The 113984-nt window shown below is 70.9% G+C and carries 90 protein-coding genes, 1 tRNA gene and 1 pseudogene (2 of these 92 only partly in view); 50 read left to right on the top strand and 42 right to left on the bottom strand.

Features of this window, described 5'->3' with window-relative positions; translation table 11 throughout:
• The 5 genes from Q7W82_RS18505 to Q7W82_RS18485 all read right to left on the bottom strand — a co-directional run.
• Nucleotides 1–1362, bottom strand: the 5' portion of a protein-coding gene (locus Q7W82_RS18505; protein ID WP_242160589.1) for a DUF802 domain-containing protein. It extends 1095 nt beyond the left edge of the window; only the first 1362 of its 2457 coding nucleotides appear in the window; the start codon lies at nucleotides 1360–1362; its stop codon lies off the left edge, out of view.
• Between the two features lie 10 nt (nucleotides 1363–1372).
• Complete coding sequence (locus tag Q7W82_RS18500) at nucleotides 1373–2107, bottom strand: DUF3348 domain-containing protein (protein WP_242160590.1); 735 nt, start codon at nucleotides 2105–2107, stop codon at nucleotides 1373–1375.
• A 256-nt stretch (nucleotides 2108–2363) separates the two neighbouring features.
• Entirely contained in the window at nucleotides 2364–5102 is a 2739-nt protein-coding gene (locus tag Q7W82_RS18495) for a TonB-dependent receptor (protein ID WP_242160591.1), read from the bottom strand.
• A gap of 132 nt (nucleotides 5103–5234) precedes the next feature.
• Nucleotides 5235–6353 carry a phosphatidylinositol-specific phospholipase C1-like protein gene (locus tag Q7W82_RS18490; RefSeq protein WP_242160592.1) on the bottom strand — a complete coding sequence of 373 codons (1119 nt, stop codon included), beginning with the start codon at nucleotides 6351–6353 and terminating at the stop codon, nucleotides 5235–5237.
• A 229-nt stretch (nucleotides 6354–6582) separates the two neighbouring features.
• The gene (locus tag Q7W82_RS18485) at nucleotides 6583–8538 is read right to left on the bottom strand and encodes an acetyl-CoA hydrolase/transferase C-terminal domain-containing protein (protein ID WP_242160593.1); all 1956 of its coding nucleotides are present in this window, start codon (nucleotides 8536–8538) and stop codon (nucleotides 6583–6585) included.
• Nucleotides 8539–8812: 274 nt separating this feature from the next.
• Here Q7W82_RS18485 and Q7W82_RS18480 point away from each other — a divergent pair, with 274 nt between their 5' ends.
• The 3 genes from Q7W82_RS18480 to Q7W82_RS18470 are packed head-to-tail and all read left to right on the top strand — an operon-like array spanning nucleotide 8813 to nucleotide 11212.
• Nucleotides 8813–9181: a BlaI/MecI/CopY family transcriptional regulator gene (locus Q7W82_RS18480; RefSeq protein ID WP_010340889.1), complete on the top strand. Its 369-nt coding sequence runs from the start codon at nucleotides 8813–8815 to the stop codon at nucleotides 9179–9181.
• Nucleotides 9171–10619, top strand: coding sequence for a TonB family protein (locus tag Q7W82_RS18475; RefSeq protein WP_242160594.1), 1449 nt, complete (start codon nucleotides 9171–9173; stop codon nucleotides 10617–10619). The genes Q7W82_RS18480 and Q7W82_RS18475 overlap by 11 nt, the downstream gene beginning before the upstream one ends.
• Nucleotides 10616–11212, top strand: coding sequence for a hypothetical protein (locus Q7W82_RS18470; RefSeq protein WP_242160595.1), 597 nt, complete (start codon nucleotides 10616–10618; stop codon nucleotides 11210–11212). Before Q7W82_RS18475 ends, Q7W82_RS18470 begins: the two co-directional genes overlap by 4 nt.
• Before the next feature lie 45 nt (nucleotides 11213–11257).
• Here the strand turns inward: Q7W82_RS18470 and Q7W82_RS18465 are convergent, their stop codons facing one another.
• The 7 genes from Q7W82_RS18465 to Q7W82_RS18435 all read right to left on the bottom strand — a co-directional run bounded on the left by Q7W82_RS18465 (nucleotide 11258) and on the right by Q7W82_RS18435 (nucleotide 15667).
• A complete protein-coding gene (locus Q7W82_RS18465) occupies nucleotides 11258–11815 on the bottom strand; it encodes a flavin reductase family protein (RefSeq protein ID WP_242160596.1) in 558 nt (185 codons plus the stop codon).
• A 60-nt stretch (nucleotides 11816–11875) separates the two neighbouring features.
• The gene (locus tag Q7W82_RS18460) at nucleotides 11876–12493 is read right to left on the bottom strand and encodes an ATP-binding cassette domain-containing protein (protein ID WP_242160597.1); all 618 of its coding nucleotides are present in this window, start codon (nucleotides 12491–12493) and stop codon (nucleotides 11876–11878) included.
• Between the two features lie 28 nt (nucleotides 12494–12521).
• On the bottom strand, nucleotides 12522–13217 hold the full coding sequence (modB, locus tag Q7W82_RS18455) for a molybdate ABC transporter permease subunit (protein WP_160947519.1): 696 nt from the start codon (nucleotides 13215–13217) through the stop codon (nucleotides 12522–12524).
• Between the two features lie 9 nt (nucleotides 13218–13226).
• Nucleotides 13227–14006: a molybdate ABC transporter substrate-binding protein gene (gene modA / locus Q7W82_RS18450; RefSeq protein ID WP_242160598.1), complete on the bottom strand. Its 780-nt coding sequence runs from the start codon at nucleotides 14004–14006 to the stop codon at nucleotides 13227–13229.
• Between the two features lie 110 nt (nucleotides 14007–14116).
• A complete protein-coding gene (locus Q7W82_RS18445; protein ID WP_242160599.1) occupies nucleotides 14117–14947 on the bottom strand; it encodes an MBL fold metallo-hydrolase in 831 nt (276 codons plus the stop codon).
• Nucleotides 14944–15294, bottom strand: coding sequence for a metalloregulator ArsR/SmtB family transcription factor (locus Q7W82_RS18440; protein ID WP_242160600.1), 351 nt, complete (start codon nucleotides 15292–15294; stop codon nucleotides 14944–14946). The genes Q7W82_RS18445 and Q7W82_RS18440 overlap by 4 nt, the downstream gene beginning before the upstream one ends.
• 4 nt (nucleotides 15295–15298) lie before the next feature.
• Complete coding sequence (locus Q7W82_RS18435; RefSeq protein WP_242160601.1) at nucleotides 15299–15667, bottom strand: rhodanese-like domain-containing protein; 369 nt, start codon at nucleotides 15665–15667, stop codon at nucleotides 15299–15301.
• A gap of 263 nt (nucleotides 15668–15930) precedes the next feature.
• On the opposite strand from Q7W82_RS18435, the gene Q7W82_RS18430 reads away from it, so the two are divergent.
• The 4 genes from Q7W82_RS18430 (at nucleotide 15931) to trxC (ending at nucleotide 21205) form a co-directional block, all read left to right on the top strand.
• The gene (locus Q7W82_RS18430) at nucleotides 15931–17001 is read left to right on the top strand and encodes an efflux RND transporter periplasmic adaptor subunit (protein WP_242160602.1); all 1071 of its coding nucleotides are present in this window, start codon (nucleotides 15931–15933) and stop codon (nucleotides 16999–17001) included.
• Nucleotide 17002: 1 nt separating this feature from the next.
• Nucleotides 17003–20206, top strand: a complete 3204-nt coding sequence (locus tag Q7W82_RS18425; protein ID WP_242160603.1) for an efflux RND transporter permease subunit — start codon at nucleotides 17003–17005, stop codon at nucleotides 20204–20206.
• Nucleotides 20207–20285: 79 nt separating this feature from the next.
• The gene (locus Q7W82_RS18420; RefSeq protein ID WP_242160604.1) at nucleotides 20286–20765 is read left to right on the top strand and encodes an OsmC family protein; all 480 of its coding nucleotides are present in this window, start codon (nucleotides 20286–20288) and stop codon (nucleotides 20763–20765) included.
• Entirely contained in the window at nucleotides 20762–21205 is a 444-nt protein-coding gene (gene trxC, locus Q7W82_RS18415; RefSeq protein ID WP_242160605.1) for a thioredoxin TrxC, read from the top strand. Before Q7W82_RS18420 ends, trxC begins: the two co-directional genes overlap by 4 nt.
• An 88-nt stretch (nucleotides 21206–21293) precedes the next feature.
• Here trxC and Q7W82_RS18410 read toward each other — a convergent pair whose 3' ends face one another.
• From Q7W82_RS18410 to Q7W82_RS18400, 3 genes are all read right to left on the bottom strand, one after another.
• Nucleotides 21294–22106, bottom strand: a complete 813-nt coding sequence (locus tag Q7W82_RS18410; protein ID WP_242160606.1) for a S1/P1 nuclease — start codon at nucleotides 22104–22106, stop codon at nucleotides 21294–21296.
• Nucleotides 22107–22248: 142 nt separating this feature from the next.
• Entirely contained in the window at nucleotides 22249–22869 is a 621-nt protein-coding gene (locus Q7W82_RS18405) for an OmpW family outer membrane protein (protein WP_242160607.1), read from the bottom strand.
• Nucleotides 22870–23105: 236 nt separating this feature from the next.
• Entirely contained in the window at nucleotides 23106–23735 is a 630-nt protein-coding gene (locus tag Q7W82_RS18400) for an OmpW family outer membrane protein (protein ID WP_242160608.1), read from the bottom strand.
• A gap of 159 nt (nucleotides 23736–23894) precedes the next feature.
• Here Q7W82_RS18400 and gap point away from each other — a divergent pair, with 159 nt between their 5' ends.
• Complete coding sequence (gene gap, locus Q7W82_RS18395; RefSeq protein ID WP_242160609.1) at nucleotides 23895–24896, top strand: type I glyceraldehyde-3-phosphate dehydrogenase; 1002 nt, start codon at nucleotides 23895–23897, stop codon at nucleotides 24894–24896.
• A 141-nt stretch (nucleotides 24897–25037) separates the two neighbouring features.
• Here the strand turns inward: gap and Q7W82_RS18390 are convergent, their stop codons facing one another.
• Nucleotides 25038–25493: a hypothetical protein gene (locus tag Q7W82_RS18390; protein ID WP_242160610.1), complete on the bottom strand. Its 456-nt coding sequence runs from the start codon at nucleotides 25491–25493 to the stop codon at nucleotides 25038–25040.
• A 293-nt stretch (nucleotides 25494–25786) separates the two neighbouring features.
• Entirely contained in the window at nucleotides 25787–26863 is a 1077-nt protein-coding gene (locus Q7W82_RS18385; protein WP_242160611.1) for a methyl-accepting chemotaxis protein, read from the bottom strand.
• A gap of 255 nt (nucleotides 26864–27118) precedes the next feature.
• Here Q7W82_RS18385 and Q7W82_RS18380 point away from each other — a divergent pair, with 255 nt between their 5' ends.
• From Q7W82_RS18380 to Q7W82_RS18350, 7 genes are all read left to right on the top strand, one after another.
• Nucleotides 27119–29857: a DUF2339 domain-containing protein gene (locus tag Q7W82_RS18380; RefSeq protein WP_242160612.1), complete on the top strand. Its 2739-nt coding sequence runs from the start codon at nucleotides 27119–27121 to the stop codon at nucleotides 29855–29857.
• Entirely contained in the window at nucleotides 29857–31215 is a 1359-nt protein-coding gene (locus Q7W82_RS18375) for a DUF3999 domain-containing protein (RefSeq protein ID WP_242160622.1), read from the top strand. Before Q7W82_RS18380 ends, Q7W82_RS18375 begins: the two co-directional genes overlap by 1 nt.
• Nucleotides 31216–31424: 209 nt before the next feature.
• On the top strand, nucleotides 31425–32600 hold the full coding sequence (locus Q7W82_RS18370; RefSeq protein WP_242160613.1) for a phosphoglycerate kinase: 1176 nt from the start codon (nucleotides 31425–31427) through the stop codon (nucleotides 32598–32600).
• A complete protein-coding gene (locus Q7W82_RS18365) occupies nucleotides 32597–33247 on the top strand; it encodes an HAD-IA family hydrolase (protein ID WP_242160614.1) in 651 nt (216 codons plus the stop codon). Before Q7W82_RS18370 ends, Q7W82_RS18365 begins: the two co-directional genes overlap by 4 nt.
• Nucleotides 33248–33479: 232 nt before the next feature.
• The gene (gene pyk, locus Q7W82_RS18360; protein WP_026144035.1) at nucleotides 33480–34946 is read left to right on the top strand and encodes a pyruvate kinase; all 1467 of its coding nucleotides are present in this window, start codon (nucleotides 33480–33482) and stop codon (nucleotides 34944–34946) included.
• A gap of 105 nt (nucleotides 34947–35051) precedes the next feature.
• Nucleotides 35052–36464, top strand: a complete 1413-nt coding sequence (locus tag Q7W82_RS18355; protein WP_242160615.1) for an HD domain-containing phosphohydrolase — start codon at nucleotides 35052–35054, stop codon at nucleotides 36462–36464.
• Between the two features lie 118 nt (nucleotides 36465–36582).
• Nucleotides 36583–37587, top strand: a complete 1005-nt coding sequence (locus Q7W82_RS18350; RefSeq protein WP_017912997.1) for a class I fructose-bisphosphate aldolase — start codon at nucleotides 36583–36585, stop codon at nucleotides 37585–37587.
• A gap of 154 nt (nucleotides 37588–37741) precedes the next feature.
• On the opposite strand, the gene Q7W82_RS18345 is transcribed toward Q7W82_RS18350, so the two are convergent.
• Entirely contained in the window at nucleotides 37742–38425 is a 684-nt protein-coding gene (locus Q7W82_RS18345) for a response regulator transcription factor (RefSeq protein WP_242160616.1), read from the bottom strand.
• 67 nt (nucleotides 38426–38492) lie between these two features.
• Between Q7W82_RS18345 and Q7W82_RS18340 the strand changes: the two genes are divergently transcribed.
• Nucleotides 38493–40565: a sensor histidine kinase gene (locus Q7W82_RS18340; protein ID WP_242160617.1), complete on the top strand. Its 2073-nt coding sequence runs from the start codon at nucleotides 38493–38495 to the stop codon at nucleotides 40563–40565.
• A gap of 184 nt (nucleotides 40566–40749) precedes the next feature.
• On the opposite strand, the gene Q7W82_RS18335 is transcribed toward Q7W82_RS18340, so the two are convergent.
• From Q7W82_RS18335 to Q7W82_RS18325, 3 genes are all read right to left on the bottom strand, one after another.
• Complete coding sequence (locus Q7W82_RS18335; protein WP_353949501.1) at nucleotides 40750–46749, bottom strand: MBG domain-containing protein; 6000 nt, start codon at nucleotides 46747–46749, stop codon at nucleotides 40750–40752.
• A 13-nt stretch (nucleotides 46750–46762) separates the two neighbouring features.
• Nucleotides 46763–48460, bottom strand: coding sequence for a ShlB/FhaC/HecB family hemolysin secretion/activation protein (locus tag Q7W82_RS18330; RefSeq protein WP_242160967.1), 1698 nt, complete (start codon nucleotides 48458–48460; stop codon nucleotides 46763–46765).
• 249 nt (nucleotides 48461–48709) lie between these two features.
• Nucleotides 48710–49252 (bottom strand): O-acetyl-ADP-ribose deacetylase, encoded by a 543-nt coding sequence (locus Q7W82_RS18325; RefSeq protein ID WP_242160968.1) that lies wholly within the window; start codon nucleotides 49250–49252, stop codon nucleotides 48710–48712.
• A gap of 125 nt (nucleotides 49253–49377) precedes the next feature.
• Here Q7W82_RS18325 and Q7W82_RS18320 point away from each other — a divergent pair, with 125 nt between their 5' ends.
• Nucleotides 49378–49881 (top strand): hypothetical protein, encoded by a 504-nt coding sequence (locus Q7W82_RS18320; RefSeq protein WP_242160969.1) that lies wholly within the window; start codon nucleotides 49378–49380, stop codon nucleotides 49879–49881.
• 22 nt (nucleotides 49882–49903) lie between these two features.
• Here the strand turns inward: Q7W82_RS18320 and Q7W82_RS18315 are convergent, their stop codons facing one another.
• A complete protein-coding gene (locus tag Q7W82_RS18315) occupies nucleotides 49904–50410 on the bottom strand; it encodes an isoprenylcysteine carboxylmethyltransferase family protein (protein WP_242160970.1) in 507 nt (168 codons plus the stop codon).
• Nucleotides 50411–50695: 285 nt separating this feature from the next.
• Here Q7W82_RS18315 and Q7W82_RS18310 point away from each other — a divergent pair, with 285 nt between their 5' ends.
• From Q7W82_RS18310 to xdhC, 15 genes are all read left to right on the top strand, one after another.
• On the top strand, nucleotides 50696–51820 hold the full coding sequence (locus Q7W82_RS18310; RefSeq protein ID WP_242160971.1) for a nucleoside hydrolase: 1125 nt from the start codon (nucleotides 50696–50698) through the stop codon (nucleotides 51818–51820).
• A 191-nt stretch (nucleotides 51821–52011) separates the two neighbouring features.
• Nucleotides 52012–53469, top strand: a complete 1458-nt coding sequence (locus tag Q7W82_RS18305) for an AtzE family amidohydrolase (protein ID WP_242160972.1) — start codon at nucleotides 52012–52014, stop codon at nucleotides 53467–53469.
• Nucleotides 53469–55049 carry a gamma-glutamyltransferase gene (locus tag Q7W82_RS18300; protein WP_242160973.1) on the top strand — a complete coding sequence of 527 codons (1581 nt, stop codon included), beginning with the start codon at nucleotides 53469–53471 and terminating at the stop codon, nucleotides 55047–55049. Before Q7W82_RS18305 ends, Q7W82_RS18300 begins: the two co-directional genes overlap by 1 nt.
• Before the next feature lie 11 nt (nucleotides 55050–55060).
• Nucleotides 55061–55456, top strand: a complete 396-nt coding sequence (locus Q7W82_RS18295; RefSeq protein ID WP_242160974.1) for a tetratricopeptide repeat protein — start codon at nucleotides 55061–55063, stop codon at nucleotides 55454–55456.
• Between the two features lie 145 nt (nucleotides 55457–55601).
• Nucleotides 55602–56525, top strand: coding sequence for a LysR family transcriptional regulator (locus Q7W82_RS18290; protein WP_242160975.1), 924 nt, complete (start codon nucleotides 55602–55604; stop codon nucleotides 56523–56525).
• 995 nt (nucleotides 56526–57520) lie between these two features.
• Complete coding sequence (locus Q7W82_RS18285) at nucleotides 57521–58765, top strand: allantoate amidohydrolase (protein WP_242160976.1); 1245 nt, start codon at nucleotides 57521–57523, stop codon at nucleotides 58763–58765.
• A gap of 52 nt (nucleotides 58766–58817) precedes the next feature.
• Nucleotides 58818–60014, top strand: a complete 1197-nt coding sequence (locus tag Q7W82_RS18280; protein ID WP_242161059.1) for an alanine--glyoxylate aminotransferase family protein — start codon at nucleotides 58818–58820, stop codon at nucleotides 60012–60014.
• Nucleotides 60011–60901 carry an allantoinase PuuE gene (gene puuE / locus Q7W82_RS18275; protein ID WP_242160977.1) on the top strand — a complete coding sequence of 297 codons (891 nt, stop codon included), beginning with the start codon at nucleotides 60011–60013 and terminating at the stop codon, nucleotides 60899–60901. Before Q7W82_RS18280 ends, puuE begins: the two co-directional genes overlap by 4 nt.
• Nucleotides 60898–61278, top strand: coding sequence for an oxalurate catabolism protein HpxZ (hpxZ, locus tag Q7W82_RS18270; RefSeq protein ID WP_242160978.1), 381 nt, complete (start codon nucleotides 60898–60900; stop codon nucleotides 61276–61278). The genes puuE and hpxZ overlap by 4 nt, the downstream gene beginning before the upstream one ends.
• Nucleotides 61275–61766: a 2-oxo-4-hydroxy-4-carboxy-5-ureidoimidazoline decarboxylase gene (gene uraD, locus Q7W82_RS18265; RefSeq protein WP_242160979.1), complete on the top strand. Its 492-nt coding sequence runs from the start codon at nucleotides 61275–61277 to the stop codon at nucleotides 61764–61766. The genes hpxZ and uraD overlap by 4 nt, the downstream gene beginning before the upstream one ends.
• A 17-nt stretch (nucleotides 61767–61783) precedes the next feature.
• Nucleotides 61784–63205, top strand: coding sequence for an NAD(P)/FAD-dependent oxidoreductase (locus tag Q7W82_RS18260; protein ID WP_242161060.1), 1422 nt, complete (start codon nucleotides 61784–61786; stop codon nucleotides 63203–63205).
• A complete protein-coding gene (uraH, locus tag Q7W82_RS18255) occupies nucleotides 63169–63534 on the top strand; it encodes a hydroxyisourate hydrolase (protein WP_242160980.1) in 366 nt (121 codons plus the stop codon). The genes Q7W82_RS18260 and uraH overlap by 37 nt, the downstream gene beginning before the upstream one ends.
• Nucleotide 63535: 1 nt before the next feature.
• On the top strand, nucleotides 63536–65008 hold the full coding sequence (xdhA, locus tag Q7W82_RS18250) for a xanthine dehydrogenase small subunit (protein WP_242160981.1): 1473 nt from the start codon (nucleotides 63536–63538) through the stop codon (nucleotides 65006–65008).
• Nucleotides 65001–67334, top strand: coding sequence for a xanthine dehydrogenase molybdopterin binding subunit (gene xdhB / locus Q7W82_RS18245; protein WP_242160982.1), 2334 nt, complete (start codon nucleotides 65001–65003; stop codon nucleotides 67332–67334). The genes xdhA and xdhB overlap by 8 nt, the downstream gene beginning before the upstream one ends.
• The gene (gene xdhC, locus Q7W82_RS18240) at nucleotides 67324–68385 is read left to right on the top strand and encodes a xanthine dehydrogenase accessory protein XdhC (protein WP_242160983.1); all 1062 of its coding nucleotides are present in this window, start codon (nucleotides 67324–67326) and stop codon (nucleotides 68383–68385) included. The genes xdhB and xdhC overlap by 11 nt, the downstream gene beginning before the upstream one ends.
• A 581-nt stretch (nucleotides 68386–68966) precedes the next feature.
• On the opposite strand, the gene cysK is transcribed toward xdhC, so the two are convergent.
• Complete coding sequence (cysK, locus tag Q7W82_RS18235; RefSeq protein ID WP_242080543.1) at nucleotides 68967–69926, bottom strand: cysteine synthase A; 960 nt, start codon at nucleotides 69924–69926, stop codon at nucleotides 68967–68969.
• 25 nt (nucleotides 69927–69951) lie between these two features.
• Nucleotides 69952–71136, bottom strand: coding sequence for a uroporphyrinogen-III C-methyltransferase (gene cobA / locus Q7W82_RS18230; RefSeq protein ID WP_242160984.1), 1185 nt, complete (start codon nucleotides 71134–71136; stop codon nucleotides 69952–69954).
• A gap of 167 nt (nucleotides 71137–71303) precedes the next feature.
• On the opposite strand from cobA, the gene Q7W82_RS18225 reads away from it, so the two are divergent.
• Entirely contained in the window at nucleotides 71304–72287 is a 984-nt protein-coding gene (locus tag Q7W82_RS18225; protein ID WP_242160985.1) for a LysR family transcriptional regulator, read from the top strand.
• Between the two features lie 586 nt (nucleotides 72288–72873).
• Complete coding sequence (locus tag Q7W82_RS18220) at nucleotides 72874–73461, top strand: phospholipid scramblase-related protein (RefSeq protein WP_160947545.1); 588 nt, start codon at nucleotides 72874–72876, stop codon at nucleotides 73459–73461.
• Nucleotides 73462–73812: 351 nt separating this feature from the next.
• Here Q7W82_RS18220 and Q7W82_RS18215 read toward each other — a convergent pair whose 3' ends face one another.
• Complete coding sequence (locus tag Q7W82_RS18215; protein ID WP_242160986.1) at nucleotides 73813–75015, bottom strand: GAF domain-containing sensor histidine kinase; 1203 nt, start codon at nucleotides 75013–75015, stop codon at nucleotides 73813–73815.
• A gap of 132 nt (nucleotides 75016–75147) precedes the next feature.
• Nucleotides 75148–75573 carry an arsenate reductase (glutaredoxin) gene (arsC, locus tag Q7W82_RS18210; protein WP_242160987.1) on the bottom strand — a complete coding sequence of 142 codons (426 nt, stop codon included), beginning with the start codon at nucleotides 75571–75573 and terminating at the stop codon, nucleotides 75148–75150.
• A gap of 413 nt (nucleotides 75574–75986) precedes the next feature.
• On the opposite strand from arsC, the gene Q7W82_RS18205 reads away from it, so the two are divergent.
• The 3 genes from Q7W82_RS18205 (at nucleotide 75987) to Q7W82_RS18195 (ending at nucleotide 79937) form a co-directional block, all read left to right on the top strand.
• The gene (locus Q7W82_RS18205) at nucleotides 75987–76391 is read left to right on the top strand and encodes a DUF2946 family protein (RefSeq protein ID WP_242160988.1); all 405 of its coding nucleotides are present in this window, start codon (nucleotides 75987–75989) and stop codon (nucleotides 76389–76391) included.
• Between the two features lie 67 nt (nucleotides 76392–76458).
• The gene (locus tag Q7W82_RS18200; RefSeq protein WP_242160989.1) at nucleotides 76459–78513 is read left to right on the top strand and encodes a TonB-dependent receptor; all 2055 of its coding nucleotides are present in this window, start codon (nucleotides 76459–76461) and stop codon (nucleotides 78511–78513) included.
• A complete protein-coding gene (locus tag Q7W82_RS18195; RefSeq protein WP_242160990.1) occupies nucleotides 78513–79937 on the top strand; it encodes a PepSY domain-containing protein in 1425 nt (474 codons plus the stop codon). The genes Q7W82_RS18200 and Q7W82_RS18195 overlap by 1 nt, the downstream gene beginning before the upstream one ends.
• A gap of 305 nt (nucleotides 79938–80242) precedes the next feature.
• Here the strand turns inward: Q7W82_RS18195 and Q7W82_RS18190 are convergent, their stop codons facing one another.
• The 3 genes from Q7W82_RS18190 to Q7W82_RS18180 form a co-directional block, all read right to left on the bottom strand.
• Nucleotides 80243–80983, bottom strand: a complete 741-nt coding sequence (locus Q7W82_RS18190; RefSeq protein WP_242160991.1) for a phosphoadenylyl-sulfate reductase — start codon at nucleotides 80981–80983, stop codon at nucleotides 80243–80245.
• Complete coding sequence (gene cysI, locus Q7W82_RS18185) at nucleotides 80980–82704, bottom strand: assimilatory sulfite reductase (NADPH) hemoprotein subunit (protein ID WP_242160992.1); 1725 nt, start codon at nucleotides 82702–82704, stop codon at nucleotides 80980–80982. Before cysI ends, Q7W82_RS18190 begins: the two co-directional genes overlap by 4 nt.
• A 118-nt stretch (nucleotides 82705–82822) precedes the next feature.
• The gene (locus Q7W82_RS18180; RefSeq protein ID WP_242160993.1) at nucleotides 82823–84697 is read right to left on the bottom strand and encodes an assimilatory sulfite reductase (NADPH) flavoprotein subunit; all 1875 of its coding nucleotides are present in this window, start codon (nucleotides 84695–84697) and stop codon (nucleotides 82823–82825) included.
• A 194-nt stretch (nucleotides 84698–84891) separates the two neighbouring features.
• Here Q7W82_RS18180 and cysD point away from each other — a divergent pair, with 194 nt between their 5' ends.
• The 5 genes from cysD (at nucleotide 84892) to Q7W82_RS18155 (ending at nucleotide 95111) form a co-directional block, all read left to right on the top strand.
• The gene (gene cysD / locus Q7W82_RS18175; protein WP_242160994.1) at nucleotides 84892–85800 is read left to right on the top strand and encodes a sulfate adenylyltransferase subunit CysD; all 909 of its coding nucleotides are present in this window, start codon (nucleotides 84892–84894) and stop codon (nucleotides 85798–85800) included.
• Entirely contained in the window at nucleotides 85800–87800 is a 2001-nt protein-coding gene (cysN, locus tag Q7W82_RS18170; RefSeq protein ID WP_242160995.1) for a sulfate adenylyltransferase subunit CysN, read from the top strand. Before cysD ends, cysN begins: the two co-directional genes overlap by 1 nt.
• Before the next feature lie 252 nt (nucleotides 87801–88052).
• Nucleotides 88053–90731 carry a M1 family metallopeptidase gene (locus tag Q7W82_RS18165; protein ID WP_242160996.1) on the top strand — a complete coding sequence of 893 codons (2679 nt, stop codon included), beginning with the start codon at nucleotides 88053–88055 and terminating at the stop codon, nucleotides 90729–90731.
• A 163-nt stretch (nucleotides 90732–90894) separates the two neighbouring features.
• The gene (locus Q7W82_RS18160; RefSeq protein WP_242160997.1) at nucleotides 90895–91989 is read left to right on the top strand and encodes an efflux RND transporter periplasmic adaptor subunit; all 1095 of its coding nucleotides are present in this window, start codon (nucleotides 90895–90897) and stop codon (nucleotides 91987–91989) included.
• Nucleotides 91986–95111, top strand: coding sequence for an efflux RND transporter permease subunit (locus tag Q7W82_RS18155; protein WP_242160998.1), 3126 nt, complete (start codon nucleotides 91986–91988; stop codon nucleotides 95109–95111). The genes Q7W82_RS18160 and Q7W82_RS18155 overlap by 4 nt, the downstream gene beginning before the upstream one ends.
• A 37-nt stretch (nucleotides 95112–95148) precedes the next feature.
• Here the strand turns inward: Q7W82_RS18155 and Q7W82_RS18150 are convergent, their stop codons facing one another.
• Together Q7W82_RS18150 and Q7W82_RS18145 are read right to left on the bottom strand one after the other, a co-directional pair.
• Nucleotides 95149–96270, bottom strand: a complete 1122-nt coding sequence (locus Q7W82_RS18150; protein ID WP_242160999.1) for a glycosyltransferase family 4 protein — start codon at nucleotides 96268–96270, stop codon at nucleotides 95149–95151.
• Nucleotides 96267–97010 carry a polysaccharide deacetylase family protein gene (locus tag Q7W82_RS18145; protein ID WP_242161000.1) on the bottom strand — a complete coding sequence of 248 codons (744 nt, stop codon included), beginning with the start codon at nucleotides 97008–97010 and terminating at the stop codon, nucleotides 96267–96269. The genes Q7W82_RS18150 and Q7W82_RS18145 overlap by 4 nt, the downstream gene beginning before the upstream one ends.
• A gap of 153 nt (nucleotides 97011–97163) precedes the next feature.
• On the opposite strand from Q7W82_RS18145, the gene Q7W82_RS18140 reads away from it, so the two are divergent.
• Nucleotides 97164–97721, top strand: a complete 558-nt coding sequence (locus Q7W82_RS18140) for a GNAT family protein (protein ID WP_242161001.1) — start codon at nucleotides 97164–97166, stop codon at nucleotides 97719–97721.
• Nucleotides 97722–97764: 43 nt separating this feature from the next.
• Here Q7W82_RS18140 and Q7W82_RS18135 read toward each other — a convergent pair whose 3' ends face one another.
• A complete protein-coding gene (locus Q7W82_RS18135; protein ID WP_242161002.1) occupies nucleotides 97765–98826 on the bottom strand; it encodes a hypothetical protein in 1062 nt (353 codons plus the stop codon).
• 470 nt (nucleotides 98827–99296) lie between these two features.
• Between Q7W82_RS18135 and Q7W82_RS18130 the strand changes: the two genes are divergently transcribed.
• The 3 genes and pseudogenes from Q7W82_RS18130 to Q7W82_RS18120 all read left to right on the top strand — a co-directional run.
• Nucleotides 99297–100139 (top strand): TrmH family RNA methyltransferase, encoded by an 843-nt coding sequence (locus Q7W82_RS18130; RefSeq protein ID WP_242161003.1) that lies wholly within the window; start codon nucleotides 99297–99299, stop codon nucleotides 100137–100139.
• Nucleotides 100140–100335: 196 nt separating this feature from the next.
• Nucleotides 100336–100425: a tryptorubin family RiPP precursor gene (locus Q7W82_RS18125; protein ID WP_017911958.1), complete on the top strand. Its 90-nt coding sequence runs from the start codon at nucleotides 100336–100338 to the stop codon at nucleotides 100423–100425.
• A 328-nt stretch (nucleotides 100426–100753) separates the two neighbouring features.
• A pseudogene (locus tag Q7W82_RS18120) lies at nucleotides 100754–101359 on the top strand (cytochrome P450); the annotation flags it as partial.
• Nucleotides 101360–101590: 231 nt separating this feature from the next.
• On the opposite strand, the gene Q7W82_RS18115 reads toward Q7W82_RS18120, so the two are convergent.
• The 5 genes from Q7W82_RS18115 to Q7W82_RS18095 form a co-directional block, all read right to left on the bottom strand.
• Nucleotides 101591–102643, bottom strand: coding sequence for a LacI family DNA-binding transcriptional regulator (locus Q7W82_RS18115; protein WP_242161004.1), 1053 nt, complete (start codon nucleotides 102641–102643; stop codon nucleotides 101591–101593).
• Nucleotides 102644–102704: 61 nt separating this feature from the next.
• Nucleotides 102705–104120, bottom strand: coding sequence for a M28 family peptidase (locus tag Q7W82_RS18110; protein ID WP_242161005.1), 1416 nt, complete (start codon nucleotides 104118–104120; stop codon nucleotides 102705–102707).
• Nucleotides 104121–104213: 93 nt separating this feature from the next.
• On the bottom strand, nucleotides 104214–104633 hold the full coding sequence (gene mscL / locus Q7W82_RS18105) for a large-conductance mechanosensitive channel protein MscL (RefSeq protein ID WP_019798175.1): 420 nt from the start codon (nucleotides 104631–104633) through the stop codon (nucleotides 104214–104216).
• 109 nt (nucleotides 104634–104742) lie between these two features.
• Nucleotides 104743–105450: a fumarylacetoacetate hydrolase family protein gene (locus tag Q7W82_RS18100; RefSeq protein WP_242161006.1), complete on the bottom strand. Its 708-nt coding sequence runs from the start codon at nucleotides 105448–105450 to the stop codon at nucleotides 104743–104745.
• A gap of 119 nt (nucleotides 105451–105569) precedes the next feature.
• Nucleotides 105570–105842 (bottom strand): hypothetical protein, encoded by a 273-nt coding sequence (locus Q7W82_RS18095; protein ID WP_017910413.1) that lies wholly within the window; start codon nucleotides 105840–105842, stop codon nucleotides 105570–105572.
• Between the two features lie 203 nt (nucleotides 105843–106045).
• On the opposite strand from Q7W82_RS18095, the gene Q7W82_RS18090 reads away from it, so the two are divergent.
• On the top strand, nucleotides 106046–106384 hold the full coding sequence (locus Q7W82_RS18090) for a Rieske (2Fe-2S) protein (RefSeq protein WP_242161007.1): 339 nt from the start codon (nucleotides 106046–106048) through the stop codon (nucleotides 106382–106384).
• 151 nt (nucleotides 106385–106535) lie between these two features.
• On the opposite strand, the gene Q7W82_RS18085 is transcribed toward Q7W82_RS18090, so the two are convergent.
• The 4 genes from Q7W82_RS18085 to thiS all read right to left on the bottom strand — a co-directional run bounded on the left by Q7W82_RS18085 (nucleotide 106536) and on the right by thiS (nucleotide 110326).
• Nucleotides 106536–108404: an SLC13 family permease gene (locus tag Q7W82_RS18085; RefSeq protein WP_019796679.1), complete on the bottom strand. Its 1869-nt coding sequence runs from the start codon at nucleotides 108402–108404 to the stop codon at nucleotides 106536–106538.
• Nucleotides 108405–108470: 66 nt separating this feature from the next.
• The gene (gene trmB / locus Q7W82_RS18080) at nucleotides 108471–109256 is read right to left on the bottom strand and encodes a tRNA (guanosine(46)-N7)-methyltransferase TrmB (RefSeq protein ID WP_242161008.1); all 786 of its coding nucleotides are present in this window, start codon (nucleotides 109254–109256) and stop codon (nucleotides 108471–108473) included.
• Nucleotides 109257–109266: 10 nt separating this feature from the next.
• Nucleotides 109267–110061, bottom strand: a complete 795-nt coding sequence (locus Q7W82_RS18075) for a thiazole synthase (protein ID WP_019796478.1) — start codon at nucleotides 110059–110061, stop codon at nucleotides 109267–109269.
• Nucleotides 110062–110125: 64 nt separating this feature from the next.
• The gene (thiS, locus tag Q7W82_RS18070) at nucleotides 110126–110326 is read right to left on the bottom strand and encodes a sulfur carrier protein ThiS (protein ID WP_017914741.1); all 201 of its coding nucleotides are present in this window, start codon (nucleotides 110324–110326) and stop codon (nucleotides 110126–110128) included.
• A 171-nt stretch (nucleotides 110327–110497) separates the two neighbouring features.
• On the opposite strand from thiS, the gene Q7W82_RS18065 reads away from it, so the two are divergent.
• On the top strand, nucleotides 110498–112321 hold the full coding sequence (locus Q7W82_RS18065; RefSeq protein WP_242161009.1) for an autotransporter domain-containing protein: 1824 nt from the start codon (nucleotides 110498–110500) through the stop codon (nucleotides 112319–112321).
• A gap of 261 nt (nucleotides 112322–112582) precedes the next feature.
• Nucleotides 112583–112656 (top strand) — tRNA-Gly (locus Q7W82_RS18060).
• A gap of 229 nt (nucleotides 112657–112885) precedes the next feature.
• On the opposite strand, the gene Q7W82_RS18055 is transcribed toward Q7W82_RS18060, so the two are convergent.
• Entirely contained in the window at nucleotides 112886–113845 is a 960-nt protein-coding gene (locus Q7W82_RS18055) for a LysR family transcriptional regulator (RefSeq protein ID WP_353949500.1), read from the bottom strand.
• Nucleotides 113846–113919: 74 nt separating this feature from the next.
• Between Q7W82_RS18055 and Q7W82_RS18050 the strand changes: the two genes are divergently transcribed.
• Nucleotides 113920–113984 carry the start of an NAD(P)H-dependent oxidoreductase gene (locus Q7W82_RS18050; RefSeq protein WP_242080567.1) on the top strand. 559 nt of this gene lie beyond the right edge of the window, so the window shows 65 of its 624 coding nt (coding positions 1–65); the start codon lies at nucleotides 113920–113922; its stop codon lies beyond the right edge, outside the window.

Raw genomic sequence — 113984 nt, 5'->3', positions numbered from 1 at the left:
TTCCAGCGCCTGCGCATTGCGCGTGGCGAGCGTCTCGTTGACCTCACGCTGCTGCGTCAGTGCCGCGCCCCAGGCCTGTTGTGCGGCCTCGGCGGTGGCATCCAGACGGGTCGCCACCGTGTCCAGCGCCTGCGCATGGCGCGCGGCGAGACCGTCGTTGGCCGCGCGCTGCTGCGTCACGGCCTCGGCCCAGGCCTGCCTGGCGTCGTCGCTGGCGGCCTGCAGGCGTGCCGCGGTCGCCTCCACCAGGCTGATAGTGCGCTGTTCCAGGCCGTCGCCGGCGCGTTGCAGCGCGCTGCCGAGTTCCTGCAGCAGCGCGCCGTTGGCGCGTTGCTGCTCGGCCAGCGCCTTGTCCCAGCGCTGCGTGGCCTGCTCGGCGGCCTGTGCGAAGCCGCTGGACAGACCGTCCAGTTGCCGCTGCACCGCCTGGCCGACGCTGTCCTGCAGCGCGGCGGTCTCGCGCGCCACGCCGTCGAGGGTGCGCTGCACCACCGGTTCCAGCGCATCGCCGAACGCACGCGCGTGCGCGGCCACGCCGGCCTGCAGGGCGTGTTCCACGGCCCCGGCCAAGCGCGTGTAGGCGGCTTCGGTCCGGCTGTGGAAGGCGTCCTGGCTGCTGGCCAGGCGTTCGCCGCTGACCGCGCTGTGCTGTTCCAGCGCCGCCATCATCGTCTGCATGCGCTCGATCAGGCCGGGCATCAGCGTGGCCTGGGTCTGCAGTAGCTTGAAGGCCTCGTTGCGCTGGTAGGCCAGCGAATGCGTGCGCAACGCGGTGGCCGCATGCAGGTCCAACTGCTGCACCGCCTGCAGGCGCTCGCGCCGGCACAGCGCGGCGAGCAGGCCGAGCATCGCCGAGGTGGCCACGCCGGCGATGGAGGTGCCGAAGGCGAAGCCCAGGCCCTTCAGCGGCGCCGCCAGCGAGGCGCGGATGGCCTGCAGGTCGGTGGCGCTGTCCAGCGCCAGGCCGGTGCCACGCAGGGTGGCCATCATGCCCAGGAAGGTGCCGAGCATGCCCAGCAGCACCAGCAGGCCGACCAGGTACGGGGTCAAGGCCGGCACCGGCAGGGCCGCGCGCTCGCCCTCGATGCGCAGGCGCACCGCGTTGCGCAGGCTGGGGTGCAGGCGCTGCAGCCAGCCGCCCAGGTCGCTGCTTGCGGCGTCGGCTTGCGCCAGCGCGCCGTGCAGGGTCTGCGTGGCCTGGCGGTAGCGGTACAGCTCGGCGATGCCGGCCAGGTAGCAGAGGCCGATCAGCGCGGCGAAGCCGGCGCCCAGCGGGTTGGAGCCGAGATAGCCGACGCCGATCCAGCAGACCACGGCGAGGCCGGCGAGGAACAGGGCGGAATGGAGCAGGGTCTTGGGCATGAGGGTCAAATCAACGGCTGCGAAGCGCGGCGAGCAGCGCTTCGATGGGATGGAAGCGGACGTCAAGTTCGGCGCGCAGGACGCTGTGCAGGTCCTGGCGGAACAGGTCCAGCCAGGCCACGTCGGACGGCGCCGGGAGAGGGTCGGTGAGCGTTGGATCGGGAGTGGGTGCCGCCGCCGTCGCGCGCAGGCGCTGGAAATGCGCCTCGAGCAGGTTGGGCACCGTCGCCAGCAAGGTCTGCTCGCGCGGGCTGAGGGTCAGTTCCATGACCGCATCGACCTCGGCCAGCCGCGCCATGTCCGGCGAGAGCGGGATCAGGGCATCGCGCAGCAGGCCACGCAGGCGCCCGGTCGCGGTGAGCATCGCGCGCTGCAGCGCCAGGTAGCGCTGGCGGAACGGCGCGTACTCGATCGGTGCGTCGGGGTCGTGCTGGCGCTTGCCCACGGGCTTGCCGGTCTCCTTGGCGATGTCCAGGGCGATGCCTTCTTCCAGCGCGGCGCGCACGCGCAGGCATTCGGCCTCCAGCGCCGACGGTTCCGGCGCTTCGGGCGCGTCTTCGGCGGGCTCGGGCAGTTTGCCGTCCAGCGCCCGCGACACCGCCACCGCGCGGTTCCAGTCGATCCATTGGCCGAGCCGGTCGGCCAGCGCGGGGCTGGACGCGGGCATCGGCGCATCGCTCAGGCGCGCCAGCAGGCGAATGAAGGCCGGGCCCGGGACGGGCGCCCGTGGAGGGGCTTTCGCCATGTGAGGGGTCAAAAACCCGCAATTTTACACGCGAATGACATCCCCCGCCGGCACCTGCCTGCGGCGGTCGGAAACCGTTGCGTGGCAGGCACCGCGCGGTCCTGGCGGCGTCCAGGTGGGGCTGGCGGCGCAGGCGCCCGGGGATGCGGGGCGCTCGCTGACGCGGCCGCAGGGCCGACCGCGCCGCCGGGGCGCGTCCAGGCTGCCCGATGCGCCACAAGGCCTCCGGCGCGGCGCGCCGGAGGCAGGCGCGGCGTCAGTAGGTGTAGCTCAGCGTGAGCATGTACACGCGCCCGGTTTCCACGTAGGCGCCATCGGCACCGGGGTCGTAGGCCATGTAGCGCGTGGACTTACCCTGGGTTTCGTAGAACGTGGCCGCGTTCAGCAGGTTCTTGGCGGCGATCCCGACATCGATGCCGTGCGGCAGGTGGTAGGTGGCGGTGAAGTCCAGCGACTTGACCGGCTGCAGGTAGTAGTTGAGCCGGTCGCTGGTCAGGCCGAGCAGTTGCAGGCCGGTGTAGTTGTAGGTCAGGTCGGCGCGCAGGCGGCTGTCGTCGTAGAACAGGTCCAGGTTGTAGATGCGCTCGGGCGCACGCGGCAGCCAGGTCTTTTCGGGTTGGTCGGCGCGCTTGCTGTCGGCGGAGCTGTGCTGCAGGGTCAGGTTGGCGGCGATGCCGAGATTGCCCCAGAACCCGGGCAGGTCCTGCAGGCGCTTGCTGCCGGCCAGCTCCACGCCGTACAGCGTGGCGGTGCCGCCGTTCTGCGGCATGGTCACCGGCACGCCGTCCTCGAAGGTGGTGCCGGTCGGGACCAGGCCACCCAGCGTGTTGTCGTTGCTGGTCGCCGACTGCGAGGTGTAGATGAAGCCGGTGATGCGCTTGTAGTAGGTCGAGGCGCTGAGCACGCCGCCGTTGCGGTCGTAGAACTCCGCGGACAGGTCGGCGTTGTCGGCCTTGCTCGGCTGCAGGTCGGGATTGGGTTTGGAAATGCCGATGACTTTCTGGGTGGGATCGACGGTGTACACGGTCTCGCCGGAGATCAGGCCGAACGCCGGGCGGCTGAAGCTGCGGCGCAGCGAGGCGCGGTAGACGGTCAGCTCGTCCGGGCGGTAGTTGAGGCTGATGCCGGGCAGCACCTCGCCATAGCTGCGGCCGCTGCCGACGAAGCGGCCGTTGATGCCGTCGCCGTTGGACTGCCAGGCGTCGGCCGAGTAGCGGGTCAGTTCGTAGCGCACCCCGGGCAGCACGGTCACCGCGCCGACATGCAGCGTGGCCATCGCGTAGCCGGCGTAGATCGCCTCGGTGCTGGAGGTGGTGTTGGCGTTGTAGTCGTTGGCGGTATAGACGCCGGCCCCATTGGGATCGTTGACGTACTTGTACGGCACCGCCTGCGCGCGCACCCAGTCGCGGTCGAGGATCTTGAACGGGCCGGCGTAGTGGCCATCGAAGGCGGCATAGGTGAGACGGCCGGGCAGCGCGCTCAGCGGCGGGCCGCCGGCGTTGGGGAACACGTAGTTGCTGCCGCCGAAGTAGGGGCCGTTGTAGATGAAGTTGCCGTCCTTGTGGAAGAACGGGTGATCGTAGGAGCCGCGGTCGGCGTGGTCCAGCGACAGGCCGGTCTTGACCTCGTCGAGCAGGTCGCCGTCCACGCGGTAGCTGATGTCGGCATGCGCGCTGGCGCGGTTGTCGTGGCTGCCGGCGTCGTGGCCCTGGGTCTTCCAGAACAGCGCCGAATCCAGGCTGTAGAAGAAGTTCTTCAGGGCCGGCGAACTGGGGCCGATGCCGGGATAGGTGGGGTCGCTGAGGTCGAACGCGAAGCTGCCCGGGGTGAAACCGTACAGGCTTGCGGCGACGTAGTCCGGGCGGCTGCGTGTGCCGCGGCCGAACGATCCGCCGTAGTCGAAGCGCAGGCGGTCCAGCGTGGTCTGCCCGCCCAGCTGCAGCGTGGCCAGGGTTTCCTTGATGTCGTGGGTGTTGAAGTAGCCGCCACGCACCGCGGTGGGCTGGTTGTTGACGGTTTCCAGGCGTGCGCTGGACTGGTCCTGCTGGCCGGTGACGTTGTAGCTGCCGTAGATGGCGCGGGCGAAGAGGGAGGTGTGGTCGCCCTGCCAGTCGAAGGCGAGGTTGCCGCCGTAGCGCTCGATCTGGCTGGTGTAGACGCTGTACTTGTAGCGGGCGCTGAGCAGCGGGCCGACGTCGCGCAGGTCCACCGCCTTGGCCTGCGCCGGGTCCGCCGGGAAGTACGCGCTGTTGGGCGCGGGCGCCTGCGCCATGTTGTTGTTCTTGCCGTAGTAGGCCGAGGCGTAGATGCCGAACGCGTGGTCGTCGCCGAACTTCCAGGCCAGCTCCTGTTGCACCGTGCCGCCGGTGTGCTTGCCGCCGAGGTCGGAGGCGAGCGCGTTGAACTGGCCTTGCGCGGTGGTCTTGCCGTAGAAGTCGCCGTCGAAATCGAACGCGCTGGGCGTGCGCATGTCGATCGCGCCGCCGATCGCGTCGCCCGGCAGGTCCGGGGTCGGCGACTTGGAGACCTTGACCGACTGGATGCCGAACGGCGCCAGCATGTTCAGCGAGATCGCGCGCGTGGACGAATCGGTCTCGGGCATGCCGAAGCCGTTGAGGCTGTAGCTGTTGTAGCTGGCATCCAGGCCGCGGATGCTGACGTAGGCGTTCTCGCCGGTGGTGGCCTGGCCCAGATGCATGTCGCTGTAGGCCGACAGGCCGGGCAGGTGCGCGACCACGTCGGCGATGCCGACGGAGGGGATCGCGTCGATCTGCTGCTTGCTCATCACGCTGTTGACGCCGCTGGACAGGCGCTGCTCGTCCAGCGAACCCGGCGCGCTGGCCTGCGCCGCCTGCACGTTGACCGAGTCCAGGGTGGTGGTGCGCGCACTGGCGTCAGCGGGGTCGTTGGCATCGCTGGCGCGGGCGGCTGGTGAGAGCGCCAGCGCAAGGGCGATGGCACAGCACAAGGGACGGGGGCGATGGAACACGGGCATGGGCACGACTCGTTGGGGGAAACAGCGGTTGCGATCCGAAGTCCGGACACGCCGATGCCGGCGCGCGGATCGCCCAGGCCTTCCATTGCGTGTGTGCAGGGCGTGGCCGCGACGCAGCGCGGCCACTGGCGATTAGTGGCGCAGGTCGACGTCGTGGCAGTCGGCTTGCGGGCGTTGCGGATTGCAGCGGGCGACGGCGTCGCCGGGAAAGCGCACCACGTAGCCGGAGGCGGCCGGCTCGTGATCGGGAAAGTCGGTGCTGAGCAGTTGCGCGCCGCTGGCGAGCATGGCGTCGCGCCGCGCGGTGTCGTTGCGCAGGGCTTCCTTGAGGTCGGCATCGGTGCGGGTGCGCACCAGGTAGCCGGCCTTCACCAACGTTGCGATCGCGTCGGCGCTGCCGTCGTTGCGCTCGACGAAGGCGGCATCGTCGGTGCCGGGATCGGCATTGGTGAAACACACGCGGCCGCGCAAGGACGGATGGCCGGCCAGGTAGGCCGGGCCGACGGCACGCTGGTCGAGCAGGAACACCACCTTGCCGCGCGCCGCCGAGAGCGCGGGCCAGCCATGCGCGAGCACGGCGTCGTTGAGCGTGGCCGCGCTGCCACGCACCTGGTCGGGGCTGATGTACTCGTTGGCGGCGAACACCGCGCGCAGTTCGGCATCCAGTGCATCCAGCGCCTTGCCGTCGAACGGTTCCGGCTGCACCGTGGGGAAGGCCGCCGGCACGGTCGATTGCTTGGTTTCCAGCAGGATGAAGAGTGGCAGATGCCCGGGATGCCGTTGCGACCACGCCCGCACCTCGCGCAGGCAGGCCAGCAGCGGCTGGCAGGTGCTGCGTTGGTCGAGGTCCTGGATGTGCATGACCTTGAAGCCCGGTTGCTGCATCACCCCCGGCGCGGCGATCGGCGGGGCCGGCGGCAGCCCGGCCTTGGCGAGTTGCTCGATCATCGCCGGATGCGCATAGCGTCCGCCCTTGGCGTCGGCGTAGATGTCCAGTTCGATCTGGCGCACGCCGTCGTCCAGTTGCTGCGTCAACGGCGGGTGCCGGTAGTCGAGCGCCGCGAACGTCGCCGGGTCCAGGCGTTTCCACAGCGCCGCTTCGCTGGGCGCGAAGCCGGCGTGGTAGCTGTTGTGGCTGCCGAGGTACTGCAGGTCGTTGAGCTTGGGTTCGGCGAGCAGGGCGGACGGCAACAGCGCCAGTATCGCCAGCAGCACGCGCAGCGCGGTGCGACGGGAGAGCGACGACGGCATCGGGACAGGGCGTTGGGAGTGCATCGCGGCCACGCTTGGTAACGATATCCCGACAGCATCCCGAGCGCAGTTGACGCCCTTCCTGCCGGCATGTTGCCGAATCGTGTCATCGCCGCCGATGCGCGACATTCGTGCAGCGCGTCGCATTCGCATGCGACGCGCGGTCACTTATTGCATCGCGCCTGCGATCGGTGCGCCAGCGCGTTGCAGCGTCAGGCGCGGCGGCGCGTCATGGCGGCGTGCGCGTGCGCTGCAGCGCGAACGCCAGCAACGTCGCCTCCAGGCGCTCGCCGAGACTGCGTGGTGCGTCCAGCCCCATGCGCTGCATGCAGGCGGCGTCGCGGGTGGGACGCGCCAGCAAAGCCGTGGCGATCGTCTTCAGCTTGGCGCCCGTACTGGTGGTGTGTTGCTGCAGCCAGGCCAGCGCGCGCAACAGGCGCTGCTCGACCTCGGTGAAATCGCTGCCCAGCGGATAGTCGGGCAGGCTGCCGTCGCGGCGGAACGGCGCCAGCGCGTCGCGCACCCGCGCGGCGTGGTTGCGCTGCCAGTGCGCCGGCGCAATGAAGCCGGCGGCCAGCTTGCCGTTGGTCTTCGCCGTTTCCAGCAGTGCGGGTTGCGCCTGCACGTCGGCGATCCCGGTCATCGCCGCGATGCAATCCTCGTCGGTCAGGCCGCGCAGGTCGGCAATGCCGTACTCGTTGACGTAGAGATCGCGCAGGTGCCGCGGGATGGTGGTGTGGCCGTAGTTCCAGCGCAGGTTGGACTGCGCCGCGCCGCCGTCGCTGCGCACGGCGCGGAACATCAGCACGCTGCGCGCGTCGTCCAGCGCGTGCGCCATGGCCACGAAGTTGTACTGGCCGCCGACGCCGGACACCACGCGGCCGTCGTCCAGCGCATCGGACACCGCCGCGCCCAGCGCGGTGGCCATCATGCAGGAGTTGAAGAAACGCGCCTCGCGCCGCTGCAGCCGGCGCAGCGCCTCGCCGCCGTACAGCTGGTTGATCTCGCTGATGCGGTGCATGCCGATCGCCTTGCGCGCCTGCGGATCCATCTCGCGCAGCCAGGCGTAGAACTCCGGCGACCCCAGGTAGAACGCGCCTTGCAGGTATTCGCCGTCGCGCTCCAGGCGCTGCAGGTCCTGCGCATCGGCGCTGCTGTCGGCCACGCGCTGCAGCAGCGGCGCGTCGTCGAGCACCTTGCGCCGGATCACCCCGCACTGGACCAGTTGCCGGAAGCCCTCGTTGAGCATCTCGCTGCAGCCGAACAGGCCAACCGCAAACGGCTCCAGGCCGCCACATTCGCGCACCGCCGGATGCCGCTCCAGCTCCGGATCCAGCGCCGCCAGCACCTGCCGGTAGCGCGCGTTGTCGGTGTGCCGCAGTACCAGCGCGTGGCACAGCGCATCGGCCAGGGTGCCGATGCCGATCTGCAGGGTGCCGCCGTCGCGCACCAGGGTGCTGGCGTACAGGCCGATGGCGTAATCGGCATCGGCGACCGGCTGCCGCGGCAGCCCGAACAGGCGCGGATACGGCCCGGGCGGGGTCACCACCACGTCGAAGAAGCCCGGTTCCACCGCCGCAGCCCCGCCGATCCACGGCAACTGGGGATCGACTTCGGCCACCAGCAGCGGCCGCGGCAGGCCGCGCCGCTGCACCGCCGCCAGGGTGTCCTGGGTGATGTCGTTGTTGCACGAGAACGACAGCCGGGTGCCGTCGGGTTCGCGTGCCACTTTCTGCACGATCAGGTTCGGCGCGCGCTGCGCCACCGCGTCGGCGGCATGGGTGTAGTTGAGGCTGGTGTAGCTGCGCTGCGCCTGGGTCGAGCGCAGCAGCGCGCCGGATTGCATGTAGAACTCTTCGACCTGGATGTGCGCCGGCAGCGCATCGCGCTGCATCGCCTGCACATAGCGCAGGCGCGGGAAGTCCTCGCCGAAATGGCGCTGCACGAACGGCCGCGCGAACCGGCCCTGCAAGCCGCCGCCGGGCGCCGGCGGATGCAGCGACAGCGCGGTGTAGATCTGCAGCGGCCGCGTTGGATCGTGCTCGATGCGGTCGTACAGCGCGTTGAGCAGGCGGTGCGGTTTGCCCAGGCCCAGCGGCGCGCCCACGCGCAGCGGGCCGGCGATGCGCTGCAGGATCAGGTCGGCAGCAGCGTCGAGGTCGTCGAGATGATCGGTCATCGGCATAGCTTAGAGCGTGTGCGGCCGATTGCAGTGCGTTCGGAGGTGGCGCCGTTGTGTCGGCGCAGGGGCCGGCGGGATGTGTCGAGCACCAGCGGCGGCTCCGTGTTGGTCACGGTCGAGCGATCCGTCGTCGCGGAAGCGTCCGGATGCCACGGCAGTCGCGGCGCGGTGCCGCCGTTCGGTCCGTGTCGAGGTGGCGATGCAGGAGCCGGGAAAAGCGCTTGACAGCGAGTTCGTCTACGCGTGTAATCGATAAAAATTTACGGGTGTAAACGTAATGTCGATCAGCGATGCGGAAGCGGTGGTCATGGAGGTGCTGTGGGAGCGGCACCCGCTCAGTGCCGAGGAGGTGTTCGCTGCCTTGTCCGGCCATGGCGGCTGGGCCGAACCCACGGTCAAGACCCTGCTCAACCGCTTGCTCAACAAGGGCGCGATCCGCGCCGACAAACAAGGCCGCCGCTATCTGTACACGCCCCTGCTGCAGCGCGCGCAGTGGGTGCAGCAACAGAGCGAAGGCCTGCTTGACCGCCTGTTCGGCGGCCGCATCGCGCCGCTGGTGGCGCACTTCAGCGAACGCGGCAAGCTCAGCGACGCCGATATCGCCGAACTCAAACGACTGATCCAGGAGCTGGACGATGAGCATTGACGGGATCGTGAGGAACCTCGGAAGCACCGCGCTGGTCGTCAGCGTGGCCATCGCGGCGGTGCTGGTGTTGCGCGTGCCGATGCGGCGTGCCTTCGGCGCGAGCATCGCCTATGCCGTGTGGATGGCGGTGCCGTTGGCGCTGCTGGCGGCACTGTTGCCGAGCGGCTGGCGTCCAGCGTTACCGGCGGGGTTGGTGCTGGACATGCCGTCAGTGCTGGTCGGCGCACCACAGGCGCAACTGTCCGCAGGCAGCGGCGGCTTGCCGGCGAGCGGCCACGCCGCGGTCTGGTGGCTGGCGGTGTGGCTCGCGGGCGCCGTGGCCTCGGCGGCCGTGCTGTGGCGGCAGCAGCGCCGCTACCGGCGCAGCCTGGGCCGCTTGCGGGCGGGCGAGGGCGGCGTACTGGTCGCCGAGCATGCGCTGCATGGGCCGCTGGTGCTGGGCGCGTGGCGGCCGCAGGTGGTGGTGCCGATGGACTTCGCCGCGCGCTACCCGCCGCCGCAGGCGCAACTGGTGCTGGCGCACGAACGCCTGCACATCGCCCGCGGCGACACCCGCAGCAATCTTCTGCTCGCCGCGCTGCGCTGCGTGTACTGGTTCAATCCGCTGCTGCACTGGGCCGCCACGCGCTTCCGCCTGGATCAGGAGCTGGCCTGCGATGCGGCGGTGCTGGCACGCCATCCGGGTGCGCGCCGGCACTATGCCGAGGCGATGCTGCAGACGCAGCTGGATGCGCTGGCCCTGCCGGTCGGCTGCCACTGGCAGGCGGGCAGCGTGTTGTGTCAGCGCATTGCCCTGCTGCGGCGTCCGGCGGTGCGTGGTTGGCGGCGTCGTTTGGGCATCGCGGCGGTGACGCTGGCCGCGTTGAGCGGGAGTGCGATGGCACTGGCGTTGCCAATTGGAACAGGTGCCACGGGCGTGGCACGCGATCTGGTCGGGAGTGAGGTGGATGGCACGTCGGCACGACCGGCGCAGCAGGTGTCGGTGGTCGCCGTGCGGACCGGAGCGCGGCCTGCCAAGGTGATCGACATGCCGCCCCCGAAATACCCGGATGAAGCGGTGCGTGCGGGCGTCTCCGGCAAGCTGGTCCTGCTGGTCGACGTGGATGTGCACGGGACGCCGAGCGGCGTGCGCGTGCTGGACCATGGCAGCGGGAGCGCTGCGCTGGATGCCGCCGCGGTCACCGCCGCCTGGAAGTGGCGCTTCTCGCCCGCGATTGCGCACGGACGCGCTGTGGCCAGCCGCTTGAAGATTCCGGTCGCGTTCGATGTGGAAATGTACCCCGAGGATGCGCCGGCTGGCGTCGCCGATGCCGCGAACTACCGCTGGTTTCGCCTGGGCGAGGAGGCCGGCGATACCTCGGCGAGCCTGTGCGACAAGGTGCTCTCCGGCAAGGGCGGCGCCGCGCCGCTGTGCGGCATGGCGCGGACCGTGCAATGAGTGCGCACTGGCGGGCGGGCATGCTGCTGGCGCTGGCTCTTTCCGGCTGCGCCAGCCACGTGCCGAAAGAGGCGCCACAACCGACCAAGCGCATCGACTCGGTGGATCAGCGCATGCTGGAAACCGGGTTCGGCGCGGCGCCGGGGGCGGCGGCGGTGCAGTCGTATCGGATGCGGCCGCAGGAAGTGTTCCGCATGCCGCAACCGCTGCAGGCGCCGACGCCGCAGTTGCCGGCCGAGTCGCCACGCCGCACGCTGGCCCCGACCACGGTCTGCGTGCGGGTGATCCTCTCCGCGCAAGGCACGGTGGAGCGCAGCGCCCTGTTGAACGATCGCCCGGACTGCAGCGCGGGTGCGCAGCCGGAGATGGCCGATCTGCTGCAGGCAGTGCAGGCCGCGGTCGTGCAGTGGCGCTTCGTACCGGCGGCGATCTGCACCTACGCCGATCCGGCGCAGCGGCCGGCCCAGGAAGGGCGTTGCGACGATGCACAGTCGGTGCAGGAGGTGCCGGTGACGCTGGCCTATGCGTTCACTTTCGAGGTCCGGCAGGGCAAGGCCAGCGTGCAGTCGGGGCGCGTGAGCGGCGCACGCTGAGCGTGGCGACCGGCGCATCCGGCATCCGTCGCCCTCCGCCTCGGCCTACAGCATCTCCGGCTTGAACAGGCGCCGCCGCGAGATCTCCGGGCCGGACAGCATGAAGCGGCCGTCGCCCCGGTAGTGCAGGGTGCGCGGCCGCTTGGGCGAGGCGGCGACGTGCGCCTTGACCACCTCCCACACGAACAGGCCGTGCTTGCCGATCTGGCTGCCGTCGTGCAGGCGGCACTCGAAGCTGGCGTAGCACTCGGCGATCAGTGGCGCCGCCACGTGCGTGGCGGGCACCGCGGTGAGGCCGAAGTGCGCGAACTTGTCCAGGTCAGCACCGCTGGTATTGCCGATGCCGACCACGGTATCGACCAGGTCGGCGGTGGGCAGGTTGATCACGCATTGCTTGCTGCGCCGGATCAGCGCGAAGCTGTGGTTGGCGCTGGAGATGCAGCAAGCCAGCAGCGAGGGCGAGAACTCCAGCACCATGTGCCAGCCCAGGGTCATGACGTCGCGCTGCTGCTTCCAGGCCGAACTGACCAGCACCACCGGGCCCGGCTCGAGGAAGCGGCGGACGTCCTGCGTGGGGAAGTCGAGCTTGCGGTAGCGGCGCATGCGGCGGACCGGGAACCTGGGACCCCAGTCTCGCCAGCGGCGGTGAACGCGGTGTCGGCGTCAATCCAGCCGATGCACCGCGTCGGCGATGCGCGCCACTTCCTCGGCTTGGTGGCTGACATAGAGCATGGGCAGGCGCACTTCGTCGCGCACCCGCTGCAGGTAGGGGATCAGGTCGCTGCGGCGGTCCGCGTCCAGCGCCGACAGCGGTTCGTCGAACAGCAGCAGCGCGGGTTGCGACAACAGCGCCCGGCCGATCGCCACGCGTTGCGCTTCGCCGCCGGAGAGCGTGTCGGGGCGCCGCCCCAGCAGGGCGCCGATGCCCAGCAGCTCGACCACCGCGTCCAATGCGAAGCGCGCCGGCTGGCCGCGGCCATGGCGGCCGTAGCCGAGGTTGCGGCGCACGTCCATGTGCGGGAACAGCCGCGCATCCTGGAACACGTAGCCGATACCGCGGCGGTGCGCCGGCAGGTCGATGCCGGTGGCGCTGTCGTACAGCACCCGACCATCGATGGCGATGCGCCCACTGCGCGGCGGCAGCACGCCGGCGATGGCGTTGAGCAGGCTGGTCTTGCCGGCGCCGGACGGACCGACCAGGGCGACCACGCGCGCCTGTTCCTCGATCCGTACGTGGCGGGCGAAACGCCCGCGCTGCAGATGCAGGTCGATGCTCAGCATCGGTGCGGGCTCCGGGCGCACGTGCGGCTCATGCGTCCGCCTCCGCGCCGCGCTGGCGCCGCACCAGCCACTCGGAGGCCAGCAGGGCGCCCAGCGAGATCGCCAGCGCCACCGCCGCCAATCGCCAGATGCCGGCCTCGGCCCCGGGCACCTGCAGCAGGCTGTAGATCGCCGAAGCCAGGGTCTGCGTCTGTCCCGGAATGTTGGAGACGAAGGTGATGGTGGCGCCGAACTCGCCCAGCGCCTTGGCGAAGCCGAGTACGCCGCCGGCGACCACGCCCGGCCATGCCAGCGGCAGGGTGATGGTGAAGAACACCCGCCACGGGCCGGCGCCGAGGGTGGCGGCGGCCGCTTCCAGACGCCGGTCGGTGGCTTCCAGGGCCAGGCGGATCGCCCGCACCATCAGCGGGAAGCCCATCACCGCGCTGGCCAGCGCCGCGCCGGTCCAACGGAACGCGAACTGCACGCCGAGGTGCTCGAACAGCCATCCGCCGATCGGGCCCTGCAGACCGAACAGTTGCAACAGCGCGTAGCCGGTGACGATCGGCGGCATCACCAGCGGCAGGTGCAGCAACGCGTCCAGCAAGGCCTTGCCGAAAAAGCGGCGGCGCGCGAGCAGCCAGCCGCAGGCCACCGCAAAGGGCAGGCTGGCCAGCGCCGCGACCAGCGCCACCTTGACGCTCAGCACGATCGCGGTCAGTTCCTGCGCGGTGAAGTCGAACAATGCCAGGCCTCAGCGGGCGAGCGAGAAACCGTGGCGACGGAAGATCGCCTGTGCCGGTGGCGTGCCCAGCCAGCGCACGAAATCGGCGGCGCTCTTCGCCTGTGCGCTCGCGCGCAGCGGCGCCACCGGATACACGATCGGCGCGTGGCTGTCGGCGGGGAAGGTCGCCACCACCCGCACCTTCGGCTCGGCCTGGGCGTCGGAGCCGTAGACGATGCCCAGCGGCGCCTCGCCGCGCGCCACCAGCATCAGCGCGCTGCGCACGCTCTCGCTTTCGGCCAGGCGCGGCTGCACGCTGTTCCACTGCCCCAGCGCCTGCAGCGCCGCGCGCGCGTACTTGCCGGCCGGCACGCTGGCGGTCTGGCCGACCGCCAGGCGTCCCTGTGCGCCGAGTGCGGCGAGCAGTGCGCCGGGCTTGCGCAGATCGACCTGGGCGGTGCTGGCGGCTGGCGCCACCAGCACCAGGGTGTTGCCGAGCAGGTCATGGCGCTGCGCCGGGTCGATCAGCTTGCGCTGCTGCAGGTAGTCCATCCATTCCTGGTCGGCGGACACGAACACGTCCGCCGGCGCGCCCTGTTCCACCTGCCGCGCCAGCGTCGAGCTGGCGGCGTAGGACACCTGCACGGGCGTGCCGCGGGCGCGCTGGTAGGCGCTGGCGGCCTCGTCCAGCGATTCCTTGAGGCTGGCGGCGGCGAACACGGTCAGCGGCGTCTGCGCCGAAACCGGCGCGATCGCGCTGGCGACGAGCAGCGTGCACAGGCACAACAGGCGGCGCAACGGTCGGGTCATGGGTCACTCCAGCGGGGGGGCGGGGCAGGCGATGCGGCGGCGCGCGCGACCGCAGTCGCGCAGCGCTGGCGCAGACCCGCATCCTAGCGCGCCCGCGGCGCGCTGCCTGCTCACACCGCCGGCGGCACCAGATCGTCGGTGCGCCCGGCCTGGATGTTGGCGCGCACCGACGGCTGCATCAGCCGCGGCTCGGCCAGCGTCGCATCGCGTGCCTGGCGCAAGGCCACGAAGGCCGCTTCGTCGATGCCGTCGCGCACGTGGATGTTGGCGCGGCGCTGTTCGCCGATGCTGGTCTGGCAGGCGACCGCGCGGCCGCCTGCGCCGTAGTCGTGGCACACGAACACGCGGGTGGCCTCCGGCAGCGCGTACAGCCGCTGGATCGAGCGGTACAGCGTGGCCGCATCGCCGCCGGGGAAATCGCAGCGCGCGGTGCCGCTGTCGGGCATGAACAGCGAATCGCCCGGGAACAGGGCATCGCCGATCAGGTAGGCGACGCTGTCGCCGGTGTGGCCGGGCACGGCGATCACCTGCGCCTGCAACCCTCCGATCGTGAAGCGCTCGCCATCGGCGAACAGGTGGTCGAAGCCGCAGCGCGCCTGCGCATCCGCGTCCAGGCCGAACTGTGGCGCGAAGCGGGCGCGGACCTGGCGGATGCCGTCGCCGATCGCCAGCGTCGCCTGTGGCCAGCGCTGCTTGAACCATTGCGCGGCGGAGACATGGTCGGCGTGGGCGTGGGTCTCCAGGATCCAGCGCAACTGCAGCCCGCGTTCGTCCAGGCACGCGGCCAACGCCTGCGCCGGCGCCGCGTCCAGCGCGCCGGTCTGCGGATCGAAGCCCACCACCGGATCGATCACCGCGGCGTCGTGGCCGTCCTCCACCACATAGCTCCAGGTGCCGGAACCGGCGTGGTGGAAGGCGTGGACGTGCGGATGCTGGTTCATCGATCGCTCCTGCTGGCGGCGGGCGGCGCGGCGCTGCAGTAGATGCCGTGCAGCACCTCGAGGATGCGCTGCACCGGGCCGGGCACCAGCGAATAATAGATGGTCTGGCCGTCGCGGCGGGTCTGCACCAGCCCATCCTCGCGCAGCAGCGCCAGATGTTGCGACAGCGCCGACTGGCTCAGCTCCACGCGTGCGTTGAGTTCGCCGACCGATTGCTCGTGGTCCACCAGCAGGCACAGCAGCAACAGGCGCTTCTCGTTGCCGAGCGCCTTCAGCAGGCGTGCGGCCTCGCTGGCGTGCGCACGCATCGCGGCAGGATCCAGGGCGGGCGCGGCGCGGCGCGTCATCGGCTCAGAAATCGACCGGGCCACCGGCTGCGGTCCAGCCCAGGAAGCCGCCGGTCAGCGAGCGCACCGCGGTGTAGCCCAGGTGCTGCAGGCTCAGTGCCGCCAGCGTGGAGCGGCCGCCGCTGGCGCAATACAGCAGGATCGGCTGATCGCGCCGGGCCAGCGCCGGATCGGCATCGAGGCGGAATTCGAGGATGCCGCGCGGGATGTTGATGGCGTTGGGCAGGTGGCCCATGGCGAACTCGCCGGGTTCGCGCACGTCGATGATCCATTCGCCGGGCAATGGCGTGGCAGCGAAATCGGGGTGGATGGGGGTTTCGTGGATCTGCGCGCGTGCGCGATCGACCAGGGCTTGGGCGGAGGAGGCGGGCATTGGGGGTGCTCGGCGGGAAAGTGCGCCCATCATATCAGTTGACTCTAATATAAGAAAATTCTAATTTATCTCGCGGCCAGCCTCGTGGTCGCGACCGCTGCCGCCGCGTGGCTTGCCCGCCGCTGGCGGAACCGTGCTTTTCCTTGTGGAGTTCGATCATGCATGTGCGTCGTTGGCCAATCTGGAGCGCCGGGAGCGCCGAGCGGCTGCGCCGGCCGGGTGCGGCCGCGGCCACGCCATCAGGCGCGAACGGCCGCGCCACCGTGGCTGGCGTGCTCGTGTCGCTGGCCATGCTGGCGCTCGCCGGCTGCCGACATGACGCCGCCGCGGTTGCGCCGCCGCCGTTGCCGGCGCTGGCGACGGCTCCGGTGGCGTCTGCGGCGATGGCCTCCCGCTCCTGGGACGGCGTGGTCGCCGCGGTGGAACACGCCGATCTGAGCGCGCAAACCGACGGCCGCGTCCGCCGTGTGGCGGTGGACGTGGGCGACCGCGTCGTCGCCGGCCAGGTGCTGCTGCAATTGAGCGCAGTGGAACAGCGGGCCGGGGTCGACAGCGCCCGGGCACAGCTGCGCGCTGCCATGGCCAGCGCTGGCGAGGCCGAGGCCAGCTACCGCCGCTATGCCGCCCTGGCCGATGCGCAGTACGTGTCGCGCGCGCAACAGGATCAGGCGCGCGCCACCCGCGATGCGGCACGCGCGGCGCGCGCCGCGGCGGAGGCGCAACTGGCGCAGGCGCAACAGCCGGCCGCGTACACGGTGGTGCGTGCGCCGTTTGCCGGGGTGATCAGCGCCCGCCAGGTGCAGCCGGGCGAGGCGGTGGCGGCTGGACAGGCGTTGCTGTCGCTGTACGTGCCCGGTTCGCAGCGTATCGAGGTGCAGGTGCCGCAGTCCGACGCCGCTGCCGTCCGCGCCGCGCCGCGCGCGCAGGTGCGGCTGGACGATGGACGCATCCTGCAGGTTCCGCAGGTCACGGTGTTTCCCACGGCCGATCCGCGCAGCCACAGCGTGACGGTGCGGGTGCCGCTGCCGGCGCTGCAGCCGGCCCCGGCGCCGGGCACCACGGCCAAGGTCGACTTTCCGCTGGCGGCCGGCGATGCCGCGGAGGCGACGCCGTTGAGCATCCCGCGCTCGGCGTTGCTGCAGCGGGGCGAACTCAGCGCCGCCTATGTCCTGGCCGATGGGCGTTTGGTCCTGCGTCAGCTGCGGATCGGGCGGCGCGATGCGCAGCGGGTGGAAGTGCTGGCCGGGCTGCGCGCAGGCGAACGCGTGGCGCGCGACCCGGTCGCCGCCGGACAGGCCCTGGTCGCGCAGCGGCGCGCGCTGGCGGAGCACTGAGATGGGACTGTCCGGCCGCCTGGCGGCATTCTTTCAGGCCAATCCGCTGACGCCGTTGCTGGCCCTGCTCGGTCTGCTGCTCGGCCTGGCGGCGGTGGCGGTCACCCCGCGCGAGGAAGAGCCGCAGATCGATGTGACCATGGCCAATGTGTTCGTCGCCTTGCCCGGTGCCGATGCGCGCGAGGTCGAGCAATTGCTGAGCACGCCACTGGAACAGAAGCTCGACGAGATCGAAGGCATCAAGCACGTGTACTCGGTGAGCCGCCCGGGTCAGGCGGTGCTGACCGTCGAATTCCAGGTCGGGGTGCCGCGGCAGGTCGCACTGGTGCGCCTGTACAACCAGGTGTATTCCAATCTGGACGTGCTGCCGACGCGGATGGGTGCCAGCGCGCCGCTGGTCAAGCCCAAGGGCATCGACGACGTGCCGGTGATGAGCGTGACCCTGTGGGGCGACGATCCGCAGCGCAGCGCCGCCGATCTGGTCGCGATCGCGCGCACGCTGGAAACCGAACTCAAGCGCATTCCCGGCACGCGCGACATCTACAGCATCGGTGCGCCGCCACGGGTGCTGACGGTGACCCTGGATCCGGCGCGGCTGGCCGCCTACGACCTCACCGTGGCCGACCTCGGCCAGGCGCTGCAGGGCGCGAACGTGGTACGCCCGCTCGGCGACCGGATCGGCGACGGCCGCGCGGTGCCGCTCAGTGCCGGCCGGTTCCTGGCCGACGCCGACACCGTGCGCGAACTGGTGATCGGCATGCACGATGGCCAGCCACTGAGGTTGCGCGACGTGGCCCAGGTGCAGGCTGGCGCCGATCTGCCCGGCGCCTACGTGTGGTACGGCGCGCCGCCCACGCGCGGCGGCCCGGCGCAGGGGCGTGCGCCGGCGGTGACCCTGGCCATTGCCAAGAAGCCGGGCAGCGACGCCGCGGCGCTCACCCGCGCGGTGAGCGCGCGTCTGCAGGCCTTGCGCGGCGAACTGCTGCCGCAGGGCGTGCATGCCGAGGTCACCCGTGACTACGGCGCCAGCGCGGCGGCCAAGGCCGCCAAGCTGATCCACAAGCTGGTGTTCGCCACCGCCTCGGTGGTGCTGCTGGTGCTGTTCGCGCTGGGCTGGCGCGAGGCCATCGTGGTCGGCAGCGCGGTGGTACTGACACTGGCGCTGACGCTGTTCGCCTCGTGGGCGATGGGCTTCACCCTCAATCGCGTGTCGCTGTTCGCGCTGATCTTCTCGATCGGCATCCTGGTCGACGACGCCATCGTGGTGGTGGAGAACATCCACCGCCATCTGCGCGCCGGCGGCAAGACTTTGCGCGAGGCGATTCCGGCGGCGGTGGACGAGGTTGGTGGCCCGACCATCCTCGCCACCTTCACCGTGATCGCGGCGCTGATGCCGATGGCCTTCGTCAGCGGCCTGATGGGACCGTACATGCGACCGATCCCGATCAATGCCTCGGTCGGCATGCTGCTGTCGCTGGCGATCGCACTGGTGGTGACGCCCTGGCTGGCGCTGACGCTGTTGAAGCGGCATGTGCCGGCGCAGCCTGCGCCGGCACATGCCGGTGGCGATGCGCCGCCGCGCCTGCAGCGGCTGTTCGCGCGGTTGCTGCGCCCGTTCCTGGATCCGGTCCGCGGCGCACGCCGCCGTGGTTGGCTGTTCGCCGGCATCGCGGCGCTGCTGCTGGCCGCGGTCGGCCTGGTCGGGCTGCAATGGGTGGTGCTGAAGATGCTGCCGTTCGACGACAAGTCCGAACTGCAGATCGTGGTCGATCTGCCCGAGGGCAGAACCCTGCAGGACACCGACGCGCTGTTGGTGGAACTGGCCGGGGTGCTCGACCGCTCGCCCGAGGTGCACGACTACCAGGGCTATGCCGGCACCTCGGCGCCGGTCAACTTCAATGGCCTGGTGCGGCAGTACTTCCTGCGCAGCGGCAACAACGTCGGCGACCTGCAGGTGAACCTAGTCGACAAACACCAACGCACGCGTCATAGCCACGCCATCGCCCGCACGCTGCGCCCTCCGCTGGCGGCGATCGCGCGCCGGTATGGCGCCTCGCTGAAGGTGGTGGAAGTGCCGCCGGGGCCGCCGGTGCTGGCGCCCTTGGTGGCCGAGGTCTATGGGCCGGACTATGCGCGCAGCCAGCGCCTGGCGTTGCTGCTGGAGCAGCGCTTCCTGCGTACGCCGAACGTGGTCGATGTCGACACCAGCGTGGAGAGTGCCGCCACCCGCGAGACGCTGGTGGTCGACCGGGTGCGCGCCGCGCGCCTGGGCGTGAGCCAGGCATCCATCGCCGATGCCCTGGCTACGGCGGTGCAGGGTCTGGACGTCACCTGGCTGCACGATGGCACGTCCAAGGTGGCACAGCCGGTGCGGTTGCGCCTGCCGGCCGCCGCGCAGGCCGCCAGCGCACGCGTGCTGGCGCTGCATGTGCGCGGCGGCGATGGCCAACTGGTCCCGCTGTCGGCGCTGGTGACCGTGCAGCGCCTGCCCTGGGACGACAGCATCGCGCACAAGGACCTGCGGCCGGTGGTGTACGTGACCGGCGACGAAGCCGGGCGCCTGGACAGCCCGCTGTACGGCATGTTCGACCTGGTCGGGCAACTGCGCCGGCACGCGCTCGATGGCCAGGCGCTGCAGCAGCACTTCATCGCGCCGCCGGCCGATACCGGCGACTTCGCAGTGAAATGGGACGGCGAATGGCAGATCACCTACGAGACCTTCCGCGACATGGGCATCGCCTACGCGGTGGGCCTGTTGCTGATCTACCTGCTGGTGGTGGCGCAGTTCCGCAGCTATCTGCTGCCGCTGGTGATCATGGCGCCGATTCCGCTGACCGTGATCGGGGTGATGCCGGGCCATGCCTTGCTCGGCGCCCAGTTCACCGCCACCAGCATGATCGGCATGATCGCCCTGGCCGGCATCATCGTGCGCAATTCGATCCTGCTGGTGGACTTCGTCCGCCATGCGCTGGCGCAGGGGCGCAGTGCCGAGCAGGCGGTGATCGAGGCCTGTGCGGTGCGCGCGCCGCCGATCGCGCTGACCGGCCTGGCCGCGATGCTGGGCGCGCTGTTCATCCTCGACGATCCGATCTTCAACGGTCTGGCGGTGGCGCTGCTGTTCGGCATCCTGGTCAGCACCGCACTGACCCTGCTGGTCATCCCGTTGCTGTACTACCCACTGGCGCGACGCGACGCATCGGCATGAGCGCGACAGAACGTCCACATGCCGTTGCCGGCGCCGGCGTAGAGTCGCAGATCCCTTCTTCGCACCTGGAGCCTCCGCCATGCCCATCGGCGATCCGATCCGCGTCACCCTGGAGCAGGACACGGACTTCGCGTTCCGCATCCGCTTCGACGAAACCGCGCTGGAGCCCTGGCTGAGCGATGAAACCGCGCCGCTGGGCCATGAGCGCGGTCCGAACCCGACGCGCATCCTGCTCGCCGGCATCGCCAATTGCCTGGCCGCCAGCCTGTTGTTCGCGATGCGCAAGTACAAGAACGATCCGGCCGGCGTGGTCGCGCACATCACGGCCACACCGATGCGCAATCCGGAAGGATTCTGGCGCATCCCCCAGGCGTCGGTGGAACTGCAGTTGCCCGGCGCCAACCAGGACTACGCGCAACTGGAGCGGATCCTGGCCCAGTTCGAGCAGTTCTGCGTGGTCACCCAGAGCGTGCGCCAGGGCATCGACGTGCAGGTCACGGTCAAGGATGCGCAGGGCACGGTGCTGCTCGGCGACAAGAGCATCGAGGCCGGGGCATGAGCGAGCCGCTGCATGTCGCCTGCCCGGATTGCGCCGCGCTCAACCGCGTGCCGGAGGCGAAGCTGGCGGATGCGCCGCAGTGCGGGCGCTGCCATCGTGCCTTGTTCGAGGCCACGCCGGTGACCCTGACCGCCGACAGTTTCGCCGTGCATGCCGAACGCAGCGATCTGCCACTGCTGGTGGACGTGTGGGCGCCGTGGTGCGGTCCGTGCCGGAGCATGGCGCCGCACTTCGCGGCCGCCGCCGCGCAGTTGGAGCCGCGGCTGCGCCTGGGCAAGCTGGACAGCGACGCGCAGCCGGCGCTGGCCGGGCGCTTCGGCATTCGCAGCATTCCGACCCTGCTCCTGCTGCGCCAGGGCCGCGAACTCGCCCGGCACAGCGGCGCCATCGGCACGGCCGAGATCGTGCGCTGGGCGCGGGCGCAGTTGGGTGAGGCGTAAGTGCTCTTGCAGGAGCGGCTTCGGCCGTGATTTGCTTCCCTAAGCAAGTCCATCGCGGCTGAAGCCGCTCCTGCACGGTGCGCCGCGCTTACTTGCCCAGCGCTGCGTTCAAGGTTGCTGCGAGGTCGGCGCCGGCCTGGCGCAACTGTGCTTCGGCGACCGGCCGCCAGGTCGTCACGTAGTCGGCCGGCAGCTTCGCGCCAGGCGGATAGAAGCCTGGGCGCATCATGATCCTGCAGGAGGCCTCGGCCCACGCGGCGGCCGGCGGCGGGAGGGCGATGCCGGCCGGGGACGGCGCCGGCAACGGCTGTTTTTCCAGTTCGGTCAGGTAGGCCTGCTCGTCCAGTCCGCGGCTGCGCAGCAGGCCGCTGTCCCACAGTGAGTGCAGGTTGGTGCCCTTGCCCTCGAACTGGATCTGCACGGTGTTGGCGCCCTTGTCGCGGGCGTAGCCGGCATGCAGCGGCTGCTGCACGTCGCCGGCGAAATGCACGACGAACTTCAGCGCCTGCGCGCGCGCAGCCTGCGGCTGGCTGCGGTCGGCAAGGATGGCGGCCTGGCGGCGCAGCGCCTCTACCGCGCAGTTGCCGTCCGGGCAGTCGCGGGTCTGCTCGTAGTGGCAATCGTTTTCGGCCAGATTGACGTAGTGCCAGCGCGCGCTGCGCTTGCCCAGGTCGGGATCGTGTTCGCGGAGCTGGTCGGCCCAGTTGGCGACGCCGGCCAGGGTCGGGTCGGGTTCGCCCTGCAGCAGGGTCTGGACCTGCGCGCGGGCTTGCGGGGTGAGCTGGGTGGCGGCGAGATCGGCGACCAGGCGGTGGCCCAGCGGGCCCCAGGCGAAGGCGGCGGACGGTGCGGCGGCAAGGGTCGCGGCGAGCGCGGTGCAAACGAGGGAAGAGGTTTTCATGCGCGGATTCTAGCCCGCGAGGGCGACGCGACCATGACGCGCGGCGGCCGCGTTGCGCTGCCGCTCAGCGTGATGGGCCGTGCCGCATTGCCGTTGACCGAACGCGCCAGGCCGTGCCGGTGGAGCGGCCTGGCGCGCTGGCTCAGAAGTACATCAGGTAGGCGACGCCGTAGGTGACCGGATCGAGCTTGGCCTTGCCGAGCTTGGTGCCCTCCACCTCCACGTCGCTGCGCATGCCGGTCCAGCGCGCGTCCACGCGGATCGCGCTGCGTTCGCCGACGGCGAAGTCCACGCCGGCATGCAGTGCCGGGCCGACGCTGTCCTTGAACTTGACGTCGTTAGACGAGAACGCGCCCTTGCCGTCGCTGCCGAGGAAGGCGGTGTAGTTGAGGCCGGCGCCGACGAACGGGGAGATGTCGCCGTTGCCGTTGAAGTGGTACTGCAGCGAGATGGTGGGCGACAGCATCCAGGCGCTGCCGATGTCGCCGCCGCGGTCCACGCCGATCTTCTGCTGGCCGACCAGGCCCTGGATCTCCACGCCGAGGTTGCCGCGGAAGAAGTATTCGTAGGTGAACGACACGGCCGGTGCGGTATCGGCGTCGAAGCGCTGGTCGCTGCCGCGCAGCGTGCCGTTGGAGCCGCCCGGCACCATGCCGTGGAGGCCGTAGCTGGTGGTGAAGTGGCCGGCCGATTGCGCCGCGGCGGGCAGGGCGATGCTGGCGAGGGCGGCGACGGCAAGGCGACGGAACAGGCGTGGCGGCATGGAAGACCCCGGTGGACGACGAGTGGGCGGATGCGAACCCATGTCGGCCCGGTGGGCGCCGATCCACATCCGTGTGGCGCGTAGTCTGCCAGAGAAGCGGCGCCGACGCGCTGCGACCCGGTGTCGCCGCGGGTGCGGGGCAGCGTCGATGCGGCGCGTCCGTGCCCAGGATGGCGCCGCTGCGGCGAACGGCGCCCGTCCTGCCGCCGCCGCATGTCGCGGCGGCGGCGCACGCCTCAGAACTTCATCACGTAGGCCAGGCCGTATGCCAGCGGATCGATGTGCGCGGTGCCCAGGTCGCTGCCGTTGACCTTGACCTTGCTGTCGATGTCGATCCAGCGCAGGTCCACGCGCAGCGCCGATTTCTCGGTGAGCGCGATGTCCACGCCGGCGTGCGCGGCCAGGCCCCAGGAGTCGTCCAGCTTCAGCTTGCTGCCGGCCAGCGCGCCGGTGGTCTTCTCGCTGAAGAAGGTGGTGTAGTTGAGGCCGGCGCCGACGAACGGCGAGACCTTGCCGGCGCTGTTGAAGTGGTACTGCAGCGACACCACCGGCGGCAGGTGCTTGGTGCTGCCGACCTTGCCCACGCCCTTGACGCTGATGTCGTGCTCGAACGGCAGCGCGGCCAGCACTTCCACGCCTAGGTTCTGGTGCACGAAGTACTCGAAGGTCACCGTCGGGCGGATGTTGCTGTCGATGCGCAGCGGCAGGGTGCCGCCGGCCAGCGTGCCGTTGTCGGACTTCGGGTTGACCTGGTGGGCGCCGATGCCGACGGTCCAGTCGCCTTGCGACTGCGCCAGCGCCGGCAAGGCGCACAGGGTCAGGGCGGCGGCCAGGCCGGTGAGCAGGAGGGGGGAGGTGGTGCGCATGGTGAAGTCTCGGTTGGGTGTGGGCGCAGTGTCCGGCGCGCGGCCCCGTGCCTCCTTGATCCTGATCAAACCGGCGTGTCCGGCGTGACGCGGCCGGCCTGCTAGAATGCGGTTCCCCTTCCATCCGCCGCGCCAGGCGCGGCCGCAGGAGCTACTGAAATGGCAATCAAGGTCGGCATCAACGGTTTCGGTCGCATCGGGCGCAACGTGTTGCGCTCGGCGGTGCAGAATTTCGGCAGCGACATCGAGATCGTCGCCATCAACGACCTGCTGGAGCCGGATTATCTGGCCTACCTGCTGCAGTACGACTCCGTGCACGGCCGCTTCGAGGGCGAGGTGGCGGTCGACGGCGGCCACCTGCTGGTCAACGGCAAGAAGATCCGCCTGACCCAGGAGCGCGATCCGGCGGCGCTGAAGTGGGGCGAGGTCGGCGTGGACGTGGTGATCGAGTCCACCGGCCTGTTCCTGACCAAGGAAACCGCGCAGAAGCATCTGGACGCCGGCGCCAAGAAGGTGATCCTGTCGGCGCCGTCGAAGGACGACACGCCGATGTTCGTGTACGGCGTCAACGACAGCACCTATGCCGGCCAGGCCATCGTCTCCAACGCCAGCTGCACCACCAACTGCCTGGCGCCGCTGGCCAAGGTGATCAACGACAAGTGGGGCATCAAGCGCGGCCTGATGACCACCGTGCACGCGGCCACCGCCACCCAGAAGACCGTGGACGGCCCGAGCAACAAGGACTGGCGCGGCGGCCGCGGCATCCTGGAGAACATCATTCCGTCCAGCACCGGCGCGGCCAAGGCGGTTGGCGTGGTGATTCCGGAGTTGAACAAGAAGCTCACCGGCATGAGCTTCCGCGTGCCGACCTCGGACGTGTCGGTGGTCGACCTGACCGTGGAATTGGAAGAGCCGGCCACCTACGCCGAGATCTGCGCCGAAGTGAAGGCGCAGAGCGAAGGCGCGCTGAAGGGCATCCTCGGCTACACCGAGGACAAGGTGGTGGCCACCGATTTCCGCGGCGATGCACGTACCTCGATCTTCGATGCCGATGCCGGCATCGCCCTGGACGGCACCTTCGTCAAGCTGGTGTCCTGGTACGACAACGAGTGGGGCTACTCCAACAAGTGCCTGGAGATGGTCAAGGTGGTGGCGAAGTAAGACGACGCAGCGGTGCGGCGGCGCCCGGCATGGCCTGGCGCTGCCGCCGCCCCGTCGAAACGGAAAAGGAGCGCTCATGCGCTCCTTTTTCGTTGTGGCGTCTGTTGAATCTGCCGCGCCGCAAGGCGGCTGCCATTGCGGTTACAGCGCGTCGCGGGACTCGTTGCCTTCGGTCTGCCGGTAATCGGAGACCACGCCCTTGGCGTCGAATTCGATGCTCAGGTCGTAGGACTTGACGTTGCGCGCGCCAACACCGTGATCCTGCGCCTCGTTGATTGCCTGGCCGGTGTAGAACCCCGGCAACATGCGCTTGAGCACCGTCGTGGCGGTCCCGCGGATTTTTTCGCCGTGCGATTCGCCGGGGCTGTAGGTCCATTCGTTCTCGTAACCGCCTTCCTTCCCGGATGTCCGGTAGACGTGTCTGGGCTCGCCGTAGATCGCGCGCACCTGCTCCTTGGTGGTCTTGCCGATCACGATGTTCTTCTTCACCGCATCGGGGGTGTAGAGCTCCGGATTGTCGACCTTTTCGGCCAGGGCGGGAGCAGCGAAGGACGCGGCCAGCATGGCCGAGATCAGCAGGGTGCGAAAGGGTTTCATGGTCATGTCCGTTTACCTGGGGAGTGGCGTCTGCAATCCAGAGGGCACCGGTCGCGTCGAGGATGCGTCGGTACGGCTTCAGCGCGGCGCACCGAGCTTAGGCATGGCGAAATGACGCCGTCAATACAGCGGGCAGGGGCATTCAGGCAGCGCCCGTGCCCTGCCTGCAATGCCGCTGGCCGGTTACCAGCACGATGCGCCACGCCGCTACGCGTACAGCCGCGCCGACACGCCACGCGGTGCGCTGTGATCCGCTGCCGCTTTTGCGCGGGACGCGGTGGGGCGCCTGCGGTCTACAGCGCCTGCAGGATCAGCGAGTGCCAGCCGGTGCGGTAGGTTTCGTAGCCGGGCGAGGCGGCATGCGCGATGCAGTGCGGCTGGCCGTCGAGGTCGAGCAGCACGGCGCCACGCGGCTGCTTGAACAAGGCGTCGCGGCCATCGAAGTCGATCCGGTCCTTCAGCATGCGTCCGGCCGAGTCGGCCAGCACGTCGCCGTGTGCGTCGACGATGCAGACCCGGCTGCGACCCCATTCGGATTCGGACAGCGGCGTGCGCTGCACGATGGTCTGCGCCAGCGCATCCCAGCGGAACACGATGCCCAGCACGCCGAGCACGCGGCCATCGACGCGGCCGCCCTCGCGGACCGTGCACGCGTACACCAGAACCCGCTCGCCATCGGCCAGCGCACTGGCATGCACGCCCTGGAAGCTGAAGTCCTCGCCGCTGCGGGTGCGCATGGCCTGCTCGAACCATGGCTGTGCGGAAACGTCGCTGCCGACCGAGGCGAACTGCCGCGGCCGGCCGTTGGCGCGGATGCGGCCATCGCTGCCGGCCAGGATCAGGTCGAAGTAGACCGTGTACGAATCCAGGATCTGACCCATGCGGCGCGATGCGTAGGCCAGTGCTTCGGCATCGCTGTCGGCGCGCGCTGCCGCCACCACCGCGGCGTCGGTGGCCCACCAGCGCACGTCGCAACTGCGCTCGTAGAGGTTGCGGTCGATCAGGTCGATGTTGCTCAGCGCCAATTCGCTGAGCCGGGTGCGGCGCACGTCGTCCTGCAGCCGGCCCAGTGTCTGCCGCATCTCGGCGCTGGTGCGCGCGGCGACCTTGTCCAGGTCCTGGGTGGCCTCGGCCACTCGCCGCGACAGCCCGTCCATTTCCTGCGCGATGACGCTGAAGCCGCGTCCGGCGGCGCCGATCCGCGCCGATTCGATGCGCGCGTTCATCGAGATCATGTGGGTGGTGCGGTTGATCGCGTCGATGCCCTGCAAGGAGCGCCGCAATTGGCCGAGCAACTGGTCGGACAGGCCGACCACGGCACGGATATGGTCATCGATCCCCGCTTCGGCGGGGTGGGCGGGTAGGTTCATTCATGCTGCCGGTGGGGTGGGAGGGAACAGCAGACGGACGACGCGGTAAGGGGTGTAGCGGCTGTCGATTCATTGACTTGAGGGTGATGTGAAGACCGTTCGTCGGAACGTCGAGGCTTGCCCTGCCTGGGTTGCGGTCTCGCGCGTGGGCCGATGCGGGTGCCGAACTCGTCTACCATCTGCGCCAGGTCCGGCACCGCCGGGCACCGGATGCGGCCGCCGGCGCCGCGCCACCGCGATGGAGAGGCGAGTCGAATGGAGATGGTGATCGTGCTGGTGGTGTTGGCGGTACTGGCGGTGCCGGTGCTGTTGGTCGTGGTGCTGGTCGGGCAGTCGCGCCTGCGCCAGCGGCTGGCTGCGCTGGAGGCGCAGGTCGCACGGATGGCGGCCGCCCCGGCAGCGCCTGCGACGGCCCGGGCCGGTGCCGCGGCAGCAACCGGGCAAGCCGATGCCGCCGCCGAGCCCGAGACTGCCGCCGAGCCCTGGCCGAGCGAGGTGTCACGCGACCTCGTGCGTCCGCATCAGGCGATGGAGGGCGCGGGCGCGCCGCCGCCACTGCCGCCGCCCTTGCCGCTGCCGCCGCAAGCCGACGATTTCGCCACGCTGGCCGCCGCGGCCGAGCATGCCGAGCGGCAGCAGGCGCAGGCGCGCGCCGCCGCGCCGGCCCAGCCCGCCGCGCCGCGCGGGCCAGACCCGATCGAGCGGTTGCTGGGCGGCATCAAACGCTGGTTCACCGAGGGCAACGTGCCGGTCAAGATCGGCATGCTGGTGCTGCTGGCCGGCGTCGCCGCGCTGCTCAAGTACGCCGGCGACCAGGGCTGGCTGCGCATGCCGATCGAGCTGCGCTACGCCGGCATCGCCGCCGCGTCGCTGGCCGGCCTCGCCTTCGGCTGGCGCCAGCGCTCACGCAAGCGCAGCTTCGCCCTGGCCCTGCAGGGCGGGGCGATCGGCGTGTTGCTGCTGACCGTGTTCGCCGCGTTCAAGGTGTCCGGGCTGATCCCCGCCGGCGCGGCGCTGGCGTTGAGCATCGCCCTGGTCGCCGGCATGTGCGTGCTGGCGGTGGCGCAGGACACGCGCACGCTGGCGGTGCTGGGCACGCTGGCCGGCTTCCTGGCGCCGCTGTGGCTGTCCACCGGCAGCGGCAACCACGTCGCGCTGTTCTCCTACTACGCGCTGCTCAACGCGGCGGTGTTCGCGATCGCCTGGTACCGGCCCTGGCGGGTGCTGAACCTGCTCGGGTTCGGCTTCACCTTCGGCATCGGCACGCTGTGGGGCGTGCTGCAGTATCGACCGGAGCAGTTCGCCAGCACCGAGCCGTTCCTGCTGCTGTTCTTCGCCTTCTACCTGCTGATCCCGATCCTGTACGCGCGGCGGCAGACGGCCGCGCGCAGCACGCTGATCGACGGCAGCCTGCTGTTCGGCACGCCGCTGATCGCGTTCTCGCTGCAGGCCGGGCTGCTGCGTGGCGAGCGCCTGGCGCTGGCCTTGTGCGCGCTGGGCCTGGCGGCGCTCTATGCGCTGCTGGCGGCGGCGCTGATCCGGCGTGCGCGCTTCGCGCTGCTGGGGCAGGCGTATGCGGTGCTGGCGGTGGGCTTGGCGACGCTGGCGGTGCCGTTGGCGCTGTCCGCACGGGCCACCGCCAGCGTGTTCGCGCTGGAGGGCGCGGCGCTGGTGTGGCTGGGCCTGCGCCAGAGGCGCTGGCTGCCGCAGCTCAGCGGCGCCGGCCTGCAACTGGCGGCCGCGCTCGGCTTCACCGTGGGCCTGGACGCTGTGGCGCAGGACACCCAGGCGGTGGTCAATGCCACCTGCATGAGCGCGCTGTTGCTGGCCCTGGCCGGCTTCGTCAGCGCCTGGTGCTACCGCCGTGAGCGCGTCGCCATGCCGGCGTTGGGCTACTACCTGTGGGGACTGGCCTGGTGGTGCGGGATCGGCGTCGCCGAGATCCTGCGCTTCGTCGACGCCGATGCGCGTGCCGACGTGTTGCTGGCCTGGGTCGCGGTCAGCGGCTGGCTTGCCGCCGAAGCGCAGCGGCGCTGGCCGGCACCGGCGTTGGCCGCGACCACGCTGGGTGGCCTGGCGCTGGCGGTGCCGCTGGCGGCCTGGCAGGCCGATGCGCATGGGCAACCCTTCGCCGGGCATGGCGCCTGGGCCTGGGCGCTGTACGCCGTGCTCGGCGTGCGCAGCCTGTTGTACCTGCGCGACAGTGGCGGCGGCGTGGCGCGCGCGGCGCAGTTCGTGTGGTGGCTGGTGTGGCCGATCGTGGCCACCTTGCTGTGCGGCTGGCTGGCGCTGCACAGCGGCCTCGCCGCCGGCTGGCGCTGGATGCTGCTGATCGCGCCCTGGCTGCTGGTCGCGGCGCTGTCGCTGTGGCGCTGGACCTGGCTGGCGGCGCCGCTGGGGGCGGCGTTCGCGCCCTGCCGCAGTACGCTGCAGAGCACCTACTTCGGCCTGCTCGCGCTGGCCTGGCTGTACAGCCTGGGCCAGCCCGGCGGCAGCGCCCCCTTGCCATGGGTGCCGGTGCTCAACCCGCTGGAACTGACCCAACTGGCGCTGCTGGTGCTGGGCGTGCGCTGGACCCGCAGCCCGGAACTGCCGGCGCTGCTGCGTCCCTGGCGCACGCAACTGCTGGCCGGCGCCGGCTTCCTGTGGATCACCAGCGTCACCCTGCATGCGGTGCACCACTGGGCGGCGGTGCCGTGGCACGGCGTGCTCGGCGATGGCGTGGCGCAGACCAGCCTGACCGTGGTCTGGAGCGTGCTGGGCGTGCTGGGCTGGGTGCTGGGTTCGCGGCGCGGCCAACGCGGCCTGTGGCTGGCCGGCGCGGTGTTGATGGCGGTGGTGCTGGGCAAGCTGTTGCTGGTCGATCGCGGCAATCTCGGCAATGTCGCCGGCATCGCCTCGTTCATCGCTTACGGGCTGTTGTGTACCGTCGTCGGCTATCTGGCGCCGGCGCCGCCGCGCGCCGCCGAACCGGTCGAGGAGGCCCTCCCATGATCCGACGCATGCTGTTCCCGTTGTGGCTGGCCTGGTTGCCGCTGTGCGCATTCGCCGCCAGCCAGCGCGACGACTACGCCCAGCAGTGGCCGCTGACCCTGCAGGACGCCGATGCCGGTGCCTATCGCGTGCAACTCGACGATGCGGTGTACCGCAGCGCGCAGCGCGCCTCGCTGGGCGACGTGGAGGTGTTCAACGCGGCGGGCGATCCGCTGCCGGCCGCGCTGTTCGCCGCCGAGCAGGCCGAGACCGCGCCGCGCCGGCAGCCCTTGCCGTGGTTTGCGCTGCCGGCCTCGCGCGACGGGCGCGCAGCGGACCTGGAACTGATCGCCGAACGCGATCGCGACGGCAGCGTGCGCCGTATCCAGACCCGCGTGGCCAGTGGTGACGCCGATGCCGGCGCGGGCTGGCTGGTGGACGCCAGCGCGCTGCATGCGCCGCTGCGCGCGCTGGCGCTGCAATGGGCCGCCGCCGCGCAGCCGCAGCAGGCGCGCTACCGGGTCGAGGGCAGCGACGATCTGCGCGACTGGGAGGTGCTGGTGGCGGATGCGACCCTGGTCGACCTGGCCAACCAGGGACACCGGCTGCAGCAGTTGCGCATTCCCATCGGTCGCGAGGTGCGCTACCTGCGCCTGCTGCCGCTGGCCGGCGCCAGCGCGCCGCCGCTGACCGGGGTGGAGGCCGAACTGGCGCCGGCGCCGGTCGCCGCCGACTGGCATTGGCAGCAACTGGACGCGGTGAGTACCGACCCCGCGCAGCATCGTTACGCCTTCGTTTCGCCGGGTCGTTACCCGGTGACGCGCGTCGACGTCGCCTTGCCCGGCAACAACGCGATCGAATGGCGTGTGCAGAGCCGCGACAGCGCCGACGCGCCGTGGCAGGACCGCGCCGGTCCGTGGCTGGCCTACCAGGTCGGTGGCGGCAGCCGCTCGTCGCCGCAGGCGCTGACCGCGCCGGTGCGCGATCGCTACTGGCAGCTGCTCGCGACGCAGGACCCGGGCCGGCAGCGGCCGGCGCTGCGCCTGGGCTACCAGCCGGAGACCCTGGTGTTCCTGGCGCAGGGTGCGCCGCCCTATGCGCTGGCCGCCGGCAGTGCGCGCACCCAGCGTGCGCCGGCGCCGCTGCCCGCCGCGCTGCAGGCCTTGCACGCCCAGCGCGGGCCGCACTGGGCGCCGGCCACCGCCAGCCTCGGCGCGGTACAGCCGCTGGCCGGCGCGGCGGCGTTGCAGGCGCCGGCGCCGCCGCGCGACTGGAAGACCTGGCTGCTGTGGGCGCTGCTGGTCGGCGGTGCGCTGCTGGTGGTCGGCTTCGCGCTCAGCCTGCTGCGCAAACCCGGCGCCGCCGACGGCACGGGCTGATCGATCCCGCGGCGACGGTGCGCAGGCTGCGCCGCGCGCGGGAGCGCACCGCACCGATTTGCCGCTGTGCGGCCGACGCCGGACAATGGCGGTTTCGCCGCTGCGCGGCGATCGGCCGACGGTCGTGCACCTTGCGTTCCGATGCCGACGCCGATACTGCACCGATGGCGCGGTTTTCCCTTTGCAACCCCACGAAAGCGAGCACTTACATGTCCATCCTGCGAATGACCGATCTCGACCTGTCCGGCAAGCGCGTGCTGATCCGGCAAGACCTGAATGTGCCGATCGACAATGGCCTGATCACCTCCGAACAGCGCATCCTGGCCTCGGTGCCGACGCTCAAGCACGCGCTGGCGCAGGGCGCGGCGGTGATGGTGACCTCGCACCTGGGCCGGCCCAAGGAAGGCGTGTGGACCCAGGAGGACTCGCTGGAGCCGGTGGCGATCCGCCTGGCCGCGCTGCTCGGCGTCGACGTGCCGCTGTTGCGCGATTGGGTCGATGGCGTGGACGTGCAGCCGGGGCAGATCGTGCTGCTGGAGAACTGCCGCATGAATGTCGGCGAGGGCAAGGATGACGAGGCGCTGGCGAAGAAGTACGCGGCGCTGTGCGACGTGTTCGTGATGGACGCCTTCGGCACCGCCCACCGCGCGCAGGCCTCCACCCATGGCGTGATCAAGTTCGCCCCGGTCGCCGCCGGCGGCCCGCTGCTGATGGCGGAGCTGGACGCGCTGGCCAAGGCCCTGGAGCAACCCGCCAAGCCGTTGCTGGCGATCGTCGCCGGCAGCAAGGTCTCGACCAAGCTGGAGCTGCTGTCCAACATGGTGGACAAGGTCGACCAACTGATCGTCGGCGGCGGCATCGCCAACACCTTCATCGCCGCGGCCGGGCATGCGGTGGGCAAGTCGTTGTGCGAGCCGGACCTGCTCGAGACCGCGCGCAAGATCGTCGCCGATGCCAACGCGCGCGGTGCGGCGATCCCGCTGCCCAGCGACGTGGTGGTGGCCAAGCAGTTCATGCCCGACGCCGAGGCCGCGGTGAAGGCGGTCACCGACGTCGCCGACGACGACCTGATCCTGGACATCGGCCCGCAGACCGCCGCGCACTACGCCGAGCTGATCGCCAAGGCCGGCACCGTGGTCTGGAACGGCCCGGTCGGCGTGTTCGAGTTCGACGCCTTCGGCAAGGGCACCGAGACCCTGGCGCGGGCGATCGCCGCGTCGCCGGCGTTCTCCATCGCCGGCGGTGGCGACACCCTGGCCGCGGTCGACAAGTACGGCATCGCCGAGCAGGTCAGCTACATCTCCACCGGCGGCGGCGCGTTCCTGGAGTTCCTGGAAGGCAAGACCCTGCCGGCGGTGGCCGCACTGCAGGCGCGCGGCGCGTGAGCGCCGCCGACGTCCTGTTCTTCGACCTGGACGGCACCCTGGTCGATTCGGAGGCCGGCATCGTCGGCAGCCTGCGCCACGCCTTCGCCGAACTGGGCCAGCCGCTGCCGACCCCGGCGCAGTTGCGCGCCTGGATCGGCCCGCCGCTGCGCGACAGCTTCCAGCAGCACTTCGCCGGCGATGCGGCGCTGGTGGAACAGGCGCTGACCCTGTACCGCAGCCGCTACGACAGCCACGGCTGGCGCGAGCACACGGTGTTCCCGGACATCGGCGAAGCGGTGGAGGCGGTGGCCGCGGCCGGCCACCGTCTGGCGGTGGTGACCTCGAAGAACGAGCGCTTCGCGCGCCGCATCGTCGAGCAGTTGCCGTTCGGCGCTCGCTTCGAGGAGGTCGTCGGCGCCAGCGACGACGGCGCGCGCCGGGCCAAGCCGGACCTGATCGCCGAGGCGCTGCGGCGGCTCGCGGTCGTCCCGGCGCAGTGCCGCATGATCGGCGACCGGCGCATGGACATCGACGGCGCCCGCCACCACGGCATGCGCAGCATCGGCGTGTTGTGGGGCTTCGGCGATGCCGAGGAACTGCGCCAGGCCGGCGCCGATGTCCTGGCGCAGACGCCGGCGCAGTTGCCGACACTCGTCGCAGCCTGAGGCCTGCATGCGCTGGCGCGTCCGGCGCACGCGAGGGCGCCACGCATGGGGGCGCACGCCGCGATCGCGCCCTTGCAACGCCCGCGGGCCGGCGCCTGCGGTCCCAGCATGACCACATACTGTCCCGCATTGTCCGCTCGCTATGCCCGGCCACGCGCGCGTCTATGCCGAAATGCCATGCCGTGTGATGGGCGCGTGTGCTAGCTTTGAGCGCTTTTCCAAGGATGCCGTCATGATCGAACGCCAGCGCCGCACCAAGATTCTCGCCACCCTCGGTCCGGCCACCGACCCGCCCGGCGTGCTCGAGGATCTGTTCCGCGCCGGCGTCAACGTGGTGCGGTTGAACTTCAGCCACGGCGATCCGTCCGGCCAGGCCAAGCGCGCCGCCGAAGTGCGCGCCGCCGCGGCCCGCGTCGGCGCCGAGATCGGCATCCTCGCCGACCTGCCGGGTCCGAAGATCCGCATCGAGCGCTTCGCCCAGGGCAAGGTGTCGCTCAAGCTCGGCGACCGCTTCGACCTGATCGCCGACGCCAATGCCGCGCCGGGCGACGCCAGCCAGGTCGGGGTCAGCTACCTGGGCCTGCCGCAGGACGTGGCGCCGGGCGACGTGCTGCTGCTGGACGATGGCCTGATGCAGCTGAAGGTGGTCGAGGTGCAGGGCGAGCGCATCGTCACCAGCGTGCTCAACGACGGCGTGCTGTCCGACCGCAAGGGGCTCAACAAGCAGGGCGGCGGCCTGTCGCTGGGCGCGCTGACCGAGCGCGACAAGGAACTGATCGGCATCGTCGCCAAGATTGGCGTCGACTTCATCGCGGTGTCGTTCTGCCGCAACGCCGAGGACATGAACGAGGCGCGGCGCATCGCCCGCGCGCACGGCTGCGATGCGGCGCTGGTGTCCAAGATCGAGCGTACCGAGGCGATCGAGAACCTGAGCGAGATCGTCGAGGCCTCGGACGTGGTGATGGTCGCGCGCGGCGATCTGGGCGTGGAAATCGGCGACGCCGAGCTGCCCGGTCTGCAGAAGAAGATCATCAAGGAATCGCTGGCGCAGAACAAAGTGGTGATCACCGCCACGCAGATGCTGCAGTCGATGGTGGAAAGCCCGATCCCGACCCGCGCCGAAGTGCTGGACGTGGCCAACTCGGTGATCGACGGCACCGACGCGGTGATGCTGTCGGCCGAGAGCGCGGCCGGCGCCTATCCGATCCGTGCGGTCGAGGCGATGGCGCGCATCTGCCTGGGCGCCGAGCGCCAGTTCGAGACCGAGACCGACTTCGGCATGGCCCCGCGCAACCTCGAGCGCGCCGACCAGGCCATCGCCATGGCCACGATGTTCCTGTCCCAGCACGTGGGCGTGCGGGCGATCGTGGCGATGACCGAATCCGGCGGCACCCCGCGCTACCTGTCGCGCTTTCGCGCCAAGGCGCCGATCTTCGCGGTGACCCGCCACGACGGCGCACGCCGGCACATGGCGATGATGCGCGACGTGTTCCCGATCAACTTCGACAGCCGCGGCCTGACCCCGCGCGAGGCCGCGCGTGGCGCGATCCGCGTACTGGTCGAGGCCGGCCTGCTGGCGCCGGGCGACCGCGTGGTGTTCACCAGCGGCGAGCACATGGAAACCCACGGCGCCACCAACACCCTGCGCCTGCTCGAGGTCGGCCCGGATGGCCGCGCCAGCGGCCTGGGCGAACTCTGAAGGACGCGGTGCGGCGGCCCAGGCCGCCGCACCGTCGGCAGTCCCTGTTCGATCGCGCATGGAACGGCGCGTCATCCACCGTTCCCTGATCGCGCGATACCCCCCATGACATCCACGAGCGCGCACGCCGAGCTCGGGCTGGAACTGCCCGAGCGCCCCGGCACGCACTGCCTTGAACACCTGATCCAGGCCTCGGCCACGCGCGAGCTGGTGGTCACCGAGGACATCCGCGACCGCCGCGGCATCCTGCTGGTCGCCAAGGGCCAGCGCATCAACGCCGGCCTGCGCGAACGCCTGATTGCGCGGCGCCTGCTGCGCCCGCTGGAATCCTCGCTGGCGTTCTGCGAAGAACTGCGCCCGAGCGAAGTGCAACTGGCCGCGCAGCGCGAACTGGACGAACACCCGCATCTGCGCCTGTTGCTGGGCGAGGAAGTGCAGCCGGTCATGACTGCGCTGGCCCGCGCCCGCACGCTGGGCGCGCCCGGCACCTTGCTGACCACGCTCGGCCAGACCCGGCCGGCGGCGTTCTCGCATGCGGTCCGGGTGGCGATGCTGGTGGCCTGGCTGGCGGCGCTGCTGTCGCGCTCGGACGCGGCGATGCGCGAGGCCGCGGAAGTCGGCCTGCTGCACGACCTCGGCGAGATGTACGTGGATCCGGCGGTGCTGGAACTGCCGGAGGCGCAGCAGGATTTCGCGCAGTGGCGCATGCAGTGCGTGCACCCGGTGATCAGCGCGGCGCTGCTGGGCGAATCCGGCGTGTATTCGGCGCAGCAGGCCGCCGCCGCGCGCGAGCATCACGAACGCATCGACGGCTCCGGCTATCCGGTCGGCACGCCGGTGCTGTCGCCCCTGGGGCGGCTGATTTCCTGCGCCGAAGCGCTGGATGCGTTGTTCGAGCGCGAGCAGGGGCAGGCGCACGCGCTGGCGCGGATGCGCATCGCGCTGCGCGTGGTGCCGGGGCAGTTCCCACGCGACGTGGTCGATCTGGTGACCGCGCGGTTGCGCGACTGCGTGCCGGAGCCTGCGTCGGCGCACGACCCGCAGCACCTGCGCGAAGTGGTGGCGGCCTTGCTCGACGGCCTGGAGCGGGCGCGCGACGAAGCCTTGCGCCTGCAGCGCGGCGGCGACCTGCGCGAGGACGAGCGCGCGGCCCTGCAGCACCTGCTGCTGCTGATCGTGGGCTACATCATGGCCATCCACGATTCCGGCGCCGGCAAGATGGTCGAGCAACTGCCGTGGCTGATCGCCGCACCGGAGGCGGCCGAGGAAGTGGATCGCGTCTGTTGCGAGCTGCGCTGGCAGTTGCCGGGGCTGCGCCGCCATGCGGCGTTGCTGGCGCACCGCCGCGCGCGCAGCGCCGACGACTGGCGGCCGTTGCTCGATGCGCTCGACATCGCCCTGCCGTCGGCGGCGTACGCCGCGCCTTTGCGGGTGCCGGCCGCGGACGTTGCGCCGCTGCAGGCGGCGCAGGCCGATGCAGCAGCGCCGTCTGATGCGATGACGGATGCGCTTGGCTGAGGTGCCGGGAAGACGCGCGGTCTACGCCTGTAACCGCTTGCAACACCGACGGTAACGGAATGCATGCAGGCCGGCCCGGTATACTTAGGGTTCCCCCGTTGCAGCCATCAGGAACCGTATGAGCATCGAACAGCTTGCCGAAACCGCACAGGCAATGGTCGCCCCGGGCAAGGGCATCATCGCGATCGACGAATCCACCAGCACGATCGCCAAGCGCTTCGCCGGCGTGGGCATCGAGAATGTCGAAGAGAACCGCCGTGCCTACCGCGAGCTGCTGCTGACCACGCCGAAGCTGAGCGACCACATCTCCGGCGCCATCCTGTACGACGAGACCATCCGCCAGAAGACCAAGGATGGCGTGCCGTTCGCCAAGTACATGGCCGAGCACGGCATCATCCCCGGCATCAAGGTCGACAAGGGCACGCATCCGCTGGCCGGCATGCCGGGCGAACTGATCACCGAAGGCCTGGACGGCCTGCGCACCCGCCTGGAGGAGTACTACAAGCTCGGCGCGCGCTTCGCCAAGTGGCGTGCGGTCATCACCATCGGCGAGGACATCCCGTCCGGCGTGTGCATCGAGACCAACGCGCACGCGCTGGCCCGCTATGCGGCGCTGTGCCAGGAGCAGGGCCTGGTGCCGATGGTGGAGCCGGAAGTGCTGATGGACGGCGACCACGACATCGAGACCTGCTACGAGGTCACCGAAGCCACGCTGCGTTCGCTGTTCGGCGCGCTGTACGAGCAGAACGTGGTCCTGGAAGGCACCATCCTCAAGGCGTCGATGGTCATCGCCGGCAAGGACTGCGACGAGCAGGCCAGCGTCGAGGAAGTGGCCGAGTCCACCGTGATGTGCCTCAAGAGCACCGTGCCGGCGATTTTGCCGGGCATCGTGTTCCTCTCCGGCGGCCAGACCGACGAGCAGTCCACCGCGCACCTCAACGCGATGAACCAGCTCGGCAACCTGCCGTGGCCGCTGAGCTTCTCCTACGGCCGCGCCATGCAGCAGGCCGCGCTGAAGCTGTGGGCGCAGGACATGAAGGGCAATTTCGCCAAGGCGCAGCAGGTGGTGTACGAGCGCGCCAAGGAAAATGGCCTGGCCGCGCTGGGCAAGTGGCAGGGCTGAGCAGTCCCTCGCTGTCGATGCGCAACGAAGAACGCCGGCATCGCCGGCGTTTTTCGTTTGTGGTGCAGTGCCTCGCCAGCGTCCCCGGAGGCGCACTCGCAGCGGTGGCCAAAACCCAGGACAAGCGTGGGCGACGCGCAGCGCCGCGTCGCGCTTACGGCGCCAGCGCGGCCGGAGCGTGGAAGCAATAGCCGCTGTTGCGCAGGGTCTTCACCGGCAATGCGCGCCCGCTGATCTCCTCGACGCGGCGCCGTAACCGGTACATCTGCGTGTCCAGCCGGCGCCGGTCGTACTCGAGGAAGTTCACCCCCAGCGCCTCGGCGATCTCGCGGTGGCCCACGCTTTCGCCGGCATGGCGCATCAGGCAGGTCAGCACCAGCAGATCCTGGCGCGAGAGCGGAACCGGCGGTGCGTTGGGAACGTTCAGGCGTGCGGCGGCGAGCTCCAGCACCCAGCGCGCGGCCGGTGGCGGCAGCGCCAGGCGCCGGCCGAGCGCGGCCAGGGTCGCGGCCAGCTCGTCCAAATCGATGCCCTTGCCCAGGTAGTGGTCCGCGCCGAATTCCAGCCCCGCAATACGATCGCTGGGGGTGTTGTGGGCGCTGAACACCACGATGCCCAGCCGATGGCCGGCGCGGCGCAGTTCGCGCACCAACTCCAGGCCGCTGCCGTCGGGCAGGCCCACGTCGATCACCGCCATGCTGTGGCGCGCCGGATCGAACCGCGCCCGGAAGCCGGCGAGGCTGTCCACGCATGTGGCGACGTAGCCCAGGTCCTGCAGGAACTCGCCGAGTTCCTCGCACAGCACCGGCTCGTCCTCGAGCAGGATCACCTCGGACATGGCGGCGGATCCTCGCGCCTGGCGGTTTGCTGTAACGTCATCGGCTGGCAACGGAGCGGTATGGCGAATGATGGCGCAATGGTGGCGCTGGCTGGCGGGCGCATGGCTGCTGGTGGGAATGAGCGTCGGCCTGGCCGCGACACCGGCACCGCATGCGGTCGCGGCGTTGCCGCTGACCGCGGCGCATCACGATGCCAGCGGCTACCTGCAACGCCTGGACGACCCGCAGGGCCGCCTGGACGCCGCGCAGGCCGCGGCCGCGCGCGGCTGGACGCGGCTGCCCGCCGGGCTCAACGCAGGATTCGTCGACGGTCCAGTGTGGCTGCGCCTGCCTGTTCATGTCGAAAGTGTACCGCCCGGCGGTTGGATGTTGCGATTGAGCAATGCCCTGCTCGACGACGTGCAGGCCTACGTGCGCAGCGACGGCGGCGCCTGGCGCGCGCTGGGGCGCAGCGGCGAACGCGTGCCGCGGCGCGACTGGCCGGTGGACTATCGCAGTCCGGTGTTCCAGTTCGCGCCCTCGCAGGCTGGCGACTACGAGGTGCTGCTGCGGTTGCGCAGCAAGAACGCGCTGGTCACGCGCCTGGACGTGTGGCAACGGTTGCCATTCGACAACCAGTCGCGGCGCGAAGGCCTGCAGTTCGGCCTGTACTTTGGCTTCTATCTGCTGCTGCTGTGCCTGCATGTGCTGTTCTGGCTGGCCACGCGTGCGCGCATGAGCGGCCTGTTCGTGGCCTACCTCGGCGGCTGCGTGTTCAACGAAGCGATGTCGATCGGCCTGGTGCAGCAGGTCACCGGCATGCCGATGGCCTGGAGCGACAGCCTGCTGGGCATCAGCATCGCCTGCAGCCTGCCGGTGGGGTTCCAGGTCGCCAGCCGGCAGTTGAACCTGCGCGCCTTCCATCCGCGTCTGGTGCGTTGGGGCACGCGTTTTCTATGGGCGGTCGCGTTCGGCGGCGCGGTGGCCGTGCTCGCGGGCCACTACGCCTGGGGCATGCGGCCGGTGCAGACGCTGGGGCTGCTGGAAATCGTGCTGCTGGTGGGGTTGGGGGTGCACCTGCTGTGGCGCCGCTACCGGCCGGCGCTGTTCTTCGTGCTCGCCTTCTTCCCGTTCTACCTGGGGGTGATGCTGGGTTTCCTGCGCAACCTCGGCTTCGTCCCGGTCAACGCCTGGACCCAGTACGCCACCACGTTCGGCACCATGCTGCACATGACGCTGCTGAGCGTCTTCCTCATCGCCCGGTACGAGCGGCAGCGCCGGCTGCGCGAACGGCGGCATGCCGATGCCGCGGTGGAGCTGGCACGCCGGCACGGCCTGGCGCTCGAGCGCGAAGTGACGCTGCGTACCGCCGAACTGCGCAACGAGATCGGCCGGCGGCAGGCGTTGGAGGACGACCTGCGCGCCTTGTTGCAGACCGAACGCAAGGTCGCGCAGGAACAACGCGACTTCGTGGCGATGGTGTCCCACGAGTTCCGCACGCCACTGGCCGTGATCATGACCTCGGCGCAACAGTTGGCGCGCAAGCTGGATGCGCCGGCGGAACGCAATCGCGCGCGTTGCGGCAACATCCGCGACGCGGCGCAACGGCTGCTGGCGCTGGTGGACGAGTATCTCGCCGACGACCGCATGGGCGAGACGGCGTCGGAACTGCGGCTGCAGCCGTGCGCGCTGCGCGCGCTGCTGGCCGAGCTGTGCCTGGATTTTCCGTCGCAGCGGGTGCTCTGCGAGTTCCTCACCGACGACGATGGCCTGCTCACCGATCTCGGACTGTTGCGCGTGGCATTGCGCAACCTGATCGCCAACGCAGACCGCCATTGCCCCGAGGGCATGGCCATCCGCGTGCGCGTGCGCGGCAGTGACGAACGCCTGTGGCTGGAGGTCGCCAATCCGGGCGAACGCATCGCGCCCGCCGAACAGGAGCGTCTGTTCCAGAAGTACTACCGTGGCGAAAACGCGCGGCATGCGCCGGGTGCGGGGCTGGGCCTGTATCTGGTGCGGCGGATCGCGGAACGGCTGGGGGGCTCGGTGGAGCTGTCCACGCAGCCACCGGGCGAATCGGTCTGCTTCGTGTTGCTGCTGCCGCGTCGGCCGGTGCTGCAGCGTGCCTTGCCGCGGTTGCCGCCGGCGGCGGATGCCTGATCGTATGCGGTCGCGCGCGGTGCGATGCATGGGCTGCGCTGTCGGCAAACGCGATGGCGCCGGGTTGCGCCGGATCGTGCGTTCCTGGATGGCCGTTGCGGCCCGGGCTCGCCGCCGAGAGCCGTCGTGATGGCGTTGCCATGGCCTGACGACACCGTCGCGCGGTGTCGTCAGGCCATCCCGGTCACTGCCGGATGATGCAGCTGTCCGCGGATGCGTTGGACGCGCCGCTCGGGGTGCAGGCGACGCTCGGGGCGCGGATGCCGCCATCGACGATGAGGATCGAGTCGGTGGCGGCCGTGACGGTGCCACTGCCACTGGCCTGGGCCGCGGCGGCCAGTTCCTTGGCGGCTTCGTCGGCCTTTTGCTGCTGCGTCGATGCCGTGCTGACGGCATCGCTGGTCGTTGCGACGGCGACCGAGGTGTTGATCGCCTGCACGGTCGTGGTGGTCAGTTGGGCACCGGCACCACCGCCATCGCCGCTGCCGGGAACCACGTTCAACAGGCCGTCGACGTAGGTGATGGCGTAGTTGGACAGCCCCGCGCCGGTGGCACCGGACGCGGTGATCGCGTAGTTGCCGACCGCGGCGCCAGCGCCGGCACCGGCGCTGTCTAGGGCGACGCCGGCGACGGTGTCGCCGTTGAGCAGGCCGGAGACACGGTAGCCGCTCAGGGTGGCGGTGCTGCCGACGGTCTTGCTGGCATCGCTGGCAACGATGCGCAGGGTGGCCGGGTCGACACGCAGGCTGCCATCGACGTAGCTGACGACGTAGTTGGACAGCCCCGCGCCGCTGGCGCCGGACGCGGTGATCGCGTAGGTGCCCACCGCGGCGCCGGTACCGGCACCGGCGCTGCCCAGGGCGACGCCGGAAACAGTGTCGCCGTTGAGCAGGCCGGAGACGCTGTAGCCGCTGAGGTTGGCGGTGCTGCCGTAGGTCTTGTTGGCATCGTTGGCGACGATGCGCAGGGTGGCCGGATCGACGCGCAGGCTGCCATCGACGTAGCTGATGACGTAGTTGGACAGCCCTGCGCCGTTGGCACCGGAGGCGGTGATCGCGTAGGTGCCCACCGCGGCGCCGGTACCGGCACCGGCGCTGCCCAGGGCGACGCCGGAAACAGTGTCGCCGTTGAGCAGACCGAAGACGCTGTAGCCGCTGAGAGTGGCGGTACCGCCATAGGTCTTGTTGGTGTCGGTGGCGACGATGCGCAGGGTGGCCGGGTCGACGCGCAGGTTGCCATCGACGTAGCTGATGACGTAGTTGGACAGCCCTGCGCCGGTGGCACCGGAGGCGGTGATCGCGTAGGTGCCCACCGCGGCACCCGCACCGGCACCGGCGCTGCCCAGGGCGACGCCGGACACCGTGTCGTTGCCGACCAGGCCGGAAACGCTGTAGCCGCCGAGGTTGGCGGTGCCGCCGTAGGTCTTGGAACCCGAGGTCGCCGTCACCGTCAGCGTCGCCGGGGTGATGCTGATGCCGCCGGAGACCACGTAGGCGATGTCGTAGCCCTGCTGCGAGGACGCCAGGCCGCCGAACTGCAGGGTGCCGTTGCCCGTGGTGTAGCGGCCGACCCCATTGCCGGTGGTCGCGTACCGCAGCGACGAGCCGAACAGCAGGCCAGGGTCGAAGGCGCCGCCGATCGTATACGACGCAAGCGTGCCGCTGACGGCATTGCCGTCGTAGGTCTTGTCGAGGCCGGAGACGCCGGTGGTGATCGTCAACGGGGTCAGGAAGCTGCGCAGCAGCGGCGTGCCCATCTGTTCGTACAGGCGCCAGGTCAGGCCGGTGCCGCCACGGTCGTCGATCGCCCAGCCGGCATCGGTGAAGGTGGACAGCGTGTTCAGCGCGCTCCAGGACCTGCCGCCGCTGATCGCATCGATGCTGCCGCCGCTGTTGCCGACCGTGTTCAGGCCCACGTTCCGCGGATTGCCGCCGATGTCGGTGGCGAAGAAACTGGCGACGATGCTGCCATTGGAATTGGAGCCGACCAGGCCGCCGACCGCGCCGGTGCCGGAAACGTTGCCGGTGGCGTAGGAGTTGCGCACGGTGTTGTTGTAGTTGACGCCGACCAGTCCGCCGACATACGCCGTGCCGGTGGCATCGCCGCTGGCGTAGGTGTTGGCGATGGTGCCCTCGTCGTTGTAGCCGGCCAGTCCGGCGACATACATGCCGCCGGAGACGTTGCCGGTGGCGTAGGCGTTGCCGATGCTGCCGCTCTCGTTGTAGCCCACCAGTCCGCCGAGATAGTCGGTCCCGGACACGTTGCCGGTGGCGTAGGACGCGCCCACGCTTCCGGTATTGCTGTAGCCGACCAGTCCGCCGACAAAGCGGCCGCCGGACACGGTGCCGGTGGCATGGACCGACGTGACGCTGCCGTGGTCCATGGTCCCGATTAGCCCGCCGATTTCGGACGAGGTGCCGTTCACCGCGCCGGTCGCGTACGCCGTGTCGATCGCGGCGGAACTGCGTCCGACCAAGCCGCCCACGCTCCGGGTTCCCGACACGTTGCCGCTGGCATACGCGTTCTGGATGGTGCCGGCGCCGGCCATGCCGACCAGGCCGCCGGCGCTGGAGGTGGTCGCGGTGACGTTGCCGGTGGCGTGGATGTTCTGCAGGGTGCTCTGGATGGCATTGCCGATCAGTCCACCGACGTTGTTGCCGGTGGTCGTGCTGGTGCTGCTGACGTTGCCGGTGGCGAAGGCGTCGGTGTAGGTGCCCTGGTAGTCGTTGCCGACCAGGCCGCCGACGCTGCTGCCGCCGGACACCGTGCTCGACGAGGAGGAGGCGCTGATCGTGCCGTTGGCATTGCTGCCGATCAGCCCGCCGACATAGTTGCCGCTGTAGGGGCCGCCGCTGCCGATCACGGTGCCGCTGGTCTGCACGCCGGCGATCGTCCCGGCATCGTTGTAGCCGGTGAGGCCACCGACGAAGTTGCCGGTACCGCTCATGTTGCCGTTGACGCGGATGTCGCTGAGGCTGCCGGCATTGAAGCCCGCGACACCGCCCACGTAGGCGGTGCCCACGACGGTGGCGCCGGTCAGGGCCAGGTTGCCGATCTGGCTGGCGAGGCCGGTATTGCCGAACAGGCCGACGTAGGACGCGCCGCCGCGTGCGATGGTCAGCCCGGCGATGGTGTGGTTTGCGCCGTTGAGGCTGCCGGTGAAGGCATTGTTGCTGTCGCCGACCGGGCTGAAGCCGGCGCTGCTCCACATGCCGCTGGCAGTGCTGCCGGCCGTCTGGCTGGCATCGATGTCGGTGGACAGGCTGTAGTTGGCCGCCAGGTTGTACGCCATCAACTGCAACTGGTGCGCGTTGCCGACGCTGGTGCTGTACTCGCTGGCCAGGAACGGGCGCGTCTGCCCCTCGATCATGATCCAGGCCGGGCTGCCGACGCCATCGCTGGCGACGTAGACGTTGCTGGTACCGGCGAGCAGCGACCAGGTGCCGAGATTGCCGTACGTGGCGTGGTTGTAGCGGTTGCCGCTGCCGAAGCTGGTCAGGTTGGTGACGCTGCCGCTGCCGCTGTTGCTGATGGCATTGGCCTGGCCGGTGCTGCCGACGTCCCAGGACGCATTGCTGACGCTGCCCGTATTGGCGCCGATCAGCCCACCGACATTGTTGGTGCCGCTGACCGCGCCAGTGGCGTAACTGTTGTTGACGCTGCTGGAGGTGACGGCTGCGCTGCCTGGATTGTTGACGCCCACCAGTCCGCCGACCGAGGTCGGCGCGGTGACGCTGCCGGTGGCGTAGGCGTTGGCGATGGTGCTCTGGTAGTTCATGCCGACCAGCCCGCCGACAATGTAGCTGGTGCCGATGACGCTGCCGCTGGCGTAGCTGTTCTTGATCGTACCGCTGTTCTGGTTCGATCCGGCCAGGCCGCCGACATAGCTGGTGCCGCTCACGTTGCTGGTGGAATACGTGTTGCTGAGGCTGCCGCCGTCGTTGTAGCCGACCAGGCCGCCGGTGTCGGAGGAACTGCCGGTCACGCTGCCGGTGCTGTGGGAATTGCGGATCGGGGCGCCGACGTTGTTGCCGACCAGGCCGCCGACCGCGCTCTGCCCGTTGACGCTGCCGTTGAACACGCCGTTGTCGATCAGGCCCAGGTTGTAGCCGGCCAATCCGCCGACGCCGCCCGAGGTGCCGGTCACGGTGCCGTCGACGGTGACGTTCTTGATCGCGCCCTGGCTGTAGCCGACCAGACCGCCGACGTAGTAGCCGCCGGAGATGGAGACATTGCCCAGGTGCAGGTCGCGGATGAGGCTGTTGCTGCTGGTGGTGCCGAACAGGCCGACGTAGCCGCTGGCGCCGGAGATCGTCAGGTTGTTGATGCTGTGGCCCAGGCCGGCCAGCTTGCTCTGGAAGGAGGACACCAGGGCGCTGCTGCGGGTGACGCCGCTCAGGTCGATGTCCTGGGCCAGCGCGTAGGAACCAGGGGTGTTGAAATAGGTGGCCGCGTCGGCCAGCGAGTGGATCAGCCGGTACGCCTGTCCGTTGATGCTCAGGCTGGCATGCGCGCCACCGAGCGAGACGGGGCTGTTGACGTAGTAGTCGCCCGTGCCGCCGACGGTGCCGTTGTCGGTGTAGCCGCCGTAGTTCAGCACCAGGCCGCCCGTGTCGCCGGTCGCGGTGACGGCGGCATTGAGGTGGATGCTGTGGTACGCGTCCAGGGTCAGCGTGGAGTTGCCGCTCCAGCCGATCGCCGCATTGACGTTGATGTCGCCGGCGCCGCTGCTCACGTTGCCCGGGCCGCTGGCGTTGGTGAGGCTGGCGAGCAGGGTGACGTTGGTGCCGCCGTTCAACGCGCCGCTGATGGTGCTGGCGGCCGCGCTGTCCACGGTCAGGTCTTCCGGGTCGACCAGCCAGGTGCCGGCGCTGCCAGGTCCGGCGCCCTTGGCACCGACGTCGATGCCGGAGAAGTCGACGGTGTGGCCGCTGGTTTCGAGCAGGCCGCCGTTGCCGCTGCCGGCGGCGTTAGCGCGTAGCGCGCCATGCACCGCGGTGTGGCCGTCGGACCAGACCACGACCGAGCCGCCGTTGCCCTGGCCGGTCGCGCTGGCATCGAGCATCGCACCGCTGGCGACCGTGGCCGCGCTGGCATGTTGCAGCTGTTCGCCGCCCTGGTAGCCGCCGCCGATGCGGATACTGCCGCCGGCCGTGGTGCCGCGGGCGTCGATGCGGCCATCGACGTTCACCGCGCCATCGGACAGCACCTGCACGCTGCCGCCGTGGGTGCCGGAGACATCGATGCGGCCGCTGCTGGCGACGTCGCCGCCGCTGCCGACCAGGCGCACGCTGCCGCCGGAGGTGTCGATGCCGGTGGCTTCGAGCGCGCCGGTATTGTTGACCAGCAACTGCGACAGCCCGGTGCTGCCGGCCTGCAGCAGGATCTGTCCGCCGTTGGCGCGCAGGCTGCCGCTGTTCTCCACCGCCGCCGCGGCGCCGTCCACCGACTGGCTGGCGGCCGCGACCAGTTGCATGCCGATGGCGCCGGCCGCGTCCATGGTCACCTTGACCTGGTCGGCGGAGAGCAGGCGGATGGCGCCGCCGTCGGCGGTGATGCTGCCGCGGTTGGCGACATGGTTGCCGGCCAGGTTGACCGAGCCGCCGTTGCCGGCGCGGATGCTGCCCTGGTTGATCACGCTTGCGGCGCCATGCTCACCGCGGGCGAGCAGGTAGCCGCTGTCATCGTCGCCGGCCAGGCCCAGCGAACTGGCGACCAGGCCGCCGACGTTCACCTGCGCGTGGTTGCCGAACAGGATGCCGGCGGAGTTGATCAGGAACACGTTGCCGTTGGCGCGCAGGCTGCCGTCGATGACGCTGGCGCCGCGGCTGGCGTCGATCAGGTTGAGCGCCACCGCCGAGCTGGACGGCTGCAGGAACACCACGCTGGCATCCTTGCCGACGTTGAAGCTGTTCCAGTTCAGCACGGCCTTGGCGGCGTTCTGGTCGATCTGCAGCGTGCCGCCGTTCTGCGACACGGTGGCGCCGGTGGCGCTGGACAGCGACGGCACGCCGCTGGCGTAGGCCGGCGCGGCCAGTGCGCAGGCCAGGGCGAAGGGCAGCAGCGGCGCGGCCAGGCGCGCAGCGCTCGCGCCAGCGCTGCCGGCGTGGCCGGCGGCGACTTCGGAGGCGACCTGGAGCACGCCGAGACTGCGGTTGAAGACGAGGCGGTAGATGCGGTTCATGGGGATCCCCAGGTCAGAAGGTCAGGCCGAAGCGGGCCCAGTAGCGCACGTCCTTGCCGTCGCCCGGCTGGGTGGTGCCGGTGGGCTTGGCTGCGGCCAGATCGAACGAGAGCCCGTGCCAGTCGGGCAGCCGGAAGCCGAGGCCGACACCAGCGCCTTCGAAGGTGGTAACGCTGTCGTACACCGCGCGGTTGGCGCCGTTGGGGTAGACCCGGCCGTAGTCGTAGAACACGCTGGCGGTCAGCAACTGGCCCCAGGCGCGACCGCCGAACGGCGAGGCGGCGGTGGCGAAGCCGGGTGCGTCCACCTGGTACTCCAGGCCGGAATCGAAGCCGCGGTCGCCGAGCGCGGCGCCGAGCGGGAAGGCGCGCACGCTGGTCGGTCCGCCCAGCGAGAACTGTTCCAGCGGGGTCAGGGTGTCGTCGCTGTACTGGCCGTTGAAGCGCAGCTGCAGGCGCTGCGTGGCGGTCAGCCCCTGCAGCCGGGTGTAGCTCAGGCGGGCGACCGTGAAGTGGCGGTCGTGGCGGGCGTACAGGTAGTCGGTCTGCGGCGAGTCGTCGTCGAGCGCGCCGCGCACGCTGAGCTGCAGCAGGTCGATGGCGTGGCGCTGGCGGTCGTCGTGGCGCACGCTGGTACCGAGCTCGGCCACGTCGAATTTCTGCTTGGACAACAGCACGCCCAGGCCCTGCAGGCGCGAGCTCTCCTTGACCAGGTGCAGCCAGCTCTGCACGCGCCAGGCGTCGGAATTGACGAATTTCCAGTCCAGGCCCAGTGCCGTTTGCTGGGTCGGACCGTGGATGTCGAGCGTGGCGAACGCGCCGTTGTCGAGGTTGACCACGCTGCGCGTGTAGGACGCGCTGGCGCTCAGGCCGTCCACGCCGGCGATCGGCACCTGGTAAGCGAAGCTGCCCTGCCAGGTATTGGCCGGATCCAGCGCATAGGCGTAGCTGGCCGACAGGTGGTCGCCCAGGCCCAGCGGGTTGTTCCAGTCCACGCCGAGCTGGGCGCGGTAGCGGCCGATGCTCGGGGTGCCGTAGTTGCTGGCCCCGACGCTGACCTGCAGCGGACGCTCCTCGCTGGCCTGGATCACCACGTCGGTCTCGCCGGGATTGGCGCCGGGCTTGAGCACGGAGGTGGCGGAGACGCCCGGCAGGTCGCGGGTGTACAGCAGCGCCGATTGCAGGTCCTGCTGGCGCAGGATCTGGCCCTGCAGGGCCAGGGCGGGGCTGGCGATCAGGCGGTCGTCGTAGCGGCGCGCGCCCTCGACGGTGATCTTGCCGACCCGGCCTTCGATCACGCGGATCTCGACCACCTGGTCCGGTCCCAGGGTCTGCACCGGCAGATACGCGCGGGCGACCAGGAAGCCGGCCTGACGATAGGCCTGGGTCAGCGCGTCGGCGATCTGCTGCAGTTGCGCGAAGCTGAGCTGGGCCGGCAGCGTGCCGCCGCCGAGCGTACGCAGGCGGGCGTCGGCCAGCGCCTGCAGGCGCGCCGGATCGATCCGCTCGCGCGGATGGTCGCCGACGCCGGTGACGCGGACCGCCTGTACCGCGATCGGGGGCGTCGCCTCGGCGGCCGTGCCGGTGGCCGGGGCGGCTTCCTGGGCGAAGGCCGGTACGCAGGTCAGGGTCAAGGCGAGGCCGGCGGCCCACGGAAGCGCGAACAGCGCATTCGCCAGCGTGCTAGGACGCGGACGGCAGGAGATCGTCATGATGTTAAGGCGGCGTTAGGATTGAGGCTCGCGCAATGTAGCCTTCCGACCGCGGATCAATCTGAGCAAATCTGAGCGCGGCATCACTCTTTGCCGCGTCCCCCGACACGGTGTCGGGGAAATACCCACAGCAATGCGGGTGCTGTTACTGCGGACCCTTCAACGCCCGCCATAGGGTGGAAGGCAGGCCTTGCAAGGTCAGAGGTGGGCAATGGCTGCCTGGTTGAGCCCCGCCAGTTGGTCGGACGCTCAGGCCGCGGTGGCGCACTGCACGTCGCGCAGCGCTTGCCGATACGCCTTGGCGGTGGCCTCGTTGTAGGCCACCAGGATGATCCGCTTCGGCACCGCGTGCGCGCGCTGCCAGGCGTCGGTCTCGGTGACCGCGATGCGCGCGGCCTGGTGCAGCGGATAGCCATAGACGCCGCAGCTGATCGCCGGGAATGCCACCGAGTGCAGGCCCATCTGCTCGGCCAGGCGCAGCGTGCGCCAGTAGCAGTTGGCGAGCAGCGCGGGTTCGTTGTGGGCGCCGTCGCGCCACACCGGGCCGACGGTATGCAGCACATGCCGCGCCTTGAGCCGGTGGCCCGCGGTCGCGCGAACCTCGCCCACCGGGCAGCGCACGCCGGGCTTGAGTTCCGGCAGGCGTCGACAGTCTTCCAGCAGGTCCGGGCCGGCGGCACGGTGGATCGCGCCGTCCACGCCGCCGCCGCCGAGCAGGGACTCGTTGGCGGCGTTGACGATCGCGTCCACGTCGAGTTCGGTGATGTCGCCTTGCCAGATTTCGATGTTCATGACGCGATCTTTAGGGGAGCCGAATGATGGACACGTGAGGGCGGGACCGCCGCCGTCGCGCGCTGCCACAGCCGCTTAACCGGCCAGCGGCAAGACTGGCGCGTCCCGATCTCAGCACCTGCGACATGAACCCGAACCCGCCGCCCCCGCAGGTTGCCGATGCCCTCGCGCAGGGCCAGATCATCCAGGCGATCAAGCTGCTGCGGACCTACACCGGCATGGACCTGCGCAGCGCCAAGGAGCAGGTCGACGCCTGGCTGCTGGCCGGCGCGGCACGCTCGGTGACCGAGCTGCTCGACCGCCACGCTTCCGGCCCGGCAGCGGGCTCGAGGCCGGACACTGCGGCCAGGAGGCAGGCGTCGACCGTGCCAGAGGAACGGCGCCTGCCGCCGGCGGCGGAGCTGGCGCTGCGCCGCGGCGAGCGGCGCAAGGCCGCCAAGCTGGTGTTCGCGCACTACCCGGAGATGTCGCTGCGCGAGGCACTGGACCTGGTGCAGCGGCATCTGCGGTCGGCGCCGACCCTGGGCGCCGCCTCGGCGGTGAGCGCCGGCGACCACGGTGGGCGCTGGCGCTGGATCCTGCTGGCGCTGCTGCTGGCCGCGGCGGCGGCCTGGTGGCTGGCGCGCTGAGGCGCGCCGGCGCGGCCGGCGGCTACAGCCAGCGCGCGACCTGCGCGCAGTAGCGGTCGTAGGCGCTGCCGAAGCGCTCGCGCAGGCGCGCTTCCTCGTAGGGGATCACCACCCACTGCAACGCCAGCAGCGGCAACGGCAGCAGCAGCGCCGACCAGGGCCAACCGATCTGTACGCTCAGGCCGAGGTAGCTCAGGATCAGGCTGACGTACATCGGATTGCGGGTATGCCGGTACGGCCCGTGGCAGACCAACTGCGCCGGCATGCGCTCGGGCAGCAGGGTGGTGCGATCGCGCGCGAACAGCACGAAGCACCAGCACGCCAGCAGCAGGCCGGCGAGCGCGACCACGCCGCCGCCCAGTTGCAGCCAGGCCAGCGTGGCGCCCTGCGGCAGCGGCAGGGGGAGCGCGCGCTGCAGGCTCGCGCCGAGCAGCAGCGCCAGCAGGAAATGCGCGGGCGAGGTCGTGCGGACCAGCAGCGGCACGCGCGTCTGTGCGTGCGCAGGCGGTCGATCGGTTCGGTCGTGCATGCGGTCCTTCCGTGGTTCGAGTACGCGCCAAGTTTACGCGGCTGCCCAAGGCGTCGGCGCGGGTCGCACATCGTCGCCGCTCCTCATGGAGGCAACGAGCGCCGCATGCCGGTACACCGCGGCACATCGCCGTGCGTGGCGATGCAGGCAAACCCGATTACCCTACTGCCCATGCGGCACGTCGCCGGCTGTTCCGTTTCGACGCGCCGCCCTTCTCGCTTCGACCGGCGTGCCCGCGCGCGGGTCGCGCCTTGTGTCCCGTTCCGCCACCGACCGTCCCGCCTCATGCCGATCGCCTCCGCCAGCACCGCCACCACGCTCACTTCTCCATCCGCCATCGCGCCGCGCCGCCGCGTCATCCTCGAGGACGACATCGACGGCTTCACCCCCGCGCAGTTGTTGTTGCTGCAATCGCCCGAGGTCGAGGTGCTCGGCATCTCGGTGGTCAGCGGCAACATCTGGCGCGACGAGGCGCTGGCGCACACCCGGCGCTTGCTCGAGATCGCCGGGCGCGGCGAGGTGCCGGTGCTGCCCGGCCCGGTGTTCCCGCTGCTCAACAGCGAGCTGGCCACCGAGCGCTGGGAGGCGCTGTACGGCAAGTTGCTATGGAAGGGCGCCTGGACCCGGCAGTGGGTCGAGCACGACACGGTGCAGAGCGCGCCGCGCTACCACGCCCACGACGTGGTCCCGGATCTGCCGCTGGGTAATCCGAGCGTGGTGCAGGCGGCCAGCGAGCCTGCCGCCTTGTTCATGATCCGCAAGGTGCGCGAGTTCCCGGGCGAGGTCAGCATCGTCGCCACCGGGCCGCTGACCAACCTGGCGCTGGCGCAGCGGCTGGATCCGGCGTTCGCCTCGCTGGCCAAGGAACTGGTCTACATGGGCGGCAGCCTCAATCCGCGGCAGCGCCGCGACAGCGTCTCGGCGGCGCAGTTCGCGCGCGAGTTCGTCAATTCGCCGCGGCGCGAGTTCAACATCCGCTGGGATCCGGAAGCGGCCAGCATCGTGATGCGCGCGCCGTGGCGGCGCATGGTGATGGTGCCGGTGGATCCGTCCACCGCGACCGAACTGACCCCACAACTGCTGGCACGGATGAGCGCCGCCGACACGCCGATCGGCCATGCGCTGCGCCGGCGCGAACCCGGCTTCCCGATGTGGGACGAACTGGCCACCGCGGTGTGGCTGCGTCCGGAACTGGCTACCGTCAGCGAGACCCTGTACGTGGACACCAACACCGAGTTCGGCGCCGGCTACGGCGACATCCTGTCGTGGGCGCCGGGCTACCAGCCGGGCCTGGGCGAGCAGGCGCAGCAGGTGGTGCGCGAGGTGGACGTGGCCGCGATCGAGCAGTTGCTGGTCGAGCGCCTGACCGCGCCGCAGCCGCCGGCGCTGGGCGCGCCGCTGCCGGGGTAGGGCGGGCCATCGGCCTACGGTCGGTGGGGCGCCGCACCGCGTGACGCCGGCGCCGTCCAGGCCAGGCCCAAGGTGACGGACGCGTAGTCGGAGGACACGCCCGCGGTTCGCGGCGGTTGCGCGAACCGCGCCTTGCAGGCGACGCTGGCGATCGACAGCGTGCACCGCTCCCCCTTCAGCGAGGCGACCTCATGCAGATCCCAGAGACGTGGCAGGCCGGTATCCAGCGCAACGCCGAACTGCTGCGCGGCTACGCGCAACTGCTGCAGGACTTCGCCGCGCCACCGCCACCGTCGGCGCCGCAGGAGGGCGGGGTCATCGCCCCGCTGGTCGCGGCCACGCGTGCCGACGGCGGCGCTGCGCAGCGGCACGCGCGGCAGGCGCTGGCGCAGATCGAACGCGACAATCCGCAACTGTGTGCGGTGACGCGACCGCTGCCGGCGCGTGCCGAGGCCGACGCCGCGCGCGTGCAGGCGGCATTGGCCGGCGGCAGCGATGGCGGTGCGCTGGCCGGCGTGCCGTTCGTGGTCAAGGACCTGTTCGATGTCGCCGGCCTGGCGACCACCGCCGGCGCCGCGCTGCGCGCCGATGCCGCGCCGGCCACGCACGATGCGGCGGTGGTGCGGCGCCTGGCCGAGGCCGGCGCGGTGTTGGTCGGCACCGCCAACATGGACGAGTTCGCCTACGGCTTCGCCACGGTCAACGCGCACTACGGCACCACCGCCAATCCGCACGATCCGCAGCGCCTGGCCGGCGGTTCCTCCGGCGGCTCGGCGGCGGCGGTGGCGGCGCGCTGGGTGCCGTTCGCGCTGGGCTCGGACACCAACGGCTCGATCCGCGTGCCGGCGGCGCTGTGCGGCGTCTACGGGCTGCGCCCAAGCCATGGCAGCCTGGCGGTGGATGGCGTGTTTCCGTTCGTCGAGGCCTTCGACGTGGTCGGGCCGTTTGCGACCACGGTCGCCGACCTGCGCGTGGTGTACGAGGCCATGCGCGGGCAGCGGCTGCCGTCGCTGGACGCCGCCGGTTTGCGCGTGGCGCGCCTGGACGGCTGGTTCCGGCGCAATCTCGATCCGGAGCTGGAGGCCGGCCTGGCCGCGCTGCACGACGCGCTGGGCGGCAACGCCTGGCGCGAACTGCCGCAGGCCGAACGCGCCCGCGCGGCGGCGTTCGTGATGACCGCGGCCGAGGGCGGCTATCGCCATCGCGAAGCGCTGGCCGCGCACGGCGACCGCTTCGATCCGGCCACGCGCGATCGCCTGCTCGCCGGGCTGCAACTGCCCGCCGCGGCCATTGCCGACGCGCAGCGCTTCGGTGCGTGGTTCGCCGAGGCGATGCAGCGCCTGTGGGACGGGGTCGACGTGCTGCTGGCGCCGGCCACACCGTGCGCGGCGCCGCGCATCGACCAGGAGACGATCCAACTCGACGGGGCGGCGGTGTCGGCGCGCGCCAACCTCGGCGTGTTCACCCAGCCGCTGGGCCTGGCGCGCTGCCCGGTGCTGGCCGCGCCGCTGTACCGCCCGGGGCAGTTGCCGCTGGGCGTGCAACTGATCGCCGCGCCGGGGCGCGAGGACCGCTTGTTCGCGCTCGCTGCGCACCTGGAAGGCGCCGGCCTGATCGGCGCGACCCCGCCGTCGCTGGAGCCGCGCTGATGCTGCACACCTTGCGTTCGCGGCGCGGCATGGTGGTCGCCCCGCATCATCTCGCCGCGCAGGCCGGGCGCGACGTGCTGCGCGACGGCGGCACCGCGGTGGAGGCGGCGGTGGCGACCGCGGCCTGCCTGGCGGTGGTCTATCCGCACATGACCGGCATCGGCGGCGACGGCTTCTGGTTGATCGCCGAACCCGACGGCTGCGTGCACGCGATCGACGCCTGCGGCCGCGCCGCGCAGGGTGCCACGCTGCAGCACTACGCCGGGCAGGCGGCGATTCCCTGGCGCGGTCCGGGCGCGGCCAATACCGTGGCCGGGACCGTGTCCGGCTGGGCGTTGGCCTTGCGCCAGAGCGAGGCGCGGCTGCCGCTGGCGCGCCTGCTCGACGACGCCATCCAGCATGCCGCGGCCGGCGTGCCGGTCACCCTCGGCGGCAGCGCCATCGCCGCGGCCAAGGGCGCCGAACTGCGTGCCCAGCCCGGCGCCTACGCGGCGATCTTCGAAGCCGCCGGGCGGCCGCTGCGCGAGGGCGAGCTGCTGCGCCAGCCGCAACTGGCCGCCACCCTGCAGCGCCTGGCCGCGGCCGGCCTGGACGATTTCTACCGCGGCGCGCTGGCCGCCGACCTCGCCGCCGACCTGCAGACGCTGGGCAGCCCGCTGCGCGCCGCCGATCTGGCCGCGCACCAGGCCGAGGCCAGCGTGCCGTTGTCGGTGGCGGTCGCCGGCGCGCGCCTGTACAACCACGCGCCGCCGACCCAGGGCCTGGCCTCGCTGCTGATCCTGGCGCTGTTCGACCGCCTGGCCGCGGACCGGGCCGATGGCTACGCGCACCTGCACGGCCTGGTCGAAGCGACCAAGCAGGCGTTCCTGGTCCGCGATGCGCACGTCGGCGACCCGGCCTGGATGACCCTGGACGCGCAGGCGCTGCTCGACGATGCCGGCGCGCTCGACGCGATGGCCGCCCGCATCGATCCGGCGCGCGCGCTGCCGTGGCCGCAGCCGTCGCAGGCCGGCGACACCGTCTGGTTCGGCGCGATCGACGGTGCCGGCCGCGCGGTCAGCTGCATCCAGTCCACCTATTTCGAATTCGGCTCCGGGCTGGTGCTGCCGCGCAGCGGCATCGTCTGGCAGAACCGCGGCTGCAGCTTCCGTCTCGCCGCCGACGGTTGGAACGCGCTGGCGCCCGGGCGCAAACCCTTCCACACGCTCAATCCGGCGTTGGCGCGCTTCGACGACGGCCGGCTGATGGCCTACGGCACCATGGGCGGCGAAGGCCAGCCGCAGACCCAGGCGGCGCTGTTCAGCCGCTATGCCCGGTTCGGCGTGCCGCTGCAGCAGGCGGTCAGCGCGCCACGCTGGCTGCTCGGCCGCACCTGGGGCGAGGACAGCACCACGCTGAAGCTGGAGGACCGCTTCGACCCCGCCGTGGTGGAGGCCTTGCGTGCGGCCGGCCATGCCGTCGAACTGCTGCCGCCGTTCTCCTCGGTGATGGGCCACGCCGGCGCGCTGGTGCGCGAGGCAGACGGCACCTTGAGCGGTGCCAGCGACCCGCGCAGCGATGGGGCGGTGGCGGGGTGGTAGGCGGGTCGCCCGTGGCCGATGCTGGCGCCGACCACGGCCGCGACGCCCTCGTGCGCGCCAGGGCGCTGGTGCATGCGGCGATGACCGATCCGCAGGGCGGGGTCGCGGCATTGGTGCAGGCCGAGTCGCTGCTGCTGGCCGCGCTGGCGGCGGTGCGGGACGATGCCGCGCTGCTCACCGGCCTGGGGGCGGTGCAGTGCGACCTGGGGCGCTACGCCGATGCGGTCGATGCGTTGCAGCGCGCCGTGCGGCTGCAGCCGGAGGACCGCCATACCTGCTTCAACCTCGGCGTGGCGCTGCTCAACAGCGGCGACGACGCGCAGGCGATGCAGCGGTTTCGGCAGGCGGCCACGCGGGCGGGATCGGCGGCGACCTGGGAGGCCTATTTCGATCCGCAGGCGCAATGAGGCGCGGCGCGCGCCATGCCATCCACGTCTGCGTCGCAACGCCGCGCACGCCACGCTGGCGGCGGCGCTTCCGTACCATGGCCCAGGCGCGCCATCGCCGCCGTGTCCGCGCCGCGTGTTGCGCACCCAGGAACTTTGAGCCGTCATGCTGACCTTCTCCCGCTTCACCCGCTATTTCATGGAAGTGGCGCATTGGCGCAGCATCCGCCGCGCCTCCGAGGCGCTGCACGTGTCGGCCTCGGCGATCGACCGGCAGATCCTCAAGGCCGAGCAGGAGCTGGGCGTGCAGTTGTTCGAGCGGCTGCCGGGCGGCCTGCGCCTGACCAGCGCCGGCGAACTGCTGCTGGTCGACATGCGGCGCTGGGAAAAGAGCTACCAACGCACGCTGGAACTGTTCGACGAATTGAAGGGGCTGCGCCGCGGCCATGTCGAGATCGCGATGATCGATGCGTTGAGCGAGGGCATCGTGGTCGATGCCCTGGCCCACCTGATCGACGCGCACCCGGGCCTGACCTTCAACCTGCAGACCGAGGACAACCAGAAGGTGGCCGACAAGGTCGTCGCCGCGGAAGTGGATGTCGGCCTGCTGCTGGATCCGGTCAGCGGCATCGACCTGGAGGTGGTCGCCTTCGCCGAGATCCCGCTGGGCTTGTGCATGCCGGTCGGACACCCGCTCAGCGGCAGGGCGAGCCTGCAGTTGAACGACCTGCTCGGCGAACATCGCCTGCTGTTGCCGGCGGCGCCGCTGATCGTCAACGAGCACGCCAAGGCGGTGTACCAGCGCCAGCACATCGACACGGGCCGCTGCATCCGCTGCAACGACGTGCGCACGCTGCGCGCGCTGGTGCGCCAGGGCGTCGGCGTGGGCCTGCTGTCGCAACTGGACGTGCTCGCCGACCTGGCCGACGGGCGCCTGGCGTTCGTGCCCTTGCGCGAGGGCCTGGCCAGGCCGATGACGCTGGCGCTGTGCGTGGCGCCGCAGCGGCAACTGTCCAGGGCGGCGCAGGCCATGCTCAAGGTGTTGGCGCCGCGGGTGGAAGCGATCCTGGAGCCGCGCACGGGCGCGTAGCGCCTAGCCCCTCTCCCACCGGGAGAGGAGTTGGGGTGAGGGTCCGGCGCGAAAGCGACTTGCGGATTCAGGTGCACGAGGCTGCGCCCGTACCCTCATCCGCCCCTTCGGGGCACCTTCTCCCAGAGGGAGAAGGGAAGAGCCTGACCCCTCTCCCGTCGGGAGAGGGGTTGGGGTGAGGGTCCGGCGCGAAAGCGACTCGCGGAGTCAGGTGCACGAGGCTTCGCCCGTACCCTCATCCGCCCCTTCGGGGCACCTTCTCCCAGCGGGAGAAGGGAGGCGCCTGGCCCCTCTCCCATCGGGAGAGGGGTCGGGGGTGAGGGTCCGGCGCGAAAGCTACTCGCGGAGTCTGGGTGCACGAGGCTGCGCCCGTACCCTCATCCGCCCCTTCCGGGCACCTTCTCCCGAGGGGAGAAGGGAGGTGCCTGGCCCCTCTCCCACCGGGAGAGGGGCTGGGGTGAGGGTCTGGCGCGAAAGCGACCCGCGGAGTCAGGTGCACGAGGCTGCGCCCGTCCCCTCATCCGCCCCTGCGGGGCACCTTCTCCCAGCGGGAGAAGGGAAGCGCCTAGCCCCTCTCCCACCGGGAGAGGGGTTGGGGTGAGGGTCCGGCGCGAAAGCGACCCGTGGATTCAGGTGCACGAGGCTGCGCCCGTACCCTCATCCGCCCCTTCGGGGCACCTTCTCCCGACGGGAGAAGGGAAGTGCCTGGCCCCTCTCCCGTCGGGAGAGGGGTTGGGGTGAGAGACCGTTGCATTTTTTGCAATGCCTCCACGCGAAAACGGCGTTTGCCTGCAATCCTGGCGCTTCGTATAGTGCCAACAATCGCTACGAATCGTCTTTTTCATCGCTAATCCATTGAATCGAATGGATTTTTTCCGCCGATTCGTTGCCCGCTATAGCTCGCTTCTTTCCTCCTTCGTGACCGCGCCATGTTCGCCAGCCACGTCCCCTCTGCCGCCACGGCGCCTGCATCGGCCACGGCCCCGACGCCGCCGATGGCCAGCGCCGGCCTGCGTGCGGTCGCGCGCTGCGACGCGCTCGGCGTGGCGCCCTACAGCGACACCACGGACGGCCTGTTTCGCGGCTGGCTGAGCCCGGCGCATCGCGCCTCCGTGGCGGCGGTGGCGGCATGGATGGGCGAGGCCGGCCTGCCTACCCGCATCGACCCGGCCGGCAACCTGCTTGGCCGCTACGAAGGCGCGGTCGCGAATGCGCCGGCGCTGCTGATCGGCAGCCACCTGGACAGCGTGCGCGACGCCGGCCGCTACGACGGTCCGCTGGGGATCATGCTCGGCATCGAATGCGTGGCCGCGCTGCATGCGCAGGGTCGGCGGCTGCCGTTCGCGATCGAGGTGATCGCCTTCGGCGACGAGGAAGGCTCGCGCTTCCCGGCATCGATGCTGAGCAGCCGCGCGGTGGCCGGCACGCTGGACCCGGCAGCGCTGCAGGTGCACGACGGCGACGGCATCGCCCTGGCCGAGGCGCTGGCCGCCTGGGGCCTGGACATCGCGCTGCTGCCGCATGCGGCGCGCGCGCCGCAGGAGGTGCTGGCCTATCTGGAAGCGCATATCGAACAAGGGCCGGTGCTGGAGGCCGAGGGGCTGGCGCTGGGGGCGGTCAGCGGTATCGCTGCGCAGCGCCGCTACCGCGCACTGCTGCTGGGCCGCGCCGGCCACGCCGGCACCACGCGCATGGACCTGCGCGCCGATGCGCTCACCGCCGCCGCCGAGTGCGTGCTGGCGGTGGAGCAGGTGGCGCGCAGCGGGCCGGCGGACCTGGTGGCCACGGTCGGGCGCCTGCAGGTGGCGCCGGGCGCGGTCAACGTGGTGCCGGGGCGGGTCGAGTTCTCGATCGACGTGCGCGCCGGCACCGACGCCGCGCGCGATGCCGCGGCCGAGGCGATCACGCAGCGCCTGCACGCGATCGCCGTTGCGCGCGGCGTGCAGTTGGAGCTGCAGTGCGTGCAGGACCTGCCGGCCAGTCCCTGCGCTCCGCGCCTGGTCGCGGCGCTGGAAACGGCCATCGCCGCGCAGGGCATCGCGCCGCGGCGGCTGGTGTCCGGTGCCGGCCACGACGCGATGGTGATGGCCGCGCTGTGCCCGACCGCGATGCTGTTCCTGCGCTGCGCCGGCGGCGTCAGCCATCACCCGGCCGAACACGTGGAGCCCGCCGACGCCGAATTGGCGGTGGCGGCGATGCTGCACTTCCTCGATTCCCTGGGAGACACCCTTGTCCGTTGAGCCGCTGCCCGCCGACCTGTTCGGCGAGATCGATCCGCCGCAACGCCTGCTGATGGGACCGGGCCCGGTCAATGCGCATCCGCGCGTGCTGCGTGCGATGTCCGCGGACCTGCTCGGCCAGTTCGATCCGGAAATGACCGGTTACATGAACCAGGTGATGGCGCTGTACCGGCCGCTGTTCGGCACCGAGAACCACTGGACCTTCCTGGTCGACGGCACCGCGCGCGCCGGCATCGAGGCAGCGCTGGTGTCGCTGGTGGCGCCGGGCGAGCGCGTGCTGGTGCTGAACTTCGGCCGCTTCGGCCTGCTGCTGGGCGAGATCCTCGGCCGCATCGGCGCGGTGGTGGAGAACGTGGAGGCGCCGTGGGGCGAGGTGGTGCCGATGACGACGGTGGCCGACGCGATCGAACGCTTCGCGCCGAAGTTGGTCGCCTGCGTGCACGGCGACACCTCGACCACGATGGCGCAGCCGCTGGACGGCCTCGGCGCGCTGTGCCGTGCCGCCGGCGCGCTGTCCTACGTCGATGCCACCGCGACCATCGGCGGCATGCCGATCGCCAGCGACGCCTGGGGCGTGGACGTGGTCACCGGCGGCTTGCAGAAATGCCTGGGCGGGCCGTCCGGCTCGGCGCCGATCACGGTCTCCGCGCAGGCCGCCGAGGCGATCTTCGCGCGCCGCCACGTCGAGCGCGGCATCGTCCGCGACGACATCGCCAACGGCCGCGGCGTGCGCATCGGTTCGAACTACTTCGACCTGGCGATGGTGATGGACTACTGGTCGGACAAGCGCCTGAACCACCACACCGAGGCCACCAGCATGCTGTACGCGGCGCGCGAGTGCGCGCGCGTGGCGCTGCAGGAAGGCCTGCCGGCGCGCTTCGCGCGGCACGCCGCGGCCGGCCGCGCGGTGGCCGCCGGCGTGCGCGCGCTGGGGTTGCAGGTGTTCGGCGACGACCGCCACCGCATGGCCAACGTCACCGGCGTGGTGATTCCGCCCGGCATCGATGGCGAGGCGGTGCGGCGGCGCCTGCGCGAGGATTTCGAGATCGAGATCGGCACCGCGTTCGGGCCGTTGCAGGGAAAACTGTGGCGCATCGGCGCGATGGGCTACAACGCGATGAAGCACAAGGTGCTGATCACCCTGGGCGCGCTGGAGGCGGTGCTGCGCGCCGAAGGCCATGCCTGCGCGCCGGGCGCCGCGGTGGAGGCGGCGCTGGCCGCCTGGCACGCCGACGGAGCGCCGCGATGAGCGCCGCGCGCGACCTGGTCGGCTATGGCGCGCAGCCGCCGGATCCGCAGTGGCCGGGCGGCGCGCGGGTGGCGGTGCAGTTCGTGCTCAACTACGAGGAAGGCGCCGAGAACTGCGTGCTCAACGGCGATGCCGGCTCGGAGGCGTTCCTGTCGGAGATGGTCGGCGCGCACAGCCATGCGGGGGCGCGCGCGATGGCGATGGAGAGCCTGTACGAATACGGCAGCCGCGCCGGCTTCTGGCGGTTGCAGCGGCTGTTCGCCGCGCGCGGCGTGCCGGTGACGGTGTTCGGCGTGGCCCAGGCGCTGGCGGCCAATCCCGCGGCGGTGCAGGCGATGCGCGCCGCCGACTGGGAGATCGCCAGCCACGGCCTGCGCTGGATCGACTACCAACAGGTACCGGAAGCGACCGAGCGCGCGCACATCGCCGCGGCGATCGCCTTGCATACGCAGGTGACCGGTGCGCGCCCGCTGGGCTGGTACCAGGGGCGCACCAGTCCCAACACCGCGCGGCTGGTGGCCGAGGAGGGCGGCTTCGTCTACGACGCCGACAGCTACGCCGACGACCTGCCGTACTACGACCGCCGCCACGGCCGCGCGCAGCTGGTGGTGCCGTACACGCTGGACGCCAACGACATGAAGTTCGTCGCCTACAACGGCTTCGCCGACGGCGAGCCGTTCTTCCGCTACCTGCGCGATGGCTTCGAGCAGTTGTGCGCCGAGGGCGGGCGGATGATGTCGGTGGGCCTGCACGGGCGCATCGCCGGACGTCCGGCGCGCGCCCTGGCGCTGGCCCGCTTCCTCGATCACGTCCTGGCCAGCGGCCAGGCCTGGATCGCGCGGCGCATCGACATCGCCCGCCACTGGCAGCAGGTGCACCCGGCATGATCCTCAACGCGCCCGAGGTCCTGGCCGAGGTGCAGGCGGCGTTCGCCGCCTACGAGCGCGCGCTGATGGACGACGATGTCGCCACGCTGGACCGGCTGTTCCACGATGCGCCGACCACGGTGCGCTACGGCGTCGGCGAGGCCTTGTACGGCGCCGACGCCATCCGCGCGTTCCGCCGCGGCCGCGGCGGCTCGCCGCAACGGCGGCTGCTGCGCGTGCAGATCGTTGCCTACGGGCGCGACTTCGCCACCGCCGATGCCGAGTTCCAGCGCCACGGCAGCCCGCGTCGCGGCCGCCAGAGCCAGAGCTGGGTACGCTTCGCCGACGGCTGGAAGGTGGTGTCGGCGCACGTCTCGCTGCAGGGGGATCACGCATGAGCGCCGTCGACTGGAACGCGCTGCCCGAAGTCGAGTTCGTCGCGCGCCTGCATGGGTTGTTCGAGCATTCGCCATGGGTGGTGCAGCGCGCCGCGGCGCAGCGCCCGTTCGCCGATCTGCATGCCGGCCTGCTGCAGGTGCTGCACGCGGCCAGCGTCGCGGAGCAACTGGCCTTGATCCGCGCGCATCCGGAGCTGGCCGGCAAGGCCGCGATCGACGGCCGCCTGACCGCCGCCTCGGCCGCCGAGCAGGCGCAGGCCGGGCTGGACCGCCTCACCGCCGAGGAGTTCGCGCGCTTCCACGCGCTCAATGCCGCCTATCGTGCGCGCTTCGATTTTCCGTTCGTGGTCTGCGTGCGCCTGACCGACAAGGCCGGCATCCTCGCCGCGATGCAGGCGCGGCTGGCGAATACGCGCGAGGCCGAGATCGTCACCGCCCTCGACGAGATCGGCAAGATCGCGCGGTTGCGCCTGGAGGCGCTGTCGTGAGCGCCGCGGCAGGCGGGCTGCAGGCGCTGTCGGCGCAGGTCGCGCGCGAGCTGCAGTGGCTCGGCCACGGCGGGCCCGACTGGACCCGCGTGCAGTCGCACGACGGCGAGCACGTCTACGACGTGGTCATCGTCGGCGGCGGCCAGAGCGGGCTGGGCGCGGCCTTCGGCCTGCTGCGCGAGCGCATCTCCAACCTGCTGGTGATCGACGAGAACCCGGCCGGCCGGGAAGGGCCGTGGGTCACCTATGCGCGGATGGTCACCCTGCGCACGCCCAAGGAACTGAGCGCGCTGGACTTCGGCATGCCGTCGCTGACCTTCCGCGCCTACTGGGAAGCCCGGCACGGCACCGCCGCCTGGGACGCGCTGGGCAAGATCCCGCGCGCGGACTGGATGGACTACCTGCGCTGGTACCGCGAGGTGCTCGGCCTGCCGGTGCGCAACCAGGCGCGGCTGCTGCGCATCGAACCGCTGCCGACCCGGCGCCTGCAGCGCCTGCACCTGGAGAGCGGCGACACGCTGCTGGCGCGCAAGGTGGTGCTGGCCACCGGCATCCAGGGCGGTGGGCAATGGCACGTGCCGTCGCTGGTGGCCGGCAAGCTGGCCCGCGCGCGCTACGCGCACACCTCCGAGGCGATCGACTACGCGGCGCTGGCCGGGCGCCGCATCGGCATCCTCGGCGGTGGCGCCTCGGCCTTCGACAACGCCCAGCACGCGCTGGCCGCCGGCGTCGGCGAGGTGCACGTGTTCGTGCGCCGCAACGCGCTGCCGCGGGTCAATCCGATCCGGCACATGGAACGCAGCGGCATCATCCCGCGCTTCGCCGCGCTGCCGGACGCCGACAAGTACGCGATGATGGCCAGCTTCTTCCGCCGCAACCAGCCGCCGACCAACGACACCTTCGAACGCGCCGTGGCCTGGCCCAATTTCCACCTGCACCTGGGCAGCCCGTGGCAGGACGTGGCCGAGACCGCCGACGGCGTGCTGGTGACCACGCCGCACGGGCGCCTGCCGTTCGACTTCGTGGTGCTGTCCACCGGCCTGGTCACCGACCCGGCGCTGCGCCCGGAACTGGCGGCGGTGGCCGACGGCATCGCGCGCTGGCGCGACCGCTACCGCCCGCCGCCGGGACAGGAACTGCCGCTGCTGGATGCGCATCCCTACCTGGGGCCGGGCTTCGAGTTGCTGCCGCGCACCCCGGCGCACGCGGCGGCGCTGCATGGCCTGTTCGCGTTCAACTACTCGGCGCTGCTGAGCCTGGGCCTGTCGGCGGCGGCGCTGTCCGGGCTGAAGCACGCGTTGCCGCGGCTGGTGAAGGCGGTTGCCGACCAACTGTTCCTGGACGAGCGCGAGGCGATGCTTGCCGCGTACATGGACTACGCCGAACCCGAATTCGTCGGCCAATGGCCGATGCCGCACCTGGAGGAATCCGTCGGATGAGCAGCCTGTCGACCCATGTGCTGGACCTGAGCCGCGGGCTGCCCGCGGCCGGCGTGGCGCTGCGCCTGTTCGCCGGCGAGGCCTTGCTGCATGAGGATGTCACCGATGCCGACGGCCGCTGTCCGGCGCTGCGCACGCTGGAGTTGGCCGCTGGGCGCTATCGGCTGGAATTTGCCGTGGCCGATTACTTTCGCGGTGGCGGCGTGGCCTTGCCCGAGCCGCCGTTCCTGGACGTGGTGCCGATCGCGTTCGGCCTGGCGGATGCGGGGCATTGCCACGTGCCGCTGCTGGTCTCGCCGTTCGGCTACTCCACCTACCGGGGCAGCTGAGATGGACACGGTGCGCTTCCTGCTCGACGGACAGGCGATGGAACTGGACGCGGCGGATCCGACCGCCAGCGTGCTCGACCTGCTGCGCTACCGGCTTGGCCGCACCGGCAGCAAGGAAGGCTGCGCCGAAGGCGATTGCGGGGCGTGCACGGTCCTGGTCGGTGAACTCACCGATGGCGAGGGTGCCGAGGGCGACGAGCGGGTGCGCTGGCGTGCGCTCAATGCCTGCATCCTGTTCGTGCCGATGCTCGACGGCAAGGCGCTGCTGACGGTGGAAAGCCTGGCGGCCGGCGGCGCGCTGCATGCCGTGCAGCAGGAACTGGTGCAGCGCCACGGTTCGCAGTGCGGCTTCTGCACGCCCGGCTTCGTGATGTCGCTGTACGCGCGCAGCATCGGCGCGCTCGGCACTGGCCAGGCGGCCCTGGCCGATGTGCTTGCCGGCAACCTGTGCCGCTGCACCGGCTATGGCCCGATCCTGGAGGCCGGCGCGGCGGTGCCGCCGGCGCCGCGCGACGATGCGGCCACCCTCGCCGGCCTGCGCGCGCTGCGTCGCACCGCCGCGCTGGCGCAGCCCCATGCCGATGCCACGACCGGGCGCGCGCGCCGTGCCACCGCGCCGCGCAGCGCCGACGCGCTTGCGGCCTTGCTGCTGCAGCGGCCCGAGGCGCGCCTGGTCGCCGGCGCGACCGATGTCGGCCTGTGGGTGACCAAGCAGCAGCGTGTGCTCGACGACGTGGTGTTCATCGGCGACATCCCCGAACTGCGCCGGCTGCAGGAGACGGCGGACGGGCTGCGCATCGGCGCCTGCGTACGCTACAGCGAGGCGCAGGCCGCGCTGGCGGCGCTGCACCCGGCGCTGGGCGAGCTGTTGCGGCGCATCGGCGGCACCCAGGTGCGCAATGCCGGCACCATCGGCGGCAACATCGCCAACGGCTCGCCGATCGGCGACATGCCGCCGGCGCTGATCGCGCTCGGCGCCAGCGTCACCCTGCGCCGCGGCGACGTGCGGCGCACGTTGCCGCTGGAGGACTTCTTCCTGGCCTACGGCCGCCAGGCGCTGCGGCCAGGCGAGTTCGTCGAGTACGTGGACGTGCCGCGGCCGCCTGCGGACCTGCTGTACCGCGTCGACAAGCTGAGCAAGCGCTTCGACAGCGACATCTCCGCGGTTTGCGGCGCGTTCGCGTTGCGCATCGTCGACGGCACGGTGCGCCAGGCGCGCATCGCCTTCGGCGGCATGGCCGGCACGCCGCAACGCGCGCGCGGCGCCGAGCAGGCCCTGCTCGGGCAGCCGTGGAGCGTGGCCACGGTCGAGGCCGCCGCCGCGGCGCTGGCGCAGGACTTCCGCCCGCTCAGCGACGTGCGCGGCTCGGCCGGGTACCGCCTGGCGGTCGCGGCGAACCTGCTGCGGCGGGTGTGGATCGGGCACGCGCATCCGCACGAGCCGCTGTCGGTGCTGGAGCTGGCCGATGGCTGACGGTCCGATCGCCGCTACCGCCGCTGCGTCCTCGCAGGTGCACCGCGCGCTGCGCCACGACAGCGCGCCGGCGCACGTCAGCGGCCAGGCGCGCTACATCGACGACCTGCCGGAACCGCCCGGCATGCTGCACCTGGCGTTCGGCCTCAGCGACCACCCGCATGCGCGGCTGCTGCGCCTGGACCTGGCGCCGGTGCGCGCGGCACCCGGCGTGGTGGCGGTATTCGCCGCCGCCGACATTCCCGGCGAGAACAATGTCGCCCCGGTCGCGCACGACGATCCGTTGTTCGCCGGCGACACCGTGCTCTACCACGGCCAACCGTTGTTCGTGGTGGCCGCCGACAGCCAGGCCGCGGCGCGGCGCGCGGCGCGCCTGGCGCGGGTCGAGTACGCGCCGTTGCCGGCGCTGCCGACCATCGCCGAGGCCCGCGCCGCTGGCGCGGTGCTGGAGCCGGCGCAGCGCATGGCCCGCGGCGGCGACGTCGATGCCGCCCTGGCGGCGGCGCCGCGCCGCTGCAGCGGTGCGCTGGAGATCGGCGGGCAGGAGCATTTCTACCTGGAAGGACAGATCGCCGTGGCCCTGCCCGGCGAACAGGGCCAGTTGCACGTGCTGTCCTCGACCCAGCATCCGAGCGAGGTGCAGCACCTGATCGCGGCGCTGCTCGGCCTGGACAGCGCCGATGTGACCGTGGAAGTGCGACGCATGGGCGGCGCGTTCGGCGGCAAGGAGACCCAGGCGGCGGCGCCAGCGGCGGCCTGCGCGCTGGTCGCCGCGCTGACCGGCCGCCCGGCCAAGCTGCGCTACGACCGCGACGACGACATGCGCATCACCGGCAAGCGCCACGACTTCCAGGTCGACTACCAGGTCGGCTTCGACGACGACGGCCGCCTGCTGGCGCTGCGCCTGGACCTGGCCTCGCGCTGCGGCGCCACCACCGACCTGTCGCTGGCGATCAACGACCGCGCGATGTTCCATGCCGACAACTGCTACTGGCTGCCGGTGGTGGAGATCGTCTCGCACCGCTTGCGCACCCACACCGTGTCCAACACCGCGTTCCGCGGCTTCGGCGGGCCGCAGGGCATGCTGGCGATCGAACGCGTGCTGGACGCGGTCGCCGCCGCGCTGGGCCGCGATGCGCTGGCGGTGCGCCGGGCCAACCTGTACGCGGCGCCGCACCACAACGTCACCCCGTACGGCATGACCGTGGAAGACAACGTCGCGCCGGCGCTGATCGAGGAACTGGCCGCGCGCACCGGCTACGCCGCGCGACAGGCGGCGGTGGCGGCGTTCAACGCGCGCCACCGCGTGCTGAAGAAGGGCCTGGCGCTGACCCCGGTGAAGTTCGGCATCAGCTTCACCACCACCCATCTCAACCAGGCCGGTGCGCTGGTGCTGGTCTATGCCGACGGCTCGGTGCAGCTCAACCACGGCGGCACCGAGATGGGCCAGGGGCTGATGATCAAGGTCGCGCAGATCGTCGCCGATGTGTTCGGCATCGACACCGCATGCGTGCGCATCACCGCCACGCGCACCGACAAGGTGCCCAACACCTCGGCCACTGCGGCGTCTTCCGGCACCGACCTCAACGGCATGGCGGCGTACAACGCGGCCAGCGAGATCCGCGCGCGCCTGGCCGCGCTGGCGGCCGAGCGCGGCGGCGTGACGCCGGCGCAGGTGCGCTTCGCCGACGGCAAGGTCGTCGCCGGTAGCCTGGAGCTGGACTTCGGCGCGCTGTGCCGGCAGGCGCACATGGCGCGCATCTCGCTGGCCGCCAGCGGCTACTACGCCACGCCGAAGATCCACTACGACCGCGCCAGCCACCGCGGCCGCCCGTTCTACTACTTCGCCTACGGCGCGGCGCTGAGCGAAGTGGTGATCGACACCCTGACCGGCGAGCACAAGGTGCTGGCGGTGGACGTGTTGCACGACGTCGGCCGCTCGCTGAACCCGGCGATCGACCTGGGCCAGGTCGAGGGCGGCTTCGTCCAGGGCATGGGCTGGCTGACCACCGAGGAACTGGTCTACGACGCAGATGGCCGGCTGCTCACCCATGCACCGTCCACGTACAAGATTCCCACCGCGGGGGATCGCCCGGCGCGCGTGCGGATCGACCTGTGGGACGGCGGACGCAACGACGAACCGACCATCCACCGTTCCAAGGCGGTCGGCGAGCCGCCGTTGATGCTGGCGATCTCGGTGTTCTCGGCGCTGACCCAGGCGGTGGCCGCGGCGGCGCCGGGCAACGGCGTGCCGGCCCTGGACGCGCCGGCCACCCCGGAACGCATCCTGGCCGCGATCGCGGCACGGCGCGCCGATGCGCGCTGACTGGAGCCTGCACGCCGAAGCGGCGCTGGCGCGCGGCGCGACCGCGCTGATCACCGTGCTGGCCACGGCCGGCTCGACCCCGCGCGAGGCCGGCACGCGCATGCTGGTGAGCGCCGACGGCAGCATCGGCACCATCGGCGGCGGCGTGCTCGAATGGCGCGCCTGTGCGCTGGCGCGCGACCTGCTGGCGCAGCCGCCGGGCAGTTGGCAGGTGCAGGACTACACGCTGGGTGCGGCGGCGCCGGCGCGTGCGGCGCCCTGCAGCGGCCAATGTGCGGACTGCGCGGCGCAGGCCCGCGCCGACGACCTGCTCGGCCAGTGTTGCGGCGGCCGCGTGCGCCTGTTGCTGGAGCGGCTGGATCCGGCGCACCGCGACTGGCTGCGGCAGGCGACGCTGGGACGCACGCTGTCGACCCGGTTGCAGGTGGACGGCATCGCGCACGCCATCGACGACGCGCCGCCGCAGTCGCTATCGCTGCGTGCGCCGGCGCCCGCGGCCGGCGCGCTGCTGCGGCAGGCGATCGGCCCACCACGCACGCCGCTGCTCCTGTTCGGTGCCGGGCACGTCGGCATCGCCATCGCGCGTGCGTTGCGCGAGCTGCCGTTCGCGCTGGACTGGGTCGATCCGCGCGCGGACTTGGCCACCGCTGCCGGTGCAGCGCACCTGGATGAAGCCGCATTGCTCGCGCGTGCCCGCAACGCGCCCACCGACGCGATGCTGCTGATCCTGACCCACGATCACGCGCTGGATTACCGGCTCACCGCGGAGGCGCTGGCCGGCCGTGCCGGCTTTGTCGGCCTGATCGGCTCGGCTTCCAAGCGCGCGCGGTTCCTGTCGCGGCTGCGCCACGACGGCCTGGGCACGGCTGCGCAGACGCGGCTGACCTGCCCGATCGGCCTGCCCGGGATCGAGGGCAAGGCACCGGCGGTGATCGCGATCGCGGTAGCCGCGCAATTGCTGCAGTGCATGTCGGCGCTGGACGCGCAGCGTCGTCCGCCCGTGGGGGACGCCGCGTCGCTGCCATTGCAGTCCGCGCTCGCTGCGCGATAACGGCGCAATCGAGCGAAGCGGTGCACTCTCGAATGGCGCAGTGCGTCGGGACTGAAGTCCCTCCCACAGTGTCGTAGCCAGCTTGCCGCAAGCCCCTGTAGGAGCGGCTTCAGCCGCGACGAGCGAAGCGGTGCGCTTTCGGATGGCGCAATGCGTCGGGACTGAAGTCCCTCCCACAGTGCCCCAGCCAGCTTGCCGCAAGACTCCGTAGGAGCGGCTTCAGCCGCGACGAGCGAAGCGATGCGCGTTCCGATGGCGGATTGCATCGGCACTGAAGTCCCTCCCACAGTGCCCCAGCCAGCTTGCCGCAAGTCTCGGTAGGAGCCGCTTCAGCCGCGACGAGCGAAGCGGTACGCGCTCCGATGGCGTAGTGCGTCGGGACTGAAGTCCCTCCCACAGTGCCCTAGCCAGCTTGCCGCCAGCCCCTGTGGGAGCGGCTTCAGCCGCGACGAGCGAAGCGGTGCGCGTTCCGATGGCGCAGTGCGTTGGGACCGAAGTCGACCCTGCCGTGCCTCCGGCGGACGTGCCGCAACGGCGTGGCGACGCGGCTGCCTCCCCGCGTCGCCACGACCCGACGACGCTTACGGCAGGCCGGCCAGCCAGTCGTCGTCGCTGCCTTCGTTGATGTCGGCGAACAGCGGCGTGGAGAAGTAGCGCTCGCCGGTATCGGGTAGCATCGCCAGGATCACCGCGCCGGGCGCCGCGGTCTCGGCCACGCGCAGCGCGGTGGCGACGGTGCCGCCGCCGGAGATGCCGGTGAAGATGCCTTCCTCGGCGGCGAGGCGGCGCGAGACCGTGATGGCGTCGGTGTCCTCCACGCTCAGCACTTCGTCGTAGACCTCGCGGTTGAGCACGTCGGGCACGAAGTCCGGGGTCCAGCCCTGGATCTTGTGCGGCTTCCACTCCTGGCCCTGCAGCAGGGCCGCGCCAGCCGGTTCGGTGGCGGTGATGCGGACTTCCGGACGGGCCAGGCGCAGCACTTCGCCGACGCCGGTGAGGGTGCCGCCGGTGCCCCAGCCGCTGACGAAGTGGTCGAGCCGGCGGCCGGCGAAATCGCGCAGGATCTCCGCGGCGGTGGTGCTGCGGTGATAGGCCGGGTTGGCCGGGTTGGCGAACTGCCGGGCCAGGAACCAGCCGTGCTGCTTGGCCAGTTCCTCGGCCTTGCGCACCATGCCGCTGCCGCGCTCGGCGGCCGGGGTCAGGATGACCTTGGCGCCGTAGGCGCGCATCAGCTTGCGGCGCTCGATCGAGAAGGTCTCCACCATCGTCGCCACGAACTTGTAGCCGCGCGCGGCAGCAACCATCGCCAGGGCCACGCCGGTGTTGCCGGAGGTCGCCTCGACGATGGTGTCGCCGGGCTTGAGCAGGCCGCGCGCCTCGGCGTCGAGCACGATCGCCAGGGCCAGGCGGTCCTTGACCGAGCCGCCGGGATTGAAGGCCTCGACCTTGACGTACAGGTCCACGTGCGCCGGCGCCAGGCGCTGCAGCTTGACGATCGGGGTGTGGCCGATGGTGTCGAGGATGTTGTCGTAGATGGCCATGCGTGGGGTCTCCGGAAAGTGCGGGTCAGGCGGCGTGGGCCAGGGTAGGCACGGCCGGCTTCGGGGAAGGTGAGGGCGCTGCGCCCAGCGGCGCGGCGCCGAACCAGTGCAGGGTCGACGCCAGCGCCGCCACTTCGCCCAGGATCAGCAGCGCCGGCGAGCGCACGCCGTGCGCGCGGGCGGTGTCGGGCAGGTCGGCGAGGGTGCCGGTGACCACGCGCTGTTCGGGGCGCGAGCCGTTTTCGACCAGGGCGAACGGGGTGTCGGCGGCGCGGCCGGCGCGCAGCAGGCGCGTGCGCACCGTGTCCAGCCCGGCCACGCCCATGTACACCGCCAGGGTCTGCCGTTGCTGCGCCAGCGCGGCCCAGTCCAAGGTGTCGAACGAATCCTTGCAGTGTGCGGTGACCAGGCGCAGCGACTGCGCATGGTCGCGATGGGTCAGCGGGATGCCGGCGTAGGCGGCGCAGGCCAGCGCCGCGGTGATGCCGGGCACCACCGCGTAGGGCACGCCATGCGCGCGCAGGTACTCCAGTTCCTCGCCGCCGCGGCCGAACACGAACGGGTCGCCGCCCTTCAGCCGCACCACCCGGCGTCCGCGCCGCGCCTGGTCCAGCAGCAGCGCGTGGATCTGCTCCTGGGCCACGCTGTGGCCATCGGCCGACTTGCCGACGGCGATGCGTTCGGTGCCCGCTGGCACAAGCTGCAGGATCGCGGCGCTGACCAGGCGGTCGTGCAGGACCACGTCGGCCTGGCGCAACGCATGCAGCGCGTGGCCGGTAAGCAGGCCGGGATCGCCGGGGCCGGCGCCGACCAGGGTCACGCTGCCCGGGCGCAGTGGCAGCGCCTGGCCCGTGGCCGTCTCGGCGGCCTCGGTCGCGAACGCAGGCTCGGCCGGCAACGCCTGCGCCAATACCCGCCGCGCGGCCGCCGCCTGCAGCGCCTGGCGGTTGGTCGCGGCGTCCTCGCTGGCGGCGACCAGGTACCAGACCGTCTCCAGCCAGGCCGTATCGAAGCTGCCGCGCAGCCACGCCAGCCGGCCATCCGCGGCCAGCGCGTGCAGCGCCGGGGTGAGGCTCGGCGCTGCCACCCGCGGCACGGCGCCGGCGGCGAGCAGCGCCTGCACCTGGCGCTCGGCGGCCGCACCGCCACCGATCACCAACACGGCCCGGTCGCGCAGGTCCGGATACAGGGCAATCGGGGCAGGGCTCACAGGGACGGCTCGCAACGCGGGGAGGGGCGGAGCGACGACCGTAGCGCCGGCTCATAGCCCCAGGAAATGACTTCATGCCCCAGGCAGATAGCTTTCGGTTATAAGGTGGAAGGCCGAATTCCACTACAGTCGAGCGTCCCGCCTGGCGGCGCCTCGCCCTCGTCCCGATGACGCTGACCCAACTCCGCTATCTCGTCGCCATTGCCGATGCCGATCTGAACATCACCCTGGCGGCGGCGCGCGTGCATGCCACCCAGCCGGGGCTGTCCAAGCAGCTCAAGCAACTGGAGGACGAACTGGGCTTTCTGCTGTTCGTGCGCAAGGGCCGCAGCCTGGAGACGGTGACCCCGGCCGGGCGCGAGGTGATCGAGCGCGCCCGTGCGGTGCTGGCCGAGGCCAACAACATCCGCACCTACGCGGCCAACCAGCGCCGCGAGAGCCAGGGCCAGCTCACCCTCACCACCACCCACACCCAGGCGCGCTTCGTGCTGCCGCCGGCGGTGGCGCAGATCAAGCAGGCCTATCCGCAGGTCAGCGTGCACCTGCAGCAGGCCGCCGAGAGCGCGGCGCTGGACCTGCTCAGCCAGGGCGATGCCGATATCGCCATCGTCAGCACTGCCGGCACCGCGCCGGCCGCCGGCATCGCCGTGCCGCTGTACCGCTGGCGGCGGCTGGTGCTGGTGCCGCGCGGGCATGCGCTGGACGTGCCGAAGCGGGTCCCGGACATGGCCGCACTGGCGGCGCAGCCGCTGATCAGCTACGAATCCTCGACCCGTGCCGGCTCCTCGCTGCAGCGCGCCTTCGGCCGGCTCGGGCTGGAGCCGCGGATCGCGCTGACCGCGCTGGACGCGGACCTGATCAAGACCTACGTGCGCACCGGGCTTGGCGTGGGCCTGCTGGCGGAGATGGCGGTGAGCGCCAACGACACCGACCTGCGCGCCTGGCCGGCGCCGCCGGAGATTCCGGACTGCATCGCCTGGGCGGTGCTGCCGCGCGACCGGGTACTGCGCGACTACGCGCTGGAGCTGGTGCACGTGCTGGCGCCGCAGATCGACACGCGCGACCTGCGCCGGGTGATGGAAGGCAACCAGCAGCCGGACTGGCCGGCACCGCCGAGCTGGGAAGAACTCACCCAGACCATTACCAGCTAGACGCCGGGAGTCGGGAATCGGGATTGGGGAATCGCGGTGAAGCCGGGAATGGGGAATCGGGATTGGGGAATCGTGACGGCGGCGCCTCGTGCTCGATGTGTTGATTGGCTTCGGACAGGCATCCGAGCAAAAGACGTGCGGACAACGACACTGCGACCTGTGCTGGATGCGGGAACGAAGACAACGCATCGTCGCATCGACATGGCCGCTTGGCGCGGCTGATCAGGCCATCGCCAGCCAAGGTGTGGTGAAGCCGGGAATGGGGAATCGGGATTGGGGAATCGTGACGGCGGCGTCCCGGGGCCGGTGCGTCGATTGGCTTCAGACCGACATCCGAGCATAAGACGTGCGGCAACGACACCGCGGTCTGGTATTCGAATCCCGGAATACACACCAGGCATCGGCGCGGGCGCCTGCCGCAACGGCATCGCGTGCGTTGCCGCGGCCCGAGCCGCCCCCTATCATGCGGCCCCTTCTGCCACCTGGCAGATCGCGACCCTGGACTGCCGGCGGCTGCCGGCCATGCGCCGCCGATGTGCGGTCGACGCCCCGGGGCGTGTCGACTTTCCCAACGCAAGGACGCCCGATGCATCCTGTTCTCCAGCACAACCTGTTCTTCGTCAAGGAACAGGTCGGCATGTTCAAGGCCGCCAACAACTACGACGTGTTCGATCCGCACAGCAACCGCAAGCTGCTGGAATGCCGCGAGCCGCACCTGGGCGTGTTCACCAAGCTGCTGCGCTTCACCGACTACAAGCGCATGACTCCGTTCCAGGTGGAAGTGCGCACGCCGGACGGGCACAAGGTGCTGACCGTGAGGCGCGGCGTGTCGCTGTTCCTGTCCACGGTCGAGGTGCTGGACGAGCACGACCGGCGTGTGGGCTCCTTCAGCCAGAAGTTCTTCTCCATCGGCGGCAAGTTCGATGTGCTCGATGCCCAGGGCGCGCCGGTGTGCACGCTGCGCGGCAAGTGGACCAGCTGGGATTTCCGCTTCGTGCAGGGCGAGCGCGAACTGGCGCAGGTGTCCAAGAAATGGGCCGGACTGGGCAAGGAACTGTTCACCAGTGCCGACAACTACATGCTGTCGATCGCCGAGAGCCTGCCTGCCGAGGATCCGCGGCGGATCCTGATCATGGCGGCGGTGTTGTGCATCGATATGGTGTTGAAGGAGTGATGGTGAAGCCGGGAATGGGGAATCGCGGTGAAGCCGGGAGTCGGGAATCGGGATTGGGGAATCGCAAAAGCTGGACTCCCGCGGCTGCTGCAGCCTGGTCCCTCTCGCTGAGCGGGAGGGGACGTTGTGGGAGGGACTTCAGTCCCGACTGCAGGCTGCGGGAAGACCCCAGTACTTCACTGATTGCCCGGTAGGAGCGGCTTCAGCCGCGACCGGTCTGTCTGTAACGCATCGCCTCCGCTGGCTCACGGCGCGCTCGGCTGCCGCCGCGCCGGCGATGCTCCCTTCTGCCCCCGGGAGAAGGTGCCCCGAAGGGGCGGATGAGGGTGCGGGGGCCTGCACCCACGCGACTCAGGCGTCGGCCGCTGCCGCCGGCAACAGCACGGTGAAGCGGCTGCCCTGGCCGGGCTGGCTGCGGACCTCGACGGTGCAGCCCAGGGTCTCGGCGGCGCGGCGGACGATCCACAGGCCCAGGCCGAGGCCGTCGCTGCGCGGGTCGGCCTGTTGGAAGGCCTGGAACATCGTGCGCAGGCCGGCTTCGTCCATGCCGATGCCGCGGTCGATGATTTCCACCGCCACGCGATCGCCACGGCGTCGGCAGCCGATCAGCACCTTGCCCTGCGCGGTGTACTTGACCGCGTTGCCCAGCAGGTTGCCGAGCAGCGTCGACAGCAGGGGAGCGCTGCTGCGCACGCGCAGCGAGGTCGGCACGCTGCGCAGCTGTACGCCCTTGGCCGCGGCCTGCGGCTGCCAGGTGGCCAGGATCGGCGCCAGCACGTCGGCCAGGGCCAGGTCGTGCAGCGCGGGCAGGCGCAGTTCGCCGGCGGCGGCATTGGTGGCGAGCTGGTCGAGCCCGCTGGCGACCTGGTTCAAGGCCGCGCGTGCGGTCTCCAGCGGGCCGTCCTGCGCGGCGTCGTGCAGGCGCTGCAGCTTGCTCAGCGCGTAGGACGCGGTGCGCAGCGGCGTCTTCAGATCGTGGCCGGCGATGGCCATCAGGCGGCTGCGGTAGTGGTTGGATTCCTGCGCCAGCTGCAGCGCCTTGCGCAGTTCCAGTTGGCCCATCGCCTGCCGCGCCAGCGCGCGCAGCGCTTCGATCTGCTCGTAGCTGAGCTGGCGCGGGCGCCGGTCCAGCACGCACACCGTGCCCAGGGCCAAGCCGTCGGAGGTCTTCAGCAGCGCGCCGGCGTAGAAGTGCAGGCGCATCTCGCCGGTCACCAGCGGATTGCAGGCGAAGCGCGGGTCCTCGCGGGTATCCGGCACCAGCAGCAGGTCGTCCTCGAGCAGCGCGTGCGCGCACAGCGAGGTGGCCAGCGGGGTTTCGCGCGTGCCCAGCCCGATCTCGCTCTTGAACCACTGGCGCTCGCTGTCGATCAGGTTGACCACCGCGATCGGCGCCTGGCAGATCAGCGCCGCCAGCCGGGTGATGTCGTCGAATGCCGGCTCGCGCGGCGTGTCCAGGATCGCGTAGCTGTGCAACGCGTCCAGGCGCAGCGCTTCGTTGCGTGGCTTGACCGCGCAGTAGACCGGGGCGGCGGCGGGTTCGACGGTGGACATGCAGCGCGGCTCGGTCAGGAAGACGCGCAGTCTATGGTACCTGTCACGGTTTTTGCCGACGCGGCGTTCACATGGCACTCGCGTGGGCTGCACCCGCCCTTAGCGAATCCGTCGATCCCCGCCGCCAGCGCTTCAGCCCACCCAGCGGCCTTGTGCGTCGACCAGCGGCGTGCCGTCCTCCTTGGCGAAGGCGCCACGCTGCGGCGATGGCAGGATGTCCAGCACGGTCTCCGAGGGCCGGCACAGGCGCGTGCCCAGCGGGGTGACCACGATCGGCCGGTTGAGCAGGATCGGGTGCTGCAGCATGGCGTCCAGCAGCGCGTCATCGCCCAGCGCCGGATCATCCAGCCTGAGTTCGGCGTAGGGCGTGCCCTTCTGCCGGATCAACTCCCGCAGCGGCAGCCCGCTGGCCGCCGCCAGCGCCTGCAGGGTGGCGCGGTCCGGCGGCGTCTTCAGGTACTCGATCACGATCGGTTCGACGCCGCTGTTGCGGATCAGCCCGAGCACGTTGCGCGAAGTGCCGCAGGCAGGGTTGTGGTAGATCGTGATCGTCGGCATGGGTCGGCTCGTTGCGTGGGACGGACAAGGGCGGCCGTTGCGGAATCCTCCACGCGGCCGCGGCAGATGGTGCCGCAATCGCGGCGCCATGCAAGAGTGGCGCGCGTCGGGTACGCCATGTGCACGGCGCCCTTGGCCGTGGTCGCCGGGCGGGAACGGCCGACCTGTCGTCGATCCGCTGAGACGGCATGGTCCGAGCGGGCAACGGATGGACCGCGCTGCCGGGCGACTGGCAGGCGGCGGGGCGACAGCGCTGGGGCCATGGGCGGACGGAGGTCGTGGCCGCCATTGCGGGGTGTGGCCTGCCGACCGAGGCCGCGTCCGTCCTGCACCGCCACGACGCGCCTGCGTCACTTCGCCGCATGCGGCGTCGCACGCGTTTCAATGGCCAGCGCACCCTCTAGAATGCGCCGATGGTCCGTCTCCGCCAGCTGCCGTCGTGTTGGGCCGCGCTCGCTGCGCTGGCGCTCGGCCTGTTGCTGCTGGCGCCGCCGATCAGCCAGTGGCGGCAGGCGCAGGCCCAGGCGGCCGCGCTGCAAGGCCAGGCGCTGTGCACCAGCGGCGGCCTGCGCCTGGCGGCGCTGGCAGGTGCCGTCTCCGCGGCGCATGGCGGCCACCACGACGATGCCGGCCTGGCGCACGCGCCGGCCTGCGATTACTGCCTGCTCGCCGCGCGGCTGCTGCCGTGGGTGGCGCTGTTGCTGGCGTTGCTGCCCTGGTGCTGTCCGCCGGTCCCGGGCGCGGCGCTGCGCAGCCGTGTCGTCACGGCCACCGCACGCCGTGCACACCCGGTCCGCGGGCCGCCGCTGTTCTCCTGATCCACGGGTTGCCGTTTCCGTGCCGCGGCGCCGCTGCGGCACGTCCTCGTGTCGATGGAGTTTTGCAATGACCCGCTTTCCTGCCATGCCGCCCGTGGCGGCGTGCTGCTGTGTCGTTCTCGCGGCGGCCGCGCCCGCCCAGGCCGCCGATGCGCCGCCCGGCGCCGCCGGCGATTCCGTTCTGACCCTGGGCAAGGTCCAGGCTACCTCGCCGCTTGCCGCCGGTTCCAGCGCGCGCAGCGTGTTCAGTTCCGTCGACATCCTTGGCGGCGACCTGCTGCAGGACCAGCACGTGGACTACAGCTGGGAACTGCTGATGCGCGCGCCCGGCGTGCAGGTGACCCAGTTCAAGATGGGGACCGACGCCGGGCGCTTCTCCTTCCGCGGCTTCAACGGCGAGGGCCGGGTCAACGCGGTCAAGCTGCTGATCGACGGCGTGCCCAGCAACGACAATGCCGGCGCCATGCCGTACCTGGATGCGGTGTTCCCCATGGATATCGCCGCGATCGAGATCGTGCGCGGCACCAACGACCCGCGCTACGGCCTGGACGCGATCGCCGGCAGCGTCGACGTGCTGACCCGCAGCGGCGGCAACGACGGCCGCGCCAGCGTCACCGTCGGCAGCTTCGGCACCCGCGAGGTGCAGGCGACGCAGGGCATCGAGCGCGGCGCATGGAGCCAGAACTACGTCGCCGCCTGGCGCGACAGCGACGGTTACCGCGACCATGCCGACGCGCGCAAGCATGCGTTCTCCGGCAAGTGGTTCTATACCGATCCGGACGGGCGCTGGCGCGCCGGGCTCAGCGCGCGCGACTACCGCAACACGGCGCTGGAGGCGGGGTATCTGGATTACGCCACGGCGCAGCGCGCACCGCGCAGCTCCCCCGATTACGCCCGCGACGATCGCAGCCAACGCCACACCACGCAGGTGTCGCTGCACCTGGATGCGCGCCTGGCCGACAGCGTGCAGGGCAGCGCCAAGGCGTATTGGAACCGCTACGACAATCAGCGCTGGGTGCGCTTCACCGCGGCCGGCGCGCAGCAGGAACGCGATACCGACGAGCGCCAGCACGGCGTGCTGGCCAGGCTCAGCTGGCGCCCGGCGCTGGCCCGCGCCGACGCCTTCGCGCTGGAGGGCGGGGTCGATGCGCAGTGGCAGTACAACGTCTCGCAGCGCTATCGCACGGTGGCGCGCGTGCGCACCGCGCCGCTGCGCGACTGGGACTTCGACCTGCATACCGAAGGCGCCTACGTGCAGGCGGTGCTGCGCCCGACCGCGCGCCTGCAACTGGTGCCCGGCTACCGGGTGGATCGGGTCGGCGGGCAGTTCCGCGACCTCGCCAGCGGCGCGCGCTATCCCACCTATGCCTACGGCACGATTCGCCAACCCAAGTTCAGCGCGGTGTATGCGCTGACCGCGCAGGCCAGCCTGTACGCCAACATCGGCCGCAGCTTCCAGATCGGCAGCGGCAACGGCGCCTACCGCACCCAGGCGCGTAACCTTGCGCCCTCGTTCAACGATGGCTGGGAGAGCGGCCTCAAGTTCGCCGGCGCGCAGCAGCGCTGGGACGCGCGCGTGGCCTACTGGGAACAGCGCGCCTCCGACGAGGTGGCCACCATCCTCGGCGTGAACGGCAGCGTCGGCACCGGCGAGGTCGGCAACGTCGGCAAGACCCTGCGCCGCGGCTGGGATGCGCAACTGAACCTGCGTCCGGATGAGCGCTGGACGCTGTGGCTGGCCTATTCCCGGCAACGCGCGCTGATCGTCACGCCGGATCCGAGCGCGCCGGCCACCCGCGGCAAGGAGATCGAGAACGTGCCGCACTACCTGGCCACCGCCGGTGTCGACTGGCAGGCCACGCCGCGGCTGACGCTGTCGGCCTGGGGCAATGCGCAGGGCGACTACTACGTGGAGCGCAGCAACACCCTGGGCCGCTATGGCGGCTATGCGCTGGCCAATCTCGGCGCGACCTGGCGCTGGCGCGCGCAGCGCGAGGTCTCGCTGCAACTGAAGAACCTGACCGACCGCCACTATGTCTACGCCTGGTACGACAGCGGGTCCTCCGGCTACTCGCCCGGCGACGGCCGCGCGCTGTACGCCACGCTGAGTTGGGGCTGGTGATGGCCACGCACATCCGCACGGCCGAGGCGGCGCCGGCGCGCTTCTATCGCGCCGTGTGGCGCTGGCATTTCTATGCCGGCCTGCTGGTCCTGCCGCTGCTGGTCTGGCTGGCGCTGACCGGCGCGGCCTTCGTCTACCAGCAGCCGATCGACGGCTACTTCCATCGCGCGTTGAAGACCGTGCCGGTGCCGGACCACGCGCAGACACTGGCGCCACAGCGCGTGCTGGATGCGGCGCTGGCCGCGCAACCGGGCCAGGCGCTGCGCTACACCACGCCGCCACGGCGCGATGCCGCGGCGGAAGTGACCATCGCCACCGCCGACGGCCACCGCGAAGTCGTCTACGTGGACCCGTACCGGGCGCGGGTGCTGGGCCGGTTGCCCGAGCACGGCACCGTGGCCTGGACCATCAGGCGCCTGCACAGCCTCGACTACGTCGGCTGGTTCGCCAACGCGCTGATCGAGGTGGCGGCCGGCTGGGCGATCCTGCTGGTGCTGACCGGCGTGTACCTATGGTGGCCGCGCGGGCGCCGCGGCGGCGTGACCACGGTGCGCGGGCGGCCGGCGCAGCGCGTGTTCTGGCGCGATGTGCATGCACTCACCGGCAGCGTGGTCGGCGCGTTGCTGCTGTTCCTGGCGCTGACCGGCATGCCGTGGTCGTGGTTCTGGGGCGCGCAGGTCAATCGCCTGGCCAACGGCCATCACTACGGCTATCCGGCCGGGCTGCGCGTGGACCTGCCGATGTCGACGCAGCGGCTGAGCGACAGCGAGGTGCCGGCATGGTCGCTGCGGCAGGCGCGCCTGCCGCAGTCGTCGCCGCCGGCCGCGGACCCGCATGCGGCGCACGGCGGTCAGGGCGAGCACGACGGCATGGCCGGCATGGCGGATGCCGCGCCGGCGGCGGGGGCGATCGGCCTGGATGCGGCGGTGGCGCGGTTCCAGGCGCGCGGCATCGCGCCGGGCTACAGCGTGGCATTGCCGCGCGGTGTGCGCGGGGTCTATACGGCCTCGGTGTATCCGCCGGACCTGGCCCAGCAACGGGTGATCCACCTGGACCAGTACAGCGGCCAGGTGCTGCTGGACATGCGCTATGCCGACTACGGCCCGCTGGCCAAGGCGCTGGAGTGGGGCATCAACGTGCACCTGGGCCAGGAGTACGGGCTGCTCAACCAACTCGTGCTGATCGGCGCCTGCCTGGGCATCGTGCTGTTGTGCGTCAGTGCCGCAGTGATGTGGTGGAAGCGCCGCCCGCAGGGTGGACTCGGGGTGCCGCCGCTGCCGGCAGACCGACGCACCCTGCGCGGCGTGGTCGCGCTGCTGGTGCTGGGCGGGATGCTGTTCCCGCTGGTCGGTGTGTCGTTGCTGCTGATGTTGGCGCTGGACTGGGCGCTGGTGCTGCGGCGCGAGCCGGCGGTGGGGGCTTAGCGGGTCGAGGTCGCAGTCCACTGTGATTTCGCCGCGATAGGCGCCACCATCGGCGCATTCGAGTTCGTGCAGTCGGGACTGAAGTCCCTCCCGCAAGGCGCGGGTCAGCGGTCATTACTGCCGTCAGCACTTGCGCCGGAGACACGGGGCTACACGCGTAGGAGCGGCTTCAGCCGCGACCGGGCGTTCATGGGAACGCCCGGTCGCGGCTGAAGCCGCTCCTACGGAAAAGATGCGGTACGGCGGCCACGTCTGCCGCGGGCGAAGCCGCGCCTACACAAAGGCCGGACGCGTGCTGGAGGGCCTTACAGATCTTCGTGGATCCCGCACTCGCGCTTGAGGCCGAAGAAGCGGGTGTCTTCCTCGCGCATGCCCGGTTCCCAGCGGCGGGTGGTGTGGAAGTCGCCGATCGAGACATAGCCCTGTTCCCACAGCGGGTGATAGGGCAGGTCGTGCTGCTGCATGTATTGCCACAGGTCGCGGTCGCTCCAGTCGGCGATCGGGTTGATCTTGTAGCGCTCGCCGCGCTTCTGCACGAACGGGGTCTGCGCGCGGCTGTCGGACTGGCTGCGGCGCAGGCCGGTGAACCAGGTGCCGACCTTCAGTTCGTCCAGGGCGCGGCGCATCGGTTCGACCTTGCGCAGGTTGTTGTACTGCTCGATGCCGACCATGCCCTGTTCCCACAGGCGGCCGTGGCGCGCTTCCATCCAGGCGCGGCTGACCAGCGGGCGGTAGATCTTGAGGTTGAGCTTGAGCCGCTCGGTCAGCGCGTCGGCGAAGCGGTAGGTCTCGGCGAACAGGTAGCCGGTGTCGATCAGGATCACCGGGATGTCCGGGCGCTGCCGGGTCAGCAGGTGCAGAGTGGCCGCCGATTGCGCGCCGAAGCTGGACGACAGGGCGGCTTCGGCCGGGCCGTGCTGCAACGCCCAGGCCACGCGCTCCGGCGCGGACAGCGTCGCCAGCAGCGCATTGGCGGCATCGAGATCCAGGGCCGGTACCGGTGCGTTGGCGGGGGCGTCTTGGGAGGCGGCGGGCAGAGCGCTCATGCGTGCAGTTCCGACGGAATCAGGTGGCGGTGGGTGGGATAGGCGGGCAGGGCGACCACGCCGGTGCGGTGCAGGAAGTCACCGAAGCGCTCGTCCGCGTCCCGCTCGTTGGCATAGCGCGCGAACAGCGGTTCCAGCGCGGCAAGGATCTCCGGCTCGGCGATGTTCTCGCGGTACAGGGTGTTGAGGCGCTGGCCGCGGTGGTCGCCGCCGAGCATCAGGTTGTAGCGGCCCGGCGCCTTGCCGACCAGGGCGATCTCGGCCAGGTACGGCCGCGAACAGCCGTTCGGGCAGCCGGAGAGGCGCAGCAGGATCGGGGCGTCCTCCAGGCCGTGGCGGGCCAGCAGCGGCTGCAGCTGCGCGGCGAAGGCCGGCAGGTAACGTTCGGCCTCGGCCATCGCCAGGCCGCAGGTGGGCAGCGCCACGCAGGCCATGGCCGCGCGCGCCAGCGCGGTCGGCGCGCGGTTGCCGGCGTCCAGCGCATGCGCGCGCACCAGTGCGTCGATCGCCGCGCGTTGCGCGGCGGGGATGCCGGCGATCACCAGGTTCTGGTTCGCGGTCATGCGGAAGTGCGCACCGTCGCCGGCGTCGCGCAACTGCACGGCGATCGCGCGCAGGCCGCTGAGGTGCTGCGCGCCGTCGACGTGGTCGGCGATGCGTCCGGCCGGCAGCGACAGCGTCAGGTGCCAGCGGCCATCCTCGCCGGCGTGCCAGCCCTCGCGGTCGCCGTTGTGCTCGAAGGCGAAGTCCCGCACCGGCTGCAGGCGCACGCCGGCGCGGCGCTCGATTTCCGCCAGCACCGTGTCCAGGCCGTGGTCGTCGATGGTGTACTTGAAGCGCGCGCGCTTGCGCACGGTACGGTTGCCCAGGTCGCGCTGGGTGGTGACCACGGCGGTGGCGACGTCGAGCAACTGCGCGCGGTCGATGAAACCGACCACGTTGGCCACGCGCGGGTAGGTCTCCGCATCGCCATGGCTGGCGCCCATGCCGCCGCCGAGGCTGACGTTGTAGCCGGCCAGCGCGCCATCGGCGTCGAGCACGCCGATGAAGCCCAGGTCGTTGGCGAACACGTCGACGTCGTTGATCGGCGGCAACGCGAAGCCGATCTTGAACTTGCGCGGCAGGTAGGCATTGCCGTAGATCGGCTCGTCCTCCTGGCCGCTGCCGGCAACCTGCTCCTCGTCCAGCCAGATCTCGTAGTAGGCGCGGGTGTTGGGCAGCAGGTGCTCGGACACACGTGCGGCATCGGCGTAGAGCGTGGCGTGCGCCTGCGAGGCCAGCGGATTGGCGGCGACCTGCACGTTGCGATTGACGTCGCCGCAGGCGGCGAGGGTGTCGATCAGCGCGGCGTTGATCGCCTGCATGGTCGCCTTCAGTTCGCGCTTGATCACCCCGTGGAACTGGAACGCCTGGCGCGTGGTGATGCGCAGCGAGTGGTTGCCGTAGGTGGTGGCGATGGCATCGAGCTTGAGCCACTGCACCGGATCCACCACCCCGCCCGGGGTGCGCGTGCGGATCATGAACTGGTAGGCCGGCTCCAGCTTCTGCCGGCGCCGCTCCTCGCGCAGATCGCGGTCGTCCTGCTGGTAGCTGCCGTGGTACTTGATCAGGGTCTGATCGTCCTCGCGCAGCGCCCCGGTGACCGGATCGGCCAGGCTCTGCAGCAGCGACCCGCGCAACCGCTGGCTGTGGTGCTTGATGTCTTCGACGGAGTGGGACATTGGGCAGAGAATCGAGAATAGGGAATGGGGAATGGCAAATGCGGGCGCGTCGGTTTACGGAAAGCCTGTCGAGGTCGGCTGTTGCCCATTCCCCATTTTCTTTTCCCGATTCCCAGCTTCAATACACATCGCGCGCATACCGTCCCTCCTGCTGCAGTTGGCTGAGGTAGGCGGCGGCGTCCTCGGGGCTGCGGGCGCCGTGTTCGGCGACGATGTCCAGCAGGGTGGCGTGTACGTCCTTGCCCATGGCGATGGCGCCGCATACGTACAGGTGCGCGCCGTTCTGCAGCCAGTCGTAGACAGCGCGGCCGTGTTCGCGCAGGCGCTGCTGCACGTAGATCTTGGACGGGGCGGCGCTGCCGCGCAGCGGCTGCACGTCGCGCGAGAACGCCAGGTCCAGCCGGTGCAGTTCGCCGCTGCGCAGCGCCTGTTGCCACTCGGCCTGGTAGAGGAAGTCGCGGTTGAAGTGGCGGGCGCCGAAGAACAGCCAGTTGCGCCCGCTGGCGCCGCGCTCGGCGCGCTCCTGCACGAAACCGCGGAACGGCGCCACGCCGGTGCCGGGGCCGATCATCAGGATGTCGCGGCTATCGTCGGCGGGCACCCGGAAGCGTTCGTTGGGTTCGATGTACACCGGCGCGCTGTCGCCTTCGGCCAGGGCCGCCAGATAGCCGCTGGCGGCGCCGCCGTGGGCATGGCCGTGGGCGTCGTAGGCCAGCACGTCGACGGTGAGGTGGGCTTCGTCGCCGACCCGCTTGCGGCTGGAGGCGATCGAGTACAGGCGCGGGACCATCGGCCGCAGCGCCTGCAGCAGCGCGGCGTGGTCCCAATCCGCCGGCCAGCGACGCAACACGTCGATCACTTGGTGATCGGCGAGCAACGCCGCCAGGCCGGCGGTCTGGGTGGGGTCGAGCAGCTCGGCCAGCGCCTTGGCGCCGGCGCGTTCGGCCACCGCGGCGAGCAACGGGCGCGAGGCCCGGGTCAGTTCGCGATGGCCGGCCAGCCACTCGTGCAGGGGCAGTGTGTGCCCATCGGCAGTGAATTCGACATCACCGTCCAGTCGGCTCGCGGTCAACACCGCCTCGACCAGCGCGGGTGGATTGCGATGGCGCACGCCCAGGGCGTCGCCGGGTTCGTAGTGCAGGCCGCTGCCGGCCAGCGACAGTTCGAGGTGGCGCACGTCCTTGTCGGCCTGGCCGTGCGCGGCGTAGCGCGGTCCCTTGAAGTCGCGGCCGCTGATCGCCTGGTTGGCCAGTACCTCGGCGGCGAACGGCTGGCTGCGGCTCCACGCTGACGCAGCGGTGCCACGCAGCGGCGTCACCGTGGCCGACGGCGTCGCGGGCGTGCGGCCCAGGATGTCGCGTGCCTGCGCCAGTGCCTGCGCGCGCCACGGCGCCGCCACCGTCTCGATCTCCAGGTCGGCCTCGCCCAGCGGCAGCAGCCGCTGCGCGCCCAGTTCGGCCAGGCGCGCATCCAGGCGCCGGGCGATGCCGCAGAAGTCGGCGTAGCTGGAGTCGCCCAGGCCGAGCACGGCGTACTGCAACTGCGGCAGCTTGGGTGCGCGCCGGCCCTGCAGGAACTCGACGAAGCCGATCGCATCGTCCGGCGGGTCGCCCTCGCCCTGGGTGCTGATGACCACATAGAGCAGGCGCTCGTTGCCCAGCTCGCGGGTGGGATAGGCGTCGGCGCGCAGCAGGCGCACCGCCAGCCCGGCCGCCTCGGCCTCGGCCGCCACCTGTTCGGCGGCGCGGCGTGCGTTGCCGGTCTGGCTGCCATAGACAATGCTCAGCTGCGGCGCGGGCGAGGGCGCCGCGGCGGCGCCGGCGACCACCGCCAGGGCCGGCGTCGCCGGACCCTGCGCCTGGGCCAGGCCGGCGGCGTAGCCGGACAGCCACCACAGCCCGGCCGCGTCCAGGCCCTCCACGGTCCGCGCCAGCAGTGCCTTGCGCTCCTCGGGCAAGGGGCTGGGCGGCAACGCGGGCGAGGCGGCGGTCATGGCCGGTCCGGGTGTTGGGAAGGGATGACCGATGTTAGGGAAGCGTTGCCCGGCGCAGAAAGGAACAGGGGTTATCGGCTCATGCCCGGGGCTTATTTCTGCGAGGTGCCCGGCGCGACGCACACTGCCGCCCCGACTGCCACGACCGCTGCTACGCTTCGGTCCGGTCTCCACTGCCTGCCGCCGCCGTTTCGATGAGTTCGCCCCCCCTGTCCCATCTCGACCGTCTCGAGGCCGAGAGCATCCACATCCTGCGCGAGGTCGCCGCGGAGTTCCGCAACCCGGTGCTGCTGTATTCGGTGGGCAAGGACAGCTCGGTGCTGCTGCATCTGCTGCTCAAGGCATTCGCGCCGGCGCCGCCGCCCATCCCGCTGCTGCACGTGGACACGCGCTGGAAGTTCCGCGAGATGATCGCCTTCCGCGACCGCCGCGCCGCCGAGACCGGGGTGGAGCTGCGCGTGCACATCAATCCCGATGGCGTCGCCCAGGACGTCGGCCCGTTCAGCCACGGCGCCAGCGTGCACACCGACGTGATGAAGACCCAGGCGCTGAAGCAGGCCCTGGACCTGTGGAAGTTCGATGCCGCCATCGGCGGGGCGCGCCGCGACGAGGAGAAGGCGCGGGCCAAGGAGCGGGTGTTCTCGTTCCGCAACGCGCACCATCGCTGGGATCCCAAGCAGCAGCGCCCGGAGCTGTGGAACCTGTACAACCCGCGCATCCACCCCGGCGAGAGCGTGCGCGTGTTCCCGCTGTCCAACTGGACCGAGCTGGACATCTGGCTGTACATCTACCGCGAAGCGATTCCGGTGGTGCCGCTGTACTTCGCCGCCGAGCGCCCGGTGGTGGAACGCGACGGCGCGCTGATCATGGTCGACGACGCACGCCTGCCGTTGCGGCCCGGCGAAACCCCGCAACTGCGGCGCGTGCGCTTCCGCACCCTTGGCTGCTACCCCCTGACCGGCGCGATCGAGTCGCAGGCCGACACCCTGGAGACGATCATCGCCGAGATGCTGCAGGCCACTACCTCCGAACGCCAGGGCCGGATCATCGACCAGGACCCGGGCGCCTCGATGGAGCAGAAGAAGGTGGAGGGGTACTTCTGATGGGCTGGGAATCGGGAACAGGGAATCGGGAATCGCAAGTGCAAAAGCAAGCATCGCCGCCATCTGACGCGTCGCCGCGGGAGACCGCTGTTCCCATTCCCGATTCCCCATTCTCGATTCCCGGCCGCGACGGCGCCGCCGTCGCCGCCTACCTCCAGCAACACGAACACAAGCCGCTGCTGCGCTTCATCACCTGCGGCAGCGTCGACGATGGCAAGAGCACCTTGATCGGGCGCTTGCTGTACGACAGCAAGCGGCTGTTCGACGACCAGTTGGCTGCGCTTGGCGCGGACAGCAAGCGTCACGGCACCCGCGGCGGGGCGATCGACTACGCGTTGCTGCTGGACGGCCTGGCCGCCGAGCGCGAGCAGGGCATCACCATCGACGTGGCCTACCGCTACTTCGATACCGACCGGCGCAAGTTCATCGTCGCCGACTGCCCCGGGCATGCGCAGTACACCCGCAACATGGCCACCGGCGCCTCCACCGCCGACGTGGCGGTGGTGCTGGTCGATGCCGCCAAGGGCGTGCTGACCCAGACCCGCCGGCACAGCTACATCGTCGCCCTGCTGGGCATCCGCCACGTGGTGCTGGCGGTCAACAAGATGGACCTGGTCGACTTCGCGCAGGACACGTTCGAGGCGATCGCCGCCGAGTATCGCGCGCTCGCCACGCAACTGGGCATTGCCGACGTGCAGTGCATCCCGCTGTCGGCGCTGGAGGGCGACAACCTGTCGCGGCGCTCGGTGCGCATGCCCTGGTATGCCGGCCCGGCGCTGCTCGAACACCTGGAAGGCGTGCAGTTGGACGCGCGCCGTGGCGACAGCGGCCTGCGCCTGCCGGTGCAGTGGGTCAACCGCCCGCATGCGCAGTTCCGCGGCTTCGCCGGCACCGTGGCGGCCGGCGCGGTGCAGCCCGGCGATGCGGTGGTGGTGCTGCCGTCTGCGCGGCGCGCGCAGGTCGCGCAGGTGCTGGTCGGCGCCGAACCGGTGCCGCGCGCCGTGGCCGGGCAGGCGGTGACGCTGACCCTGACCGAGGAGATCGACGTCAGCCGTGGCGACGTGATCGCCGCCGCCGACGATCCACCGGAGGTCGCCGACCAGTTCGCCGCGCACGTGCTGTGGATGGACGATGCCGCGCTGCTGCCCGGCCGCCCGTACTGGTTGAAGATCGGTGCGCGCACCGTGGCCGCCAGCGTCACCGAGATCAAGCACCGCATCGACGTCAACACGCAGGAGCGGCTGGCCGCCAAGCGACTGGAACTCAACGAGGTGGGCTACTGCAACCTGGCGCTGGACCAGCCGATCGCCTTCGCGCCGTATGCGCAGGACCGCATGCTCGGCGGCTTCATCCTGATCGACCGCCACAGCAACGCCACCGTCGCCGCCGGCACCCTGGATTTCGCGCTGCGCCGGGCCGGCAACGTGCACTGGCAGCACCTGGACGTGGACAAGGCCGCGCGTGCGCGGATCAAGGGGCAGACGCCGAAGGTGCTGTGGTTCACCGGCCTGTCCGGCGCCGGCAAGTCCACCATCGCCAACCTGGTCGACAAGCGCCTGCACGCGCTGGGCTACCACACCTTCATCCTCGACGGCGACAACGTGCGCCATGGCCTGAACCGCGACCTGGGCTTCACCGCCGAGGACCGCGTCGAGAACATCCGCCGCGTCGCCGAAGTGGCCAGGCTGATGACCGATGCCGGATTGATCGTGCTGGTCAGCTTCATCTCGCCGTTCCGTGCCGAGCGGCAACTGGCGCGCGAGCGTTTCGGCGAGGGCGAATTCCTTGAGGTGTTCGTCGACGTGCCGCTGCCGGTGGCCGAGGCGCGCGACGTCAAGGGCTTGTATGCCAAGGCGCGCGCGGGCCTGATCCCCAACTTCACCGGCATCGATTCGCCGTACGAAGCGCCGGAGCGCCCGGAACTGCACCTGCACGCCGATGGCGACAACGTCGAAGCATTGGCCGCGCAGGTGCTGGCGGCGCTGGGGCTGCAGGACTGAGGGATCGCGGCGTTGCAACTGGCGTGGCCGGTGTGGATCGTCTCGCCGCGCCGCGCCGCGCCGCGCCACAGCACACCTGTCGTAGGAGCGGCTTCAGCCGCGACCCGTCCTTCCCGGTGATGCCCGGTCGCGGCTGAAGCGGCTCCTACGAGACCTTCTCCCGCCGCGCGAGGGGCTGCTGGCGTCATCACGTGACAGTCGCCGCTGCGCATGCTTAAGTCGTCGCCCTCCTCATCGGCGAAGGCCCCGTCCATGCCAGCTCTGTCCCATCGCGTGCTGTTCTCCGTCCTCGCGCTGTGCTGCGGCGCGGCCTGCGCGCAGGCGCCCGATGCGGTGCCGACCGGGCGCCTGCCGGCCTGGGCGGTCCCCGAGCACTACGCGCTGGACCTGAAGATCGATCCGGAACGCACCGATTTCGACGGCACCGCCACCATCCGCGTGCGCCTGGAGCGCGCGTCCGATCATCTGTGGCTGCACGGCAAGGAATTGCGGGTAAGCAAGGCCACGCTGCGCACCGCCGATGGCACCTCGTTCCCGGTGCGCTACACGCAGGCCGACGCGCAGGCAGGCGTGGCCCGCATCGCCTTCGGACGCACGCTGCAGCCGCAGGAACTGACCCTCACCTTCGCCTACCGCGCGCCGTTCAACCAGCAGTTGCAGGGTCTGTATCAGGTCAAGGCGCAGGGACACGCCTATGCCTTGACCCAGATGGAGCCGATCAGCGCGCGCTACGCCTTTCCCGGCTTCGACGAGCCGGCGCTGAAGACGCCGTTCGCACTGCGCCTGACCGTGCCCGAGGGCGAGCAGGCGCTGGCCAATACCCGCGCCGCATCCACCGAACCGGCCGGCAAGGGCTGGAAGACCGTGCGCTTTGCCGAGACCGTGCCGCTGCCGACCTATCTGGTGGCCTATGCGGTCGGGCCGTGGGACGTGGTCGACGGACCGGCATTGCCGGCTACGCCGCAGCGTCCGCAGTCCATCCCGCTGCGCGGGGTGGCCGCGCGTGGGCAGGGACCGCGCATCCGGTGCGCGCTGCAGCAAACGCCGGAGATCATCGCCGCGCTGGAGGACTATTACGACTTCGGCTATCCGTTCGACAAGCTGGACCTGGTGGCCGCGCCGGACTTCTCCGCCGGTGCGATGGAAAACCCCGGCTTCGTGACGTTCCGCGACTGGCTGCTGTTGCTGGACGACGATTCGCCGCGGCACAACGTCGAGGGGTCGTTCAACGTCACCGCGCACGAGCTGGCCCACCAGTGGACCGGCGACACGGTGACCATGGCCTGGTGGGACGACCTGTGGCTCAACGAGGCCTTCGCCACCTGGATGCAGCAGAAGATCACCATGCGCCTGCGCCCGCAATACCGCGCCGACCTGGACCGCGTCAGTGCCGCGCAGGACGCGATGAACAACGACAGCCTGGTCAGCGCGCGCAAGATCCGTCAGCCGATCACCGGCAACGGCGACATCGAGACTGCCTTCGACAGCATCACCTACCGCAAGGGCGCGGCGGTGCTGGGCATGTTTGAGCAGTTCGTCGGCGAAGACACCTTCCGCAACGGCATGCGCGCCTACATCCGCGCGCATCGCTTCGGCAACGCCACCGCCGACGACCTGGTCGACGCCATCGCCACTGCGGCCGGCAAGGGCACCGACTTCAAGGCCGCGTTCCGCAGTTTCCTCGATCAGCCGGGCGTGCCCTCCCTGCAGGTGCGGGTGCAGCCGGCGGTGGACGGCGCGGTGCTGCAGTTGCACCAGCAGCGCTTCCTGCCGCTGGGCTCGCGCGGCAGCGCCGCGCAGACCTGGGGCGTGCCGGTGTGCGTCAAGTACGGCACCCGCCAGGGCGTGCGCCGCGCCTGCCAGATGCTGTCGGCCAGCGACGGCCGCCTCGCGCTCGCCGGCGCCGATGCCGACAGCTGGGTGATGCCCAACGCCGGCGGCACCGGCTACTACCGCTTCGCCCTGCCCAAGCCGCAACTGGCGGCGCTCGGTCGCCACCTCGATGCGCTCGACGACGCCGAGAAGCTGGCCTATGCCGATGCCATCGACAGCGCGTTCCGCACCGGCGAGGCCGACACCGCCGATGTGATCGCGGCGATGCAGCAGTTGGCGCCGGCCAAGGCCACGGCGGTGGCGACCGCGCTGAACGATCGCATCGGCTGGATCTGGCGGGTGCTGGCCCGCGACGACGCGCAGCGCGCCATGCTGCGCCAGGCCACCGAGGCCGCGTTCGGCGCACGCCTGCAGGCGCTTGGATATCAGCGCCGCGCCGGCGACAGCGACGATGACGTGGCGCTGCGCTCCGATCTGGCCGAACTGCTCGGGGTCACCATGGGCGTGCCGGCGGTGCAGAAGGCGTTGCTGGCGCAGGGCGATGCGGTGCTGGCCGGCAAGGGCGGTGCGCTGGACTTCGCCGCCGCCAACCCGGATCTGCTCGGCGCGGCATTGACGGTGGCGGTGCAGGAGCGTGGCGCGCCGGCGGTGGACGCGCTGATCGCCGCACTGCGCGGCCATGGCGAACCGGCCCAGCGCAACGCGATGATCGCCGCGCTCGGCGCCGTGCGCGATCCGCAGCAGTTGCAGAAGGTGCGCGATTTCGCCCTGACCGATGCGATCAAGGTCGGCGAGATGAACAGCCTGCTGATGGGCGCGCATGCCGAGCCGGCCACGCATGCGTCGATGTGGCCCTGGTACACCGCGCACTTCGATCGCATCGTCGCGCGCTCCGGTTCCTTCGACGGGGGGCGCTTGCCGGCGCTGGCCGCCAGCGGCGGCTGCGACGCTGCCGAAGCGGACCGGCTGGAGGCGTTCTTCGCGCCGCGCCTGAAGGCGCTCAGCGGCGCCGACCGCGGCCTGGCGCAGACTGCCGAAACCATTCGCCTGTGCAGCGCGTTGCGCGCGCGGCAGCAGCGCGCCGTCGCGCCACGCTGAGCGGGCCGCGCTGACGCGGCGCACGCCGCGTCACCCGTGCGCTGCGTCTCACCGCGCAGCGCATGCCGGGGCCGGCAAGGGTCGTCGGTCATGGTCGCGATGTGTCAACGGCCGTCACGCCGGGCCGTTAGACTGCGTCGAACTCCACGCGTCCGGAATCTCCATGCCGCACCGACCACGCGCCGGCGTCCGCCTGGTGTGCCTCCTGTTGTCGTCGCTCGCGCTCGCCGGCTGCGGCAAGCCGCCAGCGCCGGCGAGCGCCAGTGCCGCGGTCCCGGTGACGCTGCAGACGGTGCAGCCCCGCGAGTGGAACGACAGCCTGTCCTCGCTGGGCACGGTCAAGGCCCGCGAGTCGGTGACGTTGACCGCCAAGGTCAGCGAGATCGTCGAGCGCGTGCATTTCGAGAGCGGCCAGGAAGTGGCGGCCGGCGCGCCCCTGGTGACGCTGCGCGGGCAGGGCCAGCAGGCGGCGCTGCGCGAGGCCGAGGCCACCTACACCGAGGCCGAGCAACTGTACCGGCGGCAGAGCGAACTGGTCGGGCGGCAGCTGGTCTCGCGCGCGCAACTGGACACGCAACGCGCCCTTCGCGACGCCGCGCAGGCGCGGGTGCTGCAGATGCGCGCGGAGATCGGCGACCGCAGCGTGCGCGCGCCGTTCGCCGGCGTGCTCGGCCTGCGCCAGGTCAGCCCCGGCGCGCTGCTGACGCCGGATGCGACCATCGCCACGCTCGACGACGTGGCCCAGGTCTACGTGGATTTCCAGGTGCCGGAGGCGGCGCTGTCGACGGTGCAGGCGGGCGATGCCGTCGGCGGCCGCAGCGTGGCCTATCCGGGACGCGCCTTCGAAGGCAAGGTCGCCACGGTGGATGCGCGCGTGGACAGCGTCACCCGTGCGGTCACCGTGCGCGCCGCGTTCGACAACGCCGACCGCGCGCTGCGCCCGGGCATGCTGATGGACGTGCGCCTGTACCGGCCCGCCCGACAGGCGCTGGTGATCCCGGAGATCGCGGTGGTGCAGGTGGGACGCGACGCCTTCGTCTATCGGGTCGGCGCCGACGCCACCGTGGCGCGCGCCGACGTGCGTACCGGCGCGCGCCGCGACGGCCTAGTCGAGATCGTCGACGGCCTGCAGCCCGGCCAGCGCATCGTGGTCGAGGGCACCGGCAAGCTGCGTCCGGGCGTGGCGGTGGTCGATGCCGCCGCCAGCACGGGCGGCGGCGCGCGCAGCGGCAGCGCCGCGGCGGATCTGGCGCGATGAAGCTGTCCGACGTCTCCATCACCCGGCCGGTGTTCGCCGCGGTGATGAGCCTGTTGCTGGTGGTGCTGGGGGTGATGGCGTACAGCCGGCTGACCCTGCGCGAGCTGCCGGCGATCGATCCGCCGATCGTCTCGGTGGAGGTGCGCTACCCCGGCGCCTCGGCGGCGGTGGTGGAAAGCCGCATCACCCAGGTGCTGGAGGACGCGCTGGCCGGCATCGAAGGCATCGAGACGATCCAGGCGCGCAGTTCCAATGGCGTGGCCGACATCAGCATCGAGTTCCGCGCCACCCGCGACATCGAGGCCGCCGCCAACGACGTGCGCGATGCGGTCAGCCGCGTGCTCGATCGCCTGCCCGACGAGGCCGACGCGCCGGAGATCGCCAAGGTCGAGGCCGATGCCGACGCCATCCTGTGGCTCAACATGAGCTCCAGCACGATGGACGCGCTGCAGTTGTCCGACTACGCCGAACGCTACGTGGTGGACCGGCTCTCCAGCATCGACGGCGTCGCCCAGGTGCGCCTGGGCGGGCGCCAGCGCTACGCGATGCGGATCTGGCTGGACCGCGACCAGTTGGCCGCGCGCGCGCTCACCGTGACCGACGTGGAGAACGCGTTGGCCCGCGAGAACGTGGAGCTGCCGGCCGGTCGCCTGGAATCTGCGGATCGCGACTTCACCCTGCGCGTGGAGCGCGGCTACCGCACGCCGGCGGACTTCGCCGCGATCCCGCTGGGCAAGGGCCGCGACGGCTACGTGGTGCGGCTGGGCGACGTGGCCAAGGTGGAACTGGCCTCGGCCGAGCGCCGCGCCTACTTCCGCAGCAATGGCGTGCCCAATGTCGGCCTGGGCATCGTCAAGACCTCCACCGCCAACAGCCTGGACGTGGCCCGCGCCGCACGCGCGGCCGCGCAGCAGATCCAGCAGACCCTGCCCAAGGGCACGCAGATCTTCGTCGCCTTCGATTCCACGGTGTTCATCGACGCCTCGGTGGAACGCGTCTACCACACCCTGATCGAAGCGGTGGTGTTGGTGCTGGTGGTGATCTGGCTGTTCCTGGGCAGCGTGCGCGCGGCGCTGATCCCGGCGGTGACGGTGCCGGTATGCCTGGTCGCCGCCTTCATCGCGCTGTATGCGTTCGGCTTCTCGATCAACCTGCTGACCCTGCTCGCGCTGGTGCTGTGCATTGGCCTGGTGGTGGACGATGCGATCGTGGTGGTGGAGAACATCCAGCGCCGCGTCGACCTCGGCGAACCGGCGCTGGTGGCGGCGCGGCGCGGCACCGCACAGGTCGCTTTCGCGGTGATCGCCACCACCGCGGTGCTGGTGGCCGTGTTCCTGCCGGTCGGGTTTCTCGAAGGCAACACCGGCCGCCTGTTCCGCGAACTGGCGGTGGCGCTGGCCGCGGCGGTGGCGATCTCCGCCTTCGTCGCGCTGACCCTGACCCCGATGATGTCGTCCAAGCTGCTCAAGGCGCACGCCAGCGAACGGCCCAACCGCGTGCACGGCTGGGTCGAGGCGCGGCTGCAGGGGCTGAGCGGGCGCTATCGGCGCGTGCTCGAGCGGCACGTCGGCCGCGCCTGGTTGTTCGGCGCGCTGATGCTGGCGGCGCTGGCGGCCAGCGCGCTGCTGGCGCGGGTCATCCCCTCGGAACTGGCACCGGCCGAGGATCGCGGCTCGTTCCAGGTGATGATCGACGCGCCGGAAGGCGCCGGCTTCGACTACACCGTGGGGCAGATGCACCAGGTCGAGGCCATCCTCGACCGCCACCGCGGCGACGGCCAGCCGATCGCGCGCGCCAACCCGCGCGTGCCCGGCAGCTTCGGCGCCAGCGAAGAGATGCACACCGGTCGGGTCAGCGTGTTCCTGCGCGACTGGAGCGAGCGCGACGTGGCCACTGCCGACGTTGCCGCCCAACTGCAGGACGAACTGCGCGCCTTGCCCGGCGTGCGGGCGCGCACCCAGGTCGGCGGCGGGCTGGTCAACAGTCGCGGACAGCCGTTCCAGATCGTGCTCGGCGGCCCCGACTACGCCGAGATCGCGCAATGGCGCGACCGCCTGCTCGCGCGCATCGCCGACAACCCGGGCCTGGTCGGCGCCGACTCGGACTACAAGGAAACCCGGCCGCAGATGCGCGTGGAGATCGACCGCCAGCGCGCGGCCGACCTCGGCGTGCCGGTGACCGAGATCGGCCGCGCGCTGGAGACGCTGATGGGCTCGCGCCAGGTCACCACCTTCGTCGACAACGGCGAGGAATACGACGTGATGCTGCAGGCCAGCCGCGACGGCCGCGCCAACCCGACGGACCTGGCGGCGATCCGCGTGCGCGCCGACAGCGGCCAGCTGATCCCGCTGTCCAACCTGGTGACCCTGCGCGAAGTCGCCGAGCCGGGCAACCTGCACCGCTTCAATCGGCTGCGCGCGATCACCATCAACGCCGGCCTGGCCCCGGGCTATCCGCTCGGCGAGGCGATCGCCTGGGCGCAGCAGGTGGCGCGCGAGGAACTGCCCGACTACGCGCAGCTCGACTGGAAGGGCGAATCGCGCGAGTACCAGCAGGCCGGCGGCGCGGTGCTGCTGACCTTCGCCCTGGCGTTGCTGATCGTGTACCTGGTGCTGGCGGCGCAGTTCGAGAGCTTCATCCACCCGCTGGTGATCATGCTGACCGTGCCCCTGGGCGTGCTCGGCGCGCTGATCGGCCTGGCGATCAGCGGCGGCACGCTCAACCTGTTCAGCCAGATCGGCATCGTCATGCTGGTGGGGCTGGCGGCCAAGAACGGCATCCTGATCGTCGAGTTCGCCAACCAGTTGCGCGACGCCGGGCGCAGCGTGCGCGCCGCCATCGTCGAAGCCTCCGCGGTGCGGTTGCGGCCGATCCTGATGACCTCGCTGGCCACCGTGGTCGGCGCGATCCCGCTGGTGGTCGCCGGTGGCCCCGGGTCGGCCAGCCGCGCCACCATCGGCATCGTGGTGATCTTCGGCGTGTCGGTGTCCACGCTGCTGTCGCTGTTCGTGGTGCCGGCGTTCTACGCGCTGCTGGCGCCGTACACGCGCTCGCCGGACGCAGTGCAGCAGCGCCTGCAGGAACTGGAAGCGCAGACGCCGTCGGTCGGCGGCCACGCCTGAGCGGGATCGCCCAGGCGCGTGCGCGCAGCGCGCGTGCTCAGGCCGGATCCACCCGCGACGACGCCAGCGGCTGCGGCGCGCAGCGCGGCTGCTGCAGCAGGTGCACGAACTGCGCGGCGATCACCGCGCCGCCGAAATGGCGCTGCACGAAGTCGCGCCCGGCCTGGCCCATGCGCTGGCGGCGTTCGCCGTCGCACAGGCGCAGGATCGCATCGCGCCAGCCATCCACGTCGCCGGGCGTGAGCAGTTCGCCGCTGACCCCAGGGTCCAGCGTCTCGGCGGTGCCGCCGACGTGGCTGGCCAGCACCGGCACGCCGCTGGCCTGCGCCTCCACCGAGACCCGGCCGAAGGTTTCCGGCGCCAGCGACGGGAACGCCAGCATCGACATCGCGTTGTAGTACGGCGTGGTGTCGTTGACCCAACCGACGAAGCGGTGGCGTTCGCCATGCGGCTGCGTCGCGGCCTGCGCCTGCAATTGTGCCGCGTCCGGGCCGTCGCCCAGCCACAGGCAGTGCAGCCGCGGCTCCTGCGCCATCGCCGCCGAGGCCGCCTCCAGCAACGGGAAGATGCCCTTGCCGGCATGCATGCGCCCGCTGTAGCCGAGCACGATCGCATCCTCGGGCAAGCCCTGCGCGGCGCGGATGGCGCGGCCGCGTTCGGGATCCGGGCGCAGCCGCTCCATCGTCACCGGGTTGTACAGCACCTGCACCAGCGCCTCCGGCACGCCGCGCTCCAGGTAGGCCTGGCGCGCGTAGTGCGACACCGCGAAGAAGCGCGCCGCCAGCCGCGGGATGGCATAGCCGGACAGCGCGCTCATCGCCGGGGTGCGGTGGCGGAACAGCGTGACGGGAATGCCCAGCGCCCGCCCGGCCAGCAGCAGCGGCCAGTACTCCTTGCCGAAGTTGCCGACCAGCCAGTCCGGCCGGCTGCGTCGCGCCACCCGCAGCAGCGGCCCGTAGCCGTCCGGATCCAGCACGTTGCGGAAGTGCCCGACGTGCACGGTGATGCCGCTGCGGCGCAGCTCGTCGGCGATCAGGCCGCCCTCGCAGGCGATCACCTCGACCTGGTGGCCGACGCCGGCCAGGGCCTGCGCCAGCGCCACGAAATGCGTGGCCGCGCCGGTGTTTTCGGGATTGGTGCCGACGAACAGGAATTTCATCCGCGCCGGTCCTCGTAGGCGGTGAAGGCGCGCAGCGCGAATTGCGGCAGCAGGTGGTGGCGGGCGACCTGGATGCGCGGATAGCGCATCGGGTCCGAGCCGGCCGGCGCGCGGCCGCGGCGGGTGCTGGTGGCGGCGGTGTAGCCGGCCTCGCGCACCACGTCGGCGACGCGGTCGTCGACATCGCCGTAGGGGTAGCAGAACTGCGGCACCGCCTCGCCGAGCAGGTCCTCCAGCTCGCGCTTGCAGCCGCCGATCTCCTCGCGCAGCGCCGCATCGCTGCAGCCGGTCAGGTGCGGGTGCGAGCGGGTGTGCGCGCCGATCTCCATGCCGCCGGCGCGCCACTGGCGCAGCTCGGCGAGGTTCATCAGCGGCTTCTCGATGCCCAGCTTCTGCGCATCCCACACGTTGTGGCGGCCGATGCAGCCGCTGACCATGTACACCGTGGCGGTGAAGCCCAGCCGCTGCAGCACCGGCAGCGCCGCATGCAGGTTGTCCAGGTAGCCGTCGTCCAGGGTGACCACCGCGACCTTGCCCTGGCGCTCGCCGCGCAGGTACGGCATGGCGTCGGACATGGACAGGCCGCGGTAGCCCAGCCGCTGCAGCAGGCGCATCTGCCGGGCGAAGCGGCCCGGGCTCACGTACAGGCTGCGGTACACCTGCAGGTGGCGCGGCGCCTCGGCCACGTTGTGGTACATGAAGATCGGAATGCGGGCCGTGGCGGCGGTGTCGGAGGGCATCGGGGAACGGCTCTTTGGACGGAAGGGCGAGGTGCGGCGCGGGAGTCTAGCGGCGCTGGCTTTCGCTGGTCTGTCAGGGAAAACCCTCAGCCGTAGACGATCGCGCGCCGCAGCCGGCGGCTATGCTGGGCGCCCGCAGCACAGGAGCCGCCGATGTCCGAGACCGCCGCCGACGCCCCCTGGCGCGATCTGCAATTGCATCTGGATGGCATCGTGCTGCGGCGTTGGCGTGCCAGCGACCTGGACGCGCTGGTCCGCCACGCCGACGATGCCCAGGTGGCGTGCGGGCTGAGCCGGCGGTTTCCGCACCCCTACACGCGTGCCGACGGCGCGGCCTTCCTGGGCGGACAGGTGATCGACCTGAACGACCCGGTGCTGGCGATCGAAATCGGCGGCGAGGCCTGCGGCGGGATCGGCCTGCATGCGGCAGCGCAGCCGGCGCCGGACCGGGCCGAGCTCGGCTACTGGCTGGGCAGTGCGCACTGGGGCCAGGGGCGGATGACCCGCATCGCCGCCGCCTACCTGGGCTGGGCGGTGCCGGCATTGCGACTGCAGCGGATCGAGGCGCTGGTGCTGCCGGACAATCACCGCTCGGCGCGGGTGCTGCAGAAGAACGGCTTCGCCGAGATCGGCGTGCGCCCCGACGTGTCGGTACGCGACGGGAAACGACGCGATTTGCGGCTGTTTGCCCGGACCTGGCCGGCAGCCTGATCCGCGCGTCGCTCGTTCGGAGCGACGCGCGGGGGTCACGACCTCAGTAGGAAATGGTCGCCGAGGTGGCGGTGGTATCCACGGCGTAGTCGCACTGCACGTCCAGGCCGGAGCTGTCGATGTACGACACCCACGCCGGTGACGTCACCCGTTGCATGCGGTAGTCGTACACGCCGATCGACTCGAAGGTGATGCGGCGGTCGGGCGGATACTGGTCGCAACTGTCCACCGCATACACCTCCAGCGCGCCGCCCACCACCAGGTGCGTCCGGGAATTGATGTCGTAGGTGGTGCTGAGCCGCACGCTCTGGCCGCTGGTCACGTTGCGCGTGTCGACGTTCCAGTTCGCGCAGGGGCTGCCGTTGTTGCAGGTGGCATAGGTGTCGCCCACGATGCGGTCGCCGGCCTTGGCCGGGATGAAATCGCTGTACCACACCATGCCGTCCTGGCAGCAGTTCCAACTGCTCAGATCCCAGGTGTCGCTGTCGCCGCGGTAGCCCAGCACCGGTTGCAGGATGGTCGGGTCGTCGCTCTGCATCCCGGGGAAGAAGTACACCGTCTGCTGCGCCACGTTGGTCGGGTTCTGCGGCACCGTCCAACTGGCCACGATGCGGCCCATCTTGTTGCCGGTCACGTCGATGGCTGCTTGCACCCAGTCGTGGGTGATCGGCGGCGGCACCGCGCGGCGGGCGCTGGAGGCCGCCAGTGCGGCGTTGCCGCGGACTTGCCGGCCATCCACGCCGCGTCCGTCAGGTCGTACCCGGATACCGCTGGGCGTGAAGTTGTCCTGCGTGCAGGCCTGCGCCTGTTCGCGCACGCCGTCGGCGCGCTGCACGAGCCCGTCGCCCAGGATGCGTTCGTTGCGATGGACCTGGCGCACGCAGGCCGGCGCGAAGTAGCCGAAGGGCGTCTGGATGTAGTCGTCGGGGACGTCGGCGGGTTTGTGCGCGGCGCGCAGGGCGCCGGCCCGGGCCAGGCGCGCATCGGGCGCGGCGGTCTGCGCCAGCGCGCTCGCGCTGAGGCCGAACAGCGCCAGCATCAGCAGCAATGCGGCGCAGGCATGGTGGCGCGCGGTCCAGGAGGAGGTGCGGAGCTCGGAGTGCATGGAAGTTCGCCTTGTCGTGAGAATGCGGAATGCGTTCTCGGGAGGCCATCCGGCGCAGCGGCGCGGCGCGTTGCGGCGCCCACGGTCGCGGCGTGCCTCCCGCCTGCGAAGCGAGTGGGATGGGACGTGGCTGCGCTCGATAAAGGCCTGCGTGATTGCTGGGGAAGCGGCGACGATGGACCCAACGCGCAGCGCGCGCTTGTCGGATTTCCGCATGCCGCGCCGCGAATCCCGCATGGTGCGGGCGAGGGTGAACTGCTTCTCGGTCGCCGCCGCGATCTGGTTTGCGCTTCGTGTCGCGCGATGTAGACAAGTGGCGGTGCCGCGATTGACCACGCCGGGGCAGCCGGCGGCGCGCGGATGAGCGAAAATGCCCGCAACCCGCCGTTCCCGACGAGCGGCCCACGCTTTTTTCAGGAGATTGCCATGCGTCATGCCCTTCGTTCCCGCTGCGCCACGGGCGTGCGCCAATGACCTCGCCGTGGGGCAATCGCCCGCGCGGCGGCAATCCCCCCGCTCCCCCCGGCAGAGGGGCCGGGGGTGAGGGTGCGGCGTCCGCGACCAACCGCAGCGAACTGCGCCTGTACGGCCTCAACGCCGTGCGCGCGGTGTACGCGCGGCGCCCGGAGGCGATCCGCAAGCTGTACCTGAGCGAGGCGCGGATCCCGGCGCTGCAGCCGCTGCTGAAGTGGTGCGTGGCCAATCGGGTCGGCTACCGCGTGGTGGACGAGGCCGATCTGCACAAGCTCGCCGCCAGCAGCCACCACGAGGGCGTGGTCGCCGACGTGCTGCGCGTTGCGCCGCTGGCCTTGGCCGACTGGCTGCAGACGCTGGCGCCGGGACCGGTGGTGGCGCTGTGGCTGGATGGCGTCGGCAATCCGCACAACTTCGGCGCGATCCTGCGCTCGGCGGCGCATTTCGGCGTGGGCGCGATCCTGTTGCCGGAGCAGGCCGCGCTGGCGCTGTCCGGTGCCGCCGCACGCGTGGCCGAGGGCGGCGCCGAGGCGGTGCCGCTGGTGCGGCTGCCGCCGGCGATGCAGGCGCAGGCGCAATTGCGCGGCGCGGGCTTCGCCCTGGCGGCGACGCTGGTGGCCGGCGGCGACGATCTGTTCGCCACGGCCTTGCCGCAACGGCTTGTCTACGTGATGGGCGCCGAGAGCGACGGCATGGACCGCGACTTCGCGCAGGCCTGCGACCTGCGCCTGTCGATCCCGGGCAGCGGCGCGGTGGAAAGCCTCAACGTCGCCGCCGCCACGGCGGTATTGCTGGGGACCTGGCGCAGCCGGCATCCGCACGGATCCGCCGCGCGCTGAGCACGGCGTTACGCGTTGAGGACGGCCGGCATTTGGCTACGAAATAGTGTGCGCACGTGCCTGTTCGGGTTTGCGGGGCGACTGTCGGCGGCGTAGCGTGCAGGCGCGCCTCGTCGATGCGATCGCGCCCCGCGCGATGCGCGCCAGCGAGACCGCGCAGTCCTCCCCCGAAAGGGTCGTCGTCACTCCTGCGGAGATATCGCTCATGAAGCTGCTGTTCTCCATCAAGCACCTGCTGTCGTCGAAGAAGCCGCTGAAGTCGTACGCCTGGTACATCTGGTACTGAGCGCCCCTGTGCGTTGCCGCGCGCTTCGCGTGCGGCCGGCGCCCGGCGGAGACGCTGCGTCGGGCGCCGTTCCTCCAAGAGATTCGCGATGTCCGCCACCCCGGTCGACCGCGACGCGCGCGCCACGGTCTTCGCGCCGCGCCTGCAGGCATTGCTGCGCACGCATGTGGGACAGGAAGCCTTCCGCCTGGATGCCGACACGGTCGGCGTCGCCGGCGCCGCGCTGGGCGACCGCCTGCTCGCGGCGCGGCCCGCCACCGAGTACGAACGGCCGACCTTCAAGCCGCTGCACGGCCGTTCGATCGCGCGCAGCGAGGCCGCCAAGCTGATGCAGGCGATCGGTCGCGATGTACGCGAGGCGCTGAAGCGCCCGCCGCCGCCGACGCTCGACCTGTCCGGTCCCTGGCCGCATGTCGGCCATGTCTATCTGCGCGATCTGCTGCTCGGCGGCGACCCGTGGCGGCTGCGCCTGCTGATGGACCGCACCCTGGAACTGACGCCGCGCCTGACCTGGGCGATGATCGCCGCCGGCGCGCTCGCGCCGCTGGCGCCGGGCGCAGACGCCTCGGCGTTGGCCACGCTGCTGTCGGCGGCCGACGGCTACCGTGCACGCCGCGATGCGATGGGCCTGTACCGGCGCACCGCCGCCCCGGTGTGCTTCACCATTTCCACGCTGGTCGCCAATGCGCTGTGGCTGGGGTCGCCGTTCGACCCGCGCGTCTCCAACCGCAACCTGCTCTACGAATCCCTGCGCCTGCTGCCGCCGTCCTGGAACATCCTGCGCAACGCCTCGCCGGAATACGGTGCGCTGGATCCGCGCATCGGCGCCGCCGACGACGTGCTGGTGCTGCCCTTGCTCAGCCATCGCGATCCGGCGCTGTGGGAGAAGCCGGAGGCGTTCCGCCCGGAGCGCTGGGACGGCGTGGATCCCGATGCCTTGCCGGGCTACCTGCCGTTCGGGCATGCGTCCGAACGGTGCTGGGGCCGGCACATGGTCATGCCGCTGGCCGAGCGGCTGCTGGACCTGCTGCGCAACCAGGGGTTGGTGGCCGACCCGCGGCAACGCCGCGCCGACGTGCCGTTGACCGGCCTGCTGGGCGTCGCCCAGGTCGACGCGGTCCGGCACGCGCGCGCCTGAGCGGCAGCGCACGCGTCGCCGTCGCGATCAGCCCGCCGCAGGCGGCGCGGTGGACGCGCGCGTGACCAGGGTGTAGTCCAGCACCTGGTGGGTGCCGCGGCTGGGCAGGCCATCGCGGCGCTGGCGGATCTCGCCGAGCAGCAGCGTCACCGCCGCCCCGCCCATCGCCGCCACCGGCTGGTGGATGGTGGTCAGCTCCGGCCAGATCGTGGTCGCCACCGGTGTGTCGTCGAAGCCGGCGATGGACAGATCGTCCGGCACGCGCAGGCGCAACCCGTGCGCGATCGCCAGCGCCGCTGCGGCCATGTCGTCGTTGCTGCACAGGATCGCGCTGGGGCGCGGCGCGACCTGCAGCAGTGCGGTGGCCGCAAGCAGGCCGGAGCGGTAGGTGAACATGCCCTCGGCCACGCGCTCCGGCGCCACCGTCAGTCCGGCCCGGGCCATGGTGTCGAAGAAACCGCGGCTGCGCAGCGCGCTGGGCGTGTGGCCGGGATCGCCGCTGACAAAGCCGATGTCGCGGTGGCCCAGGTCGAGCAGGTGCTGGGTGAGCGCGCATGCGGCCGCGTAGTCGTCGATGCGCACCGAGCTGACCCCGGGCATCGGCGCGCCGGTGGCCACCGCCACCAGCGGGATGCCGCGCGCGTCCAGTTCGGCGATGGTCTGCCGCGCATCGCACAGCGGCGGCGGCAGGATCAGGCCATCGGCGCCGGCATCGAGCAGGCGTTCGGTGGCGGCGCGCTGGCTGTCGCTGTCTTCGCTCTTCTCCACCAGCACCTGGCAGCCTTCCAGGCTGCTCCGCTCGAGCACGCCGAGCATGAACTGGTTGAGGTAGGCCGCGCTGGGATTGCTGTACAGCACGCCGATGCGCGCCAGTCCTGCAGTGCGCAGCGAGCGGCCGGCGAGGTTGGGGCGGTAGCCGAGCGCCTGGATCGACGCCTCGACGCGCTCGCGCATGGTCGCGCTCACGCGCGGGTGGCGGTTGATCACGCGCGAAGCGGTCATCGGCGACACGCCCGCATGGCGGGCCACATCCAGCAACGTCACCGCTGAGCCCGCGCGGCGTTGCCGTATGCCCATCAAAGGTCCTGGCGCTGCTGCGGAAGGGAGCCCCTGCGCGCGTCCTGCGCAGGTCCGGTGCACTTTACTCCCTGGGCGGTTCCACTGTCTTGGCCTGGCTGCCGAAACCGCCATCGGCCTGCGCCGCCAGATACGCGAACACCGCATACGCGGCGACGTTCTGCGCCAGCGCCTTCGGGTCGATCTTGTCCAGGGTGTCGTCGGCGGTGTGATGCAAATCGAAGTAGTCGCTGCCGTCCTGCGCCAGCCACGCCCAGGCGCCGCCCTTGGCCGCGAGCGGACCGACATCCGGGCCGGGGCCGCCGGCATCGGGCGCATAGGCGATGCCGAGCGGCGCCAGCGCCTCGGCGATCTGCCGGGTCGCCTCGCGCGAGCCGGCGGCGTCGCCGGAGCCGGTGTTGAACGCGTAGATGCGGCCGGCGCCGAAGTCGCTCTCGGCGGCGATCTGGTGCCGCGCCACGTCCTTGGCATGCGCCTGCGCGTAGGCCTTGCCGCCGTACAATCCCTGCTCCTCGTTGGCGAAGGCGACCACGCGGATGCTGCGCTTGGGCGCCTGCTTGAGCTGGCCGATCAGATGCCCGGCGGCCATGCTGATGGCCACGCCGGCACCGTCGTCGACCGCGCCGGTGCCCAGGTCCCACGAATCCAGGTGCCCGCCGATCAGCACGACCTCGTTGGGCAGCGAGCGCCCGGTGATCTGCCCGATCACGTTGTAGGAGGTGGCGGTGCCGTCCCAGCCGCAGTCCAGCGCCAGGCGCAGGCGCACCGGGCCGCGCGCGAGCAGGCGCGTGAGTTGGTTGGCATCGGGCACCGACAGCGCCGCCGCCGGCACCGGCGTCAGTCCCTCGTCATAGCGGGTGATGCCGGTATGCGGCACGCGGTGCGAATCGGTGCCGGCCGAGCGCATCACGAAGCCGATGGCCCCCTTGCGGATCGCTTCCGACGGCCCCTTGCTGCGCACCGCGCCGCCATTGCCGTAGTCCTTGCCGTCGCGCGTGCGCAGCATCTGGTAATCGACGAAGGCGATCTTGCCGCGCAGCGCGTCCGCGGGCGCCGCCTGCAACGCGGCCAGGTCGGCAAAGCGCACCACCTCGGCCTCGACCGTGCCGCCGGGGCTGCCGCCCAACGCGGTGACGGTCAGCGGTTGCGCATGCGCGCCGAGCACCTGCGCGTGTTCGCTGCGTCGCTCCCACTTCGGGAAGGTCACCGGCTCGGTCCACACCTTGTCGAAACCCAGTGCCTTGAATTTCGCCGTGGCCCAGGCCACCGCGCGTGCATCGGCCTCGCTGCCGGCCAGGCGCGGGCCGATTTCGGTGGTCAGCGATTCGACCACCTTCCAGCCGGTGTCGTCGGCCAGCGCACGCTCGCGCAACGTCGCCGCATCGCGCAGCGCCGCCTCCGGAATGCGCGTGGCCTCGGCGGCGACGGCAGGGGAGGAGAGGCTCAGGACGGCAGCGATGACGACGGCGAGACGGCGCATGGAAGACTCCGCGGACAGGAACGGCGAGCTTAGCAGTGCCTCGCCGTCGTGCACGGCGCGGCCTCCATGCGAAGGCCGCGCCTGCCGTCGCGCTTACTCGGGGCGCGGCTCGTGCTTGAGCGAATCGCGGATCTCGCGCAGCAGCAGCACTTCTTCGCTCGGGGCCTTCGGCGCCGGCGGTTCCTTGCGCGCGATGCGGTTGATCGCCTTGACCAGCATGAAGATGGCGAAGGCCACGATCACGAACTGGATGATGGTGTTGAGGAAATCGCCGATGCCGATCACCACGGCCGGCACCGGCTTGCCCGCCGCGTCCACCGTGGCCGCCTTCAGCGTCCAGGCCCAACGCGAGAAATCCACGCCGCCCACGAGCAGTCCGATCGGCGGCATGATGATCTTCTCCACCAGCGCGGTGACGATCTTGCCGAACGCGGCGCCGAGCACCACGCCGACCGCCAGGTCCAGCACGTTGCCGCGCATGGCGAATTCCTTGAATTCGCGGATCATGCTCATCGGAACTCCTCTCTTGTCAGTGCGGGCCTGTCGCCGCGGCGCTAGCCTAGCGCAGTGACTGTGGTCGTCGGATCACGGCATGCGCACGGCGCGCGACCAGCGCATGGCTTCAGCCGACGATGCGGCCGTGCCGTTCGGCCACGTTCTCCAGGCGCGCGCTGAAGCGGTCGCCCGGGCGCAGCGCGGCCACGCCGGCCGGCGTGCCCATGAACACCAGGTCGCCGGCGCGCAGCGCGAACAGCTTGGACAGCTCGTGCAGGATCTCCGGCACGTTCCAGATCATCTGATCCAGCAGCGATTGCTGACGCACCTCGCCGTTGACTTCCAGCGACAGGTTCAGCGCCTCCAGCGCACCGACTTCGCCCGCTGGGATCAACTCACTGATCGGCGCGGACGCATCGAAGCCCTTGGCGATATCCCATGGCAGGCCCTTGGCCTTGGCGGCGGCCTGCAGGTCGCGACGGGTCAGGTCCAGGCCCACGCCGTAGGCCAGGATCAGCGCGTCGGCGCCTTCCACCGGCAGCACGCCGGCCGGCGCGTCCTGGCCCAGCGCCACCACCAGTTCCACCTCGTGGTGCAGGTCCTGGGTCGCGGAGGGGTAGGGGATGGCCTCGTCGCCGATCACCAGCGCATCGGCCGGTTTCATGAAGAAGGTCGGCTGGCCGCGCTCGGCCTTGGAGGCCGGCGCGCTGGCGCCCATCTCGCGCGCATGGTCGGCGAAGTTGCGGCCCACACAGTAGATGCGATGCACCGGAAACAGGCCCTGGCCGCGCACGGGAACGCGCGGAGCCTCGGCAGCGGCGAACAGGTCTTTCATGGGCATGCATCCAACGAGAAGGGGATGCAGCAGTCTACCGCGATGGGTTCAACCCAACTCCAACAGGCATACGGAATCCGCTTTTGCGATTCCCCAATCCCGATTCCCCATTCCCAGCCTTACAACGGCAACGCCGGCTTGCGCACCACCCGGTACTCGCCATCGACGACATGCCGGCGCGCGGTGGCCGGGCGCTTGCCGCGCTGGCTCAGCAGCTTCATGGCGATGCCGCCCAGGATCATTGCCGCACCCACGAACACGCTGACGAACACCAGCCCGGCCAGGATCGCCAGGCCCAGCAGGCCGACCGCCAGCTTGACCAGCGGATGGCGCGGCTTGCGCGGCGCGAAGACATGCCGGAATTGGTCGAAATTGAAGAGGCGAGCACGCATGGCAGAACTCTGTTTCAGTTTGAACCGAAGGGGCGCAGTATCGGCGCTGTTTTATGTGACGGAGTGAAAACTTCGTTAAGCGAAAAATTAACACTTTGCGTTCAACCGCTTGCATGTCCTCGCGGAGTGAAGCCGCGCGCCGGCGCGGGGCCCGCGCGTCCGTGCCAGAATTGCGGCCCCATCGCTGTGCGCGCCTGTAGCCCATGACCGACCCTTCCAACGTGCTGGCGTCGCTGCACGACCTCGTCCCCGGCGAACTGGCCGAGGCCGAGGCGCTGCTCGGCGGCGAGTCCGAATCGCTGCTGCTGTACCGCGAAGGCGACAGTGTGCGCGCGTGGTTGAACGTGTGCCCGCATGCCGGGCGCCGCCTGGACTGGGCGCCGGGGCAGTTCCTGAAGAGCCACGAGGGCCATGTGGTGTGCGCCGCGCACGGCGCCGCGTTCGACCTGCAGGACGGCCTGTGCGTGTCCGGCCCGTGCCGCGGCCAGAGCCTGCACGCGGTGCCGGTGGACGTGCAGGCAGGGCAGGTGGTGCTGGTCTAGGGCGTGTCATCCATCCTGCGAATGTCGCGCCGCGATTGCGCGCGCCCGGGGCGAGGAAGAACGGGGACGTCGACCTGCGTTCGCCCGAGCGGTGACGCAGCCACTGGCAGGCGCAACCACGGCTCTTCGCATTGGGCCTGGCAGGCGCGCGCTACAGCGCGTGCCACCAGCCCATCGACATCAGGTTGACCATCAGCACCACCACCAGGGTGTAGATCAGCGACAGTGGACCGCCGACGCGCCACAGTTCGCGCGGCTGGTAGTTGGCCGGGCCGGTGATCATCGAGATCACCGGATTGGACGCGGTCATCAGGTTGTTGGACGCCGACAGCGCCACGATCAGCGCGAACGCGGTGGGATTGCCGCCGGCCGCCAGCGCCAGGTTGACCGCGATCGGCACCATCACGATGGTCGCGCCGACGTGGCTGATCACCAGCGAGAACGCGGTGGTCAGCAGGCCCAGGGCGATCTCCAGCGCCCACACCGGGATGCCCTCGGGCAAGCGCGCGATGGTGTGGCCGGCGACCCAGGCCGCCGCGCCGCTGCTGTCCATCGCCCAGCCCAGCGGGATCAGCCCGGCCATCAGGAACACGGTCTTCCAGTTGATCGAGGCATAGGCCTCGTCCATGCGCAGCACGCCGGTCAGCAGCATGCCGGCCACGCCGGTCATCAGGGTCAGCGCCACCGGCAGCTTGGAGGTCAGCGCGATCAGGATGGTCAGGGCGAAGATCGTCATCGCGATCTTGAACTTGTGCGGGCGGTGCTCGCCCTTGGGGTAGTCGGTGACCACCACGAAATCGCGGCTTTCCGAGGCCTGCGCCAGGTCCTGCCAGATGCTGTGGAACACCAGCATGTCGCCGGCGCGCAGCGGCACCTTGCGCACGTCCTCGCGGATCACCTGCTTGTCGCGGTTGATCGCCAGCAGGCTGATGCCGGCCTGCTTGCGCAGCCGCAGCTCGGCCGCGCTCTTGCCGATGAACCGCGAGGTCGGCGGGATCACCGCCTCGGAGATGCCGGCGCGGCTGGGGTTGAACAGGTCGCCCAGGTTGCGCAGGCGCGAGGACAGGCGCAGGAACTGGTTCTGCGCGAAATCGGCGACCTGCTGGCGCGCGCCCATCACCCCGAGCACGCTGCCGACCCAGATGCGCATGTCCGCCGGCGGTGCCAGGCGGGTGTCGTTGCCGGTCTTCAGGGCCAGCAGCAGGGGGGCGTTGTGCACGGTCTCGGCCTCGCCGAGGGTCATGCCGACCAGCGGGCTGTCGGCGCTGACGATCAGCTCGAACACATCGCCCTCGATGCCGTAGGTGCGGGCGAAGTAGCTCTCGGTGCGCGCCGGGGTGACGCCGTCGTTGATCAGTCGCTCTTCTTCGGCCAGCGCCTTGTCGCCGCGCACGCGGAAGTAGATCAGCGAGGCCAGCAGCAGCGCCACGCCGATCGGCAGCGGCGCGAACATGCGCAGCGGCTCGATGGTGGCCATGCCCGAAGGCAGGTTGTTGTTGGCCGACTGCAGCAGATCGTTGAGCAGGATCAGCGGCGAGTTGCCGACCATGGTCAGTGCGCCGCCCATCACGATGGCCGCGGCGATCGGCAGCAGCAGCCGCTGCAGGGTCAGCCCGGTGCGCCCGGCCAGGCGCGAGGCCACCGGCAGGTACAGCGCCATCACCGAGGGGTTCTGCATGAACGAGGAATTGAGCCCGGCGATGGCGGTGGTCAGCAGCATCAGCCGCTCCTCGACCCCGCGCGCGCGCCGCAGCAGCCACGACGCCAGCCGGTTCAGCGCACCGGTGCGTTCCAGTCCGGCACCGAGGATGGTGGTGGCGATGATGCTCATCACCGCATTACCGGAGAAGCCGCTGAACAGCTCCTCCGGCGCGATCAGGCCGGTCACCCCGAGCACCACCAGCACCACCAGCGCCACCACGTCGGCGCGGATCCGCTCGAACACGAACATTGCCATGGTGAAGCCCACCAGCCCGAGCACGAGCTTCATATCGGTGGTCAGCGTCAGCGCGGTGTCCATGCGAGGCCGGGAATGGGGAATCGGGAATGGAGAATGGCAGAAGCGGCCGGTCGTCGCAGGTCGACGCTATCGGGGAGCGGCAGACGAGGGCGCTTCCGATTCCCCATTCCCCGTTCCCGATTCCCGGTCATACAGCAAATCCCACACCCCATGCCCCAGATTCTGGCCGCGGGTCTCGAAGTGGGTCTGCGGGCGCCAGTCCGGACGCGGCACGTGGCCGCGCGGGCCGGCGCGGTTGACCAGGCCGGGGGTGGCGTCGAGCACGTCCCACATCTGCTCGGCGTAGTCGGCCCAGTCGGTGGCGCAGTGCAGGCGGCCGCCGTCGCGCAGCTTGCGCACCAGCAGCGCGGCGAAGGCCGGCTGCAGCAGGCGCCGCTTGTTGTGGCGCTTCTTGTGCCAGGGGTCGGGGAAGTAGATGCGCACCTCGTCCAGGCTGCCGTCGGCGATCTCGTGCTGCAGCACCTCCACGGCATCGTGGTGGTACAGGCGCACGTGGTCGGCACCGTCCTCGGCCAGGGCGTTGAGCAGGCGGCCGACGCCCGGCGCGTGCACCTCGATGCCGATGTAGTCGCGGCTGGGGTCGTGCTGCGCGGCATGGCGCAAGGCGGCGCCGTTGCCGAAGCCGATCTCCAGCACCTTGGGCGCGCTGCGGCCGAAGGTGGCGTCCAGGTCGCGCGGCTGGCCGCTGTAAGCCAGGCCGAAACGCGGCCACAACGCATCGAACGCGCGCTGCTGGGCCGGGGTGAAGCGGCCCTGGCGCAGCACGAAGCTGCGTACCTGGCGGTGCCCTTCCTCGACGGTGAAGGGTTTCGGCGGGGTCTTGGCGCCGGCGCTGGAGAACGGGTCGGTCATGCCTGCGGCCTCACCCGATCAGTCCGTCGACCGGCGAGGAGGCGCTGGCGTAGCGCTTGCGCGGGATGCGCCCGGCCAGGAACGCCTCGCGGCCGGCTTCCACCGCCTTGCGCATGGCGCTGGCCATCAGCACCGGATTGCGCGCGCCGGCGATGGCGGTGTTCATCAGCACGCCGTCGCAGCCCAGCTCCATCGCGATCGCCGCGTCCGAGGCGGTGCCGACGCCGGCGTCGACGATGATCGGCACCTTGGCGTTGTCGATGATCTCCAGCAGGTTGTAGCGGTTCTGGATGCCCAGGCCGGAGCCGATCGGCGCGGCCAGCGGCATCACCGCCACGCAGCCGATCTCTTCCAGGCGCTTGGCCAGGATCGGGTCGTCGCTGGTATAGACCATCACCTCGAAGCCGTCGGCCACCAGCATTTCGGCCGCCTTGAGCGTCTGCACCACGTCCGGGAACAGGGTGCGCTGGTCGCCCAGCACTTCCAGCTTGGTCAGGTTGTGGCCGTCGAGCAGTTCGCGCGCCAGCCGGCAGGTGCGCACCGCATCCTCGGCGGTATAGCAGCCGGCGGTGTTGGGCAGGATGGTGTACTGCTCGGGCGGCAGCACGTCGAGCAGGTTGGGCTCGCCCGGGTTCTGGCCGATGTTGCTGCGGCGGATCGCCACGGTGACAATCTGCGCGGCGGCGGCCTCGGTGGCCAGGCGGGTCTGTTCGAGATCGGCGAACTTGCCGGTGCCGGTGAGCAGGCGCGAACGGTAGGGTTTGCCGGCGATCACCAGCGCATCGTGGGGGGCGGGAGCGTTCATCGGCGGATTATCGCCCATCGCACCGGCCCTGCCGAGTCCGCGCCGTGGCGCGCGGCGGCGCGATTCAGCCGCCGCCCAGCGCGTGCACGATCTCGACCCGGTCGCCGGCATGCAGTTCGTGTTCGGCGTGCGCGCCTCGCGGCACGATCTCGCCGTTGACCTCGACCGCCACCCGCCGCTGCCCCAGCCCCTCGGCCTGCAGCAGCGCGGCCACCGTGGTGGCCGGCGCCAGCGTGCATTGTCTGCCGTTCAATTCGATGTTCATGCCATCATTGTGCAATGCGCGCCCGCTGGCGTGCGAGTCGTGTTCTTGCGGCAGTGCAACGTGAGCGTGTCCGGCAGAGGTGAAATGATGCCGGCCATGCGGCGACGTATGGTGCGGCCGCACCTCGGTTTCGTTCCACTTCGTGTTCCATTTCTGCCCGGGAGGGCTTCCATGACTTCGTCCGTCCGTCCGCTCCGCTCGCTGCTCGCCGCCGCGATCGTGCTCGCCGCCGCGCCTGCGTTCGCGCAGTCCACCACCTACAGCCGCACCGTGTTCTTCGGCGACAGCCTGACCGACGCCGGCTATTACCGTCCGCTGCTGCCGGCCTCGGTGCAGGCGGTGACCGGCCAGTTCACCACCAACCCGGACTTCGTCTGGGCGCAGTACGTGGCCCAGTACTACGGCACCAACGCCGCCGCCAACGGCAACGGCCAGATCGGCGACGACTATGCCGCCGGCAATGCCCGCGTCGGCGTGGCCAACGCCAGCGCCCTGGGCGTGGCGCCGTCGCTGGCGACCCAGGCCAGCAACTACCTGGCCGCCAACGGCGGCAAGGCCGACCCGAATGCGCTGTACTCGGTGTGGGGCGGCGCCAACGACCTGTTCGCGATCGCCGGCGGTGCGCCGGTGCAGGCCACCATCGGCAATGCCGTGACCGCTGAAGTGGGCATCGTCGCCAGCCTGCAGAACGCCGGCGCGCGCTACGTCATGGTCAACAACCTGCCCGACGTCGGCATCACCCCGCGCTTCCGCGCCGGCGGCGCCGCGGCGATGGCGCAGGGCACCGCGCTGGCCACCGCCTACAACACCGCGCTGTTCTCCGGCCTCAAGAGCGCCGGGCTGCGGGTGATCCCGGTCGACACCTTCCACCTGCTGCAGGAAGTGGTGGCCAACCCGGGCACCTACGGCTTCAGCAACGTCACCGGCACCGCCTGCCAGCCGCAGATCACCGCGCAGTCGCTGACCTGCAACCCGACCAGCTACGTCAGCGCCGACGCGGCCGACACCTACGTGTTCGCCGACGGCGTGCATCCGACCGGCCGCACCCACGAACTGCTGGCGCAATACGCGCTGTCGATCCTGGAAGGCCCGCGCACCCAGCAGATCCTGACCCACTCGGCGCAGATGGTCGGCCGCTCGCGCGCCGACCAGGTCGCCTGGCACGTCGATGGCCGCCCGGAGGCGGACGGCGTGCGCTGGTGGGGCAACCTGCGTGGCGACATGCAGCGCTACCAGCACGGCGACCTGTACGACGGCATGGCGCCGGCCGGCCTGTTCGGCGTGGACTGGTCGCGCGGCGAGTGGGTGTTCGGCGGCTTCGGCGGCTTCGGTCGCACCGATGCCGACTTCGGCAACCGCGGTGGCGACTACACCCAGGACGACAGCACCCTGGGCGGCTTCGCCGGCTGGTACGGCGAGCATGCCTGGGTCAACGCCCAGGTCAGCTACACCTGGCTGAGCTACGACGTCACCCGCAAGGTCAACCTCGGCCCGGCCACCATCGAGCACAAGGGCTCGCCGGACGGCAGCAACCTGACCGCGGCGCTGCAGGGCGGCTACGAGTTCGGCGAAGGCAGCTTCAAGCACGGCCCGGTGGCCGCGGCGATCTGGCAGAAGGTCAAGCTCGACGGCTACACCGAGAGCAACCCCAACTCCAGCGCGCTGGGCTACAGCGACCGCGACGTCGAGTCGATGGTCGGCCGCATCGGCTGGAAGGCCAGCATCGACGCCGGCACGGTGAAGCCGTACCTGCAGGCCACCTACGACCACGAGTTCAAGAAGAACCAGGAAGCCACCGCGTGGCTGCAGACCATGTCCGACCTGGGCGAGTACGCGGTGCCGGGCATCGACTTCGACCGCAACTACGCGTCGGTGGTGCTGGGCGCGCGGACCAAGCTGTGGGGCTTTGAGAGCAACGTCGGCATCGCCACCACCACCGGCCAGTCGCGCGCGCACGACACCTCGCTGTTCGTGAACTTCGGCGGCAGCTTCTAAGCACTGCCCGACGTCACCCGCCTTGCCCGGCTGCGAGCCGGGCAGGGTAGGGCGAGCGATGTACCGTATAGGGGCAGCAATGCCTGTTGTGGGAGGGGCTTCAGCCCCGACGGCTCAGAGTGCGAGCCGTCGGGACTGAAGCCCCTTTCGCATTTGCCGGCTCATGATCGCCGGCTGCTTCGGCACCATGGCGCGCTGCAGCCCGCATCGCGCCGATTTCTTGCGCAACCCCCGTCCCAACGCATAGACTGCACCGGCAACGCGGGCGTAGCTCAATGGTAGAGCTGTAGCTTCCCAAGCTACTGACGTGGGTTCGATTCCCATCGCCCGCTCCACGTCCTGCAAGCTTCCGGGACACTGTGCGCGCTCCGCAATCGCCGGACCGCTCCACAATCACGCTGTTGATGTCCCGCGACCTTTCCTGCTGTCGCGCCGCTGTGGTCGCCGTGTCCGTGTCCCGATAACGCCAACCTGCTGTGGCGACTGGGCTCGTGTCGTCCTTGCTCACCCTCTCCAGTCCCGGGCGATCCGGCGCATCTGGCGTCGGCCCGCATGCCGGCGACGCTATCGAGCGCGCTCCATGCCTTGGGACAGAGGGGCTCGTGGGCCTGGATGACCGGAGTCAATCCCTGCAAGCCGGCGCCACAACCAGTCCGCTGCGGGCCGAAGCACGGCGCCTTTGCGTTTCGCCACCGTGATTCGAAGCGTCTGGTCGGATTTCCAGGTCGCGGAGGCCAATTCGACGAGCCGTTCCGCCGCCAGGTCGTTGATCACCATGTGCTGTGGCATGCCTCCCCATCCCAGTCCGGCGAGCAACATGCCGTAGGCGGCGCCCAGGTCGTCGATGTGCCAGACATTGGGCGAATGGAAGGACATGTCCGTTCTGGACCTCGCCGCTGGATCGAGCAGGGCGATTTGCACATGGTCCTTCAGGTCTTCCGCTGCGACGGTCTTCGCGATCGCGGCCAAAGGATGATGTGCCGAGGCCACGGTAATGATCGGCACGGTGGCCACGGTCACCGCTTCCAGCTCCGGGTGAACCTCGGACGTCCCGTCCAACAAGCCGATGCTGGCCTGTCGGTCCAGCACCTTTTCCGCCGCCTCGCCTGCGTTGTGCATGAGCACGCTGGGCGAAACGGCTGGCCAGGCAGTGCTGAACGCGCGTAAGGCGCGGTAGAGGTCACACATCGGGAACAACGTGTCCACGGCCAGCCTGACTTCCGCCTCGGCGCCAGACGCCAGGTCTCTCGACAGCGCTTGGAACACATTCACCTCGTCGCAGATGCGACGCGCCCGCGTCAGGAGGGCACTGCCGGCGCTCGTGATCGCAGGGCGGTAGGCGCTTCGGTCAAAAAGCGTCACGCCAAGTTGCTCTTCCATGCGTTGAATGCTGTGGCTCACCAACGATTGCGCCTTGCCCAGTGCGCGTGCCGCAGCAGAAAAACTTCCGTGGTCGGCTGCCGCGATGAAAATGCGCAGTTGATCGAGCGAGAACGCATCTCCATCTGGAATCTTGATGGTCATCATCAGGTTGGCAGCAGTTTTTTAAGTTTTCGAGCTTCGTTAGCGTAGCGCATCTTTCCTGACGGAGTTTCTCGATGACGCGGCTTCTCGTTCTCAACAGCAGCATCAATGTGTCTGGCTCGATTTCCCGTGCAATGGT

Source organism: Xanthomonas indica, assembly GCF_040529045.1.
GTDB classification, from domain to species: Bacteria; Pseudomonadota; Gammaproteobacteria; order Xanthomonadales; family Xanthomonadaceae; genus Xanthomonas_A; species Xanthomonas_A indica.
This window is presented reverse-complemented; position numbering and strand designations above follow the sequence as displayed.

What these genes read in the sequence shown, in the direction of transcription:
- Q7W82_RS18205 (WP_242160988.1), top strand. Translation starts at nt 75,987, where the DNA reads ATGGTCCGTCTCCGCCAGCTGCCGTCGTGTTGGGCCGCGCTCGCTGCG.
- Q7W82_RS18330 (WP_242160967.1), bottom strand. Translation starts at nt 48,460, where the DNA reads ATGACGATCTCCTGCCGTCCGCGTCCTAGCACGCTGGCGAATGCGCTG.
- Q7W82_RS18215 (WP_242160986.1), bottom strand. Translation starts at nt 75,015, where the DNA reads ATGTCCACCGTCGAACCCGCCGCCGCCCCGGTCTACTGCGCGGTCAAG.
- Q7W82_RS18470 (WP_242160595.1), top strand. Translation starts at nt 10,616, where the DNA reads ATGAGTGCGCACTGGCGGGCGGGCATGCTGCTGGCGCTGGCTCTTTCC.
- Q7W82_RS18225 (WP_242160985.1), top strand. Translation starts at nt 71,304, where the DNA reads ATGACGCTGACCCAACTCCGCTATCTCGTCGCCATTGCCGATGCCGAT.
- Q7W82_RS18420 (WP_242160604.1), top strand. Translation starts at nt 20,286, where the DNA reads ATGCCCATCGGCGATCCGATCCGCGTCACCCTGGAGCAGGACACGGAC.
- pyk (WP_026144035.1), top strand. Translation starts at nt 33,480, where the DNA reads ATGATCGAACGCCAGCGCCGCACCAAGATTCTCGCCACCCTCGGTCCG.
- Q7W82_RS18140 (WP_242161001.1), top strand. Translation starts at nt 97,164, where the DNA reads ATGTCCGAGACCGCCGCCGACGCCCCCTGGCGCGATCTGCAATTGCAT.
- Q7W82_RS18095 (WP_017910413.1), bottom strand. Translation starts at nt 105,842, where the DNA reads ATGCGTGCTCGCCTCTTCAATTTCGACCAATTCCGGCATGTCTTCGCG.
- arsC (WP_242160987.1), bottom strand. Translation starts at nt 75,573, where the DNA reads ATGCCGACGATCACGATCTACCACAACCCTGCCTGCGGCACTTCGCGC.
- Q7W82_RS18410 (WP_242160606.1), bottom strand. Translation starts at nt 22,106, where the DNA reads ATGAAAACCTCTTCCCTCGTTTGCACCGCGCTCGCCGCGACCCTTGCC.
- hpxZ (WP_242160978.1), top strand. Translation starts at nt 60,898, where the DNA reads ATGATCCTCAACGCGCCCGAGGTCCTGGCCGAGGTGCAGGCGGCGTTC.
- Q7W82_RS18150 (WP_242160999.1), bottom strand. Translation starts at nt 96,270, where the DNA reads ATGAAATTCCTGTTCGTCGGCACCAATCCCGAAAACACCGGCGCGGCC.
- gap (WP_242160609.1), top strand. Translation starts at nt 23,895, where the DNA reads ATGGCAATCAAGGTCGGCATCAACGGTTTCGGTCGCATCGGGCGCAAC.
- Q7W82_RS18180 (WP_242160993.1), bottom strand. Translation starts at nt 84,697, where the DNA reads ATGACCGCCGCCTCGCCCGCGTTGCCGCCCAGCCCCTTGCCCGAGGAG.
- Q7W82_RS18355 (WP_242160615.1), top strand. Translation starts at nt 35,052, where the DNA reads ATGACATCCACGAGCGCGCACGCCGAGCTCGGGCTGGAACTGCCCGAG.
- Q7W82_RS18300 (WP_242160973.1), top strand. Translation starts at nt 53,469, where the DNA reads ATGCTGCACACCTTGCGTTCGCGGCGCGGCATGGTGGTCGCCCCGCAT.
- Q7W82_RS18280 (WP_242161059.1), top strand. Translation starts at nt 58,818, where the DNA reads ATGGGACCGGGCCCGGTCAATGCGCATCCGCGCGTGCTGCGTGCGATG.
- Q7W82_RS18345 (WP_242160616.1), bottom strand. Translation starts at nt 38,425, where the DNA reads ATGTCCGAGGTGATCCTGCTCGAGGACGAGCCGGTGCTGTGCGAGGAA.
- Q7W82_RS18460 (WP_242160597.1), bottom strand. Translation starts at nt 12,493, where the DNA reads ATGCTGAGCATCGACCTGCATCTGCAGCGCGGGCGTTTCGCCCGCCAC.
- Q7W82_RS18155 (WP_242160998.1), top strand. Translation starts at nt 91,986, where the DNA reads ATGAAGCTGTCCGACGTCTCCATCACCCGGCCGGTGTTCGCCGCGGTG.
- Q7W82_RS18285 (WP_242160976.1), top strand. Translation starts at nt 57,521, where the DNA reads ATGGCCAGCGCCGGCCTGCGTGCGGTCGCGCGCTGCGACGCGCTCGGC.
- trxC (WP_242160605.1), top strand. Translation starts at nt 20,762, where the DNA reads ATGAGCGAGCCGCTGCATGTCGCCTGCCCGGATTGCGCCGCGCTCAAC.
- Q7W82_RS18310 (WP_242160971.1), top strand. Translation starts at nt 50,696, where the DNA reads ATGCCGATCGCCTCCGCCAGCACCGCCACCACGCTCACTTCTCCATCC.
- Q7W82_RS18370 (WP_242160613.1), top strand. Translation starts at nt 31,425, where the DNA reads ATGTCCATCCTGCGAATGACCGATCTCGACCTGTCCGGCAAGCGCGTG.
- Q7W82_RS18320 (WP_242160969.1), top strand. Translation starts at nt 49,378, where the DNA reads ATGAACCCGAACCCGCCGCCCCCGCAGGTTGCCGATGCCCTCGCGCAG.
- Q7W82_RS18475 (WP_242160594.1), top strand. Translation starts at nt 9,171, where the DNA reads ATGAGCATTGACGGGATCGTGAGGAACCTCGGAAGCACCGCGCTGGTC.
- Q7W82_RS18100 (WP_242161006.1), bottom strand. Translation starts at nt 105,450, where the DNA reads ATGAAAGACCTGTTCGCCGCTGCCGAGGCTCCGCGCGTTCCCGTGCGC.
- Q7W82_RS18325 (WP_242160968.1), bottom strand. Translation starts at nt 49,252, where the DNA reads ATGAACATCGAAATCTGGCAAGGCGACATCACCGAACTCGACGTGGAC.
- Q7W82_RS18160 (WP_242160997.1), top strand. Translation starts at nt 90,895, where the DNA reads ATGCCGCACCGACCACGCGCCGGCGTCCGCCTGGTGTGCCTCCTGTTG.
- cysD (WP_242160994.1), top strand. Translation starts at nt 84,892, where the DNA reads ATGAGTTCGCCCCCCCTGTCCCATCTCGACCGTCTCGAGGCCGAGAGC.
- Q7W82_RS18390 (WP_242160610.1), bottom strand. Translation starts at nt 25,493, where the DNA reads ATGAAACCCTTTCGCACCCTGCTGATCTCGGCCATGCTGGCCGCGTCC.
- Q7W82_RS18500 (WP_242160590.1), bottom strand. Translation starts at nt 2,107, where the DNA reads ATGGCGAAAGCCCCTCCACGGGCGCCCGTCCCGGGCCCGGCCTTCATT.
- Q7W82_RS18220 (WP_160947545.1), top strand. Translation starts at nt 72,874, where the DNA reads ATGCATCCTGTTCTCCAGCACAACCTGTTCTTCGTCAAGGAACAGGTC.
- puuE (WP_242160977.1), top strand. Translation starts at nt 60,011, where the DNA reads ATGAGCGCCGCGCGCGACCTGGTCGGCTATGGCGCGCAGCCGCCGGAT.
- xdhB (WP_242160982.1), top strand. Translation starts at nt 65,001, where the DNA reads ATGGCTGACGGTCCGATCGCCGCTACCGCCGCTGCGTCCTCGCAGGTG.
- Q7W82_RS18085 (WP_019796679.1), bottom strand. Translation starts at nt 108,404, where the DNA reads ATGGACACCGCGCTGACGCTGACCACCGATATGAAGCTCGTGCTCGGG.
- Q7W82_RS18055 (WP_353949500.1), bottom strand. Translation starts at nt 113,845, where the DNA reads ATGACCATCAAGATTCCAGATGGAGATGCGTTCTCGCTCGATCAACTG.
- uraH (WP_242160980.1), top strand. Translation starts at nt 63,169, where the DNA reads ATGGCCGATGCCGCACCTGGAGGAATCCGTCGGATGAGCAGCCTGTCG.
- cysN (WP_242160995.1), top strand. Translation starts at nt 85,800, where the DNA reads ATGGGCTGGGAATCGGGAACAGGGAATCGGGAATCGCAAGTGCAAAAG.
- Q7W82_RS18445 (WP_242160599.1), bottom strand. Translation starts at nt 14,947, where the DNA reads ATGAACCAGCATCCGCACGTCCACGCCTTCCACCACGCCGGTTCCGGC.
- Q7W82_RS18135 (WP_242161002.1), bottom strand. Translation starts at nt 98,826, where the DNA reads ATGCACTCCGAGCTCCGCACCTCCTCCTGGACCGCGCGCCACCATGCC.
- Q7W82_RS18340 (WP_242160617.1), top strand. Translation starts at nt 38,493, where the DNA reads ATGATGGCGCAATGGTGGCGCTGGCTGGCGGGCGCATGGCTGCTGGTG.
- Q7W82_RS18465 (WP_242160596.1), bottom strand. Translation starts at nt 11,815, where the DNA reads ATGCGCCGCTACCGCAAGCTCGACTTCCCCACGCAGGACGTCCGCCGC.
- cysI (WP_242160992.1), bottom strand. Translation starts at nt 82,704, where the DNA reads ATGTCCCACTCCGTCGAAGACATCAAGCACCACAGCCAGCGGTTGCGC.
- Q7W82_RS18065 (WP_242161009.1), top strand. Translation starts at nt 110,498, where the DNA reads ATGACTTCGTCCGTCCGTCCGCTCCGCTCGCTGCTCGCCGCCGCGATC.
- xdhA (WP_242160981.1), top strand. Translation starts at nt 63,536, where the DNA reads ATGGACACGGTGCGCTTCCTGCTCGACGGACAGGCGATGGAACTGGAC.
- thiS (WP_017914741.1), bottom strand. Translation starts at nt 110,326, where the DNA reads ATGAACATCGAATTGAACGGCAGACAATGCACGCTGGCGCCGGCCACC.
- Q7W82_RS18480 (WP_010340889.1), top strand. Translation starts at nt 8,813, where the DNA reads ATGTCGATCAGCGATGCGGAAGCGGTGGTCATGGAGGTGCTGTGGGAG.
- Q7W82_RS18495 (WP_242160591.1), bottom strand. Translation starts at nt 5,102, where the DNA reads ATGCCCGTGTTCCATCGCCCCCGTCCCTTGTGCTGTGCCATCGCCCTT.
- trmB (WP_242161008.1), bottom strand. Translation starts at nt 109,256, where the DNA reads ATGACCGACCCGTTCTCCAGCGCCGGCGCCAAGACCCCGCCGAAACCC.
- Q7W82_RS18335 (WP_353949501.1), bottom strand. Translation starts at nt 46,749, where the DNA reads ATGAACCGCATCTACCGCCTCGTCTTCAACCGCAGTCTCGGCGTGCTC.
- modA (WP_242160598.1), bottom strand. Translation starts at nt 14,006, where the DNA reads ATGACCCGACCGTTGCGCCGCCTGTTGTGCCTGTGCACGCTGCTCGTC.
- cysK (WP_242080543.1), bottom strand. Translation starts at nt 69,926, where the DNA reads ATGGCCATCTACGACAACATCCTCGACACCATCGGCCACACCCCGATC.
- Q7W82_RS18130 (WP_242161003.1), top strand. Translation starts at nt 99,297, where the DNA reads ATGACCTCGCCGTGGGGCAATCGCCCGCGCGGCGGCAATCCCCCCGCT.
- Q7W82_RS18425 (WP_242160603.1), top strand. Translation starts at nt 17,003, where the DNA reads ATGGGACTGTCCGGCCGCCTGGCGGCATTCTTTCAGGCCAATCCGCTG.
- Q7W82_RS18440 (WP_242160600.1), bottom strand. Translation starts at nt 15,294, where the DNA reads ATGACGCGCCGCGCCGCGCCCGCCCTGGATCCTGCCGCGATGCGTGCG.
- Q7W82_RS18075 (WP_019796478.1), bottom strand. Translation starts at nt 110,061, where the DNA reads ATGAACGCTCCCGCCCCCCACGATGCGCTGGTGATCGCCGGCAAACCC.
- xdhC (WP_242160983.1), top strand. Translation starts at nt 67,324, where the DNA reads ATGCGCGCTGACTGGAGCCTGCACGCCGAAGCGGCGCTGGCGCGCGGC.
- uraD (WP_242160979.1), top strand. Translation starts at nt 61,275, where the DNA reads ATGAGCGCCGTCGACTGGAACGCGCTGCCCGAAGTCGAGTTCGTCGCG.
- Q7W82_RS18350 (WP_017912997.1), top strand. Translation starts at nt 36,583, where the DNA reads ATGAGCATCGAACAGCTTGCCGAAACCGCACAGGCAATGGTCGCCCCG.
- Q7W82_RS18190 (WP_242160991.1), bottom strand. Translation starts at nt 80,983, where the DNA reads ATGAGCGCTCTGCCCGCCGCCTCCCAAGACGCCCCCGCCAACGCACCG.
- Q7W82_RS18290 (WP_242160975.1), top strand. Translation starts at nt 55,602, where the DNA reads ATGCTGACCTTCTCCCGCTTCACCCGCTATTTCATGGAAGTGGCGCAT.
- Q7W82_RS18200 (WP_242160989.1), top strand. Translation starts at nt 76,459, where the DNA reads ATGACCCGCTTTCCTGCCATGCCGCCCGTGGCGGCGTGCTGCTGTGTC.
- Q7W82_RS18490 (WP_242160592.1), bottom strand. Translation starts at nt 6,353, where the DNA reads ATGCCGTCGTCGCTCTCCCGTCGCACCGCGCTGCGCGTGCTGCTGGCG.
- Q7W82_RS18485 (WP_242160593.1), bottom strand. Translation starts at nt 8,538, where the DNA reads ATGCCGATGACCGATCATCTCGACGACCTCGACGCTGCTGCCGACCTG.
- Q7W82_RS18165 (WP_242160996.1), top strand. Translation starts at nt 88,053, where the DNA reads ATGCCAGCTCTGTCCCATCGCGTGCTGTTCTCCGTCCTCGCGCTGTGC.
- mscL (WP_019798175.1), bottom strand. Translation starts at nt 104,633, where the DNA reads ATGAGCATGATCCGCGAATTCAAGGAATTCGCCATGCGCGGCAACGTG.
- Q7W82_RS18110 (WP_242161005.1), bottom strand. Translation starts at nt 104,120, where the DNA reads ATGCGCCGTCTCGCCGTCGTCATCGCTGCCGTCCTGAGCCTCTCCTCC.
- Q7W82_RS18195 (WP_242160990.1), top strand. Translation starts at nt 78,513, where the DNA reads ATGGCCACGCACATCCGCACGGCCGAGGCGGCGCCGGCGCGCTTCTAT.
- Q7W82_RS18405 (WP_242160607.1), bottom strand. Translation starts at nt 22,869, where the DNA reads ATGCCGCCACGCCTGTTCCGTCGCCTTGCCGTCGCCGCCCTCGCCAGC.
- Q7W82_RS18435 (WP_242160601.1), bottom strand. Translation starts at nt 15,667, where the DNA reads ATGCCCGCCTCCTCCGCCCAAGCCCTGGTCGATCGCGCACGCGCGCAG.
- Q7W82_RS18385 (WP_242160611.1), bottom strand. Translation starts at nt 26,863, where the DNA reads ATGAACCTACCCGCCCACCCCGCCGAAGCGGGGATCGATGACCATATC.
- Q7W82_RS18090 (WP_242161007.1), top strand. Translation starts at nt 106,046, where the DNA reads ATGACCGACCCTTCCAACGTGCTGGCGTCGCTGCACGACCTCGTCCCC.
- Q7W82_RS18315 (WP_242160970.1), bottom strand. Translation starts at nt 50,410, where the DNA reads ATGCACGACCGAACCGATCGACCGCCTGCGCACGCACAGACGCGCGTG.
- Q7W82_RS18400 (WP_242160608.1), bottom strand. Translation starts at nt 23,735, where the DNA reads ATGCGCACCACCTCCCCCCTCCTGCTCACCGGCCTGGCCGCCGCCCTG.
- Q7W82_RS18380 (WP_242160612.1), top strand. Translation starts at nt 27,119, where the DNA reads ATGGAGATGGTGATCGTGCTGGTGGTGTTGGCGGTACTGGCGGTGCCG.
- Q7W82_RS18145 (WP_242161000.1), bottom strand. Translation starts at nt 97,010, where the DNA reads ATGCCCTCCGACACCGCCGCCACGGCCCGCATTCCGATCTTCATGTAC.
- Q7W82_RS18305 (WP_242160972.1), top strand. Translation starts at nt 52,012, where the DNA reads ATGCAGATCCCAGAGACGTGGCAGGCCGGTATCCAGCGCAACGCCGAA.